Annotated in this window: 75 protein-coding genes, 1 tRNA gene and 1 pseudogene; 26 read left to right on the forward strand and 51 right to left on the reverse strand. The window is 43.0% G+C overall.

Annotated elements, in window-relative coordinates; translation table 11 throughout:
* Both ACSLP7_RS03880 and fdhF read left to right on the forward strand, forming a co-directional pair.
* The coding region (locus tag ACSLP7_RS03880) for a 4Fe-4S dicluster domain-containing protein (RefSeq protein ID WP_435578098.1) at positions 1 to 423 on the forward strand (423 nt) is incomplete at its 5' end.
* Complete coding sequence (fdhF, locus tag ACSLP7_RS03885; protein ID WP_435578099.1) at positions 420 to 2,258, forward strand: formate dehydrogenase subunit alpha; 1,839 nt, start codon at positions 420 to 422, stop codon at positions 2,256 to 2,258. The genes ACSLP7_RS03880 and fdhF, both read left to right, overlap by 4 nt.
* Before the next feature lie 138 nt (positions 2,259 to 2,396).
* Here fdhF and ACSLP7_RS03890 read toward each other — a convergent pair whose 3' ends face one another.
* From ACSLP7_RS03890 to ACSLP7_RS03920, 7 genes are all read right to left on the reverse strand, one after another.
* Entirely contained in the window at positions 2,397 to 3,257 is an 861-nt protein-coding gene (locus tag ACSLP7_RS03890) for a hypothetical protein (RefSeq protein ID WP_435578100.1), read from the reverse strand.
* A 221-nt stretch (positions 3,258 to 3,478) separates the two neighbouring features.
* The gene (locus ACSLP7_RS03895) at positions 3,479 to 4,423 is read right to left on the reverse strand and encodes a tryptophan 2,3-dioxygenase family protein (RefSeq protein WP_435578101.1); all 945 of its coding nucleotides are present in this window, start codon (positions 4,421 to 4,423) and stop codon (positions 3,479 to 3,481) included.
* 252 nt (positions 4,424 to 4,675) lie between these two features.
* Positions 4,676 to 7,450 carry a T9SS type A sorting domain-containing protein gene (locus tag ACSLP7_RS03900; protein ID WP_435578102.1) on the reverse strand — a complete coding sequence of 925 codons (2,775 nt, stop codon included), beginning with the start codon at positions 7,448 to 7,450 and terminating at the stop codon, positions 4,676 to 4,678.
* Positions 7,451 to 7,505: 55 nt separating this feature from the next.
* Positions 7,506 to 8,081 (reverse strand): hypothetical protein, encoded by a 576-nt coding sequence (locus ACSLP7_RS03905; RefSeq protein ID WP_435578103.1) that lies wholly within the window; start codon positions 8,079 to 8,081, stop codon positions 7,506 to 7,508.
* Positions 8,082 to 8,338: 257 nt separating this feature from the next.
* Positions 8,339 to 9,241, reverse strand: coding sequence for a DUF5777 family beta-barrel protein (locus ACSLP7_RS03910; protein ID WP_435578104.1), 903 nt, complete (start codon positions 9,239 to 9,241; stop codon positions 8,339 to 8,341).
* On the reverse strand, positions 9,228 to 9,773 hold the full coding sequence (locus ACSLP7_RS03915) for a YceI family protein (RefSeq protein WP_435578105.1): 546 nt from the start codon (positions 9,771 to 9,773) through the stop codon (positions 9,228 to 9,230). The genes ACSLP7_RS03910 and ACSLP7_RS03915 overlap by 14 nt, the downstream gene beginning before the upstream one ends.
* Before the next feature lie 4 nt (positions 9,774 to 9,777).
* Positions 9,778 to 10,182, reverse strand: coding sequence for an OB-fold protein (locus ACSLP7_RS03920; RefSeq protein ID WP_435578106.1), 405 nt, complete (start codon positions 10,180 to 10,182; stop codon positions 9,778 to 9,780).
* Positions 10,183 to 10,307: 125 nt separating this feature from the next.
* On the opposite strand from ACSLP7_RS03920, the gene ACSLP7_RS03925 reads away from it, so the two are divergent.
* Positions 10,308 to 11,408, forward strand: a complete 1,101-nt coding sequence (locus ACSLP7_RS03925; RefSeq protein WP_435578107.1) for a LytR/AlgR family response regulator transcription factor — start codon at positions 10,308 to 10,310, stop codon at positions 11,406 to 11,408.
* A 67-nt stretch (positions 11,409 to 11,475) separates the two neighbouring features.
* Here the strand turns inward: ACSLP7_RS03925 and ACSLP7_RS03930 are convergent, their stop codons facing one another.
* From ACSLP7_RS03930 to ACSLP7_RS03975, 10 genes are all read right to left on the reverse strand, one after another.
* The gene (locus ACSLP7_RS03930) at positions 11,476 to 11,970 is read right to left on the reverse strand and encodes a hypothetical protein (RefSeq protein ID WP_435578108.1); all 495 of its coding nucleotides are present in this window, start codon (positions 11,968 to 11,970) and stop codon (positions 11,476 to 11,478) included.
* Positions 11,970 to 12,842, reverse strand: a complete 873-nt coding sequence (locus tag ACSLP7_RS03935) for a hypothetical protein (RefSeq protein WP_435578109.1) — start codon at positions 12,840 to 12,842, stop codon at positions 11,970 to 11,972. Before ACSLP7_RS03935 ends, ACSLP7_RS03930 begins: the two co-directional genes overlap by 1 nt.
* Positions 12,823 to 12,984, reverse strand: coding sequence for a hypothetical protein (locus ACSLP7_RS03940; protein WP_435578110.1), 162 nt, complete (start codon positions 12,982 to 12,984; stop codon positions 12,823 to 12,825). The genes ACSLP7_RS03935 and ACSLP7_RS03940 overlap by 20 nt, the downstream gene beginning before the upstream one ends.
* Positions 12,985 to 13,006: 22 nt before the next feature.
* Positions 13,007 to 13,822, reverse strand: a complete 816-nt coding sequence (locus tag ACSLP7_RS03945) for a retropepsin-like aspartic protease family protein (protein WP_435578111.1) — start codon at positions 13,820 to 13,822, stop codon at positions 13,007 to 13,009.
* On the reverse strand, positions 13,785 to 14,423 hold the full coding sequence (locus ACSLP7_RS03950) for a hypothetical protein (RefSeq protein ID WP_435578112.1): 639 nt from the start codon (positions 14,421 to 14,423) through the stop codon (positions 13,785 to 13,787). The genes ACSLP7_RS03945 and ACSLP7_RS03950 overlap by 38 nt, the downstream gene beginning before the upstream one ends.
* A gap of 7 nt (positions 14,424 to 14,430) precedes the next feature.
* Complete coding sequence (locus tag ACSLP7_RS03955; protein WP_435578113.1) at positions 14,431 to 15,924, reverse strand: phosphodiester glycosidase family protein; 1,494 nt, start codon at positions 15,922 to 15,924, stop codon at positions 14,431 to 14,433.
* A 19-nt stretch (positions 15,925 to 15,943) separates the two neighbouring features.
* Positions 15,944 to 16,780: a hypothetical protein gene (locus ACSLP7_RS03960; RefSeq protein WP_435578114.1), complete on the reverse strand. Its 837-nt coding sequence runs from the start codon at positions 16,778 to 16,780 to the stop codon at positions 15,944 to 15,946.
* A gap of 7 nt (positions 16,781 to 16,787) precedes the next feature.
* Positions 16,788 to 17,684, reverse strand: coding sequence for a hypothetical protein (locus ACSLP7_RS03965; RefSeq protein ID WP_435578115.1), 897 nt, complete (start codon positions 17,682 to 17,684; stop codon positions 16,788 to 16,790).
* 20 nt (positions 17,685 to 17,704) lie between these two features.
* Positions 17,705 to 18,481: a hypothetical protein gene (locus ACSLP7_RS03970; RefSeq protein WP_435578116.1), complete on the reverse strand. Its 777-nt coding sequence runs from the start codon at positions 18,479 to 18,481 to the stop codon at positions 17,705 to 17,707.
* Between the two features lie 188 nt (positions 18,482 to 18,669).
* On the reverse strand, positions 18,670 to 19,572 hold the full coding sequence (locus tag ACSLP7_RS03975; protein WP_435578117.1) for a hypothetical protein: 903 nt from the start codon (positions 19,570 to 19,572) through the stop codon (positions 18,670 to 18,672).
* 301 nt (positions 19,573 to 19,873) lie between these two features.
* Between ACSLP7_RS03975 and ACSLP7_RS03980 the strand changes: the two genes are divergently transcribed.
* Genes ACSLP7_RS03980 through ACSLP7_RS03995 form a run of 4 tightly spaced genes read left to right on the forward strand, consistent with a single transcriptional unit; the run spans position 19,874 to position 23,350 of the window.
* Positions 19,874 to 21,094, forward strand: a complete 1,221-nt coding sequence (locus tag ACSLP7_RS03980) for a sulfite oxidase (RefSeq protein WP_435578118.1) — start codon at positions 19,874 to 19,876, stop codon at positions 21,092 to 21,094.
* A gap of 1 nt (position 21,095) precedes the next feature.
* Positions 21,096 to 21,563 (forward strand): monoheme cytochrome C, encoded by a 468-nt coding sequence (locus tag ACSLP7_RS03985; protein ID WP_435578119.1) that lies wholly within the window; start codon positions 21,096 to 21,098, stop codon positions 21,561 to 21,563.
* The gene (locus ACSLP7_RS03990; RefSeq protein WP_435578120.1) at positions 21,544 to 22,473 is read left to right on the forward strand and encodes a sulfurtransferase; all 930 of its coding nucleotides are present in this window, start codon (positions 21,544 to 21,546) and stop codon (positions 22,471 to 22,473) included. The genes ACSLP7_RS03985 and ACSLP7_RS03990 overlap by 20 nt, the downstream gene beginning before the upstream one ends.
* Before the next feature lies 1 nt (position 22,474).
* The gene (locus ACSLP7_RS03995) at positions 22,475 to 23,350 is read left to right on the forward strand and encodes a sterol desaturase family protein (protein ID WP_435578121.1); all 876 of its coding nucleotides are present in this window, start codon (positions 22,475 to 22,477) and stop codon (positions 23,348 to 23,350) included.
* Positions 23,351 to 23,365: 15 nt separating this feature from the next.
* On the opposite strand, the gene ACSLP7_RS04000 is transcribed toward ACSLP7_RS03995, so the two are convergent.
* From ACSLP7_RS04000 to ACSLP7_RS04015, 4 genes are all read right to left on the reverse strand, one after another.
* Positions 23,366 to 23,638: a hypothetical protein gene (locus ACSLP7_RS04000; protein ID WP_435578122.1), complete on the reverse strand. Its 273-nt coding sequence runs from the start codon at positions 23,636 to 23,638 to the stop codon at positions 23,366 to 23,368.
* A 68-nt stretch (positions 23,639 to 23,706) separates the two neighbouring features.
* A complete protein-coding gene (locus ACSLP7_RS04005; RefSeq protein ID WP_435578123.1) occupies positions 23,707 to 24,789 on the reverse strand; it encodes a hypothetical protein in 1,083 nt (360 codons plus the stop codon).
* 50 nt (positions 24,790 to 24,839) lie between these two features.
* On the reverse strand, positions 24,840 to 27,545 hold the full coding sequence (locus tag ACSLP7_RS04010) for a CHAT domain-containing protein (protein WP_435578124.1): 2,706 nt from the start codon (positions 27,543 to 27,545) through the stop codon (positions 24,840 to 24,842).
* A gap of 15 nt (positions 27,546 to 27,560) precedes the next feature.
* Positions 27,561 to 27,959 carry a hypothetical protein gene (locus ACSLP7_RS04015; protein ID WP_435578125.1) on the reverse strand — a complete coding sequence of 133 codons (399 nt, stop codon included), beginning with the start codon at positions 27,957 to 27,959 and terminating at the stop codon, positions 27,561 to 27,563.
* 284 nt (positions 27,960 to 28,243) lie between these two features.
* Between ACSLP7_RS04015 and ACSLP7_RS04020 the strand changes: the two genes are divergently transcribed.
* The 5 genes from ACSLP7_RS04020 (at position 28,244) to ACSLP7_RS04040 (ending at position 32,060) form a co-directional block, all read left to right on the forward strand.
* A complete protein-coding gene (locus ACSLP7_RS04020; RefSeq protein ID WP_435578126.1) occupies positions 28,244 to 28,804 on the forward strand; it encodes an RNA polymerase sigma factor in 561 nt (186 codons plus the stop codon).
* The gene (locus ACSLP7_RS04025) at positions 28,801 to 29,442 is read left to right on the forward strand and encodes an anti-sigma factor family protein (RefSeq protein ID WP_435578127.1); all 642 of its coding nucleotides are present in this window, start codon (positions 28,801 to 28,803) and stop codon (positions 29,440 to 29,442) included. Before ACSLP7_RS04020 ends, ACSLP7_RS04025 begins: the two co-directional genes overlap by 4 nt.
* A 324-nt stretch (positions 29,443 to 29,766) precedes the next feature.
* Positions 29,767 to 30,462 carry a hypothetical protein gene (locus ACSLP7_RS04030; RefSeq protein WP_435578128.1) on the forward strand — a complete coding sequence of 232 codons (696 nt, stop codon included), beginning with the start codon at positions 29,767 to 29,769 and terminating at the stop codon, positions 30,460 to 30,462.
* 213 nt (positions 30,463 to 30,675) lie between these two features.
* Positions 30,676 to 31,374 (forward strand): hypothetical protein, encoded by a 699-nt coding sequence (locus ACSLP7_RS04035; protein ID WP_435578129.1) that lies wholly within the window; start codon positions 30,676 to 30,678, stop codon positions 31,372 to 31,374.
* A gap of 17 nt (positions 31,375 to 31,391) precedes the next feature.
* A complete protein-coding gene (locus ACSLP7_RS04040) occupies positions 31,392 to 32,060 on the forward strand; it encodes a hypothetical protein (protein ID WP_435578130.1) in 669 nt (222 codons plus the stop codon).
* A gap of 52 nt (positions 32,061 to 32,112) precedes the next feature.
* Here ACSLP7_RS04040 and ACSLP7_RS04045 read toward each other — a convergent pair whose 3' ends face one another.
* The 3 genes from ACSLP7_RS04045 to ACSLP7_RS04055 form a co-directional block, all read right to left on the reverse strand.
* Entirely contained in the window at positions 32,113 to 34,920 is a 2,808-nt protein-coding gene (locus ACSLP7_RS04045) for an IPT/TIG domain-containing protein (RefSeq protein ID WP_435578131.1), read from the reverse strand.
* A gap of 169 nt (positions 34,921 to 35,089) precedes the next feature.
* Positions 35,090 to 35,803, reverse strand: a complete 714-nt coding sequence (locus tag ACSLP7_RS04050) for a hypothetical protein (protein ID WP_435578132.1) — start codon at positions 35,801 to 35,803, stop codon at positions 35,090 to 35,092.
* Entirely contained in the window at positions 35,800 to 36,348 is a 549-nt protein-coding gene (locus ACSLP7_RS04055) for an RNA polymerase sigma factor (protein ID WP_435578133.1), read from the reverse strand. Before ACSLP7_RS04055 ends, ACSLP7_RS04050 begins: the two co-directional genes overlap by 4 nt.
* 171 nt (positions 36,349 to 36,519) lie before the next feature.
* Here ACSLP7_RS04055 and ACSLP7_RS04060 point away from each other — a divergent pair, with 171 nt between their 5' ends.
* The 4 genes from ACSLP7_RS04060 to ACSLP7_RS04075 are packed head-to-tail and all read left to right on the forward strand — an operon-like array spanning position 36,520 to position 41,509.
* Complete coding sequence (locus ACSLP7_RS04060) at positions 36,520 to 37,161, forward strand: hypothetical protein (protein ID WP_435578134.1); 642 nt, start codon at positions 36,520 to 36,522, stop codon at positions 37,159 to 37,161.
* Between the two features lie 9 nt (positions 37,162 to 37,170).
* A complete protein-coding gene (locus tag ACSLP7_RS04065) occupies positions 37,171 to 37,737 on the forward strand; it encodes a hypothetical protein (protein ID WP_435578135.1) in 567 nt (188 codons plus the stop codon).
* A 12-nt stretch (positions 37,738 to 37,749) separates the two neighbouring features.
* Entirely contained in the window at positions 37,750 to 38,613 is an 864-nt protein-coding gene (locus ACSLP7_RS04070; protein WP_435578136.1) for a hypothetical protein, read from the forward strand.
* Positions 38,614 to 38,665: 52 nt separating this feature from the next.
* Positions 38,666 to 41,509, forward strand: coding sequence for a CHAT domain-containing protein (locus ACSLP7_RS04075; RefSeq protein ID WP_435578137.1), 2,844 nt, complete (start codon positions 38,666 to 38,668; stop codon positions 41,507 to 41,509).
* Here the strand turns inward: ACSLP7_RS04075 and ACSLP7_RS04080 are convergent, their stop codons facing one another.
* The 5 genes from ACSLP7_RS04080 to ACSLP7_RS04100 all read right to left on the reverse strand — a co-directional run bounded on the left by ACSLP7_RS04080 (position 41,510) and on the right by ACSLP7_RS04100 (position 48,017).
* Positions 41,510 to 42,145: a response regulator gene (locus tag ACSLP7_RS04080; protein WP_435578138.1), complete on the reverse strand. Its 636-nt coding sequence runs from the start codon at positions 42,143 to 42,145 to the stop codon at positions 41,510 to 41,512.
* Entirely contained in the window at positions 42,135 to 44,081 is a 1,947-nt protein-coding gene (locus ACSLP7_RS04085) for a tetratricopeptide repeat protein (RefSeq protein WP_435578139.1), read from the reverse strand. Before ACSLP7_RS04085 ends, ACSLP7_RS04080 begins: the two co-directional genes overlap by 11 nt.
* Positions 44,082 to 44,100: 19 nt before the next feature.
* On the reverse strand, positions 44,101 to 46,584 hold the full coding sequence (locus ACSLP7_RS04090) for a tail fiber domain-containing protein (RefSeq protein ID WP_435578140.1): 2,484 nt from the start codon (positions 46,582 to 46,584) through the stop codon (positions 44,101 to 44,103).
* Between the two features lie 129 nt (positions 46,585 to 46,713).
* Positions 46,714 to 47,424, reverse strand: coding sequence for a CPBP family intramembrane glutamic endopeptidase (locus ACSLP7_RS04095; protein WP_435578141.1), 711 nt, complete (start codon positions 47,422 to 47,424; stop codon positions 46,714 to 46,716).
* Between the two features lie 23 nt (positions 47,425 to 47,447).
* Positions 47,448 to 48,017 carry a DUF4870 domain-containing protein gene (locus ACSLP7_RS04100; RefSeq protein WP_435578142.1) on the reverse strand — a complete coding sequence of 190 codons (570 nt, stop codon included), beginning with the start codon at positions 48,015 to 48,017 and terminating at the stop codon, positions 47,448 to 47,450.
* Between the two features lie 173 nt (positions 48,018 to 48,190).
* Between ACSLP7_RS04100 and ACSLP7_RS04105 the strand changes: the two genes are divergently transcribed.
* Entirely contained in the window at positions 48,191 to 49,735 is a 1,545-nt protein-coding gene (locus tag ACSLP7_RS04105; protein ID WP_435578143.1) for a hypothetical protein, read from the forward strand.
* An 18-nt stretch (positions 49,736 to 49,753) separates the two neighbouring features.
* Here the strand turns inward: ACSLP7_RS04105 and ACSLP7_RS04110 are convergent, their stop codons facing one another.
* Both ACSLP7_RS04110 and ACSLP7_RS04115 read right to left on the reverse strand, forming a co-directional pair.
* Entirely contained in the window at positions 49,754 to 50,806 is a 1,053-nt protein-coding gene (locus ACSLP7_RS04110; RefSeq protein ID WP_435578144.1) for a T9SS type A sorting domain-containing protein, read from the reverse strand.
* A gap of 265 nt (positions 50,807 to 51,071) precedes the next feature.
* The gene (locus ACSLP7_RS04115; RefSeq protein WP_435578145.1) at positions 51,072 to 53,483 is read right to left on the reverse strand and encodes a glycoside hydrolase family 3 C-terminal domain-containing protein; all 2,412 of its coding nucleotides are present in this window, start codon (positions 53,481 to 53,483) and stop codon (positions 51,072 to 51,074) included.
* A gap of 480 nt (positions 53,484 to 53,963) precedes the next feature.
* Between ACSLP7_RS04115 and ACSLP7_RS04120 the strand changes: the two genes are divergently transcribed.
* Positions 53,964 to 54,755, forward strand: a complete 792-nt coding sequence (locus tag ACSLP7_RS04120; protein ID WP_435578146.1) for a hypothetical protein — start codon at positions 53,964 to 53,966, stop codon at positions 54,753 to 54,755.
* A 368-nt stretch (positions 54,756 to 55,123) separates the two neighbouring features.
* Here ACSLP7_RS04120 and ACSLP7_RS04125 read toward each other — a convergent pair.
* Together ACSLP7_RS04125 and rseP are read right to left on the reverse strand one after the other, a co-directional pair.
* Positions 55,124 to 55,197: transfer RNA gene (locus tag ACSLP7_RS04125), tRNA-Asn, on the reverse strand.
* Positions 55,198 to 55,262: 65 nt separating this feature from the next.
* On the reverse strand, positions 55,263 to 56,588 hold the full coding sequence (rseP, locus tag ACSLP7_RS04130) for an RIP metalloprotease RseP (RefSeq protein WP_435578147.1): 1,326 nt from the start codon (positions 56,586 to 56,588) through the stop codon (positions 55,263 to 55,265).
* 208 nt (positions 56,589 to 56,796) lie between these two features.
* Between rseP and ACSLP7_RS04135 the strand changes: the two genes are divergently transcribed.
* From ACSLP7_RS04135 to ACSLP7_RS04150, 4 genes are all read left to right on the forward strand, one after another.
* Positions 56,797 to 57,462, forward strand: a complete 666-nt coding sequence (locus tag ACSLP7_RS04135; RefSeq protein ID WP_435578148.1) for an SCO family protein — start codon at positions 56,797 to 56,799, stop codon at positions 57,460 to 57,462.
* Between the two features lie 75 nt (positions 57,463 to 57,537).
* Positions 57,538 to 57,765, forward strand: a complete 228-nt coding sequence (locus ACSLP7_RS04140) for a FeoA family protein (protein ID WP_435578149.1) — start codon at positions 57,538 to 57,540, stop codon at positions 57,763 to 57,765.
* Entirely contained in the window at positions 57,765 to 59,861 is a 2,097-nt protein-coding gene (gene feoB, locus ACSLP7_RS04145) for a ferrous iron transport protein B (RefSeq protein ID WP_435578150.1), read from the forward strand. Before ACSLP7_RS04140 ends, feoB begins: the two co-directional genes overlap by 1 nt.
* Position 59,862: 1 nt before the next feature.
* Positions 59,863 to 60,027 (forward strand): hypothetical protein, encoded by a 165-nt coding sequence (locus ACSLP7_RS04150; RefSeq protein ID WP_435578151.1) that lies wholly within the window; start codon positions 59,863 to 59,865, stop codon positions 60,025 to 60,027.
* On the opposite strand, the gene ACSLP7_RS04155 is transcribed toward ACSLP7_RS04150, so the two are convergent.
* From ACSLP7_RS04155 to ACSLP7_RS04185, 7 genes are read right to left on the reverse strand one after another with little or no spacing between them, the layout of a single operon-like run.
* Positions 60,021 to 60,428: a hypothetical protein gene (locus tag ACSLP7_RS04155; RefSeq protein WP_435578152.1), complete on the reverse strand. Its 408-nt coding sequence runs from the start codon at positions 60,426 to 60,428 to the stop codon at positions 60,021 to 60,023. The genes ACSLP7_RS04150 and ACSLP7_RS04155 overlap by 7 nt on opposite strands.
* Before the next feature lie 32 nt (positions 60,429 to 60,460).
* Positions 60,461 to 61,621 (reverse strand): metal ABC transporter permease, encoded by a 1,161-nt coding sequence (locus ACSLP7_RS04160; RefSeq protein WP_435578153.1) that lies wholly within the window; start codon positions 61,619 to 61,621, stop codon positions 60,461 to 60,463.
* Positions 61,618 to 62,730: a metal ABC transporter permease gene (locus ACSLP7_RS04165; protein ID WP_435578154.1), complete on the reverse strand. Its 1,113-nt coding sequence runs from the start codon at positions 62,728 to 62,730 to the stop codon at positions 61,618 to 61,620. The genes ACSLP7_RS04160 and ACSLP7_RS04165 overlap by 4 nt, the downstream gene beginning before the upstream one ends.
* Positions 62,727 to 63,461, reverse strand: coding sequence for a metal ABC transporter ATP-binding protein (locus ACSLP7_RS04170; RefSeq protein WP_435578155.1), 735 nt, complete (start codon positions 63,459 to 63,461; stop codon positions 62,727 to 62,729). The genes ACSLP7_RS04165 and ACSLP7_RS04170 overlap by 4 nt, the downstream gene beginning before the upstream one ends.
* Positions 63,461 to 64,372: a metal ABC transporter solute-binding protein, Zn/Mn family gene (locus tag ACSLP7_RS04175; protein ID WP_435578156.1), complete on the reverse strand. Its 912-nt coding sequence runs from the start codon at positions 64,370 to 64,372 to the stop codon at positions 63,461 to 63,463. The genes ACSLP7_RS04170 and ACSLP7_RS04175 overlap by 1 nt, the downstream gene beginning before the upstream one ends.
* Positions 64,373 to 65,176, reverse strand: a complete 804-nt coding sequence (locus ACSLP7_RS04180; RefSeq protein WP_435578157.1) for a transporter — start codon at positions 65,174 to 65,176, stop codon at positions 64,373 to 64,375.
* A complete protein-coding gene (locus ACSLP7_RS04185; RefSeq protein WP_435578158.1) occupies positions 65,176 to 65,835 on the reverse strand; it encodes a metal-dependent transcriptional regulator in 660 nt (219 codons plus the stop codon). Before ACSLP7_RS04185 ends, ACSLP7_RS04180 begins: the two co-directional genes overlap by 1 nt.
* A 266-nt stretch (positions 65,836 to 66,101) precedes the next feature.
* On the opposite strand from ACSLP7_RS04185, the gene ACSLP7_RS04190 reads away from it, so the two are divergent.
* Positions 66,102 to 66,698, forward strand: coding sequence for a hypothetical protein (locus ACSLP7_RS04190; protein ID WP_435578159.1), 597 nt, complete (start codon positions 66,102 to 66,104; stop codon positions 66,696 to 66,698).
* A gap of 56 nt (positions 66,699 to 66,754) precedes the next feature.
* Here ACSLP7_RS04190 and ACSLP7_RS04195 read toward each other — a convergent pair whose 3' ends face one another.
* Complete coding sequence (locus tag ACSLP7_RS04195; RefSeq protein ID WP_291182006.1) at positions 66,755 to 67,501, reverse strand: TerB family tellurite resistance protein; 747 nt, start codon at positions 67,499 to 67,501, stop codon at positions 66,755 to 66,757.
* A gap of 136 nt (positions 67,502 to 67,637) precedes the next feature.
* Here ACSLP7_RS04195 and ACSLP7_RS04200 point away from each other — a divergent pair, with 136 nt between their 5' ends.
* From ACSLP7_RS04200 to ACSLP7_RS04210, 3 genes are all read left to right on the forward strand, one after another.
* A complete protein-coding gene (locus tag ACSLP7_RS04200; RefSeq protein WP_272830709.1) occupies positions 67,638 to 68,048 on the forward strand; it encodes a BrxA/BrxB family bacilliredoxin in 411 nt (136 codons plus the stop codon).
* A 65-nt stretch (positions 68,049 to 68,113) separates the two neighbouring features.
* A complete protein-coding gene (locus ACSLP7_RS04205; protein WP_435578160.1) occupies positions 68,114 to 68,854 on the forward strand; it encodes a lysophospholipid acyltransferase family protein in 741 nt (246 codons plus the stop codon).
* Positions 68,841 to 69,497: an HD domain-containing protein gene (locus ACSLP7_RS04210; protein ID WP_435578169.1), complete on the forward strand. Its 657-nt coding sequence runs from the start codon at positions 68,841 to 68,843 to the stop codon at positions 69,495 to 69,497. The genes ACSLP7_RS04205 and ACSLP7_RS04210 overlap by 14 nt, the downstream gene beginning before the upstream one ends.
* Here the strand turns inward: ACSLP7_RS04210 and ACSLP7_RS04215 are convergent, their stop codons facing one another.
* The 10 genes and pseudogenes from ACSLP7_RS04215 to ACSLP7_RS04260 form a co-directional block, all read right to left on the reverse strand.
* Positions 69,498 to 71,504 carry a hypothetical protein gene (locus ACSLP7_RS04215; RefSeq protein WP_435578161.1) on the reverse strand — a complete coding sequence of 669 codons (2,007 nt, stop codon included), beginning with the start codon at positions 71,502 to 71,504 and terminating at the stop codon, positions 69,498 to 69,500.
* A gap of 110 nt (positions 71,505 to 71,614) precedes the next feature.
* On the reverse strand, positions 71,615 to 73,594 hold the full coding sequence (locus tag ACSLP7_RS04220; protein WP_435578162.1) for a hypothetical protein: 1,980 nt from the start codon (positions 73,592 to 73,594) through the stop codon (positions 71,615 to 71,617).
* 91 nt (positions 73,595 to 73,685) lie between these two features.
* Positions 73,686 to 76,721 carry a hypothetical protein gene (locus ACSLP7_RS04225; RefSeq protein ID WP_435578163.1) on the reverse strand — a complete coding sequence of 1,012 codons (3,036 nt, stop codon included), beginning with the start codon at positions 76,719 to 76,721 and terminating at the stop codon, positions 73,686 to 73,688.
* 102 nt (positions 76,722 to 76,823) lie between these two features.
* Positions 76,824 to 77,894, reverse strand: a complete 1,071-nt coding sequence (locus ACSLP7_RS04230; RefSeq protein ID WP_435578164.1) for a PA0069 family radical SAM protein — start codon at positions 77,892 to 77,894, stop codon at positions 76,824 to 76,826.
* A gap of 80 nt (positions 77,895 to 77,974) precedes the next feature.
* The gene (locus tag ACSLP7_RS04235) at positions 77,975 to 78,727 is read right to left on the reverse strand and encodes a hypothetical protein (protein WP_435578165.1); all 753 of its coding nucleotides are present in this window, start codon (positions 78,725 to 78,727) and stop codon (positions 77,975 to 77,977) included.
* Positions 78,728 to 78,788: 61 nt separating this feature from the next.
* Positions 78,789 to 79,571 (reverse strand): enoyl-CoA hydratase/isomerase family protein, encoded by a 783-nt coding sequence (locus ACSLP7_RS04240; RefSeq protein WP_435578166.1) that lies wholly within the window; start codon positions 79,569 to 79,571, stop codon positions 78,789 to 78,791.
* Between the two features lie 14 nt (positions 79,572 to 79,585).
* Positions 79,586 to 80,995, reverse strand: a complete 1,410-nt coding sequence (locus ACSLP7_RS04245; protein ID WP_435578170.1) for a sensor histidine kinase — start codon at positions 80,993 to 80,995, stop codon at positions 79,586 to 79,588.
* Positions 80,996 to 81,082: 87 nt separating this feature from the next.
* Positions 81,083 to 81,622 carry a CopD family protein gene (locus tag ACSLP7_RS04250; protein WP_435578167.1) on the reverse strand — a complete coding sequence of 180 codons (540 nt, stop codon included), beginning with the start codon at positions 81,620 to 81,622 and terminating at the stop codon, positions 81,083 to 81,085.
* Position 81,623: 1 nt separating this feature from the next.
* Positions 81,624 to 82,820 (reverse strand): S41 family peptidase, encoded by a 1,197-nt coding sequence (locus tag ACSLP7_RS04255; RefSeq protein ID WP_435578168.1) that lies wholly within the window; start codon positions 82,818 to 82,820, stop codon positions 81,624 to 81,626.
* A pseudogene (locus ACSLP7_RS04260) lies at positions 82,813 to 83,385 on the reverse strand (glycosyl hydrolase); the annotation flags it as partial. The pseudogene ACSLP7_RS04260 and the gene ACSLP7_RS04255, both read right to left, overlap by 8 nt.

An 83,385-nucleotide genomic window follows, 5' to 3' on the forward strand; every position in this document is an offset into this window, starting at 1 on the left:
TGTGTTCGCGCTTGTGATGAAGTACAAGGGGAATTTGTGCTCAGCATGGCTGGGCGCGGTTTTGATGCTCATATCATTAAAGGTTTGGATCAGAGTTTTATGGATTCTGATTGTGTGAGTTGCGGTGCCTGTTCACAGGCCTGCCCTACCTCAGCGATCTCGGACGTGTTCCAATCCAAAGCCATTCAAGCCACAGAAACTACACGTACCGTTTGTACTTATTGCGGTGTTGGATGTAATCTGGATGTAGCCACAAACTCCGGTGAGATCTTAAGTATAACTGCACCTTATGATGCAGAAGTAAATCAAGGACACACTTGCCTTAAAGGGCGCTTTGCCTTCAAATTTTATGACCATCCGGAACGCTTGGACTCTCCGATGATCAAGCGCAATGGCGAATTTGAAAAGGTGAGTTGGGATTGAGGCTTACAGCTATATCGGCAGACAAATTCAACCATTATAAAGATACCTACGGGCCAGATAGCATGGCCGGTATTTCTTCTTCTCGTTGTACCAATGAGGAGAATTATTTGATGCAAAAGTTCTTTAGAGCGGTATTGCAAACCAACAACATTGACGGTTGCGCACGCGTGTGTCACTCCCCTACCGCTTTGGGGATGCAACGCACCTTTGGAACCGGAGCGGCTACCAATTCTATAGAAGATCTGCAGTTTACCAATTGCATTATGGTCATTGGAGCCAATCCTACGGACGCCCACCCAGTAACTGGAGCCAAGCTCAAGCAGTTTGCTATGAAGCAAGACAATGTGACTATTGTGATCGATCCGCGTAGAACAGAAATTGCCCGTTATGCCGATCACCATTTGGCACTGAGACCTGGAACCAATGTAGCCGTGCTTAACATGATGATGTATTATATCATTGATGAAGGCTTGGTTGACGAAAGCTTTATTAAGAACCGCACGGAAGGCTATGAAGACTTTATTAAAGAGCTCATGGCCATTGATATTGACAAATTAGAAGCCGTTTCTGGAGTGCCGAGAGAACAAGTAAGAGCTGCTGCAATTGCTTATGCGACTGCACCCAATGCTATGTCCTTTCACGGTCTGGGTGTGACGGAACACTCTCAAGGAACTTTTACTGTGATGCAGATTGCAGACTTAGCTATGTTGACGGGTAATATTGGTCGACGTGGCGTAGGAGTGAATCCACTACGTGGACAAAACAACGTTCAGGGAAGCGCCGACATGGGCGTGCAACCGCACCAAGGTGCCGGTTATCTGGATGTGACCAATCCGGAGATCAACAAACGCTATAACGAATTTTATGGCTCTGAACTGCCATTGCATATTGGCTATAAGATTCCAGAGATGTTTGATGCCGCTTTGGACGGAAAACTCAAAGCCATTTGGATCATTGGAGAGGATGTGGTACAGACCGATCCGAATACGCAGAAAGTGATTAAAGCTCTCAATGCAACTGATCTTGTTATTGTTCAAGAACTGTTTATGACCGAGACGGCCAAGCAAGCTGATGTGATTCTACCCGGCTCCTCCTTCTTAGAAAAGAGTGGAACTTTTACCAACGGAGAGCGTCGTGTACAAGCGGTGCGTCAAGTGGTGAAACCGATTGAAGGAACCAAACCTGATGGTCAGATCATAGTAGATATTATGAACCGCATGGGTTATAAGCAACCCGATTATACGCCAGATGGCATGCTCGAGGAGATCTCTCAGATCGTGCCTTTCTTTGCTGGAATCAAATGGGAACGATTGGGTCATAATGGGCTGCAATGGCCGGTGGCACCAGACGGTACCGATACTCAGATCTTACACCAAGAAGAGTTTAAACGAGGGCTTGGGTACTTTGAGTTCCACCCTTGGGAAGAAACTCAGGAGATCACCCAACACGGAAAAGACTTCCCGTATATCTTAACCACCAATCGGGAGTTAGAGCATTACAATTGCGGTGCTATGACCCGACGAACGGCTAATGAGCAGATCTTAAAGAGTGATTATTTAATGATCAATCCAGAAGATGCTGCGAGTCATTTGATCAACGATGGAGATTTTGTGTGCATAGAATCCCCGCGAGGCAAAGTAGATGTCAAAGCGCGAATCACGGACGAAGTCAAACCGGGAATCTTGAGCACAACCTTCCACTTTCCGGATATTATGATCAATAACATCACCGGAGACGTCCACGATTCCGAAGCCATGTGCCCGGAATACAAAGTGGTCGCCGTGCGAATCAGAAAATCAAAAGGCAAGTTCAAAAGCCTCTTGCAAGACAAATAAAAAAGTCTCAGCCTCAAACGCTTTTAGGCTAGGTTTAACTAAAGATTCAAAGGTTTTGTTAAGGAATTCAAACAACCCAACAATAAAAAAACCGGTCTGTTGATCAGACCGGTTGACTTATTCATAAGAGGATATATTCTAATAATATTCGATCGGATCTTCGTCACTTCCTCCGGTTCCTCCGCCACCACCGCCGCAGTTGTTAACCCGCGTATATTGCAACGACAAACCGAACCTTGCAGCAGTAATTGAGGTGATCTTGTCATTGAATGAGGTAAAGCAAAGCGCCCATCTATTACAGATAAAATTCGGATCAAAACTACCATCAATAATGGTAAAGGTCTTCTTTTTTAAGTCGGCTAGATCTGCAATATAAACGTCCTGATTCACTGCCTGAACACGAATGCGTTTCCCTCCATAATCAGGGTCTTCATGAAACTCAACAGTACCTCCTTGATACACTTTAAAAGAACTGATCTCATTGTCAAAATCAATATTACCAGTAGTGCACTGGTTTCTGAGTAAATGGCGGTTGTAATAGCGTCCTGTACTAGCATTTATCGTATAGGCCGGACCTCCTAAGCTGTGAGCGCGAGCAATTCTAAACTTGAGTGTACTGCTCTTTGGGGTAGCTGAAGGTACCGCCTCTTTAAGCGTTCCGTATTTTTCGGATAGTGCGCTTAAGGTTTGAGGTTCTTGTTGAAATTCTTGTAATTGTGCTTCATTAGAGAAAAACAGAACTTTGTCCACCTCAGAATTGATCACTGTAATAAGATCGCTGGAGTTGAAAACCTCATTCACCTTAGCAAAGGCCTCGTCTTCGATTAAGGTAAGTTCTCCATCACTCTCAGTAAAGTTCAAGGTCCTCACACGTCCATCAACAACAATTTCCAACTGCTTGTTGGTGGTAGTAATAGCTTCGGTTTCAGATTCGATGGTTTGATCTGCCGAACATGCGGTAAGCAGTGCTAATCCCGCGATTAAAATTAGCTTTTTCATAAGAAAAATATTTGAAGGTTAGAAATAAATTACAGCATTGGTCGCCCGGTGCAACGCGGTGTATTTCGCATTGCAGACAGAATTATTTAGCTTAATTAACGGGGAGTAACTCTAGGAGCTTTTTAAATATAACTCCTTGAATGTAAACTCATTGTTAAGCGCCTAAAATCGGTGGTTCACACTTATTTCTAATGCGGGAATAGCAGCAAAGTGACTGCTAATTATTCAATTTTGGTATACCCTTCTAAATTATTCACCCCCCAGAGGTCTAACTCTTCTTGACTCCAAAGTTCTGGGAAGAAAATTCTACGCTGGTATTTGGGATGCATATACTTATGCCACTCGCTGCCTCCAGTGGCTTCTGAGCTGCCTTTCCCAGAGTCCAAGTATTGGGCCGCGGTATTGTAGTGATGCATCACCCATTTGATGTTCACGGTGTGATCGTAATGACGCATGGCATTGATCAGGGCGGTATTTTGCTGATACGATTCTGGCAAAGCTTTGAATTTAGTCCAGATATTGACCTTATTATAACGCTCCATCCAAGCAATAAGCTCTTCCTTGTAGCGAGTCTCAAAATTCTTCATGAGCATGGTAGGTTGACCTGTCTTGTGGTTCTTCCCAGCAACTTGCCAATACATATGGTTAAAAGCGTGCAAATAAGGAGTCTCACGGTCTATGGTTTCTCTGTGTCTGTAATCGATCAGGTTGATGAGCTCTGTGGAGGCGATCTCTATTTTTCTGTATTGAACCGATTGAAATCCGCTGGCAGGAGTTAAAGTATCGCGAAACTTCATGTATTGTTCCAACTCCATGCCTTCACTCATGATGTGAAAGGAATTGGACAACATATCAAAATAGCGGCTGATCCGCATGAGGTGCATGACGAACTTTTCTGGAGCAATAACGTCTGTAAAAGAGATCTGATCCATCTCCCAAAGGATCATCTTAAAAAGCAGTTCATTGATTTGATGGTACATGATAAAGACCATCTCGTCGGGCTGTTGGGTGCGTTTAATTTGCAATCCTAAAAGTGCATCGAGTTGAATATAATCCCAATAATTTATGGACTCTGCGTGCAGTAGTCCAGACAAATGCACATCTGGATTTTGACCAACGGCTTCATATTTGGCTACAATGGCCGCCACTAGTTCTTCTCGGGTCATAATTGTTTGGTTTAGGTGGAGTGAATAAAAAAGAGGTGTTCATAGGCGGAATGAATCCGCATCGGGAGGAAAAAACTATGAAAAGGGCGATTTTATGTTTCGATATAAACGATACACCTCGGTCTAAATTTTTATTCGGATTCTGTTGGAATCACTACTCAAAGCTAGCCAAATCTGAGCGATCCTCAAAGTTAAGGGCATTAAAAAACCCGGGCGCGGGGCCCGGGTTTTCCTCACAAAAAATGACTAAAGCTATTGTTTGATTAAACGCTTAGTCGATATTACACCAGTGTCGTTATCTTGCAGTTGAACCAAGTACATTCCTGAGCTCAATGCAGAGATATCAACGCTTAAGGAAGTTCCGCGCATTTGTTGTGGCGCGATCACTTCTTGTCCGCTTATGTTAAATACGCGAACCTCAACTGCAGTACTGCTTTGTCCGCCCAATGAAATGTTCATTTGATTCTGGGCTGGATTTGGGAACAAGCTAATGTTAGCATCAAAATCTTGCTCGTCCACACTCAATACTTCACAGTCGTCACCGGTCAGACGATTCACGGTCACAAAATTGTCTGAGATATCAGAACAAGATTCCGCGTTCAAGTCTGCCAAAGGACCACCAATGAATGCCGCCCCGTTGTCCGGCACTCCTCGGTAACTCCAACCCCAGATGCGGCAAACCCCTTCACCAGCACCTTCAAGGTCAATAGTACTTGATCCAGAAATACCCAAGATGGTATTGTCTGCGTCTGAATCGGTAATAACATATCTATAACTTAGATTTTCAGCCCCTGGATTCTCGTGAATCACAACTAGTGGGTCTGGAATATCATCGCCTGCACAAATAGAAACTTCAGTGTCTCCATTTTCTAGGCTTACAGTACCTCCGTCAGCTTCCTCACGGATCACCTCAATAGCGTTGTCTGAGATGTCTGAACAAGACTCAGCATCCAAATCTGCCAAAGGACCACCGATAAAGGCAGCACCATTATCCGGCACGCCGCGGTAGCTCCATCCCCAGATCAAGCAGGTTCCAGGACCGGCTCCATCCAAACTGATCTCACTAGATCCGCTGATGGCCAAAATCGTTTGGTCAGCATCATTAGCAGTGATCACATAACGGTAACTCAAGTTTTCAGCCCCTGGGTTTTCGTGTACAACTACTAATGGATCAGGACGTCCATCCACGCAGATCACAGCGCTAAGTCCGTCGTCTGAAATAGTAGTGGTATTGTTTGGATTTCCAGTAGCAGCAATATCAATGGCTACAGTTCCTCCGTCAGCTTCCTCTCGGATCACTTCAATGGCATTGTCTGAGATGTCTGAACATGATTCAGCATCTAGATCGGCCAATGGTCCACCGATAAATGCAGCGCCATTCTCAGGCACGCCACGGTAGCTCCATCCCCAGATCAAACAAGTCCCCGGGCCAGCGCCGTCTAGGCTAATCTCGCTAGAACCACTGATTGCCAATATGGTGCGTTCAGGGTCATTGGCGGTGATTACATAACGATAGCTTAGGCTTTCTGCCCCCGGGTTCTCGTGAACAACTACCAACGGATCTGGGCGACCATCCACACAGATCACTGCACTTAATCCATCATCTGAGATGGTAGTAGTATTGTTAGGGTTGCCAGTAGCGGCAACGTCAATAGCAATTGTACCTCCGTCTGCTTCTTGACGAACTACAGTTAGTGGATTTGATAGGTCAAAACAACCTTCAAGATCACTTAAGTTATTCCCCACTTCATTTCCTGAAATAGTTTCGTAACGCACATACCAAATCTGGCAATCTCCAGGTCCAGCTGGGTCTAGGTTAAATGGTCCCATATCTGTAACGGCCAAGATCTGATCTGTAGCAGCATCGGTGATGATCCAACCGCGGTTGGTTCCAACACCACCAGGAAGGGTAGTCACAAATAATGGATCTGGACGACTGTCCACACAGATCACAGCAGTTAAACCGTCATCCGAAAAAGAAGTCGTATTGTTTGGGTTTCCTGTAGTAGCAACATCAAAAACTATCTCCGCAGCGTTTACACTACAATCCGAATTCTCAGCGCCAATAGTTGGAAGCGCAACATAGTAATCGGTTACCGCGTTACCTTCTCCGTCATACTGTAGGGAGTTACCATCCGTGATTGGATCTGTAAATGCTCCGGCAGTCCAAATACCAGCAGCAACTGCAACGCCTTCGCGGGTTGGGTCTCCTGGGTTCTCTCCCCATTGTACATAATCCAAAATAGCATCTGCACTGCCAAAAGCGTTGGTCTCGTATAGCGCAAGCTCATCTGCAGGTGCATTTAAAAAATCCCAGTCTTCAATAATCAAGAAATCACCAGGCGCAATATTTAGATCTCCAGAACCAATGGTAAGCGCTCCTACTCTAGCATAAGTAGGACGGTCACAAAGCCAGTAGTTGGTTACGTCCACAGCTGCATCACCAATATTTTTGAGCTCAATGGTTCCGTTTGGAAATACTTCATTGATCACGATCTCGCCCATAGGCAAGGCGTTCTCAGCCCCTAGAGTTGGAGTCGCTAGGAAAAAATCACTAGCCATTTCTCCCATACCATCATATTGTAGAGAGTTACCGCTTGTAATTGCAGGGGTAAAAGCTCCTGCAGTCCAAATACCGGCAGCGACAGCTACACTCTCACGAGAAGGTTCTCCTGGGTTTGAGCCCCATTGCACATAATCTAGAATCGCGGTTGCGCTACCAAAGGCCGCGCTGTTGTATAGGGCCAACTCGTCGCCTACAGGATTTAGGAAGTCCCAATTTTCAAAGATGATGAGATCTCCGGGGGCCAAATTGAGGTCTCCCGAAACGACATCTAGGGTACCTACGCGGGTGTAGGTGGGTCTGTCGCAAAGCCAGTAATTTGAAATATCTACCGTTTCTGTACCGGTATTTTTAAGTTCCAAGGTCCCATCAGGATAGATCTCATTGATCACCACCTGGGCCTGAAGGTTGGTCATTAGGCTCACTAGAAGTAGCACTAATAGGTGTAAAGTTTTCTTTTTCATGTTATTTGTTATTAAGAGTAAAGCCCCTCCATAGCAAGAGGGGCCTTGTTATTAATTATTCCCAGAAATCAGATCCAAATTGGTCTGCAGTTCCGTTAAAGCTGTAATCTCCTGCGAATGGAACGAATGCACCAGCATCATCCCAGCGTCCGGCAGTAATGGCTTGTCCAACGCGTGGTCCGTTTCCGGCTCCCCATTGTACGTAGTCCAAAAGCACATCAGGACTGGTGGAGGCAAAAGTGTTGGTAGAGAACAAGCTCAAACCATCGGCGTCATCATTCATGGCGAAAGTCAAGGTGATAGTTTCATTGGCTCCTAAAAGAGTTGCCTCTCCGGTTAGGCCAGAAACTTCTCCATAACGTCCAGGCCCAAGACACAACCAGTAGTTACCTACCTCTTGAGGCTGACCTCCTAAGTTGGAAATGATCACCAAATCTTCATCGGCGTCTACTCCAACAATTCTAATAATGGCCGCAGGGGCTTCATCGGAAGAATCATCTGAAGAAGTATCGTCTCCAGTTTGTCCATCATTCTGATCTTGTTGTACAGGATCTAAAACGTTGTTGTCATCGTCATTACTGCAGCTCATAACTAGGAGCGCAAGTAGACTAAATAGCATTATCTTTTTCATAGCAATTTTTTGTTTTAAAAGTTTTACGATGCAAATATTCAACACCTTCCACGCGTATTCAACAAAAAGGGGGTGAAGCGGAAATTTCACCCTTAAAAGGGAATAAATTGGGGTTGGCACAAAACCACTTTTACCAGTGTTTACGGGCTTTCACAGAATTTTAAGGAAAATGGCCCCAAGGAGTAGACCGCTGGTGAACAGGAATAAAAAAAGCCGGATTAAACCGGCTTTTAGATACTTTAATTGAACGCTGTTGACTACTTCTTTAAGCGATTGGAGTGTTTAAAATGGATGAGGTAGGTCGCCTGAAATCCGAAGTGTAAATTCCCGTTTCTAAAGTTGAAATTATTAAAGGTTCTGGCAATGAATTTGTCTTCAACCAAGTTTCTCGCATTGGTCAATTTGAACTGTAGCATCAGATCTGCGATCTCCCAATTAACTCCTAAACTAAAAGGTCCATAAGTCGTAATATCATCGCTCGGGTCATCCACCAAAAAGTACTCCGAAGTCAAGGAAACAAAACGCCCGATCTTATAACGCGCGCCAAAACCTAAAGCAAAACTGCTCGGATCTACTCCGTCTATCAGTTTATCTGCATTGCGGTAAATAAAGGTCGGACTTAATTGTAAAGACAAATTGGAATTGATCTTGGATGCAATTAAGACTTGAGAAGTATAGGCCAGTTCATCACTAAAGTTCAATTCCCTTGAATATATGCCCGGATTCTTTTCCCGACGCACCACATTCTGAAACAGACTAATGCTCACAGGCACCTTGGGCTTCTGATACAACAAACGGTACTTGGCAAAAAGATCAATACTGGTATAACCCGTTCCAAAAGCACCTCCAGCGGTAAGCCGATCCGTGATCCCGTATGCCAGCTCATAGCGTCCATTGTACTTATCTGCGGCAAAAGTTTGAGTGGTTTCTTCTGTCGGTCGATTCCAAAAACGATTCTGGGCGGTAACCTCCAAAACCCCTTTTCTGCGGGTTTCTACAGAATGACCAATTCCAATCCGTGTGCTTTTAAAGGTAGCTTGAACTGCAAAAGTGCTGTCTGGCGCTATGGCATCTAATTGGTCCAAAAGCTCTTGTTGTCCAAACATATTGAAGGCTGGACTCAGTAACAAAAAGGCGAGTGTATATCTATTCAGCTTCATAAGGCAGGAATTCAAAGTTAAACGTCACAGAAACGGTCTTGGCAATATTAGGCCTCAGTAACACCGGTATTTTAATGTTGTAATCGGCAACTTGAAGTTGAAAATCTCCACTAAATACATAGCTGTTTCCTTGTTTGTTCACCGCGGATTTAAATTGAATCTGCTGGCTCTCACCGTGCAAGCTAAAAGTTCCACTGATCAAGCAAGTCTGCTGAGCAGCGGCCGGGTCAAAATTCTCAAGCACACCAGCAAAAGTAGCTTTTGGATATATGTCAGATTCAATATAACTCTCGTTAAAATGCTGTTGCATCAAGGCCTTTTCAAAGGTAAAAGCCCGCATGAGCATGCGCACTGCGATCTGATTTTTATCCAAATCCAGCAAACTATAAACAAGGTCATTGGAGGCTTTAATGTTCTCTACGGGAGTATAAGAAAAGAACGAAACACTTCCCTGACTGGTGGCGTATTGATTGTCTTGGGACCATCCCAAGGACGTCAATAGCAGCAGTGTAATGAGGGTAATTTTTTGCATAAGCTTATGGAATTATACAATTCTGAAAAATAGCATCAACGAGCTTGCCTTTATACACCCCACGCACATGTAGGGTGTCTCCAAGAGCGATTTGACGGTAGACTTGCTCATTGCCGGGTTTGAATTCACAGAGTAGCGTAGTGGCATTGCCATCTTGCTCTAGACGGACAATGTACTTGCCGTTCTTATTATTCACTGATGTAACTGTACCGCGCAATTCCATAGTCTTTTCAATATAGGCTGCGAGCTGTTGGTCTTCTGACTCGTCCAGGATGGAATAAAAGAGTTCGGTTTTGGCAGGATCTAAGACACGCTTGGATTCCGCAAAGACAATCAACCCTATCATAAAAGCAAAAACCACTGCAGAAAGCAGGATTCTTGGTAGTGTGATTATCTTTTGGACTTGCATGACTCGATTTATGTCGATAAAATTAACAGTAACTTGCATTCTTTGTAAGGAATTGATCGAGATTCTGACCTAAACGGAAATATGGAGGTTCAAGAGGAATTTCTGTACCTAAAGATGCTAACCAAGTGACCAACTATCGTTTTTACCGCTATCTATTCATAGGATGGGTTGTCTTCTTTGGCCTATTAACGGTCTTTGGAGTGCCTTATGCCGTGAAAAAGCAAACTGTATTTGCCTTAGAAGAACGCATTGCCAATGCAAAGACCAAGGCAGATCAACTGGCTGTTTTGGCCAGTGCGCTCTACGGAAACGATCAACAGAACAGTACTGCATCTGCCTATATGCAATCCGGAGTAGAGGCTTCCTCCCAAGATGCCATTGAACTCGTAGTGATTGATTGGTCTGGAAAAGTGATTGCTCATCCGGCAATTGTTGAATTGGGCAATCAATACGAGGCCCTAGAGGAAGCAAATATCGCCTCCGATTTCCAAGCAGAGGCTTTTCTGGCGTCTGCAGAAGATGAATCCGCAGCAAATCAAACCCATAAGGTCATCTACCTCAAAGACGTTCCCAATACAGACCTTGTGGTTGTGGCTCAAGCCAAATTGGCAGCAGTTCACGACTTGCGAACCCAACTGGCTTCCGTCTGGTATAGCGGACTCATACTCACCGGGGTCTTTGTCCTTCTACTAGCACTTTGGGGCGTGCGCTCGGTACAGATGTATTACGATAAAAAGTATCAGCATCAACTGGAACGTTATCAAACAGGCATGCTCAATATTCAGCAGCTCAACTCCTCTTTGGAAACCTATAAACGCAAAGTTGAAGAACTGGACAGACCCATTGGCCCTGTGGAGAAAGTGGAAATTCCATCCGAAGAAAACACCACTAAGGAGCGTCTACTCACCTATGTGAGAAACGAGCTTTTGCCAGTTTCAGTTTTGGATATTGCCTATATCTACGTGGAGAATACCATTACTTATGTGGTTGCAAAAAATGGGAAGCGCAGTACTTCCAACGACAGTTTGGATCAGATCTTTAAAAACTTAGACACGCGACTATTCTTTAGAGCAAACCGACAGATCATTGTTTCTATTGGTGCCATTGAGACCATTCTTAAATACGGCAACAGTCAGCTTAAAATTCAATGCGATCCGCCTTCTGAGGTGGATATTCTGATTGGAAAGAACAAGGCCGCCCAATTTAAAAACTGGCTCAACCTATAAAAAAATCCGACGCTTTTCAGCGCCGGATTCTTATGAACTAATCATCACTACTAGATAGTTCTCTGGATCAATTACAGGTTTGTGGTAATTGTTCCAGTGAGTCTTTGTCATAATAGATCTTTTTGTCATCAGGGAGCTCTGTATTCATGGCTGTGACCATTTTTCCAAACTCCTCGTTGTACTTATTGGATACGGTAATTTGACGAGAAATGGTGTCGTTTTGGGTCAAAACCAAGGTAAAGACCTGACCGTCTTCCACGCACTTATTTACATATTCATCTTTGTCAAGATTAGAAATAGCCTTTACCATATCTGAGTAATCCACACTGGTTAAAGCCGTTTGGAAAACGATGCTATCGGTATTCTGAGTTCGGTGTACCTGATGTACAAATAGAGCGCCATTATCCACCACATACTTCATAGTAAAAGGACTCGGATACATCGGGATGGAGAGTGCAATGTTGTTTTCCTGATTCGCTACGATATGCTCTCCTGGGTCTTCGCAGGTCTTCAATCCCAATGATGAGATCAAAGCCAGGGCTAATAGATTCTTAAGTATCATTATTTCTTCCAGATTTCAATATACCTCGGGTATGTTCTACTCATGCGGCTCATCATACTTTCAACAGAAATATAAGTACCACTTACACCAAGATCTGTCAAATGCGTCTTAATGGATTCCGCCTTTTCTTCGTCATCTGGGTGGAAATAACGAATGGTCAAAACGTTCGGAAGATTATCTACCGCCGCTTGACTCACTTCGATCACCGGAGTGGTCTCCTCTGTGAACTGAGCTATATCAAACTTACTGCTGCTATCTATGGCTGTTTGAATTTCGCGCAGTCCTTGAACGTCTTTATCATAAGCCGGAACAATACGAACCTCAGTAAGTTCTACACTTCCCGGAGCCACATTGGGACGGCCATAGATCTGTTGAATTCCAGAAACGTCTAATGCGCTCAATTGACCGTGATTAGCCCATCGAGGATTACAGTAGTTCATCACCGAATACAGGTCACAAGGCGTCACATAGTATCCTCCTCCACTTCCCTGTGGCTTTTCTCCACAAAGACAATCCGGACGGTTGTGCTCATGAGCCAATCCAATAGCGTGGCCAAACTCATGCACCGCAATGAACTTAATACAATCTTCAGGAGAATATCCTACACATTTAAAACTTCCCAAAAATCCAAAGTTGAGTTCCATTCCGTTTTCAACACCGTCCAATTGGGTTCCCAAACCTTTGGTGTGCGGGTGAGTGTAGTCATCGGCTAAAATGCGAATTCCGCGTTCTCCAGGGCTGGCTTGACCCCAACCTACAAAATCAATATTTGCATAGGTTTCCCAGGTTGCTTCAATAGCTTCCTTTACCCATTGTCTGTATTGAGCATTGGCAGGAGTAGCATTTTCCCAGCTAACTGGAATTACAGTCATTTCCTTGTGCGTTTGATGGCCATTTAGTATCAATGGACATGTTGATCGCGCTGATTCCCGAATATCCTTTATAAGGGCCAGGATCCTGTGCCATGGCAACACTTACCAAGAGGATACACAGTAAAGTGAGTGATTTTTTCATCGATTTAGTGTTAATGTTAGAATTAAAAGTTTATCCATATCTCGAAATAATCAGGTATGGGTTGATTAAAATAAGGCGCCATATTCTGCAAAGAGATCTGGCTTGGATGATATTTTGCCGCTATTTTTTGCTGAAACAAACGAGCCTTGGTCAGGTCGCGTTCATCAAAGTAGCGTATGGTTATTACATTTGATAAATTAGAAACCGCATTGGCGGGAGGCAGATCATCTTCAATTTCAATGGACTGAACCAGCAAGGCATCTTGGCCTTGATTGAAGGTATTTTGACTGAGCTGACCCACTGCTTGGCGGGAGTAATCGGTACAGGCCACTAGGCGCAATTTGTCAACGGTTATTTTGCGTTGTGCAGTAGTCCCGACCTCTTGGGTGAGTTTGATAACCTTCTTTCTATTGTCTATAGTAATGGCTCCGAAGTTCTCTAAAGCGCTCTGTCCTAATAAAGGCGGAACATTAGCCCCACGAATCACCATTGCGTCTACGTCTTCCAATACCAAACTGCCGAGTGCTAGGCGATCGATACGAATCAATAGTGCGTCCGCCAATTCACCGTTAGCCATCATAGTGCTGGTCTTAGAAATAATGTTCTTGGGTCCTAAGGCGCCTGCGCGAACCAATTGGCCGTAAAGTCCGTCTCCAAAGGAAACTTTAGACGCCGCCGTATCAAAAATAAAAGGTGTTTCAAAACCGTTCAAGCCTACTTGAACCTCCATCACATTGGCAGCATTGCGCTCAAAAGGAATGACCAATTCGCGCTTTTGCTGTCCGAAGCTCAATAAAGAGCTACATAGGAATACCGTAAAAAGAATCCGAGAGCACATATTGGTCACAGGTAAATTTAAATATTAGTAATAGTATCAAGGCCAAAACAGCCATAACAAGCATGACCTTGTTGGCTAAGCGACGGTATTTCCAGCGGAGTTTACCGCTCACGTTGAGAATCACGAAAACAATCCCGATAACCAAAGCTATCATTACCGGGTAAAAGAAACTACTGAACTTAAAACGGCTGTAGATATATTCAAATCGACCTTCACAGGAGTAATGCATCAGCTTTAAAAAGTCTGGGATCTTGCCTTGATCAATAAAGTAATCTTCAGCCTCAAATCGCTTGAGCAGTTTTCTCACATCACGCTTTCTGGTGTTGATGTCTTCTGAATCAATGCGCTTTTTGATGTGATCCGCCAACATGGCCAAATAGATCTGTCCTTTAAGCTCATTGTCAGCGTCGGTCGTATCGTTTAAAAAACCAACAGCTTTTTCAAAACCGCGATTGAGATCGTCAATGCTTAAAGGCGCGAGTGCTTCAGGATCCAATTGCTCTAAAGGCACCTCAAAGAAGGCGTCCAAAGACAGTTTGTCGTCTTGCGCTTGGAGCTGTAATCCAAAAACAAATAATAAACCTATTAATAGTGGTTTCATAGATTGTTTACTTCTTGATTACGCTTAATAGCGGTCCTAATTGATAGCGCGTATCATAGCGATCTTTCACTCCCGGAGCAGCCCATTGACTTAAAAAGCCGTCCAAGTAAAGTGCGTTATCACAATTCAATTCATCTCTTAACAAGGTAGAGAACTCATAAAAGTTCACCTTGTCAATAGAGATTACAAAAACAATATTTCCGTCCTTATCCACTCCCGCAGCATTTCTGATATTCAAGTTTGGAGAACCCTCGTTAAAGGCCTCATTGAATTTGCCACCGTAAACCATCATAGGACCAGACTGAGTAGCAATTTGAACGTCCTTTGGCCCAAACTTGGCCTTGATGTATTGCTCTGTCGTTAGCACCATAGGTTCTCCTTTAGCGGTGATCAAAAAGACTCCATTTGGAGGAAAATCGTAGAAATTTCCACGCCCGTTCTTTTTAGTATTGAGTTGGAAAACGGTCTCGCCCTCATCAATATATAAGCCGACCGGCAATCGATTCTCATTGAACATCCCAGCGTTCATGGTAAAGATATGTTTGTCTTTATTCTGCTGATGATAGCGTGCTACACTATTAATATCGTGCAAACGAGTTCCGTCTTCGCTTTCATTGAATAGGTCTACCTTGTATTTCTTCGGATCGATTTTACACATCACATAGCGCTTACCAAATTGTATGATTTCTGTAAGCTCGTCCGTGATCTTTTTGGTCTGAACTTCTTGTGGAATTTGCACATCCACATCAGCAGCATCTACTCCAGCATTATCCTTAGCCACCAAAATATAAATAGGGCCATATCCCGCCTTCTTTGGGTTGACCTCTCCACCATCTGGCGTGTAATAAGCAGTATCATCACGGCGCATAACCATCGCGTCATTCACCTTTAGCTGAGACTTCATAAAATCGGCCATAGCAGCATAACTCACCGCATCTTGTGCAATGACAAAAACTGCGGAACCCTCGGCTCGTGTTCCTACCACGCTCATGGTAGTCTCAGCGGCATAACCTTTTAAGCTGGGATGCATAGCCCCTCCGGCCAAAAGAACTGGTGTAGATTCTACTGCAAATTCAAATCTACTAGTATCAGCTCCAGAAAATGCACTTGACGGTGCTAAAGCAGTCTTACCATTTTTTCCTCGAGCAAAAATTCCTTGTAGCTGTTGGGTTTGAAAAGTTGATGGGTCTTCAAATTTTGCGCCTTGCTGTCTTACTTTTCCGGCCTTAAAGACCAAGCCATAAGCTTCTTTCTTGTCATTGATGGAAGTTCCACTAATGGCAAAGACCATTTGTTCGCCCGCTTGCGATTTAAGTTCATCATGCTTGTCAAATGAGAACTGTGTTGCCGCGGTATTGTGCAACTCCAAGACATGCTTGGCTGGGTCATATTCTACCACGAGATAGGTTTTACCCTTGTGCTTTTTGGTTTGCATGGCCTCTTGAGCGATTGCCCCCGTACTGATCAGCACAGCGAACAACAAGGTCCAAAAGCCACGCATTTTATATTGTTTGTGTAAATTAATCATAAGAGTAAAAGACTATTAAGTTAGTTGCGTCTTCCAGGCGATCATCCGCCTTATAGGTAAGTCCATCCCAGGACTCACGCACCAGAAAGATATTCTTCCCACCCGTATCCAGGTTGATGATATACTCCACGTCATAACCGATCTCTTCCAAGACCCTGAGGGTAAACTTAGCAGAAAGGTTGAGCTCCAACTCAGCCGGAGCGTCAATTATGATATTGTAGTAATTGTCTTCATAGGTAGCTGTTGCTAGAAAACGACGTTCTTGCTTCTTTCCGTATCTAAGATCGTAGAAATTGTCGTTTCTATCCTTAGAATAGACCAATTGGGATTGAAAAATGGTATAGTTGCCCTCTTCCGCAGCCTGAAGCAGAATCTGTCTGTCTTCATAATTGGCACGAGGATTCATTTGTAAAAAAGTTCCGTCCTCCATTTCAAATCCGCCTTGAAGTTCATCAAGGTCCATGGCGTATACCATTCCTTCTACCACGATCACCAAGGCATCCATATCAGGATCCAAACTTCTGTTTTTGATCACCCCGTCTTCTACGGTCATCCCCACAGGTTTGGAATCCTTATCCCAGGTTTCTGAAAAAGCACCGCTACAGGCAAGCATTACAGTTTTGTTGCTATACCAATTCTCATAACGATCCTGAGCTTCCATGGCAAAGTACTCTGCATTGACCGTATAACCCATATTAAAAGCATAGACCTCATAGTCTCTACCTAGCAGGACACGGCTGTAATGCACGAAGTTCTCGTCAAATTCTTGAGCGCTAGCAGGCGCTGCACTCAATAGCAGCGTTAATATTATTATTGCTAATGTTCTCATTTATCGATTAGTCCTTGTAGTAGATCAATAAGTTGGTCGCATTTTCAATTTTGGCAGCGTCGGTATTAGAGCCTTTATAAGGATACTGATTCTCCAGATAGCTTCCGTTGTAGCAGTACATAACGTTCTTATCTCCCGTATCAAGATTCATAATGTAAAGAACGTTGAAACCGTCATAGTCTAAGACTTCTTTGGTTCTTTGAGCCCCTTCCATCAACTTAATGGCCTCTGGCACATCTACCACAACATGATGCACAATTCCGTTTTTTATACAAATGGCTAGATACCTGCGCTCACGCTTATCACCAAAGGAGGTGTTACCGAAGTTTTCGCTGTCGGATTTCTTCTCAGAATATACCAATTGAGTTTGGAATAAAGTAACCCCGGCAGATTCTCCCCAATTGAGAAAATTAGTTCGGTCAATTGCATTATCTCTTGGATCATACTGCTCATAGTTTTTACTCCCATAAGGGTTCTCTACGGTAACGTATTTTTTGTCCATATCCACTACAGCAATACCTCCTTGCTGAGCGGCACCATTATAAATGATCACCATTCCGTCCATTTCTGCCTTTGGAAATTTATTTATAGTTTTTCCATTATCAACGCATAGACCCACAGGTTTTGCATCAGAATCCCATCCATCAGAAAAGGCACCCGCGGTAATGAACAGAATTTCCTTGCCAGACTTCCAGTCAAGATATTGGTTGTAGGCATCTGTGGCAAAATACTTGGCTTTGAGATTGGTATTAACATCTCCTTCTCTGGAGAAATCGTATAGCGTAAACTCACGATCCGCATAAGTATAGGTCTGAATCTTGAACTTGCCATTAAAATAACTCTGCGCATTGAGCATAGTGACGCTCAAAAGCAAGGTAAAAATAGTGGTGTAAAATAGTCTCATCTTAAAATATTTGATGGTTGTTAAAGTGTGTTGTATTTAATTTCAAATACGATAGGTAAAGTATCGTTTGGTTGTTGCGCGGCGTATTGCCTATCGTCAATGATAGTATTCATAAGGCCGGCATAATCGTTTTTATAATCGGTGGTGTCTCTAATGTGTTGTCTGTAATTTCTGGGCATGGCGTAATAGGCCCCATTCAAAAATGATTTTTTGATCTTGCGCTCGTTCAGGCTTGCTCCTGTTTGATGCGGCAAATAGTCCATCCGTACGCGAGCATATTTGTTGAGCACTTCATTTAAAAAGTCAGAAGCCGCCACCAAACTAGAAACACTCTCATTCACAGAATCCCAGTTTAAAGCAATGTATTGGTAGCAAACGTAGTATCCCGCAATGTGATCGGTGATATAGTCATACTCTGTGGGTTCAATGCGCTGCTCAAATTGCTCATAAACGGAGGCCGAAAACAGCTTCGCCAGATAGGGGTCTACCACATCGCCATTGGCATTGAGGTAATTCAAAAAGGTATTTCCTAAACTGATGTGAACATCAGCCTGGCTTTGTGTTTTGTCTAAACAAAAAGCGTCAACTTCTTCTTGAAAATAAATGATGGATTCTAAACTAAAAAAGCGCTCCAGCTCTTGCTTTACGGGAAAGTCAATGGATTGTCCAACAGTAGGGTTCAAGGAATTACCCGCATCACGACTGTAGCACTGTGCGCTGGTCGTAGTGGTCCCCAAATAGCATCCCAACAAAAACATTGCAGGGATCAGGTAGTAGTGATGGCTGCTTTTTTTCATTTAAACCTACAGTATCCAATTCGCCCATCATTAGGCTTGGATAAAACTATACTATGTTGGGAGATGGTAATATACCCATTGCTGGGTATAAACCTAAAAGTACATCATGTAAGACAAATACGTAAGGTAAAACCGTAAAAATCGTTAACAAACTCTTAAAATCGGTGAAATGACTTACATGCGTTAGTTTATTTAATAATATACCATACCATAAAGCTGTTCGCATTATCTAGCAGATGCTTGTCCCAATTAAATTCCATATTACTTTTAATATCAATTAAGTTCGAGCCATTTGTTGCGTGTAAAAGGTTTAGACTTCCAGTTTCAAGATTTAAAATGTACAACACTTCATGTCCAATATACTCGAGGATGGACTTAACATCATCGGCTCCTTCTAAAAGCTTGATGGACTCTGGCACATCGACAACTATATGATGCGCCTCATTATCCCTTACAGTAATTGCTAAATATCTGCGCTCGCGCTCATTACCATAATACTTATTACTAAAATTTTCTTCCTCAGTTTTTTTCTCAGAATACACCAAATGTGCCTGCCAAACACTCAATTCGAGGTCTACGGCTGCGTTTAAAAATATAGATCTGTCCGTAAGAGTTTCACGTGGATCAAGTTGTTCATAATTCCCGCTGTATGCAGGATACTCAATATTCACATACTTTTTGTCCATGTCTACAACAGCTATACCTCCTTCTTGAGCAGCGCCATTATAGAAAAGAACCAAACCATCCATATCAGGTCTAGCACTTCTATTGATTATTTCTCCGTTATCAACTGAGAGGCCAACAGGTTTTGCATCAGTATCCCAACCATCCAAATAAGCTCCAGAAGTAATTAGCAGCACTTCTTTTCCCACCTTCCATTCCAAAAACTTGTCATATGCGCCTGTTGCAAAATACTTGGCTCCAATTTTAGCTCCTGAAGAATCAATGGAAGCTCGAGACATATCGTATAGAGTAAAATCTCGATCCCCATAGCTGTAAGTCTCGATAGTAAAGCGGCCGTTGTAATAGGATTGCGCATGTATTAGGCTCGTTAAGAATAGCGCCGTAAGAAAAAGAAACTGTCTCATCATTATAGTTTTTTGCAAAGTAGGTGCTGACAGGAAGAATCCACATACCGTTTAGGGGGTATTTTAACTTACTAAATGCCTGGGAGATATAACTGGTTCATTATTAAATACTCGTTCTGTAGATCTAAATAATCGTTCTTCTGTTTTCTAGTTGTGAGATTTATCCTTGTTCCATTTCCTTTTTATAACTTTCTAAGGATTTAATCCAGGCAAACCACTGATCCTGCCAGCATTGTAACTCAGGTTACTATGCAATTCTAGCAGAAGCGCTATTTTACGGCTTGGGTCTAAAAAACCAACTAACTTGAAACGCAGAGCATTCATTCAAAAAACAGCCCTAAGCGCTTTCGCCGCGGCTTTGGGCACAGAAATAGTCTTTGGGGCCAATTTGCTCAAAGATTACACCCCTTTGGGACTTCAAGATCCTGATCCTTTCGAGCTCTTTAAAAAAAACAAAGACATGGTGGTGCTCAACGATCGCCCATGGAACATAGAAGCCCGAGCTCACCTACTGGATGAGAAGATCACCAGTAATGCCAATATGTTCATTAGAAACAATGGGTTGATCCCTGAAGAAATTGATGTTTCCAATTGGACATTGACCATAGATGGCGAGTCGGTCAAAAATTCAAAGACCTACAGCCTTGAGGAGTTGAAGACCAAATTCAAGCAGTACACCTATCAGCTCACCCTGGAATGCGGCGGCAACGGACGTAGCGAATTTGATCCGCCTGCCAAAGGCAACCAATGGACTGTTGGCGCCGTCCATTGTGCCCATTGGACTGGTGTTAGACTCAGAGACGTTTTAGAAGATGCAGGAATAGCCAGCGATGCCGTTTATATAGGGTACCACGCGGCAGACGTACATCTTAGTGGTGATCCTACTAAAGAACCGATCTCTAGAGGCTGCCCCATGAGTAAAGCGCTTCAAGAGGAAACGCTTTTGGCCTTTAAACTCAATGGTCAGGACATACCTATAGCCCATGGCTATCCTTTGCGATTAGTCGCTGGTGGCTGGCCAGCTTCTGTTTCTGGAAAATGGATAGAACGCATCAGCATTAGAAATATAGTTCACGATGGAGCAAAAATGACTGGTACGGCTTACCGAGTGCCTTGCAAACCTGTCGCTCCAGGAGCAAAGGTTGCCGACGCCGATATGTGTATCATAGAATCCATGCCTGTAAAATCGCTGATCACCTATCCCAAATCAGGAGCCGTGATCAAGAAAGGAAGGCGTCTGGACCTCAGAGGTCATGCTTGGGCTGGCGAGTTGGAAGTTGCTAAAATGGAGTATTCCATAGATTTTGGCAGCACTTGGAAATCATGTGAACTGAGCAAGCCAGCAAATCGCCTCGCTTGGCAACATTTCTCAGCTAGTATTGATTTTCCGGAGGTAGGATATTATGAAGTTTGGGCCCGTGCCACAGACAGTCAAGGCAAAGCGCAGCCCATGGTATTGCCAGGATGGAACCCCAAAGGTTATCTCAACAACGCTTGTCACCGCATAGCCATTAAAGTACAATAGCATGAACGGACCCGAAGCGTTTAAAGATCAAGTAAAGCAACTCTATAGAGCCCTAACCGGCCTGCTAATCGCCTTTGTCCTGGTTATTGGTCTGGTTATGGCTTATGTGAATGATCCGTCTATATTTGATTCTAAAGACAATTCTTGGGTGGCGATTCCTGAGGAAGATCCCGATTTGATAGTAGATGGCATTCATCAACGCACGGGTTTGGTTGAAGCTGAAGGACTTATGGCAGTTGTCTCCAATTGTACCAGTTGTCATTCTGCCAAACTCATCACTCAAAACCGCATGAATGCCGAACGCTGGAACACTACTATTGCTTGGATGCAAGAGACCCAAAACCTATGGGACTTGGGAGATCAACAAGAGGTCATAGTAAACTATTTGGTGACCAACTATCCTCCCAAAGCAAAGGGCAGACGAATGGCATTAACCGATATTCAGTGGTATGAATTGGAAGAAGAATAAATATTACTTCTTGCTCATTTTACTCGCCGCTTGCCGATCTGATCAACAAGCTGAGCAAAGCGCGCTCATTGGCCCTACTATTGAGGTAAATGCGTTGGCGGACTTGCTCGATGATCCAAGTATTCAACTCATTGACTTTAGAAAAGCCGCGAAGTTTGAACAAGGACATATTCCTGGAGCAATCAATTTATGGCGTAGAGACATTGAAGATCCAAATCACACCCACGCGGGAATGATGGCCACGGCCCAACAGTTAGAAACTAGATTTGCTAAACTCGGCATAAAAAACAACGCCACTTTAGTGGTTTACGACGACAATGGCAGCTGTGATGCGAGTCGTTTTTGGTGGGTCCTCCAGCAATATGGCCACGACAATGTGATCATTCTCAACGGGGGAATCGCTGCCTGGAGCGGAGCCGGAAATCAGTTGAGCTCTAAACCCAATTCACTTGCGAATAGTGATTTTAAATTGCCTGTAAATAGTCCGCAAAACATTATGTCTATTGACCAAGCGAGCTTGTTTGAGCTTCTCGACACCGATGCCATTATAATTGACGCGCGGACACAGGAAGAATATTCTGGAGCTCGAATGAAAAACGGTGCTAGTCGCGCTGGACGTATTCCAGGAAGCAAACATCTGGACTGGAAGTTTTCAGTTTTACTGGATGAAGATCATCGATTTAAGAACCCTGAAGCCTTGCAACAAGAGTTGGACTTTTTAGGTGCAGACAAGCACATTCCAATAGTTGTTTACTGCCACAGCGGAGTCCGTTCTGCCCATTTGACCTTTGTGTTGACTCAGCTTTTGGGCTATACCAATGTTAAAAACTACGACGGATCTTGGATTCAGTGGAGTGCGCTGGCTGAATTGCCGATAAGCCAGGATAGTTTAATAACTTTGCAAAACTGATATGGAAAAGTATTTAGAAGCTTTTTGGAATGCAATTGTAGGTACCGCAGATTGGACCTGGAAGTCCATCATCTTTGAAGTGCCTTGGTATAACAACTTCTTTTGGGGCCTCACCGTGATTTCCTTGGTAGTGTGGCTTTTAGAAATTGCCTTCCCTTGGCGAAAAGAGCAAAAGACCATCCGCAAGGACTTTTGGCTCGACGCTTTTTATATGTACTTCAATTTCTTTGTCTTTTCTATAGTGATCAGTGGTTTTTATCAGATCTTGAGTTTACTGTTTGCAGAGGTAAATATTACAGCCAGTAGCTTGGCTTTGATTGATTTCTCCGGATGGGCTCCTGGATTGCAATTGTTGGTCTTCTTTATTTTGCTCGATTTTGTGCAGTGGTTCACCCACGTATTGCTTCACAGATATGAATTCCTCTGGAATTTCCACAAGGTACACCACAGCGTCAAAGAGATGGGCTTTGCCGCGCACTTGCGCTATCATTGGATGGAAAATGTCTTGTACAAACCCCTAAAAACTTTTGGGGTAATGATCTTAGGTGGTTTTGAACCCGAACAGGCCTATATTGTCCATTTCATTGCCATTGCCATTGGTCATTTCAATCATTCTAATATCAAGATCACTTGGGGGCCATTGAAGTATATCTTCAACAACCCCGTCATGCATCTTTATCATCACGCCTATACCCTACCAGAAGGTAAAAATGGAGTGAACTACGGGATCAGCTTAAGTCTTTGGGACTATATTTTCAAAACGAATTACATCCCAGAAGACAGTGGCACCATTGTTATTGGTTTTAAAGGTGATGATGAATTCCCAAAGGATTTTGTGGGGCAGAATCTCTATGGCTTCGGCAAGAAAAGAAAGTAGTTTAGAGCATCTTCACTAATTCAAATCACAGGCGCTTTCTTTAAAAGTAACCGCGTCTAACTCGTTCCAGATGGGCTTTTCAAACGAATTTGGTGATAAGATAAATAGCACCTGTACGCTTTGGTGATTTTCACAATACTGCTGCTTCACTTTGACAAACAATTCCATCATTTTACCCGTGTGAAACCCGTCAAAGACTCTGATCTTGCCAACAAAATCAAGGCTCTCTTCACCTTTCTTCGGATTGTCCAATAAGATCATGATCGGATACAGATCGTGAACGTCCACGGAGTAGGTTATAAACTCAGCTTCAATTCTAAATAAAAAAAGCCGGGATTCCTCCCGGCTAGCATAACTTAATTCTCCCAAAAAAAGTGATCGTAAGATGATCCTGTGCTAACTTTCTTATGGACAGTTTTAAGCTGCATTTGTTTGGTTTTATATAAGTAGCCGGTTGATGCCGGAGCTTTAATCTTAACCTTTACAGAGCGACGACGACGCGTTTTTGTCTTATTGAGCTCTACGGGTTCCATACAATCAAAACGAACCGAAAGTCCGCGAATCTCCGCAGTAATTTTTCCACGACGACGACGCCACTTTCCGCGCTTTTTCTTGTAGTGAACTGTTTTTGATTTAATTCTAGAACCCCAAATTCCACTAGGGTGAGACAATTTTTGCTTTCCTTTGATGCGGCGGTTTGACGATGGGTAATAGTATCGAGAGCGGTCAAAACCTAAACGGCATTCTGCGCCACCATCAGAGCCCGAGGTCCCGGAGTTGTCGTTGTAATTTCCAGAACTACTTCCGCCAGTATATCCCCCGTAAACAGTCACCCCTTCTATATCGACAAACTCATCGACATTAGAAACAGCAATGGCTTCCAACAGACCCACATCCATAGTGCTCACCGTAACGTATCCAAAGCGAGTAAAATGATAGAGGTCTTTGCCAATTTTTACGTTTCCAAACTTGTTGACTACAGTTCTAACTTCATCGTCAAAAATGTAGTGATTGTCCGGATCTGATTTCTCATCCAGTTCTTCATTGTTCAGCCAGATTTCCTCTTCTGCGCTGATCTTTTTGCGCAACGAACTGAACTCAGAAAACTGATTCTCAAAATCGATCAAAGGTTGAGCAGGATCGTATTTGAGTTCGTCTTCTTTCTCATCTAATGATTCGTCATCCAAGTGACCCCATTCATCCAAAAAGGCATCATCATAAGCCTCAAGTTGGTCTTCCAACTCTTCCAAAGTGTTTAAAAAGGTCTCTACATCAGGGAAATCCAACATATTCTTATAGACTCCTATACGCGCGCTTGCTTTACCCGTAAAATTAGCCTGATCTTCAGCTGGCTCGCTCAAAGGCTCTTGCTCACAAGAACCCAGAAAGGCCACAAACAGCAATAATCCAAATCGCTGTAATATTTGTTTAGTCTTCATAGGATATATATTTTAATTAATACCCTACTGTTACCGAACATCGAGATCTGTTACCCGACTTTTTTAAACTTTTTTCGAAAAAAATAAAGAGGTACTACAAGCAGTATTGAAAACCAGGCATAATTCCAGTTTTGTCTTGGTTGAATTTGAACGGAATCGCCAATGAGCATGAGGGAACTCCAATAATAGGGCGCTTTTTCTGAAAGGTCTGCACTTTGTAGATAATCGACTTTTGCCTTCCTCAAAGCTGTGGCTAAGGGATCGCCATCTTCTAAATAGCTGTAAAAGGATGAAAGTATTTTTTGCGTAGCCTTATCGTTGCTACTCCAACGACTGCTAATCACTGTTCGGGCTCCAGATTGAAAAAAGCCTCGGGCTAAACTCGCTACTCCCTCTCCTTTCAATGCTTGTCCTGCGGCTGTATTGCAGGCGCTCAAGACAACTAAATCCGCTTGCAAATTCAAGCTGTTAAGATCCGCGAGATTAATGATGCTGTCTTGCATGCTGATCCATGGATTCTCATTGGCTGCCGCATGGGTTGCTAAGTGAATAATCCTCGCATCAGAGGCGTATTGTAAAAAATGGCTTCGGCTGGCTTGATCATCAGAAAAACTCAAGCCGTCAAAAAGCAATGAGGCCGAGGCGATCTCCTCTGGAGTGGCGGGTAAATCTACCAAGCCAGTCTGTTGAAAACGCACTGGTGCCATAGCCAAGAGATCATAGCTCGTATTGCGTTTGATGTCCTTACTCTTGTTCAGATAAGAAAGGGATTGCGCATAACTGATGTCCTTTTGTTCGATCAAATAGGTTAATGGACTGACTTGACTCACTAAAGCCTCAAAGGGAACGGCATTTAAGTTTTGGTCTGCAACAATTACGAGGTTAGTTATATCCTTCAGGTAATTCTGTAGTTCTTTGGGAAACAATCTGCTGTATAAGCTTGCACTGAGCATACGGAAATTGGCCGCATCCGATTTGCTCTGGAATGGCTTCATGACCAATTCACTAAAGGAGCTCACTTGTCTTGATAAGTCCTTAGCCTGTGGCAGCGAAATCAAAATGGTATTGGCCTTGCTGATCAATAAAACCTGATGGGATTGATTTGCTCTTTCACTATCATTCCATAGGTAATGTAAAATAGCGGTCTGCTCATCCATTTGCGCAAGCACAGTTTGTAAAGGCTCAATTTGAATTTGAGCAATCGCACCCTTTAATCCAGGGTAATTACTCGAGAGTTGTTCCAAAAATGCTGTTCTTTCGGCTTTTAAATCCAAAAGCTTTGAATACCCTAAACTGGGGTCAGACAGTGCAGCCAACTGTGTTTTATTGATCTGTTTGTTGTAGTGATAATAGGTTTTGACCAAACTATCGGGTAATTGTTCTAATTGTTTATTGAAAGAGGTGTTTTGCGTCAATAGGACAGCTTGCTTCTTCTCTGCAAAATAAAACGCAAGATCTGGTTGATTCAGTTCCCAAGCCACAAATGCGCCATTGCCATAAATTTTAGAAGCATACTTGCGCCAAAACAACTTGGAAGCATCATCACGATTGCTAACAAACAACTGATCTGCAATATAGTCTGCAGCTTTAAGCTGGACCATCGCCTGATCTAAATAGTTCTTTTGCTTATTGATGCGGTATTGTTGGGTATAGATATCAGCTTTTTTTGTCAGTCCCCAGAGCAATAGTTTTGCATCAATGGCTCCATCCATTATTTCAGCTGACGGGACTTGATCAATCGCAAATGTATGTTGTGTATTCTCTTCTAGACTTTGATGAATCGACGCTAGCGCATCATTCAAGCGGTCATTCTCCAAATAGAAATCGCATTCAATGTTCAGCAATCGGGTAATGGTACTGGCACTGCTTGGATAGTCCTTGGCGCGATCGATATAATATAGTGCACTATCGCTGCCTTTTTGCGCGTAGAGATTGGCCAAATTCACATAGGAACGTACCAGCAGTGAAGTGTCTTTCATGGTCAAAAGATCATCAATACTTTTCAGGTAGTATGACTTGGAGCTGTTGTAATCAAAATAGTTAGCGTTATTGTAATAACTGGCGTAATGCAACTTTAGAATCACCGCATTTCTGGCAGAAATACGCGTACCATTGTCAAGTACGCGATCTATTTCTTGGAGTACTTCAAACTTCTTCTTTAAACTTTCTGGACTGTTGATTTCCTCGTAAATCTGCGCCAAATCTAAAGATCTGGAAACCCAGCTTCGCATTTTACCCTTTGCTTTATAAATAAGTCGACCTTGCAAATAGGCATCAACCGCTGCATAAGGATCGCCTTGCTTTTCCGAGATGTTTCCCAAATAGAAGTAAGCTCGAGCTACCTTTAAGCTGTCAATTTTTTTATCAATCACCTTTTGAAAATGCGCTTGCGCTGCTAGCCATCGTTTATCCCAATAACAAAATCTAGCGGTATTGTATAAGGCTTGGTTGTAATCCTTATCGTAGCGTTGTAACTCATCATACCATGCCAACTCTCTTTGGCTGTAAGTGATGGCAGCACTGAGATCACGCGCCTTATTATTATAGTAGCGGGATTCCTGATGTGCGATTTGAATTGCTTGCTGCAAATCGGACGATGTAACAGCCAAAGTCAGCAAGGAATCTACCCAAGTCTGACGTTGTTCAAGAGGGACATCAGCAATACCTGCTTTATAAGATTCAAACAAAGATTGGCCATTGAGCATACTGCAAATCAGTACACTCAACAACCAAATTCTTGTTTTTACAAATCTCATTAGGACGTAGATTCTTTAAAAGCGACAGTTGTTACCCCAAGTAACTCTTTTCACTTGACAAGGTTCAGTCTCATCAGTGGTACCGCTCTTTTCTTCTTCCTCTTCTTCCTCTTCCTCGCAAGGATCTGTTCGAATCGGAACATCGGCTTCGTGCTCACTACAAACACGACAAAATATCACCCAAACTTCTTTATCTGGTTTTATTGGACAAACTGACCAAGATTTCAATAGCCCACTATTGATATACTCTTTACGGACTTCACTTTTTTCTGTATCCGTCAAACCCGCGAAGAATTCTACGGTAAGTTCTTTGACATCTGTTTCGGCTTTCAGCGTGAAATCGGCTTGATCTTCTGTGGTTGAGGGTTCATCTTTAGAACAGGATACTAAAGACAAGGTTGCGGCTATAACCATTAGACACAACATTTTGAATGCATGTTTCATTTTGTGAATTTAAAATTAAAAATTAGTTGAATCACGTGGTTTGGCCATAGCACGGCTGAGGGAAAGTTGTAAAACCTTGTGGCATAAAGGTAAAGTACAATAGAATCTTACCTTTACCTCTTATGCAACTCTGGTTTTTCTTGCGTATTATTGTCGCACAGTGACAAATCCGCGTGAATTTACAATCCTGTTCCCCTATAGTGGATTTTGTTACCCAGAGAATTGAAAAAACTCCAGAACCGCAATAATATTTAATGGATCCCACCAAATATTTAGACGCACTTGTAAATGCTGATTCCAAGATCATTGATCAGCTTTATGATAAGGAATTACCTAAAGTTACTCGATTTGTACTGCAAAACAATGGAGGACAGCAAGATGCTGAAGATATTTTCCAAAAAGCACTTTTACAATTAACCACACGATATGTGGCAGAACCCTTTGAAATCAAAAGCAGTTTTGAGGCCTATTTATTTACGGTTTGTAAAAATTTATGGCGACGGGAGTTAAATTCTAAGAAACCACGGGTAACAAATGCCACACATTTGGAACCAGTTTATGATCCTGAGGATCTAGCCTTGTCTGCTATGGAGCAAAAACGATGGGACTTATTCAAGGCCTGCTTCGAATTGCTTTCAGAAAATTGCAAAGCTGTGTTACAGTTGTTTTTCAACAAAGTATCCTACGCTGATATTGTAAGTCGTTTGGGATACAATTCAGAAACAGTAGCGAGACAGCGGGTGTTTAAGTGCAAGGCTAAATTGACAGAACTTGTAAAAAAGGACCGAGATTTCAAGGCCTTAAAAGAACTATGACCAATCAAGATTTAAAAGATATTATCGCGCTTTTACGCGGGGAACTCACTGCAGATGAAGCTCAGCGCTTGCAAAAGCGCTTGGAAGCTGATCCTGAGCTTATGGAATATTATTTGCTGGAAAAGCAGCAATTTGAAGCCTTAGATGAGTCACAATGGCCTAAAGCCACTACTGACGATAAGGACTTTAAAAAATTCCACAAAGCAGCGCAATCAGATGCAGTAATAAATCTGCAACAACAATTAGAGGCGCGTAAAGTGAATACGACCAAAGTTATTCCGCTTTACCAACGCTCCTATTTCAAATGGGTAGCAGCCGTTGCCATTATTGCTTTGGTGGTCTCTGGATTGCTTTTAGGAGGGCAAGAAGATCCGCAGACCTTATACGCTCAGTATATAGATATGGATGACGTGCCAACGCTTACAGTTCGCAGTGACAGTGATTCTATTTACGGTGTTTTAGAAAACCAGTTTCAAAGCGGAAACTACCAAGAATTTCTAAGCAATCTTCAAGAAAACGATACACTGCCCGCCAATGCAAGCTTGTTGCTTTATGAAGGATTGGCCTATACTGAACTCAATAATGCAACAAAAGCCATTGAGACTTTTGATGAGCTAATTGGGAAGCGATCTTATTGACGCGCCAAGAGGTCATTGGTTCAAAGCGCTGGCTTTAATAAAATCTGAGGATGTAAATGAAGCCAAAACGGTTTTGGAATACATAGTTAGCAATGAGCTTTACAATGCTGATAAGGCAAAAGAACTTCTCTCGGATCTCCCTTAAAACAAAGGGTTTTCATAGCATGAAATCAAAGCACAACTTTCGTTGTGCTTTTTTTTGGGTAACAAAATAAAAAATACGGAACCCTTTAGTGAGTACCATAACTGTGCATGGTGTTTAGTTGAATAATAACATGGAAGTCGAGGATTTCAAATCCCGACTTTACATTAAAACTAACCATTATGAAAATTGTGAAAACACTGGGCATAGTATTGATTCTTTCCTGCTTTATCACTGCTTGCTCCGAAGAAAATCAACAAGAGCCAATCACCATTGAAAGCCAATCGTTGTTTGACAACAAAAGAGCTGCCAAAGCTCCAACTACAACCTATGATGCCTATTTGAATGTAAAAGAGGCCATTGAAACTCATGGGATGCCCACATTGCCTTTAGATCGTGGAAGTTTCCATGAACTACTATCGCTTTCAGGAATTGATGCCGAAGTAGACACTAAATCAGCCAATCTTATACTTGATGAACTCTTTGTATTCCAAGAATTGGGTGTAGTCACTTACATCCAGGAAAAAACAAACTTCAGCGAACTGACCAAAGATCTGATTATTAAGATCATTGCCGAAGAGTCTGTTGAGGGAATCGATGAAGTTGAAGGCTTCGCATCACTCAAAAGAGACGAACAAGAACTATTGCGTCATCTCAATACTGTTGCTCTAGAATTTAAAGAAGGAGCAGCGGGCTTTGGACGCAGCAGCGGCCCCTGCGGCACCTATATCAGTGGTTATCACCACAGTTACGCTCCCTGCACTACTGCAGGAGCTATCATGGGAAGCTCCATTGGAATGTCATTGTGCGGTATTCCCTGCGGAATCCTAGGTGGAGTTTTAGGCGGTCTCTTCGGTCACTGGCTGGATACCAAATAAATAACTAAACGACATTGGGAAATCATTCCCAATAACCTGGAACAGACTAGTCAACCAGCTAGTTCTGGATGTTCTGGCTTCTTTTCCAGGTTTTCTTAACAGAAAATGTGCTGCAGCTAAATATCTGTTGACTATGTATTCGCCTCAATACTCAAAAAGAGGTCGCGTATGCCGAAAAGCGAACGAGTAGGCAATCAATTAAACTTTATTATTATGAAAATTGTATATCGAATGAGCGTTGTGCTCTTACTTTCTGTGGTGATCTTCTCTTGTTCAAAAGAGGACAATACCGCTCCTGAAAACACTGACGTTAACAGCGAACTTCTTCTAATTGACAAAGCTACGGTTCGTGCTCCTGAAAACGCTTTTGATAGCTTTAAGAGTGTACAATCTGAGATTGAAACTAAGGGAGTTCCAAGTTTCCCAATGTCTCGTGGAGATTTTAGTGCCTTATACGGCGCTGCTGGTAACCCAGGTAGCCTTACCGCTAAATCAGCAAATATGATTGCAGATCAACTGATGGTGGTAGAAGAAGTTGGGTTTGAAACCTATATTCTTGATCGCACCAAATACAGTGACTTCGCAAAAGAAGCTATCATCAAAATTGCTGCGGAAGGATATTTGCCAGAGCTGACTGAATCTGAAGAATTTGCTTCACTTTCAGAATTTGAGCAAGTGCTTCTTAAGGACATTAACCAAATCTCAAAGGACTTTAACGAGGGTCTTGGAAGAAGCGCTTTTACTGCAAAATCTGTAAACTGTACTATCAATGGTCAACCTGCTCCATGTACAGCAACCTTAGCTGTTGCCGGTGCCGCAATTGGAGGTGCAATTTGTGGACTTCCATGCGCAATTGGTGGCGGAATCATCGGTGGAATCATTGGATGGTTTGCTGACGGAGGTGGTAAATAATCCTTCATAATCAGCCTATGTCACGCTTGTTTAAAATTCTTGTTGTATGTCTGGCAATCCTCTTTGGTTTTGCTTCGGTTTGGCACGGATCTTCTGGGGAGGAAGATCTGCCAACTGCGGTAGACAGTGCAGTATTCCATAAGGATAACGTTTATTTATTGCTCCGCGGATCCCAAACAAAAATGGGGGGTTACGCCAGAGAATACAACAGGTATGGGGGTCTTGCCTCTCACATTGCCTTAGGTGTTTACAGCGATAGTCTCAGAATCTATCACGTAAATACCCGAAAGTCAAATCCAATGATCACAGAATCCTTAACCTCTTTTGTAACCGCAGAAGAAAAAAGCTATAACTATCTGTCGATCTGGAAACTTAAAGGCATGACCCCTAACAAGCTTGATAGCATTCAAGTTGCTATTGATAGGCTGTTGGGGCAACCCATCAAATTTGATTATAAATTCAACAGTAATGACGAGAATACTCTGTACTGTTCAGAATACATTCAGAAGATTCTTCAGCCTGTATCTCCCGGCTTGTTTAGAGATGCTTTCTTCACCAAAGAGGTTCCCAAAGGGCATCGCTTTTATTTAAAAACAGACACTTTGCATTACCTGCCGGCAGATTTTATCCTGGGCAACAAACAAGAATTGGATCTGCTTTTTGAGTGGGAGTTGGCTGAACAATAAAAAAGGCCCAGACCAAAGTCTGAGCCTATCAATCACGGCATCTAGTTGACCCCTACTGAATCTGGAGGTTGACTGGTGGTGATTCTGAGCTGCCTAAAGCACTGCCAGGCAGTACGTAGGCGATCACCGTGTAATCATCAGGGTCAAAAGGCTTCTCACTGCTTAGGGTAAAAGTGAAGTTCCCAGAAGCATCTGTGGTGGCAGTTGTAGTATATCGGGTGCCGTCTGTAGCCGTAGCATGAACCGCAACAGGAACTCCAGCTCTTTTTGGAGAAACACTGCCTCGGCCCATAATATTAGGCTGTTCATAAAATGGTTTTACGCTGATCTCAGAAGGAACTACTGCTTGAACAAAAGCTGTCATTCCACCAACAGGAAAGAAATAGTGCGGAACATCACCGACCCAACCTTCAATGCTGATCATGGGTTTGCGTTGGTATTTCCGATCTTGATCATCATTGCTTCCTGCAAAGACCGCAGACTCATCCATATCTGTCCAAACCACGACTTTCATTCGCCGCACTTCTTTAGCCTTTAGAAAGATCGATCCATGTTCTAAAGCCACATTCCAGAATCGCGGAACATCTCTAGCCTTCATATCCATAATGACATTTCTATCGTATGGATTACGAACATCTACTTCGAATTCCACAGGTCTGAATGGACTTCCAGAAGCCGCTTCGAACTCTACAAAATTCTCTTGTGCCATGTTGTTATTAAAGGTGATTTCTCCCGTCATGGGTTGAATCTGAACCTTAACACAGGTGTGCTCACCTACACGCGGCACCCATTTTCTGTTGGCCTTGACTACAGTGTCAAAATCAGCAGGCAGTATCCCCAAATTGACTTCATCAAAAGGAGCCCAATTGCCATCATCGCCCACTCCAGGAGGTGTATTGACATAGAAGGTCACTTTTACGTCTTCTGGCGTAGGTACCGTTCCGTTGTTTCGAATTCTTGCATAAAGATCATTTGGATTGTCAACCCAAGGTGAATCTCCGTTGCCTATCGGTTTAGTCTCATCACCTGCTTCATGGTTTTTGTATATGATCTTCGCCGGAGAGGTTTCATCATTCTTTGGACTGTTTGCCCAAATATCAACAGACTCCCATGGCGGAGGATTCCAAGGATTAATTCTCAGATCAAATTGCCCATCAGGATTGGGTGCAGGTAAGGTACCCCATTCCACACGAATTCGATATTTGAGGGGTCTATCCGATAATTTAGAATCAACACTAATACGAATGGTTCGCGCGGGATCATTGACCACATCACCCACTTGTAAGATCCTTTGCGGGAACAAGAGTTCTACCTGTCTATCACTATTGTTGTTCTGGTTAGTTTCTTCTGTAGCACGACTCACTAAAACTCCCCCAGCCCAGCTTGGTGAGCCAGTGAGGTTGATGTTTTGGTCAAAGATATAATCGTTTGGAGTGCCAAGACTGGCATCAGGACGCTGGCGGACTTCCACGTGATAGTAAAGTCCTTCCGTCACCTTGAGACTAATCAGATTGACAACATCATCTGTTGTACTGTCCGGATTATTCGCGTGAGCAACTACGTCAAAAGTCTCATTAAATGTCGGGTTACTGCCCCAATTCACATTGGCAATATTACTCGGATCAAAATACCCCAAACGCTTCTCCAAATTGTAACCAATGTAGAGCGGTCCAGAGTCGTGGCTTCCCATAAAAGCATATCTACTTGCTGAACCGTTTCCAGGGTTGTTTGAATACAAATCTCCTCCTGCAAAGAAGTGAGATAGCTCGTGTCCTAATCGACCCCAATGCGTTCCCTGAGCCACATAGGTAAGCCCTTTACGGGCAGTAAAATCGATATCCAGATTTAGGCCTAGAATGGTAGATTCCGCATGAAACCCTTCTTCCCTCCAGCAGCAAGAACCACGTAAAAATCTACCAGCACAGATTACCACATAATCACCGTAATCGTCAAAATCAGGCATGACGGCTTTGGCTCCAATAAGGGCTTCTGCATAATAGAAATCTGGTTCTTGGACTAAATTTTTAAGACGTTGAGCCGTTTTAAGCTTAGTTTCTCTATCATCAATAATTGCTTGCTGGGCTTCTACCTGTGCCTCTGTGGCCATTGGATCCAGCAGTAAAGCATCCATATCTGCTTTGGCTCCATCAAGGGAATTCTGAGCGCGATCAATATCGGCCTGAGTCCACATATAAAAGTCCCGAGGTTGACTCAAGGGAATCCAATCCGGAGTCACATCAAAATCTACAGAGGTCTTTCCATAGGATGCTTGTGTGAAAAAGGTATTGGCTTCGGCAGCTTTAGCCACGATATAATCACGAGCGGTAGCTGCAACACTAGTATCTAAATAGGCCGTAGAGTCAGGATTTGTGATATCGGCTGGTTGCGCTAGAACAATTAGAATACGCTGATTCGTGCCTTGGGCGGCCATATCATATTCCTTGTTGGAAATATATTTTAAGCCCTGAACCAGTTCTGCATCACTATCTTCCAAGGGCGTAGCTTGGGTTGTGGTTCCAGCCCTATTGAATACCACGGTACTGGTATCTGCTACTGGGCCGTCAAGGTTATTGACAATTACCGGCCCTGTGGCAATATCGCGTAAAAGTACCAAACGAATAGTGCTGTCTGTGGCACTGATCACCTTGGTCTGTCCGCCACCTATGGTCACTTCATTGCGGTGATAAATTCTATTGAAATGTTTCCCCTTAATGGTCACAATGGTTCCAGGAATACCTTCGCCTGGCGTGACCGATCCGATCTCTGGTTTTAAAACCGTAGACTCGCAACTGAAAAGCAGAATGCTTAAGATCAGCAGCAGCAATTTAATCGCGCTACGGATTGGATTTAGTAACTTCATGATTGTCTTGATTGGTTAGTTCTAAGTACCAAATTTAGATACCAGATTATGCCCAATCAAGAGGTAAAACCCTGATTTTCAATAGAAAATGCCTTTATGTTATGAAGAAAAACCTCCTAAGACTATTGAGGTTAAAACGTCATCTAGTTCCAAAAAAGCCTAATTGGAACTAAATCTCTTTGAGGATACTACTGCGCTGTTCTGCCTTAAATTCCGCATCAATGGCATCCATTTGTTCCAATAGGGGCTTGGCCTTTTCAGTCTGATCCAACTTCAAATAAGTCAATGCTAAATACCACTTAGATTCCGCCTGAAATTCAAAAGCAGTTTCAGATAATTGTTCTAAAAGTGGAAGTGCTTGCTGCGTATCGCCAGCATTAAGTAGCGCCATGGCGCGGTAGAATTTAAGGTTGATGTCGTCTTGGTCTTCTAAAAGCTGTTTAAAAGAGGCGGCAGCTTGCTCAAACTCACCGTTTTCATAAAATACAAAAGCATCGCTTATTGAAGTAGAAGCTGCTCCGCGTATCACCGGTTGATATACGTTGGGATAGGTCTCAAAATAATCGTCGTATAAATTGTCAGATCCGCCAAAGAAGAAGTTCACGCCCAATGCAATTACTAGCACACTTGCCGCAGCATAGCGTAACCAAGGCTGACTGTACCACGGTTTGGTCTGCTCAGAGATCTTTGATTCTACTGCTTGAAGTTGGGCTTTGAGATTGTCATATTCCGCCTTCTTAAAGGCCATATGCATCTCTTGGTAAGTTTCAAAGGCCGCTTTGAATTCGGCGTCATCTTTCAATAATCGAATCACCTTTTGCGAATCAGCTTCCGATAGGCTCTGCTTAAAATATCCTTGTATTAACTCTTCGTGCTCCATCATTGATCAACTCCCATTAAGGTTTTTAAGTTCTTCATGCATCTCGATTTGTGGCTCTTTACAGTATTGACATCCTTGTAATGAGTCTGCTCAACAATTTCACTTATGGTTAGATTCCTAAAGTAAAATAGCAACAGAACTTCTCTACAGCGCTCAGAGATCTGATTCAACTTTCTGGCCAAGAGTTTTTGCTGCGAACTCAGTTCGGGCTCTTCCGGACTTTCCAACTCTTGATCTTCAAAATCAGCTTCCCATCGCAGATGTCGATCACTCAACTTTAAGTAGCGAAAAACCTTGTTCTTTCCAATTCCGAAAAGGTAGGTCTTTAAGCTGCTTTGTTGAAGTTGCAACTGTTTGGTTACAAAATTCTGATGCATGGCAATAATGGTATCCTGATAGATATCCATGGCCTGGGCATCGTCAATTTTATAACGCTTTACATAATTCAGAAACTCATCCCGGTATAATTTATAGACCTGTTCTAAAGCAGATTTGTCATCGGCTCGCAAACGGCTTTCCAAATTTTGGGGATCAGTGTTTCTTTCCACTTAGTAGAAATGAAGTGTTGAAGGTTAACAGTCAATAGCAAATATAATTTTTTTTAGTCGGTGTTAACCTTTTGATCTCAGGGATCACTAAAGCACGTATGCGAGTCCATTGAAATCCCCATCGATGCAGCACCAAGTAAACCATCAACTTAAACCAAACACCTTGAAAATATGATTATCAAAAAAGTCCTTTTCACCCTTGGGAGTTTTGCTGTTCTCAGCTCTTGTATGGGAGATAGAAAAACAATCGTTGGGGAAGACTTATCAGACACCTCTTTTGTCAATAATGACTTTAAAACCAATTCTATAAACTACACTGAGGGCATGAGTGCTTGCAGTGAATTATCTGCGGATGAGATCGCCCAAATCTATCAAGTCTCGGTCAGTGCGGTTATCATTGATGACCCACTGACCAATCCGCAGCGAAGAGCCACCTCCACTCCTTTATGCTCTTTCTACATCAAATCCGGAGATAACGACTTTCAATGGTTGCGCGGTTCAATCGTTGTAGAACGCGAGATCGGGAAAGATGAATTTATGGGCGATGTGGCCGAGGCCACAGGTTCCGGAACAGATTGGGTAGAAGCTTGGAAGCTTAAACAGTCTATGTATGAATCTACTGAGTGGGTGCCAAACTTAGGAATGGCAGCTTTATGGCACGGCCAGCAGAACACTTTAGAGATCAAATTTGAAGGTTACACTCTAAAGGTGCATCCATTGATCAACAAATCGAACCCACAGGAAATGGCGCTCAGTCGCGATTATAAGGCAGCTGCTATTGCAATGGCTAAAAGCGCAGGATTCCTCAACTAAACCATCCATATGAAACCTATAATTTTTAAAGTCTGTACACTCCTTATAACCCTTTCACTCTTGAGTTGTTTGGATGGAGTAGAGCAATCAAAATCCGAAGAAGACTCAGAAGTGACTGCTACCAATAATGAAGCTTTTGCTACAAAAGCCGCCGACATTGCAGAAACTCTATGTAAGGATTTCCCAGAGGCGCTTATCCTCAAATACAACCCTGATGGTTTGCGTTTTGAAAGTGAGCGTGTTGAATATAAACCAGGGGTATTGGATCACTGTAAGATCAAACTTTTCTACGGTAAAAAGGACTACGAATTTTATGAAGGACAGGTAGGGGCTTGGGCTCCAAAAACTGAAAATCCTCTATGGCAATACGACCCCAAGCGCAATGCCAATATGTATCACGCAGTGGAGGGATTTGGAGAGCAAGCTGTATTTCTCACGGCAGTTAATCAGTTGCTGATCTTAAAGGACGGAATTATCTATAATATCAATCCTCCTAACAGACGCGGAACCACAACCAATTCCGGAAAAGAGGTCAAAGAAATTGCCATAGAAATGGCAAAACATTACGGGATTTAAAACCATCACCTTATGAAAATTCAACATAGAAAAAATAGCCTCTACCTGCTTCTGGTTTTAATGACCAGCACGGCTATAGGTCAAAATACAGTGCGCGTAAATAGTTCGAGCTTTAAATCAAACCTGGAGGTAGCTCAAGCACAGATCTCTGATCAGACACTAATGCTGACCTTAATGGAAATTGACAAATACGATTCAAAATACCTACAAGACAATTGCGACGAATGTGAAGACGGAAAAGTGCTTCTTTTAGAAGTTGATTTTCAACGTGGTTTTAAGTTTCCAATCACTGAAAAAGACAGCGTTTACGTTAGGGTAAGTATGCTTCAAGATGGCTTGGCAGAATACAAATTCAATGAGGGTCAAGTAGAAGATTACACCAGGAATCGCAATCAGGGAGAAGAAGCCGCTCTGGCAAACAATGCTGAACTGATCAAGAAAAAAGGGATGGAGATCTCCCAACAACTCATGGCGGGAACCATCACTCCAGAAGAGGCAGAGAAACAGCTTTTGGCCCTGACTGAAGGTTACACGGAAGCCCTTGACAATTCTACCATCGGCAGCATGGAAACCAAAGAGCACGAGGAAAATTCCAACTATTCCATCGTTTTTTATAACGACGAAACCATGACAGATTATCAAATGTTCTCAGGGTATTTGTATATCAAACAGTTTGACAATGAACGTTTTGTTGCTGAGTTTAATGGCGATGGCATTGAACAGTGCGTTGAAAAACGATCGGCCCGATCCCGAGAAGATGAAGAGATCTGCGCACAAACCGAGTCGCAGTTCTTGCCAGACGCAAAAGTGCTCAGTGAAGGGGCAAGTTCCCTATTTATTGATGTTGCCATTATTGAATTCATCAACAACCGATAATTTGGTTTTCACGATTTGAAGACAATTCCTATATTGAAAAAAACCCGCTAATTTGACCGTACCGAGCCTGAATAAATCACTGCTTTTAACGCTAATTCTAGGTAGTTGTGGCCTCTTTTTGTTTTGGAGTTCAGTAAACTTTGAACCCAAACTAGGCGCGGCTGCACAAGCAGAAAACAGAGGTGTTGATCTGGATAGTGTGGCTAAAAGTGCCATGGAAATCTATGTGAGTGGTGCTTTTGCAAAAGTCATTGAAGCTACAGATTCAATTCTCACGAAACACTCGGCTCAAAATGAAAAAGACAGTTTAAGCCTTGGGAATATTTATCTGGTTCGTGCGCTGAGTTTAAGGCAACTCAACGCATCAGATAAAAGTCTGTACGCCACTACCAAGGGGCTACCGTACTGCTCGGAATCATTGGAAGGAAACAAATTAAAAGCCAAACTTTACAACAGCAAAGCTTGGGCAGAGAGTGACTTGGGCTATTCCAATAAAAGTCGCAAAAGTATCCTCACCTCTCTAGAACTTCTCAACCAAGAAGAAAATCCCAACAGCTTATATCTGGTAGGTGACTATATCCTCGCTTCTACCTTAGAAGCTTACTATGGCGACAAAGATGAGGCGCAGCGCTATTTAAGACTGGCAGAACGTATTTACTTTGAGGATCAAGAGAATATTGAAAAAGAACGGCGTGAGATCTACAGGAATTATGACCGTTTAGAAGTCATGCTCCCTTACCGAAAAGCCTATATGCTTTGGAAACTGGGAACCACTACCGCAGACAGTTTGGAATTGGAAGCCACTATTGACCGCTTGCAGGAAATCCGTCAAAGCGCCCAATTTGTCAAAGAGTACGAAAGTCAGTATTACACCACGGCTTTAAATCATGCTGCAGATTGGTTTATTGGTCGCGTAACCGATTCTCTAGTGACAAAAGCTGATATCGCCCGATCGAGAAGTTTATTGGATGAAGCCATCAATTTGGTGGAGCAAGAAGGCTATAACGGCCCGATCATGAGCTTCAAATACAACAATACAAAAGTTCTTGCCCTTGCGGGAGAATACCAAGAAGCCGATGCCCAGATCACTTCGCTTTTGGAAAGTCTGTCGCAAACCGATCCACGAAGACCCTTTTTCTATGCTCAAAAAGGACTCATTAAGGCGCTGAAAAAAGAAAAAGACAGCTGTATTGCTTATTTCCACAAAGCCATGAGCTTGGCCCACAGCAGCGACACATTACTGGCCAAAGACTACAGCAATTACAGTCCGAGCACCGTATTTGGACATACAGATATGATGGTGAGGATCGCGGCTAAGTTGGACGAATTCTACCCAAAAGACACTGTAGTTTCACAGCAAGTGGCCAAACTGTACCAAGGGGCGCTCAAACAGTTCAATTCCAGTTACGCGGACAAAAGTTTCAACACCAAATACAACCGCACATTACGTCTAATTTTAGATGGAATATTGGATTTGAAAAACAGAGGATTTGGCTTGGAAGGAATTCGTTTGGAAGACATCATAAATGAATCAGAGACCATTAGAAATCAATTAGCCTGGAAGCAATTCAATCAAAACAGGTACACGAATTATTTACCCAATTTAGATTCTTTAAGTAAGCGAAGTGTTAAACTCAGAACCCAGTTGGTAAAAGCCAAACAAAGTGATGCCACGCAAAGAGCAGACTCTATTCAGCAGTTGATCCGAGGACATCAACGCGTGATCAAAGAACAGTTTCCCAACTTGGATCTTTTGAGTACCTCAAAATTCGCCATAGCGCAGCAACAAAGCACTATGGATCCGGACGCACTGATCTTGAAATATATTTTCCTGAAGGATAAATTGGCCTTGTTCTCGATTTCTAAAAACGATATCAAAGTTGATTTAATGCCTTGGGGAGAAAATGAGAAAGCTTTACTCGATCGCTTTGTCAATAATCTTAAAACACAACAGTACGATGCTCAAATAGCAAAAGATCTGAGCGAAGCCCTACTTCCTAATATCAATGGATACAGCAAGTTGATTGTCAATCCAGATGGGGAACTGTTCCAATTGCCCTTTGAAGTTCTCAGTTCTGATGACAGATATCTTTTTGAGGATTTTGCCATTAGCTATACCTCCAATTTAAAGTTTATCGATGCGCAAGCATCACAGACCACTGCCGCTGAGCAGTTGGCTATATATGTTCCAAATTACGAGGATACTTCCACCATGAGCCTTACGCGTAGTCAGTCATCCGTCCTTGTGGGCGCCCAAAGAGAGGCCCGTAAGATTGGATCTTTATTCAGTGCGAAAGTATATGATGAAACTAGCTTGAACAAAGAAGCTTTCATCACCACTTCTGCTAATGCCAGAATGTTACATCTGGCCATGCACGCGGAGGTCAATAATGACCAACCCGAACTCAGTAAATTCATCTTTAGCAGCTCTGAGAATGATGATGATCATCTTTACCTAGAAGAAATCTACGGAATGAGCCTAGGCGCAGAAATGGCCGTGTTGAGTGCCTGTAACACAGGACTAGGCAAAGAAAACGCTGGCAGAAGTTTTGAATCCTTTCAACGTGCGTTCACCTTTGCAGGAGTTCCTGCTACCGTGGCCAGTCTTTGGGAAGTTCCAGATCAGGCCACAGGACAGATCATGGTGGAATTCTATCAAAACCTCAAAGCGGGTAAGACAAAATCCGAAGCACTTAGATTAGCTAAACAAAGCTTTCTGACTCAACATCGCGGAACCAAACTTGCGCAACCCTATTATTGGGCGGGCTTTGTGATTTATGGAAATGATTCTGCAATAAATGCTTCACCAAACTACCTTCTTTGGTATATAATTGGCGGACTACTTATTTTAGGAGGTTTGATTTTCTGGTCGACAAAAAGACGCGTCAACGCATAATCACAACAGCTCGTTTTCAAGAGCGATCTTAATGATCCCTACACTGTTTTTAGCACCGAGCTTACTCATCAAATTCATGCGATGGGTCTCTACGGTCTTTGGACTGATAAAGAGCTTTTCAGAGATTTCTTTAGTGGTCAATTCCTCGGCAATGGCTTGCAATACTTCTTGTTCCCTGCGGGTGAGTTTTGGGATCAGTTGATTTCTAGAGTTGGATTTGGTATCGTTGAGCAGCAAGCGTTTCTGCAAGTCCTTCTGCAGATAGATCTCTCCAGATAATACTGCTTTTAAAGTAGAAATGAGCTCCAGTTTATCGGTATTTTTAAGCAGATACCCATGAACTCCGTTTTTGAGCATCCGCTTGACAAAAGAGAGGTCTTCAAAATTGGTAAGCGCAATTATTTTGAGTTCCGGTTGCTGTTGCAGGAGTTTTTTGCTCAATGAGATTCCGTCCAGATCTGGCAGATTTATATCCAGCAACAAAACCTCAGCCTTTGAAGAAGCTAAGCCCCGCAAGGTCTGCTCCGCAGTAGAAAAACCAGCTACTACGCTTACCTCCTCAGTATCGCTCAGCATACTTTTAATGCCTTGCAAAACCAATTGATGATCATCTGTAATGGCGATTTTAATACTCATCGAGTTCGCGGGTGTCTATTTCAAAAGTAAAGGAAGTTCCTTTTTGGTTGGAAACAAAATCAACATTGGCGTTAAGATAATCAATCCGTGAATCAATATTAGATAGACCAATTCCATCACCAGATATCTCATTGCGGTCAAAACCAATACCGTCATCCTCAACGGTGACTTGAAGTCCGTTCTCTTGATAGCTGATCTGCACATCAATCTCGGTAGCCTGAGCATGTTTCACACCATTAGCAACTAGCTCTTGGATGATCCTCAATACATTCACCTCAGCCTTTTTAGGAAGTTGAAATTCACTGCCTAAAGATTGAAAATTGACCTGTACTTGGTGAGCGGCATTCATGCTTTCACAATAGGCTTGTGTAGCTTCTTTTAAACTGAAATTCTCCAAAGCAGGCGGCACCAAATTGTGAGAGATCGCTCGGACTTGTTTGCAGGAATCGTCAATCATGGTTATGGCCTCTTTGATGACCTTGTTGTTCATTTCTATCAAGGTGGACAGCTTGTATTTGATGGCGGATAGGTCTCCGTTAACACCGTCATGCAACTCTTTGGCGATTCTAAAGCGCTCCTTCTCCTCGCCTTCTATGAGGGCTTCCAAGGATTTGATCTGATACTCGCGCTTTAAGGTGAGGAGTTCCTGATCCTTTCGTTTTTGTTTCTGACGGTAGATCAACCAAATCAATAAAGCAGCCACAGCTAAAAATCCAACGGCACCGATCAAATAATTTTGAAGCGTCCGCTTTTTTTGAATCTCCGTTTCCTGCTGATTCAAGGCGAGCTGTTGGGTGGCAATTTCTTTGTCTTTTTTGGTCGATTCGTATTTGACTTGAAGCTCGTTGATGTTCTGCATCCGATCTTCTTCAAAAATACTGTCCTTGTATTGAGTGAAATCTTCAAAATGACTCAAGGCCAAACTAAACTGGCCTTGCTTTTTGTACAGTTGGGAGAGGTTGGAATGAATTTCCATCGTCACCTTTTTAGAATCGGTCTGATAGGTTAAGGCCTCCTGCAAGTTCTTTTTACTGGCGGAAAAATCCCCCAACAAATAATAAGCCCGTCCCAAATTGGTCAATACTCTAGAAAGATCCGTAGTGAAATTATTCGCTTCAAAAATGCTCTTGGCTTGCTCGTAATAGGAAATGGCTTCCTGATACTTGCCCTGCTCTTGAAGCACAATTCCAATATTCTCGCTGTTTATACCCAATCCCCAATTGTTATTGGTGGCTTCGTCGATTTCCCGAGCCTTGAGGTAGTATTCCATAGCCAACTCATAGCGCTTTTGATTCGCATAAGTCAAAGCCAGGTTCCCATAGACGTTGGGCAGATTTACCGAGTCCTTGTCCGCTTCGTGAATTTCAATGGCTCGCTCATAATTTGCAATGGCATCCTCATACTTGCCCAAATCTGCATAAGTGATTCCAATGCTGTTCAAGGTAAGTCCCATGCCTTTGCGATGATCCAAAGCCTCGTACACATCCAAGATCCGAAGATATACCTCCAAGCCTTCATCATAATCTCCTTTTAAAGAATAGATCACAGCTTTTTGAAAGAGATTGTTGGCTATGCTTAGCGAATCCTGCTGTTGTTCTGCATATTTTAAGGATTGCTCAATATGAATGAGTCCTTGCTGATAGTCTCCTTGAAGTCGGTGGAGCACAGCAATGCGATAGTTTGCTCGAGCGATCTGCTCCGCATCCTTTAACTCGGTAAATAGAGCCAAAGAAGTGTCCAGGTGTTTTTGGGCGAGCAGATTGTCACTCATCAAGCTCAACCAAGCAAACTTACCGTGGGCGCTTGCTACAGCAGCCTGATCTTGGGAAGTTTGAATGACCAAAAGCAAACTATCTTTTGGACTCTGGTTTTGCCCTTGAGCGCTAACTTGCATAAGCAGCCCGAGGACGAGAAAAAGTTGCTTTGTCAAATTCAATTCAAAGTGGGTTAGTTGATCAATCGTTTTCTAAAAGTAGTTTAATCTGTTCAATTTCACGCCTTAGGGCTTCAATCTCTACCGCTTGTGCATCAATGATGGCCTGCTGTTCTTGCACCGCCTTAACAATAGGTACCACAAATTCCGAATAGCGCAAGGCATAAGGTTGGTCTGCTCTTTCTGGCTTTATTACCCCATGAAAATCGAAGCCAGCAGCTGTGGCAGCGGCTTCTACCTCTTGGGCGATAAACCCATTTTGTACTTCAGCCGCCTTTAAGCCTTCGGCATTCTTGAGCCGAAGACTGTCTGGCGTTTTCTCAAGGCGCGCAATGGCATCCATATCGTAATTATAGCTTACCGGGCGTAGTCTTTTAATGAACTCCAGACCAACAATATCTTCCCTGATATTGGTCTTTACGCGTTCATCAGAAAACACGGACCAGTTAGCATTTCCCCCAATGATTGCGACACTGGCATTGCCCAAGCGCACTTGATTTGATGAATTTGGATCTGCATTGTAGCCAATTGCAGTGGTGTTTGAATAATTATTACTTCCAGAAGTTGCGAATCCAACAGCTGTATTGTAATCACCTGTCGAATTGCCATACAAAGCCTGGCTACCTAAAGCGGTGTTATAATTACCCGTATTGTTTACGTAAAGCGAAGAAAAACCTACAGCGACGTTTTCTTGACCGGTGGTATTGATGGGCAGCGAATTAGAACCAAAAGCAGTGTTTGCCGGCCCAGTGGTGTTATTACCTAAGGCATTAAAACCTACTCCTGTATTCTGCCATGCCGTTTCATTATCCTGCAAAGCATTACTTCCCAAAGCTGTATTGTATCGTCCCGTTGTATTGAGGCTCAAACTTTCTTCACCAACTGCTGTATTGGCCAATCCGTTAGTATTACTGCTGAGTGAAGAGTTACCTACTGCAGTATTTCTATTCCCAGAGATATTATTGCTAAGTGCTGTATAACCAATCCCGACATTCTCATTGTTCGTTTGATCATCATTAGACCCAGCATTGACCCCTAAAAAGACAGAAGATCCATTATCACTACCATCGTTGTCGGAGCGCCCGTCGGCTAGGTCATTGATACTCCCTACGGCGCTGGAAGCACTGACAATATTCACCCAAGAAGTCGTGCTGTTGTTCCAATAGTAAAAGGAATTGTCTGTATTTAGAAAGACCAACATTCCGTTCTGGTTGGCTCCTGGGTTGGTGGAAGGAAAAGCATCAATTCTCGGCACCAAAAAGCCATCAGTTGTGCTGGGCGAAGCAGCATTGCTGGCCTCTAAGTCTAATTTGGCATAAGGTGATGTAGTTCCGATACCTACGCGTCCGTCTTTGAGCCAGGTCATTCGAATGCCTTCATTGCCCGCAAACCTGCGCGACCAGAGATAGAGTTTATCCGGAGAGCCATCGTACTCAAATTCAAAACCAAAGTCTCCACTAGAGCCGCGTTCAAACAACTTTAAAGAAGATTCAAAACCAAAGGGAGTAACTACTGCCAAACCGGCGTCTGTGGCCTTTTCAATTTCTGCGTCGCCATTGACTCTTAAAAAGTCATTGTCGAATTCCCCATAGATAAGCGGCGTGGTTGATGATGAATTTTCAATGTACAATCTGTTACTATTAGATTCATCATAACCGGCCTGATAGCCAATAAAAACGCTCCCGCTCTTGGTGTCGATATTATTGGCACCAGTGTCGTTTCCAATAAATACATTGTTGTTTCCATAGGTGAGTCTTCCTGCATTAGCCCCTAAAGCAGTATTATTGGACCCTGCGGTAATATTAAACATTGCATAGTTTCCTATGGCCGTATTTGCGCTTCCTGAGTCGTTAGCACCCAGTGCACTTCTGCCAACACCTGTATTATTACTTCCTACCTCATTGTTAACCAAGGCCAAGGATCCAACAGCGACGTTCTGGGCACCCGTTGTATTGCTTGCCAAAGCAGTACGGCCAAATGCCGAGTTTTCAACTCCTGTGGTGTTATTCAGCATAGAAAAGCCTCCAATCGCGGTATTCGCGGAACCTGAAATATTATTTTGCATGGAACTAAAGCCAATAGCTACATTTGAGTTATTCGTAGCATCGTCATTAACTCCAGAATTTATACCCAGGAATATAGACGACCCGTCATTGCTGCCGTCATTATCTGACCTGCCATCGGTAAGATCGTTTATCTGCTGAATGGAACTCCCCGAGAGTATATCCCAATTGGAGGTGCCGTTGTTCCAAAAGTAAAATCCTTTAGTTACGCTGCCATTACCAGTGGCAAAGACCAACATGCCATCTTGTGATACTGTAGGATTGGTAGCGGGAAACTCATCCACCTTGGGAATTAGTAATCCGTCGGTGTTGGCCGGGCTGGCCACATTAGAGGCTTGGATCTCAAGCGAAGCATTGGGCGTAGTTGTCCCAATGCCCACTTGAGCCACGTGAGTGTAGGTAGAAAGGAGGGCAAAAAAAAGTATGAGATTGAGCGGTTTCATAACTGTGATTTCATTGGTTATTTTGCTGTTTGCAAGCTATTTAAACCACTTGACCCCGCTTTCAGGGCATACCCTTGAAATAAAAATTCAGGGTATTCCCTGAGATGATCCGAACTTTAATTTGGATCCTTATTTTTTCTGCGGATGGACTCCAGGAATCCACCCCATATTGAATAAAACTTTAAGACTTAAAAAAGTTAAAACAGTCGGCACTAAACCTCTAAATATGGAATAGAAACTGGCCAAGGGATCCAAAAGTTCCTGCTTTGATACTTCTGAAAAGAGCAGTTCTCCGTACGGCTGCGCCTGATAGAAACAGGCCATTAAAAGGTTGTAACCCATATGAAAACCAAGGCCTAAATACATGGAGCGCGTTTTAGAGAACGCATAGGCCCAAACATAACCCGTAAAGCCCGTGATGACAATAACGTAAGCAATGAGTATCCAACTATCCTCCAATATGCCGTAAGAGAACACGTGATACACACCAAAACAAACTGCAGATATCCACAAAGCCCCTTGCGAGCCCAATCTCTGTAAAAGGATATAAAGCAAAGCGCCTCTAAAGACCAGATCTTCAGTAAGTGCGGAGCGCCAATGATAATAGAATGCCTCTGCAAGCGTCTTTAGATCAAACTCCGTGCGCTGCCACTGGACGGATTGCACAGCAGTTTCTATCCCAATAAGGACCAGACAACTCGGCACTAAAATTGCTAAACCAAGACCAAACTGCAACAGCCGATCTTTGCTCGGAATTAACCCAAGCGCGTTTAAATTCTTCTTCTCAATAAGGAATAGGAGCCCCCAAGAGATCAATAGTAAAACTAATAATCCAAGCATATTAATTGACTATGTGATGTGTGTTATTGGTTCTTTTTCTTGAGGAAGGGAATGGACAGCGGATAATAATAGGTCCCAGATTCCATGGCGGAGAGCGTAGAACGAATAGAAAATAATAACGCAATGAGCGCAATGAATCCGGTAATAAAAAAGTTAAGCCCGGGCAGTGCAAAAAATAGTAAAAGTGATATCAAGATCAACAGACTCATGCTCGCGTGAAAATTGATCACTGCACGACCATGGATATCGTAAATGGGGTTTTGATCTGCCTTATTGATCCAAATAAATAAAGGAAACAAAATGTTAGCCAGCGGAATGATCAGCCCAAAGAACGGAGAAGCGTGAAGCAAGAGCATCCACTTGCGATTGATGGGTTCTTCTTTGGGATTGTCCAAAACCAATAGATCATCAACCTCAACACCTAAACCAACCGCCAATAGTTTTACGGTCTGTAAATGCGGTTGTACTTCACCCTTTTCAATACGTTGAATGGTACGCACACCCACGGTGGTTCTATCCGCCAACTCATCCTGGGTGTAGCCTTTGAGTTTTCGGTGATACAGGAGGTTTTCTTGTAGACTTGCTCGTTTCATGTTTCGTTTGTTGATACTGCAAATGTAAGCGGAACTGCTGGTAATTTACCCGCCATTTAAATGTCACCTAGCTGTCATCTGCTGTGTTTACAAGGGGTTACGACCCTATTTTGACCACTTTTCAAACAATTATCCAGATTTTGATTGGTGAGAGATTTTAATATCTTTAGTTCATGAGCATCTTTAAAACCAGAGTATTCAAGTTTGGAATCGGGCTGCTATTCTTGGTTTTAGGAGTCTACATTTTTGCCAATAAGTATGCGCAATCAAAGGTGGAAAATCTGCTCAGTGAAAAACTCCCGCCACAGTTTGAACTGGAATATAAATCACTTTCAATCGATATTCTGAGTGGTTCTGCAAATCTGAATGAGGTGCTGTTTCAGATCAAAAATGTAAATCTGGACAGTATTAAATCGGTTTTTAATATTGAATCTATTCAACTCTCCGGACTTGGAATAAACGCTTTGATCCAAGGAGAGCACATTGAGCTCAATCGTCTGGAAATTTCTAAACCCATTGGTTATTACACCCCAACACTAATAGCCAAAGACTCCACCGCATCCGAAGCAAAACAACCCAATCCGCTAAAGGGAATTCACATTGAAAATCTTGAAATTAAGGAAGCCTCCATTACGCTTCGCGATAAAAAAACCGATAGCAACAGTCTAAACATTGGCAATGCAGAACTTGCATTTAGCGAGCTTAGTGTGAACTTACAAAACGGCCCAAAACCAAAGATCTATTTTGAAGATTATGAAGTGGATATGGGTTCACTTTTTGTTCAGGCGAGTGAATTTGACGAATTGGAAATCGATCTGATCTCTGGCAATAAAGAGCAAACCAACATAGAAGGAATAGCATTCAGAACGATCCCAAGCCCGCAAGAGCTCAGCAAAATGATTCCGAAAGAACGGGATCATTATGAGCTGTTGATTGATCAGATGTCTTTGCGGGAACTCGGACTCTTTGAGCCAGGATCTGATTATTCACTGAGCGCTGGATTCATTGATATAGCAGGACTTGATTTAGCGATCTATAGAGACAAACTCCCTGTGGATGACTTCTCCTATAAGCCAACGGTAAATGAAATGATTCGGAACATTCCCTGGCCTTTTAGGGTGGACAGCATAAGCATCACTCCCAAAAAGATCAATTATCAAGAACGCGTAGTTGTCGCCAATCAAGGTGGACAACTCTTCTTCGCTGATGGCCATATTGCAATTCAAAATCTGAGCAATCAACTTCCAGAGACTGAGGACACTGAGATAAACATTCAAAGCCGCTTTATGGGTAAGGCTGATATTGAGGTGCTCTGGACCTTCAATTCCAACAATCCGGAAGATAGCTTTCGCTTTAGCGGAAATTGCAAAAACGTACAACTAGATGCCCTCAATGCCTTTTGTCAACCCAACTTAAACACCTTAATGGCTGGTGAGCTTAAAACCTTATTCTTTGACTTTAGCGGTGATAGTAACCAGTCTCTGGCCAAAGTAAAAGTGCGCTTCAAAGACGTTGAGATTGCAGTACTCAAGAAAAAAGATGGCCGCCGCAATAAGTTCTTTTCTTCTATGGCCAACTTTATTGTTCGGAATAATTCAGAAAATAAAAATGGAGTTTATAAAGAAGAACAGGTGACCGTTACCCGAGACAAGACCAAATCACAGTTTAACTTTCTGTATTTGAACCTCAAAGAGTCTATGATGCGGGCGTTTTTGTAGTCATTGCGGCTTGATCTTTTATCGTTTTATGATTCTTTGTGAGCTACTGCCGTGATCGGTCTCTAACAACAAATAATAGACTCCTGGAGTTAAAGCGGTTAAATCTAGCGTGCGGTTTTGTAGTGAGGTTTCCATTTTTTGCCCGAGAAGATTGAATACATCCGCGGTATTTATGCTCACATAATCCGGCATGTTTAAGGTGATATAATCTTGCGTTGGATTTGGATAAACGGCCAAATCAAAGGTAGTGTTATCATCTACTCCAAGGACATTTAGATCGTATTTGAGCACCTTTCCTGCACTACCTTCTGCCAAATACAATTCGTTGTCAATGATCATTAAACCCGCTGGGGTATCCAGGCCAGTAGCCACCGCAGTGGTAGCAGAAGACCCTGATGTAATATCGATTCGGGACAGTTGATTGCCAAAATATTCCGTGATGTAAAGATTGGTTCCGTCCAAGGCAAGATCGTCTGGCTCATTTAAACCAGAAGCAACAATGTCAATTTCGGGATCGGAGGAACTGATATCGATTCTTACCACTCTACCAAATCCCGTTTCCGCAAAATAGAGTTGAGTGCCGTCCAGAACCATGCCATAGGGCAATGCCAATCCAGACAATACTAATGAAGTTGCAGGAGTTTCTGCCGTAGTATCTATTCTAAAAATAGCATTGGCAGTAATGTCTGAGAGATACAAATCGGTCCCATCCAACAACAGATCTGTTGGTCCGCTCAAACCTGTAACATAGTCCTCCAGAGTTGCTGTAGGGTCACTGATATCCAGAACGGCTATTCTCCCCGTATTAAACTCCACAACATAGAGGTTATCATCCAAAATGGCCAAGCCAGCCGGCCCTGCTAAACCAGTGACAATTTCCTCAGGCGTTGGCGTCGGATCAGTGAGATCAATCTTTTTAATGGTACCCCCAGAAAATTCGGTTATGTACAAATCGTTTCCAGATAAGGCAAATCGATAAGGATCAGATAGGCCATCAACAACTTCAGTCTGTGCAAAAAGGTTCAGATTACTGAAAACTAATAGCAACAACAGTGTAGTAATTCTTTTCATAATTTAATTTTTAGTTAAACGACTTCATTAAATTTCTGGGGATGAGCAGCTGATTTCACTGCTGTTATTTTTAATGTACGTCCAGAAACTAATTTTGAGGTAAACCCCGATAAGGTTTCGATGGCTTACCTTCAATACTGTTGATGAAAATGGGCTTTTGTTACCCGTTTAGTTCTGGGTTATTTTAAGATTCAAGTGCGATTTCTCTCCGCATAAAAAAACCCGACCAAAACAGGTCGGGCTTTAGGTGTTGGGGAGTCAAAAATTATATGGACACGGTATCATAAATGTGAATGCTGCGTGAGGAACCTCCAATATTGATGGTGTAATTGCCTTTTTCTACCACCCAATCAGACAGCGCTTCGTCCCAATAGGCGAATTCCTGGATAGAAACTTTCAAATTAATAGTTGCAGATGTACCCGGTTCAAGCTGGGCCGTCTTTTCAAAAGCTTTAAGTTCTTGGATTGGACGGTCTACGCCAGGATCTTCTTTAGAGATATACAATTGAACGACTTCTTTCCCGGCAACATCACCAACGTTTGTGACCGTAAAGGAAACTGAAAGTTCATTGGCGTCCAGCATCATTTCTGGTTCCGAATACTCAAATGCTGTATAGGACAAGCCGTAGCCAAAGGGATAAGAAACCTCGAGTTTAGCTTTATCAAAATGGCGGTATCCCACATAGACGCCTTCATCATATAGGGTGTAGTCTTCATTTTTAATTTGATCGGCCTTGTCTTTGACCCCACTATTGGTAATAAAACTCATGAGATCAATAGGCTTTCCTTCCAAAGGAAAATTGTTGTGAGATGCATGGTCCGTTACCCCAATTGGAAAAGTCATGGGTAGTTTTCCACTCGGATTCAGTTTACCTACTAAAATATCTGCCGTCGCATTACCGCCTTCTTGTCCGCCTTGCCAAGCGAGCAGGATGGCATCGGGAAGTGCTTTCCAAGAGGCCGTCTCGATAACTCCTCCAATATTGAGCACGACGACCACTTTTTTACCCAGAGCTCCAAATATCTCTTTAGTATTTGCAATCATTTCTTGTTCCAAGGAACTCAGTTCAAAATCATCTTCTACAACACGGTCCCCACCTTCTCCGCTATTTCTACCGATGGTTATTATCGCCACATCGCTATTGGCTGCTATTTCCTCTAGTTGCGTTTTGGAATATTGAATTTCAGGTGCGTTGTATGGAGTCAACATTGCGTCGAGGCCTTCCAACTTTTTAAAAGCTTCTAAATTTTTGGCCTTATGTGATTCAAAGAGAAGTCTTGCATCGGCATTGATCGGGAATCCCGCATTTTTCAGCCCTTCTTCCAAAGAAACGGTATAGGCTTCATTGACATCTCCGGAGCCCGTTCCGCCTGCGATAAAATCATAAGAAGTGATTCCTAAGAGAGCAACCCGGGAACTCGTATTGAGCGGCAGTACTGAATCGTTCTTAAGCAAGACCATGCCTTCTGCAGCCGCATTACGCGTGATCTGCGCGTGCGCTTTTAGATCGGGATTGTCGCTATAATTATAATTACTCATCTTTTTAGAATTCAAGATGAGTTTGAGGATACGGCCAGCAGCTATATCTATGGTAGCTTCGGATAGGGTTCCCTCTTCATATCCCTTAGTCAATGCCTTCCACTGTTTGTTCGTACCGGGTTCCAAAAGATCGTTTCCAGCGCTGACCATGGCCACGGCATCATTCCCGCCAAACCAATCAGACATCACCAATCCTTCAAAGCCCCATTCAGAACGCAAGACATCAGTGAGTAATTCTTCACTTTCGGCTACATAAGTACCGTTGACCAAATTATAGGAAGACATTATCGTCCATGGTTGAGACTCTTTTACAATGATCTCAAAACCTTTGAGGTAGATCTCTCGTAATGCACGCTGGGAGACAATGGCATCGTTGAAGTTCCGATTGGTCTCTTGATTATTCACCACAAAGTGCTTCACTGAGGTACCTACTCCATTCGATTCAATTCCATTGACCATCGCTGCCCCGATGTGTCCGGTAAGGAAAGGATCTTCTGAATAGTATTCAAAGTTACGTCCACAGAAAGGATGACGGTGTAAATTGGTTCCTGGCCCTAGAATTACATCAACACCGTATTCAAGAGCTTCTGTACCCATTGCATCTCCCACAGTGTAAACCAGATCTGTATTCCAAGTAGATGCTAGCAAAGTCGCTATGGGGAAAGCTGTACAGTAATACGTTCTGTCTTCTCCTTCTCGCTCCGCAGCGATCCGGAGTCCAGCCGGGCCGTCTGATAGATAAATTGTCGGTAATCCCAAACGAGGTGTCGGGACTATGGTTCCAACGGCTCCAGGAATGGCAGAATACACATCGTCTCTTCCTAAAGCAGAGGAAATCCCAGAACCTTTCAATAGGTGTATTTTCTCTTCGATGGTCATTTGGCTAAGAAGGTCAGCAACGCGAGCCTCTATAGGATTTGCTGGGTCTTCATAGATGTCGAGTTTACCATTGGCGTTGCGATCCAAATAGGTCTTTCCATTTACCGTGATTTCATTGAAACTGGTTTGCTCCACATAATCGTCCTCAAAGTCTAAGAAGGTCGCCTTGAAATACATCCAACCGACCACTGCGATGATCACGATTAAACCCAAAAGTACTCCGAGAACTTTGAGTGATTTTTTAAGCCATTTCTTCATTTCAGTCTTTATTGTGTCAAACTGACACAAAAGTAATGAATTTAAATTTGCAGAGTCTGCTTGAATTCGAGCTCAAGTTTATTCCATAAAAAAACCCGATCATTTCTGATCGGGTCTTGGCTTGCGCTCCTCCACTTGGACTCGAATCACTTATTGCAATTTTGGATATTGCCTTCCGTGCAAAAAAATCCTAAATCTACTGCTTAAATTGTATTGTTAAACCGCATTTTGTTTGAGCAGAAGACAGCGGTAAATACCAAGCTTTTGTTATATCTTAGGTTGTAACTCCCTACCCTTTTATTCCCCGCCGTATTGTGTATTAGAATCCGACTTTAGAACCCTTTTGGGTCCTAATTACTTATGGACATTATGGTTGGACCAGTAGTTCTGAATCAAATTGTTTGCTGAATAACCCATCAATAAGTTTTGCGCAAATAGTTTGCGCCCAATCAAATAAATATTCATTTAAAATTAAAAATCATGAAAAGAATTTTTAAAACATCGACAATCCTTGTACTACTTTTAGGCCTTATTATGGCCAGCTGCTCCAGGGAAGAAAACCAAATTGAAGAAGTTGAAACAAGTCTGGAAATTGAACAAACCGAGGCTAAACGTGGTTTAACTACGGTGGGTGGCGGAAGCTGCAACGGTTTGGGTTTTTTGGAAATCAACGAATTTGACGGTGATTACGACCTGGGCGAACAGGTTCTTATTATTTGGGATGCTACTTTATGTGGAGGAACCATTCCAGATGTAATTAGTGTTTACTACAGTGTAGACGGCGGTTTACCTATTTACCATTCTATAGTGTCTAGTATAGATCCTTATTTTGAGTCAGTACCCGGGGCAAGCATAATTGGTAATTTTTTATGGGATGTTACAGGTCCGGCACTTAACGTAGGAGGCAACTATACCATGTACCTTCAAAATGAAGACAACGGTACAATTATGTCAACGCATCAGTTTACCATCAGCGGAACTACCGCACCTCAGAATTGTGATTTTGGACTCACTGACGAATTAGACGGCGATTACAGAATCCGTTTTTATGTAGATAACAACAATGAATGTTTTACCAATGTTCGTTATGAAATTGACTACGGTGACGGCGACAGCACTTCATTTGTGAGTAATAATAATACCTTCTCCTTTGCGCATCAGTATCCCTTTGGGACCTATGGCGTTTACAACGTTAATGTGGTCAAAAAAGATAATGCGACGAATCAGGTTCTAAGTAGTAAAACTATTTCGGTTACAGCCAAAAGGGATTAAATTCTTTGCTTGAAACAAGAAACATCCGGTCTGACCGGCCGGATGTTTATAATCTACTCAGTATCCCTCCACTTGGACTCGAGCCGGACCGAGGGATCAAAAAATGTCCAGTGGACATTTTGCCCGAGGGGCCAGCCTGCCGCGCGGGCGTGTGATTGGGAGAGTCCAAAGTATATAAAAACAAAAAACCAGTCCTAAGACTGGTTGATTCTGCTCCTCCACTTGGCTCGAACCGGCCGGAGCGTTAAAAATTTGTCCTGAGGACAAATTTAGCGAACGGGCCAGATGGCGCGCTGGCAGTGGCCTGGTGAGAGTTCAAGATATACCAAAAGAAAAAGCCATCATTGCTGATGGCTTCTAGATTAATGCTCCTCCACTTGGACTCGAACCAAGGACACCCTGATTAACAGTCAGGTGCTCTAACCAACTGAGCTATGGAGGAATTTCGCTAAGCGGAGGCAAATATAAATTTATTTTTATTCCACTACAAGCAAATTATACTTTTTTCTATCCGAAAATCGCGCGGTAAAGGTCATTACCATTGGCAAACAGAACCAAAGCGATCAAAAGGATGAATCCGATCATCTGCGCGTACTCCATAAACTTGTCGCTCGGCTTTTTACCAGAGACGATCTCATAGAGTAAAAACATCACGTGTCCACCATCTAAAGCAGGGATAGGCAGGATATTCATAAAGGCCAAAATGATCGAGATCAATGCGGTATTAAACCAGAAGGCTGTCCAACTCCAAGTCCCGGGGAATAAGTTTCCGATGGCTCCAAATCCACCGATCTGCGTTGCTCCTTCTTTAGTGAACACATATTTAAACTGCTTCACGTAGTCTACTAAAATGTTGTATCCAAAAACGGTTCCGCCGCTAAGACTTTCCCAAAAGCTGTATTTAAGTTGCTTGAATTTACCGTCATACTCTTTTCCAAAGTTGTTGATTCCGGCCTTGCCCTTATCGTTTGGAGTTACATTGAAGGTTTGTTGTTGCCCGTTGCGATCCACTGTGATAGCTACTTCTTTCCCAGCGTTTCCTGCAACATTCTCCTGAACCATTTTCCAGCTTACCGTTTGTACATCGTTCACAGCTACAACCACATCGCCTTTTTGCAAACCTGCAACGGCTCCTGGAAGCTCTGGAAGTACGGTATCAATAACCGGTTCTCTCCAACGGTTAAACGGATTGGTATCTCCTGATTTAAACATGCGCATTCCAATATCTTCTGGCAAGCTGATGGTCTCTTCTGCTCCATTTGCATGGGCAACAGTGATGTTGTTTACATCACGTAAAAAGATGTAGCGGTTAAGATCTCCAAGATCTTTAAAGTCTTCTCCATTCACTTTTAGAATCTGATCTCCGTCTTGGAATCCGAGGTCTTTGAAACTCTGGGCTACAGAGAATCCTTTTGGAGCCAACTCTTGAGTAACAATGCGCTCACCATTGACATAAAAGATCCCGATATAGATCAAGACTCCAACAATGATGTTTACCGTTACACCACCCACCATGATGATGAGTCGCTGCCAAGCTGGCTTGGAACGGAATTCCCACGGCTGAGGCGGTTGCGCCATCTGTTCTTTGTCCATGGATTCGTCTATCATTCCAGAGATCTTGACGTATCCGCCCAAAGGAAGCCATCCGATACCGTAAACGGTTTCACCGATCTTCTTTTTGAACAGGGAATATTTTATATCGAAAAACAGGTAGAACTTCTCTACACGTGTTTTAAAGAGTTTGGCAGGTATGAAGTGACCCAGCTCGTGCAGTACGATCAGTATGGATAAACTCAAGAGTAACTGCGCGGCTTTGACCCAAAATTCGCTCATTGCTTAAAATTTAGAGGACAAAAGTAACCTATTCGGGCCGCTTTAGAAAATGCAGCCTCCTTGGGAAAGGCCTTGATGCTTAATTTTTAACGCATTTTTATCATAGAAGAGCAGCAATTGCTTTTTCAAAGTTAAAATCCACAAAAACAAGCCTCGGAATTGTGGGGTCTGAGACGGCGGTCGTACCTTTGCAAAAAGGAATTTTTGTATGCTTCAATTCTTTGCGAAATACAAGTTTTTTGGTTTGGTTTTGCTGATTTTATCCGCGCTGATCATCACCATTATGTATCGCGCCTTAAAGCCCAAAGATCGTTTGCCAATCATTGAGCCTGTAACGATTGCCGAAGAGTTGGTAGATCCCAGCATGCAATTCGTCAAGAAATATCACGGCATTCCAGATTTTAAATTGCTCAATCAAAACGGAGACACCATCACTCAAGCAGATTATGAGGATAAGATCTACGTAGCGGATTTCTTTTTCACTACTTGCGCTACCATTTGCCCAATCATGACGGATCATATGGTTCAAATTCAAGAGGCCCTTAATGGAGATCCCATGGTTAAGCTGCTTTCACATTCTGTGACACCAGAGATCGATTCAATTCCGCAGTTAAAAAAATACGCCTTAGAAAAAGGCGTCAACGACTCGGTTTGGAATTTGGTTACCGGAGATCGCGAACAGATCTACGATTTGGCCCGTAAAGCTTATTTTGCCGCAAAGAAAGATGCCGTCAGTGAATACGGAATGATCCATACGGAGAATTTTGTACTCATAGATAAGGAAAAACGCCTCAGAGGTTATTATGACGGGACAGATCCGGATGATATCGAACAGCTTTTAAAGGATATTGAAATCCTAAAATCGGAATACTAGAAAAACCACTATTTACTTTTGGATGCGATGTATATGTGGTATTTTTGTTGTTTAAAATCAGTCTAAATAAGCGCAATGCCCACCATAGCTCATCTCAATCGCGGCCAAAAGGGAATCATCAAGGATTTTCCTATTGATACGGTCCCCCTTAAGCTTTTGGAAATGGGATGCCTTCCTGGTATGGAAGTAGAACTCGTTCAGTTAGCGCCATTTAACGATCCGCTTTACCTCAACATCAACGGAAGTCACTTGGCCATCCGCAGAGAAACAGCGCTTCAAATAGAAATAGATCTGCTGAGCTAATGGCCAAACAATTCAATGTTGCGCTCATTGGGAATCCCAATACCGGAAAGACGTCTGTCTTTAACCAGCTTACTGGTCTCAATCAGAAAGTAGGGAACTATCCCGGAATTACCGTAGAAAAGAAAGAAGGAACCTGCAAACTTCCAAGAGGTGTAAAAGCCCATGTATTGGATCTGCCGGGAACCTACAGCCTCAATGCCTCTTCCTTAGATGAGAATGTGGTCATTGAACTGCTGCTCAATAAGAACGATAAGGATTTTCCAGATGTAGCTGTTGTGGTTGCAGATGTGGAGAACCTCAAGAGAAACTTACTGCTTTATACTCAGATCAAGGATTTGGGCATACCTACTATTCTGGCCATCAATATGGCCGACCGAATGAAGCGCAAAGCCATTTCTTTGGACATTCAAAAATTGGAAAAAGCCTTAAAGACCAAGATTGCGCTGATCAGTTCTAGAAAGAACCAAGGTTTTGATGAGCTTAAGGAACTCATTTTAAACTACCGTGAGCTTTCCACAGAACCCTGCATGGATGCATTGACTTTTGCTCCAGAGTATTTTGATCGCCTCAAAAAAGCCTTCCCAAACCAAGATCTGTACAAGTTGTGGTTGGTGATTACGCAGGATGTCAACTTTGGAAAGATTGAGCGCGACAGCTCCGATCTGATCGCGACCTTTAAAACAGAGTCTGAAAGCAACCTCAAAAGGATGCAGCAGCGCGAGACCATTAAACGCTATCAGTTCATCAATGAGGTGCTTAAAGAGGTTCTGGTTGTAGATAAAGCCAACGCCAAGGACCTGCGCAGCAGAATGGACAGAATTTTGACGCATCGTGTTTGGGGGTATGTAATCTTCTTAGCGATATTGGCCGTTATATTTCAGACCATCTTTGAATGGGCGAGCTACCCGATGGATTTCATCGACGAGAGTTTTAGTTCCTTAAGTGAATGGATCAAAGCCAGCCTGCCCGTTGGAGACTTTACCAATTTACTGGCGGAAGGAATTATTGCCGGACTGGGTGGGGTGGTGATCTTTATCCCGCAGATCGCTTTTCTGTTTTTATTCATATCGATCTTAGAAGAGAGTGGCTACATGAGCCGCGTAGTCTTCCTTTTGGACCGCAGTATGCGTCGTTTTGGACTAAGCGGGAAAAGTGTGGTTCCTTTAGTATCAGGAACAGCATGTGCTATTCCAGCGGTTATGGCAACCCGAAACATTGAAAACTGGAAAGAGCGTTTGATCACCATTTTGGTAACACCCCTAACCACTTGCTCTGCCCGACTGCCTGTATATGTGATCATCATAGCGCTGGTGATTCCGGATGAGAAACTCTGGGGTGTTTTCAATTATCAAGGTCTGACCTTGTTAGGTTTGTATATCCTAGGATTTGCGGCGGCTATTGGATCTGCCTATGTTTTGGACAAGATCCTTAAAATGCGATCCAAAAGCTTTTTTGTAATTGAAATGCCCAATTATAAGGTCCCTATGCCGCGCAATGTACTCACCACTGTTTTTGAGAAGACCAAAACCTTTGTGGTGGATGCAGGTAAGATCATTTTAGCCATCTCTATTGTACTTTGGGTGTTAGCTTCCTATGGTCCTGGCGACTTTAATAAAGCCGAAGAGATCGTGATGCAGGAGAACATAAACAACGGCTTAACGGAACAAGAAATCGAGGCTAAAATTGCTTCTTTCAAACTCGAGAATTCTTATATCGGAATCATGGGGAAGGCCATAGAACCAGCTGTAAAACCCTTGGGCTACGATTGGAAGATCGGAGTTGCTATCATCAGTAGCTTTGCTGCTCGAGAAGTATTTGTCGGTACGCTAGCCACCATTTACAGTGTGGGGAGTGAGGAAGAAGAACCCATTAGAGATAGAATGGCTGCGGAGGTAGACAGCATGGGCAAACCCATTTACAACCTAGCTAGCGGAATCTCTTTGTTGCTCTTTTATGCCTTTGCCATGCAGTGTATGAGTACCCTCGCAGTAGTGAAAAAAGAGACAAACTCTTGGAAGTGGCCCATGTGGCAACTCGTTGCAATGTCAGTAATTGCGTATATTACAGCATTAATAAGCTATCAAATCTTAAAATAAAATGATTCAAAAAACACTTGTGCTTATTGTTTTTGCTTTTGCAGCAGGTTTCTTGCTGAAGAATTTTGTGTGGAATCCCATTTTTGAATCCAGAAGAAAGACCACTGCCGGTACCCTAGACGGTGGCAAAACCAAATGCGGTGATAAAGACTGCGGTTGTCACTGATCTTGATAGATCCACAATTCTAAACAGTACTCTCGATCCTCAAACTTCTGCGTTGATAGCGGATAAGGAGTGAGTTTTCCAACCATAACACGAAGGCCATTGTCCCGCTCCAAAACGGTAGGGTGAATTAAATGTTGTTCACTAGCATCCACTCGGATCTTTACTATTTGCTCCTCGCCATCATTCACAATAAGACCTACTTCAATATCTGCCCATCCGGCCATAACGCACTGTGCGTCGCTGGGGCAACGAGAATCCATCAAAACTTGTTTGAAGCTAAACTGCATGTCCATGGTCGAATCGGTATCTCCGATCTTGAGCTGTACTTTTTCCAAAGAATCCTCTTGAGCCATAGTCAATGTGGTACTAAGCACTATTAATAAGGTTGTAATCAATCTCATACACAAGTGTACTAAAAAATCGTGCCAAATCCCTATCCTCTAAATAGAAAGAAGTCTTTTTTGAGGTGTTCAATATGCTCGTCTTTATTAGTAATGATATACTCCAAAGCGAGATCTGTGAATTCTTTGCCTTTGTCGGTAAGGGATACCAACTGATCCTCCACAGTGATCATATTGTTCTCCAAGGCGAGCTTAACTACTGCTTCTGAACGCACTTTCTGCCAATTGATGTGTTCATTGAGATGGTTGATATGTCTTTCTGATTCTTCTTGGTGATTATTCAGGTGAAGTAAGAAGGTCAGTAGCGATACCTCTATGCGCTGTTGGCGTTTTCTATACAAAACCGCAATGATTCCCTTGTTAGGAGCGAACCAATAGACCAACAAAAAGATAAATCCTAAAACTGCCGTAATGGAGCCAGCAATGGAAGCATCTAACAAATGGGCCAACCAATAACCCCCTATTGCCGCGCTAATTCCAAAAATAATGGAGAGCCAAAGCATCTTTTTTAGATCATGGGTAAGCAAATATGCCGTAGCAGCAGGCGCAATCATCAAAGCAACCACTAGAATTGCCCCGACAGCGTCAAAGGCACCAACTACTGTGATGGAAGACACAGACATAAGTCCGTAGTGCAGCACCACCGGTGAAAAACCAAGCGCAGCCGATAGGCCAGCATCAAAAGTGCTCACTTTTAATTCTTTAAAGAAGGCCCACAACAAGCCCAAAGTAATCATTAAGATGATCCCCATCACCCATAAGGATTTTGGACCTAAATCCAATCCAGCAATTAGCAATCGGTCAAACGGCGCAAAGGCCAATTCGCCAAGCAAAACAGCATCTACATCCATATGGACATCACTGGCATTGCGGGATATCATTAGGACTCCAATGCTGAATAGCGCTGGGAAAACCAATCCAATGGCGGTGTCTTCTTTAACCAGTCCTGTTTTTTGAATGAATTCAACTAGCACTACCGTGATCACTCCCGTTAAGGCAGCCAAAAGTATCAACCATGGCGAGTTTAGATCGTGGGTTAAAAAGAAGCCAAGCACAATTCCCGGTAAAATGGAATGAGAGATGGCATCACTGATCAAAGCCATTTTGCGCAGAACCAAAAAGACTCCTGGAATGGCACAGGCTACGGCCACAACAGCAGCAATAAGTTGTATTTCTATCTGTGGTGCGCTCATGTTTGACTGTAAAGATTTTCGGCTTCCTCATAACCCAATGCGGTCATTGACCACATGGCTCCATTAAGGGTTACCCATTTTTTATCTACCATTTGCTGCAAGGTCTTTTTGGTAAAACCTTGAAAGTTATTCAAGATCTTCACGGCATGTGGGTGAGAAATGTCCTCATGCGTTTTAGCAATTGAATACATGAACTGCAAGGTCTTTTTAAGCTCTAGTTCACGTCGATTTTTCTGAAAGCGGATCTCTCTAAAGAGCAATCCTCTCCCTGGAGAGAACACAAAGGAGATCAACACAAAGAAAGCCGCTACCAATACGATCACCGGTCCTGTTGACAGATTGCTTTGAGTAGCAGAGATGGCGGTGCCAAAAACACCGGAGAAGGCACCAAAAAAAGCCGCCAAACCAATCATAACACTCAGTTTGTTGGTCCACTGTCTCGCCGCAGCAGCAGGTGCCAAAAGCATGGCGCTCATAAGCACGACCCCAACAGTCTGCAATCCGATCACAATAGCAATAACAATGAAGAAGGTGATCAGCGTATCGATAAAGCGTGTATTAAAGCCGAGTGTCTTGGTGTAATCCGCATCAAACAAAAGCAACTTGAATTCCTTCCAAAAGAGTAATAGAATAAAAAGCGAAACCGCGGTAATGGCCACCATGATCCAAACGTCCGACGCTACCAAGGTCGCTGCTTGTCCAAAGAGGTATTTGTCCAAGCCAGCTTGATTTGCGTTGGGAAGTTTTTGGATGTAGGTCAGCAATAGCATTCCCAATCCAAAGAACAGTGAAAGCACTAAACCAAGAGCAGTATCGGACTTTAAATGCGTGTTCTTAACCATCCCCCTAATCCAAAAGGCGCCCAAAAGACCACTGATCAAGGCTCCGATGAGCAGTACATTGCTGTCTTTGGCCCCTGTAAAGAGAAAAGCCAACGCAATTCCAGGAAGTGCGGCGTGAGAGATCGCATCGCCTAATAGACTTTGCTTCCTGAGAACTGCAAAACTACCTAGCATGCCTGTAACAGCACCCAATACGGCCGTACCTAGCGTAATTACTCCGAGGGTATAATCCGTAAATAGCAGTTCAAAATACTCTCCTAGACTCATTGTTGCAGACTCACTTTATAGTTGATCCCGTAGGTCTTAGTAAGGTTGTCATCATTAAAGATGGTGGAAACTGGTCCTGTCGCAATTTTCTTGACATTCAAAAAAGTCACCCAATCAAAGTATTCAGGCACTGTTTGCAGATCATGATGCACAACAATTACCGTCTTGCCGGTTTTACGCAGTTCTTTTAAAATATTGACGATGGCCTTTTCTGTGGTGGCATCTACCCCTTGGAAGGGTTCATCCATAAAATAGATGGCTGCATTTTGCACCAAGGCTCTGGCCAGGAATATGCGTTGCTGTTGCCCTCCGGAGAGCTGAGAGATTTGTCTGTTCTTAAAAGGAAGCATCCCCACTTTTTCAAGGGCTTCTAAAGCTGCTTTTTTCTGAGCTTTCCCAGGTCGTTTTATCCAACCCAAGCTGCCGTAGGTTCCCATCATCACCACGTCTAAAGCAGTAGTTGGGAAATCCCAATCCACACTTCCTTTTTGTGGCACATAGGCTACCAGCTGTCTTTGGTCCTCATAAGGTTTTCCGTAGATCCCAACACTACCAGCAATTGGATCAATAATGCCCAAGATAGCTTTGATCAAAGTAGATTTACCGGCTCCATTGGGGCCAACGATCGCCATAAGTACTCCTTCCGGAATAGCCAAGTCAATATCCCACAAAACAGGTTTGTAATTATAGGCTACCGTGAGGTCATCAACACTTATTGCGATCTTTTCCATTACTTCAATCCTTTTACAATAGTATTCACATTGGACAAGAACATGCCAATATATTCGCCTTCATCCGTACCGGCAGACCCTAACGCATCAGAATAAAGTGTACCACCGATTACAACTTCAAAATCCTTAGCTCGTACGGCTGCTTGCAAAGCTTCAATAGTTCTTTTGGGCACAGAACTCTCCACAAAGATGGCCTTGATCTGCTTCTCAATAATGAAATCTGCCAAGCGCTGTACATCTTGAACACCCGCTTCCGTGGCGGTACTCAATCCTTGCAGTCCTATCACTTCAAATCCATAAGCCTGTCCAAAATAATTGAAGGCATCGTGGGCAGTGACCAAATAGCGCTTCTCTTCTGGTAAACTACTAATGATCTGTTCCACGACATCTTTGAGGTTGTTCAGATCTTCAATATAGGCTGCGTAATTCGCTTCATAATAGGCTTTGCTTTCAGGATCTAAGGCAACCAGCTCGTCTTTAAGCGCAGTGGCTATTCGACGCCAAAAGGTAATATTGAACCAAACGTGCGGATCGTAATTAGATGCAAAGTATTCCGATTCTAAAAGCACCAAGGGATCTAAGGTCTCTGCCAAGGCAACAGTCTTGATACTCTGCGCTTGCATCTTTTCAAAGACCTCTCCCATCTTTCCTTCTAAATGAAGGCCGTTGTAGAGGATTAAATCTGCATTGAACAACTTAGACACATCACCTTCACTGGCCTTATATAGGTGCGGATCAACTCCGCTACCCATTAGCCCTTGAACATCTATGGAGTCCTTCCCGATCTGACGTGCTAGATCAGTGATCATAGTCGTAGTTGCAACAACATTTGGTTTGGAGTCGTTCTTAGTTTCATTTTTACAACTCACCAATGCCAACAATAAGAGCGTTATTAGACTTAGTCTTTTCATTTATTTCTTGTTTCTGAGGTCTAAGCGGTAACTCAAACCAGCACTAATTAATAATTCTTGATCGCTTCTGATCCCACTCCCAATTGTTGCATCCAACTGCAAGTCATCATTGACCAAATAAGTGAACCCAGCATCCCATAGATGATTGGGACCACTGTCCTCGGGTAGTTCGCCGTAAAGCTCAACATAAGCTCCAAAGGCATCTGTAATGGCATAACCATAGGCAATAGTATATACATATTCTGCCTCTGGGCTGTCACCGCCCCATTGGGCCCCCAAATTATAGGACAGGCTGGAACGATCACTCAAGGTATGACCAAAGGAGAATCTAAAATCAACGCCTGTATACTCTGGTTTATAATCACGTCCGGCGGTAAAGGGCAAAAACACATGACCTATCAAACCAATATCTGGCAATAGACCATTCTCTTGAGCAATGGCAACCTTAGCCCCGAGTAAGAGTGGATCCAATCCGCTTAAAACATCATCAAGCTCCATATCATTGAGAGAAAAACGCGTTTCAGTAAAATTCCATCCCAAACGCAATTCCATATTGTCCAAAATACCATAACGAACTAGCATGGTATTAAAAGTTGTGGATTCTGTGGTAAAGCCGCTGTTCTCTTCTCGTGTGAAAAAAGCACCGGTTTCAAACTGCACAAAACCAACTGGAACCGTATTTGGAGATTCTGTTGCATCTGGACGATCCGTAATCAAAGGACCAAGGCCTGGATCGTCTTGGGCATATATTGATGTTACAGATAGCAACAGGGTAAACACAATGGTAATTTTTTTCAATTTCATTATTCAATTAGAGTTACGTAAATACTGTTTGCAATTTCTTGAGTTAAAAAAATTGGTGCCTCTGCTACCTTGACAGTTAGCGCTCCGGTATAGGGTTCCGTCTCTACAACATACAGCTTGGAACCGATTCCGATATTGTTTTTACTGAGGTATTTCAGAAAATCATCGGATGCTGATTTCACACCAATACAGGTTGCAGACTGATTGGCCGCAAGCTGTCCTAATAATTTTTTGTTCCGACGAGTGATGTTACCATCTGAATCTGGAATTGGATCTCCATGCGGATCGAACTGCGGATTGCCTAGGAAATCATCCAGACGATTCACCAATTCTTGAGACTGAATATGTTCTAACTGTTCGGCTAAATCATGAACCTGATGCCATTTGAATTGAAGCTTCTCTACCAAGAAAACCTCCCAAAGACGATGTTTCCTTATAATACGTAAGGCGGTTCGAGTTCCTGAATCCGTTAAACTTACTCCTTTGTATTTCTTATAGGTGAGCAGATCCTTATCTGCCAACTTCTTAATCATGTCTGTCACAGAAGAGGCCTTGGTCTGCATGCGTTCTGCAATAGCATTGGTGCTGACCTCCGCGGCAGCCTGCTGCTCTAAATGGTAAATAGCCTTCAAATAATTCTCTTCAGAGAGACTGTACATCGACAATATATTTTATACAAAGGTAAATATATTTTTAGACTTGTCTAAATTATAGCTTCCTACATATATATTGGAATCCAATTCTTCCCTCAAAACGTTCCCATAATCTGTAATCTCCTGTCTCACAAACAGGTAGATTCAACTACAAATAAGGTTCAATAAAAGCTCGATTTGTGCATTTGAACGAATTTTCCTGCAAGGTGTCGGTTTTTTCTTACAGTTTAAAATCCACCTTCTATATTCGCCTCAGATTAATTAACAACAACATGAAAAAAATCTTAACTCTAGCTTGCATTTCTGCACTTCTTATGAGCAGCTGTTCAACAGATAACGATGCAACATATGACGACATCAATGCTAAAGACTTTGATGTAATTCAAAAAACAACTGTAGCTGGAAAAGCTTCTGGTTCTCTATGCGCGTCCAGCCCATTAATGGTTACTGATTCTGATTCTGCCGGAGAGGTATATCTAAAGTCAGACGGTACCTACTTGTACATTACTTACAAAGTAGCAACAGGATGGCAAATTGACGCGACCAACCTCTATTTAGGAGAACATTCTGATATTCCAACATACAGTTCTGGTAATCCTCGCATAAACCTGTTTCCTTACAGAAGCACACACGGAAACAAAGTAAATGAAGTAGTGTACAAGGTCAAACTTGACGATATTCCTACCGAATGCTTTACCTTCATTGGTCACGCAGTAGTTACCAAACTAGATCCTGGAACCGGTGCCCCCGTATACTGCACCCACTCCTGGGCCGATGGTGAGCCTTTTGGGCCACACGGAAAGTCTTTACCAATGTGTAAATACGGTTGTTCAAATAACGCCAAACAACCAGTGATCCCAGGACGCTAGTTTTATCACCCCCACAAAATGAAAAAGCCCGTTCGTATTGATCGGGCTTTTTGTATTTAGAAACCGCGTTCTTGTTGCAGTTGTTCATAGGCTTCTTGTACCTTTCTAAACTTGTCCTCTGCGCCTTTTTTGTAAGCGTCGTCCATATGCTGAACCTTATCCGGATGGTATTTTTTAGCCATTGTACGGTAGGCCTTTTTAATCTCCGAGTCTGAAGCAGTCTTTTCAATCTCCAATATCTTATAAGCACTATCCGCAGATTTAAAGAACATAGCTTTCACACTTTCAAAATCTGCCTGGCTGATCGCTAAATAACGTGCAATGCGTCCAATCTCTTCAACTTCTGATTGATCAACACGTCCATCTGCATTGGCAACGCTGAACAGAAAGTGTAAGATCTGCAATCTGGATTCATAACGCGTTTTTTGACGCATGAGCTTACAGATATTTTCTGCGGAGATGGCTCGGTTCTTAATCACGTCATTAAAGACCTTAAAAGCGGCATTGGCGCGTTGTTTGCCGTAAGCCTGCACAAAGTACTGACGTACGTAATTGAGCTCGTCCTCATTGACGCGACCGTCTGCACGGATCACCAAAGAAGCCAAAGAAAGTAGGTTCAACTCAAAATCCGCAGGCGAGACCTGATCGGATTTGGGTTGATTAAAAACGCGTTTGTAAGGTTGCTTTTGAGATTTGCCTTTGTTGATCTCATCAATAAAACTACCAATGATAAAACCTATAACGGCTCCAAAGAATCGGCCTCCAACAACCCAACCTAATACGGCTCCAGCCCATCGAAACATAATCGTGTAAAATAAAGATTAAAAATGCGACTAAAGATAACCAATTCACCTCGTGTGAGCGGCCACTCAGTCGCTAATACTAGTACAAAATTGGTTATCTTTGCAGTCAAATTGTTACACAAAAACAAGAAAAATTATGTATCCACCAGAATTAGTACAGCCCATGCGTGAGGACCTAACGGTTGCTGGGTTTTCTGAATTATATACTGCTGACGAGGTTCAGCAAGCACTTAATCAAGAAGGAACTACCCTAGTCGTAGTGAATTCTGTATGCGGATGTGCCGCAGCAAATGCACGTCCTGGAGCTAAGCACGCCTTAAATAACGGAAAAACACCAGACCATTTGGTGACTGTTTTTGCCGGAGTTGATACCGAGGCTGTAAACGCAGTACGCGAGCGCATGATTCCATTCCCTCCAAGCTCTCCATCTATGGGCTTGTTTAAAGACGGAGAATTGGTACATATGCTAGAGCGCCATCACATTGAAGGTCGTCCTGCAGACATGATCGCAGAGAACCTTATGGACGCTTTTAACGAATACTGCTAAGCCCCTGCTCAACAAAAAATAAGACCACGTTTTTAAACGTGGTTTTTTTATGACTAATTTTGGGCATGGCCAAACTGTTATCCTATCCCATATCGGCAATTTATTATCTGGTTTTTGGACTGACCTTAGTGATCTTCCATCCGATCCAGTGGATTGCTTTGCGCGTTTTTGGCTATAAAGCGCACAAAGTCACTGTAGATTGGCTTCAATTCTGGCTAATGGCCGGAACAGGCATTCTTGGAACACGTTACAGTTTTAAGAATCCACATAAATCCAAAATCGGTACAGACAGACCTTTGATCTTGGTGTGTAATCACCAAAGCCTATACGACATTCCACCGCTTATCTGGCACTTCAGAAAAAACCATGTGAAGTTCATCAGCAAGAAATCCTTGGGGAAGGGAATTCCATCGGTTTCTTTTAATCTGAGACATGGTGGAAGTGTTTTAATTGATCGTAAGAATGCTGCTCAAGCAGTTGCCGCTATTGCCAATTTTGGAGACTATATTGAAACCCATAAACGTGCAGCAGTGATCTTTCCAGAAGGCACCCGAAGCCGCACAGGACAACCCAAACCCTTTCAGTCTAAAGGTCTTTTAACCCTTTTTGAAAAGATCCCATCAGCGCTTATTGTTCCTGTGAGCATCAATAATTCGTGGAAGCTTTGGCGTTACGGTTCCTTCCCGTTAGGGCTAGGTAATCACGTTCGCTTTACCGTTCACGATCCGATCTTATTAGAAACTGTTGAAGACCGCTCCGCATTGATAGGCCAACTTGAGAAAACTGTTCATGATGCCATTAAGTAGCACCCTAATTGAAAATACCATTGCCTTTGTCAAAGAAGAATTGGCTCAGGCAGAAGGCGGCCATGATTGGTTTCATATTGAGCGTGTTTACAAAACAGCTATGCGGCTGGGCAAGGAAGAACAGGCAGAGCTGCAAACGGTTGCGCTAGCAGCTTTACTTCACGATATTGCGGATGCGAAGTTTCACGGCGGAGACGAATCGCTAGGGCCTAAAAAAGCTGCTGAATTCTTAAAGACCCAAAATGTTGACCCGGCTCAGATCGACTCCGTAGTAAAGATCATTGAACATATGTCGTTCAAAAACTCGTTTGAGAAGAGTGGCTATGACAGTTTAGAATTGCGCGTAGTTAGAGATGCAGACCGTCTTGATGCCATTGGAGCTATTGGAATTGCACGCGCCTTTAATTACGGTGGATTTAAAAACCGAGCGCTATACGATCCGCAAATAGAACCTCAGCTTAATATGACCAAAGAGCAGTACAAAAAGAGTACAGCTCCTACCATCAACCACTTTTACGAAAAGCTGTTGCTGCTTCAAGATATGATGCATACCAAAACCGGCCGCCAAATGGCAGCCGGCAGGCATAAATTTATGGAAGCTTACCTTTCCCAATTCTACGGGGAATGGGAAGGTGAACGGTAATTAGTACTTCAAATCTTTAAGTGTGATCTTCTTGTCCAAATCTGACAGGTTGATCGTTCCCACTTCTTTGGTCTCCTGGGGAGTCGCATAGTTTCTGTAGATCGTATACTTTAAATAAGTTGGGTTGATAGAAGCCATCGGATTGAGTGACTCTAAGTTGATCAGCCACTGTCCAACCTCAGCATCATCGATCTCAAACTGCTGAATTGCATAACCTCCTTTATAAGCCATTTTCATAGCCTCTAAGTTATCAAAGCGCGTTTGCTTGTGGGTAAAGAACTTCCCTGCAGGACTTACAAATTGCAGGTCAAACTCCGCAGCAGGATCATTCCACTCAAAGACAATACGAATGTCCTTTTTGTAGCCTACGTTAAGCAAACGGTTTGGCAAAGTTTCATAAGCCACCTTGTCCTTGTAGTTGGACAACAGTTGACGCATTTCGGCTTCTGCCACCCCTTGAATTCCCGTGAAATCTAAAGAAGGATTGTTATTGTCTAAGATGAACTTGTAGAGTGAAAATGCCTTAGCATACTCTCCAGTCTCTTTGTACATATACGCCAAATCTCTATAACTCTGTGCATCGTTCGGGTTGAGCACTGCAATGCGTTGGAAAACAGACTTAGCGCCGTTAAGGTCACCTAGCTCTTGCAAGCGGTATCCAAGGCTTTTCAAGGCTTTTGGATTGTTTGGAGCCTCTTCAAGGATACGGGACGCCACCTTCATGGCAAACTCCTTGTTCCACTTTTCAAAATACTTGGAAGCATTCAAATAGTACTCTACTCCGTAAGCATTGGCCAAAGAGCTTTGTTGTTTGTAAATGGCCTGAGCCTCATCAAAACTACTGGCCTGCTGCAGCTGATTGATATATTCACTTTTGACCATATCATCCATGGCCAAAATACCTTCTGAATAGTCGTTGTTTGTCGCTTTAAGCGCTTCTAACTTTTCTTCTGGAGTTGGATACTTTCCTTGCGCAGTTGCAAAGGTTTTGGTCTCAATGATGATCACACCACTGCGGCCTTGGGATCCATAGCGAACACTACCAACCACTCCAGGAATGGTAGTCACGCTGTGAATGTTCTGCACGTCAATTAATGGCACCTGATTGATCCCTTGCTCGTAGATCATATCGTCAATCACAATGATAGGCAAGGTGCTTTGAGTCACAGAAGTTCCCAGAGAACGATTAAATGCATAGATCGGGTTTGGTCCAAAGATATCAGACACAATAATTCCAGGCATCTTGTTCAAAATTTGTCCTAAAACTATATAGCTCGGTAAGATCTGCTCTTCTGTAATTTGAGAAGCAGAAAATCCTAAGGCGTCAAAATCTTTAGTTCCGTACGCTGTATTGATGGTACGTGATCCTACTTTGTTCTCGCGCTCTTTACGCGCTCTTAATTCTACTTCTTCAAGTAATTCCCCATCCGTCTCTAAGTTGATCTCCAGGGCTTCTGCTTTAGCTACTAGCTCTGCAGGATAGGTAGTCAAGTAATCCACTCGTAAAACATCTCCAGGTAAAGCCTCAATGGTAAAACGACCCATATAATCGGTCTTAACTTCATTGTAGCTTCCTTTTACACGCACTACTGCACCTTGTACCGGAGCTCCTTCTGAAAGGACCACCCCGCTAATTCCATTAACCTCAGCTTTGTCTTTTACAGTTTCAGCGCTGATCGCCGCATTATACGGATTCAAAAACAGAATATTATTGGCTTCCATCAAGTTGTAAAAGCGCTCCATGCTCATCACCTTTGGTGCGTATCCTATGGCTGAGATCTCAATTTGATCTGCGGATGAGATCTGTTCTTCAACGATTTCGAGCTTAAAGCTTCCATCTGCTTGAGTCACTGTTCCGTAATTGCGATCAACGATATTGATATTTACAAACTCAACAGGTTGTTGGGTTTTGCCATCTAAAACATAAGCGTCAACATAGATGACATTCATTTGTGCAAAGAGCGGAAAGCTCATAAAAACGAGTAGTAGTGTAATGATCTTTTTCATAGGTATACATGTTTTAAGGTTATTGGGTTACAAGCCAGAAGCGTAGGTGTCTTCTGGCGTGTATACCCAGACCCCTCAGGGTCAATGCAATAAATCGTAGCGTGGTGGGCTTAGTAGCGCAACTGCTTAATGGTCACTTTCTGATTCAAATCAGACAGATTTACCATCCCTGTTTCTTGGGTCTGGTTACTCTTGCCGTAGTTTGTGTAAATGGTATACTTCAAATATACCGGGTTGATAGAGGCCTCACCAGCTAGTGATTCCACATTGATCAACCAGTTTCCGCGAACGCTGTCGTCAATCTCAAACTGCTCAATGGAATATCCTTTGGTGTATTCGTCTTCCATTTGTTCCAAATTGTCAAAACGCGTGTGCTTATAGGTGAAGTATTTTTTGCTTGGATCTACAAATTGAATGTCAAACTCTGCTGCAGGATCGTTCCATTCAAATACAATTCGCATATCACGCTTGTAATCTGTTTGCAACAAATTATTAGGCAGATCCTTGTAATAAACCTTGTCTTTGTGGTTAGCCAAAAGTTCGCGCAATTCGGCTTCTGCAACTCCTTGGATTCCACTAAAATCAACTCCAGGAGTTTGATTGGCCAAGATTCGCTTGTAGAGTGCGAAGGACTTGGTGTACTCTCCAGTTTCCTTGTAGATATAGGCTAGATCTCTAAAGCTCTGTGCATCGTTAGGATTGAGCAGCGCTAGTCTTTGATAGGCAGCTTTAGCCCCTTCCAAGTCTCCCATATCTTCCAAACGATAGGCCAACGTTTTTAAAGCCTTGTCGTTCTTTGGTGCGATGTTTAGAATTTCCTGAGCTACCTGAGCTGCGTACTCCATATTCCACTTTTCAAAGTATTCTGAAGCCTCTACAAAGAAGTCAATTCCATAAGCACTACCGCTAGCTAATGACCGCTGTTGATTGTAAATAGACTTAGCAGCTTCAAAAGAATTGGCTTGTCTCAAGCGAGCAACATAGTCACTCACAGGAAGGTCTTCTAACATTACCAAACTTTGGTTGTAGTTGTTTCCAGTAACCAAAGCTGTTTCCTCTTTCTCACCCGGCTTGTAATCACCTTGCGCTGAGGCATATGTTTTTGTTCTGATGATGATCACACCATTACGTCCTAGTGTTCCGTAACGAACAGAACCAACAATTCCAGGAATTACCGTAATGCTGTAAACATTATTGATGTCCACCAAGCCGTTTACTCCTAGCGGACCAATTTGATCCGGACCGTAAACCATATCGTCAATAACAATAGCACGACCATTACTCAGGTTTATGGATGTTGGGTTCACAACACCAACAGTTGGTAGTCTCAACAAAGCTTGTTCAAAGGTCAAAGCACCTTCAGAGATCTCATCGGCAGTGATCTGAGCCGCTCGGTAACCCAATCGGTCAAACTTCTTTTTGCCGTAAGCCGTTTCAATGTTTCTGTCACTTAAAAATTCTCTTTTCTCAGACTTTAAAGTGACTTGTTCTAAGAGTTGACCATCTACGGTCAAATCAATATTCATGCTCGATTGAGCACTTACCTCTTTAGGAAGCGTGGTCAAATAATCCACCTGAAGGACATCTCCAGAAAGTGCGTCGATCTGGAACTTCCCGTCTGCATCGGTTTTCACTTGCTTGTAGCTTCCCTTTACGCGAATAGTCGCTCCTTGTACAGGAACTCCTTCTGCAAGGACAACTCCAGCAACTCCCTTAGCACGACTGCCTTGATTGGCAGTCTTAATTGTTTCCTGACTAATTACCTCATTGTAAGGATTCAAGTACAAGACATTATTCTTTTCCATAAGGTTATACAGACGCTCCATACTCATGGTTTTAGGAGCATAGCCCAAGGCTACCAATTTGATCTGATCTTGTGGTCCGACTTGATCTTCAATGATCTCAAGTCTAAATTTTCCATCTGCTGTGGTCACGGTACCGAGGTCACGGTCCAAGACATTGATGTTTACAAATTCTATGGGTCGTTGTGTCGATCCATCCAAGACATAGGCGTCTATGGTCACCACATTCATCTGAGCTACCGCCGGTAAGGTCAGAATCGCTAATAAAAATGATAAAACTGTTTTCATAATAGCAACTTTAAAAGTTATCACTGCATGCACAACTAACTGATATCTAAGATACAACGCAAACCGTTAAAAAAGTAATCCCCGATAGAAATTAACGTTTGTTTGTGAAGCGGTCAAGTACCACTTTTACAGGGAGTTCCGCCAAATTAACCACCTTGGTTCTCTGGGATTCAAAAGGCGTCCCATAATTGAGATATAAGGTATATTTAAGGTAGGCTGGATTGGCCGCATTAGGCGCTCCAATGTTTCTGAGATTGAACTGCCAGATCCCAGGAGCATCTTCTGCGATCTCAAAAGATTTGGTATACACTCCAGACTTTCTAAAACGAACCATTTCCTCAGGATTTGAAAAACTGTCAAAACTCCAGTTGTAAAACTTCCCTTGTGGGTTGACAAATTGCATCTCAAATTCTGCTAAAGGGTCATTCCAGCTCACTTCAACGCGTATTTTCTGAGCAAATTCATCGTCTTCCAACCAAGTAGGAAGATCATCAGTATTGAGCTGATCTCGATGCGCATTCAAAAGACGCTTCATTTCAAAAGTAGCATCCTGAGCGAGCTCTTGATAGTCAACGCCGTCGGTTTGATTGGCAAGGATCCGCTTAAAATTCTCAAAGGCTTCCTCATAAGCTCCTGCGCGCACTTGCGCTTTGGCCAGATCATAAAGACTCTGCGCTTCATAAGGTCTTAATTGATGGATGGTCTGATAAACCTCCATGGCGCGCTTAGGTTGCAATTGTTGTTCTAGCACAAAGGCATAGGTCTTCAAGATCTTTGCATTATTCGGAGCTAAAACCGCTAAATTGGAAAACAGTCGTTTCGCAAATCGACCATCGACTTGTCTAAAGTAGTTACCACTATTGACCAAAAAAGGCACATTGAGCATATTCTTTTGCCCCTTAAAATCTCTGTAAAGCGCTTTTGCATCTTCTGTATTGGCTGCGTTTTTGTAACGGACCACATAATTCGGATCTTGAATCACAGCCTCCAAACGCGGAAGGTCTTCTGCAAAATCATTGCCCTTGACCAAAGCCGTATTGGTCTCTTTAGGCGCGTCAAAACGCATGGAACTGTTTTCTGTTTTGATCACAATGGCACCATAAGCACCTAAGGAACCGTATCTATTAGAAGCTACAACAGATTTCAGGGCCACAATGCTTTCAATGGTTTGCGGATCAATAGGCGGTAAAAGCTGATCCAAGGGTGCTTGCCCTTGCTGATAAGTGATTCCATCTACCACAATAATTGGGCTGGTATCTAGAGTGACCGACCCAGTGGTTAAACGAGCAAAGGTATAACGCTTCTCATCGCCTATACCCGTTACCAATACACCGGGTAATTTAACGACCAATTGATCCAGGTTTAAATGCTGCGGACCTATGTCTTTCCGAGTGACTTGTTGCAGGTCATATCCAACGGCATCTGCATTGCGCTCGCCAAAGGGTGTATCCACAGTGGTCGCCTCTGAGGCGGCAGCGGCTTGCACCACAACTTCATCCAATAGTTGTCCGTCGGTCTCCATAACCAGGTCTAGTTCTCCCAATTGATCCAGGACCAAACGCAAGGGTTTCATCCCCAAATAATCAACCGTGATTATATCGCCTATATCCGCATCGATATAAAAAGATCCATCACCACGGCTAACCGTTGATTCAAAACTGCCCAATACTTTGATAAACGCACCGGGTAATGGACCTGCTTCATTACTGACTCGCCCGAATATATCACCCGTCTGACCAGCAACACCTCTAGGCGCATAACGCAAATTATCATTGAGGTCATAGGTGAGATAGCGCATGGCTTGATCCATATTCATTCGAGCTAAATTGATATAGTGCCCGCCACTCAATCTGCACACATCTTTCAAAGCGGCATCAGCCGCTGTTTCATTGCTATTCACAGCAAAGAGCGGAACCTCGTAACGCTCGGTAAGTTGGCTTGTAGCACTCAATCCGTTGGTAAATAAGAGTGCTGCATCAGCATTAGGCCCAATATCTTCTTGCAAGACTTTAAAATCGGCATCTCCATCATAATTGGTGTCTAGCAGAAAATCTTCTAACTCATCCCAAGACTTTCTCGCCCTTTCAAAGCGTTGCTTTTCACGGTATCCCATGGCGAACTTAACCACGGTGATATCGGCGTCTTTTTGCTTTTTAATGAAGTTCTTGAGCAGTTCCAATTCCTCAGAAAAGTTCCGCTCCGAAGAGGCCGCAGAAGCGTCCCAATAGAGCAGCATCGAATTGACTTCTTCTCGTTTAAGTTCTTTAGAGATTCCTGAACTTTTAGGTCTGGAAGTTTCCAACCAAAAGCCCATTCCTATATAATCTGCCCGATCAAAATCGCCTTGGCTAACCAAACGCAAATAAGAGGTCCCACGATCAAAAGAGCCAAAAAGTGCCAAACCGATCTTTTTCCCATAAATCTCTATGAGTTCAATGCTGACAACAATGTCTTCATCTACTATGATATTGTAAGGTTTGAGATCAATGGTCTCTACTCCATAATCCTTGGAAATGACATGATAAATAGGTTTAGCCAAGATGTTTTTGCCGGGATATTTATTTTTGTAATCGTAAACATTGACGCGTATGCGCAAGCTGTCGGAGAGGTTTTCAGAAATCTTAAAACTCAGATTTAAAAGTTTGGTCCGTTCTCTTTTTATTCTGATTCGCGTTGCGATCTCCCCACCCAAGCCTTTCTTGTCCTTCCAATATCCAATGGTTTTATTGTCTAAGTTTTCAAAACCGATGGTCTCATACTTTCGCTCCTCATTGGTAATGTTCACCACGTCTAACTCATTAATAGCGGGTTTGAGATAGATCTTAGCGCGTTCTTCTCCATATAAACCGTGATACTTGCCCAAAGACAAATTCAAAGTCTCATATCCCAGAATGGAGAATTGCAAGCGGTCTGTAGGCTCCGCATCATTCGAAAAATAGGTAAAGCCGTAAAAGCCTGTTTCTTTGCTGATGGTACCGATTCCTTTAGATACGATACCCACATTGGCGAATTCGATAGGCGCTTTGGTCTCTGCATCATAAAGATATCCTTGCACAATCCATTCTTGCTGTGCGAGCAAGGAAAAACTGCTCAAAAGCATTACCCATAAAACAAAGCGCATTTTCATAACAAGTCACATAAAACTCCCGCTTGGGATTTATATAAATTTACGACTCAATTAACGCTTTAAAGGTAAATTCCAATAAAAAGTTACTATGATTTACATAAATCAATCAAACAATTTGAGTTGATTTTTATAAGGATTTGTAAATAGGTCCGTGCGGAGTTTTGGTTTTTCTGCGGAGGGGAAATACTGCTTTTTTGCCAGCGCTATCAGATCATTAATTTGTGCTGCAATGGCCCCTTGGCCGCGCATTCGCGTTCCAAATTCAGAACTGTTCACTTGTCCACCGTGACAATCTGCAATTTGGTTCAAAATACGATCCGCTCTATCGGGGAGGGCAGCTTTTAACCAAGCAGAAAAGATCTGCTCCAACTGTCCATTAAGCCTTACAATAGTATGACCAATTCTAAGAGCACCTGCGTCTGCTACGGTTTTGGCTAAAGGCAAAATCTCATGAGAATTGAGTGACGGAATAATTGGCGCCATCATGACCATTACAGGGATGTTGTTAGCCGCCAAGGTCTCTACGGTTTGCAAACGCTTCTTGATAGTTGCCGTTCTGGGTTCCAACAACCTGCGCGTTTTTTCAGATAGGGAGGTTATGGAGATCACCACTTGAACCAAGTTATGAGCTGCCAACTCTTTAAGTAGATCCAGGTCTCTGAGCACCAAAGAATTTTTGGTTATAATCCCAACTGGATGTTTCCAGTCCAGCAAAACCTGCAAGCATTTGCGCGTTAATTCAAATTTCTTTTCAGCGGGTTGATAGCAATCTGTATTACCAGAAAGTACAATTGGGCTCGGTTCCCATTTTTTACTCTTCAGTTTTTTAATGAGTAATTCTGGAGCATTCTTTTTGACCATAATCACGCGCTCAAAATCTAATCCCGCACCGTAACCCCAATACTCATGGGAGTTTCTTGCATAGCAGTAAACACAACCGTGCTCACATCCTTGATAGGGATTAGCAGAGAATTGCATCCCCACGTCAGGGCTGGTCACAGGATTTACAAAACTTTTGGGATAGACGGTTAAGTATCGCGTCTTATTGGATTCAAAGTCTTCCTGTTCCTTGCTACAATACTCCAAAAAGTCATCCAGCCACTCGTGTTTTTCGGAGGCGAATTTATTGTGGACACGCTCTTGCGCGCCCCGACCTTTTAGATGTGATTGCATGTACTTTAGTGGGAATTACTCCCACCAAAGTACAAACTAATTTGGAATATTTCCAAATATTAGGATTATTTCCTAAAAGTCTATCGGTATGTATAAGTCAACACGTAAGCTGAAGCTCCGTCATCTGTAGAATCGATGGTCACCGTAGACGAGGTTGGATAATCGTCATCGTTGTACACGTGGTTGATACTCATAGTCACCACAACAGCACCACTCTCATCGCGAATTACCATTCCGTTTGGATTGTTTAGCGGATAAAGCATACGGGCCAAAACGATCTCCGCTGGATCCGGAATCATGGAAAAGCTGAGTTCTGTTTGGTCCAAAACCTCAATAATTCCAGCGGCTTGCAAGGTATAAAATGTTGGGTTAGGCTCGCTGTCATAGGTGATGGTAGCTTCATAGAAGGTCAAAGTTCCGTCAAACTCCTCTTCAACTAATGAAAGTAAAGAAGGGTTGTTATTAGAGTCATAGCTCAAAACCTCACCGATCTCAAAGGCATCCAAAGGCGCCTCATAGAGTTCCATAATATTTAAAGCATCCCCAGAACCAGTTACTTGACTTAAGGCTCCGCCTTCATAAGAGAAGATCGCAGTGTCGGTTCCGTCATTGACAGAAGTCACAGAATTGTCTGAAGCATAGTTGACCGTAATGTTGCGGTCTGCCTCGGTTGGGTCGTTACTTTCTACAGTAACTTGAGCGATCAAATTTTGGGCAACATCTCCGCCGTTAGCATCTTCAAACATATCAGAAACGGAGTCATCACTGTCACAAGAGGAAAATCCAACTAAGACAGCAGTAAGCATAAATAGGGTAACATTAATCTTTTTCAAGAGCAATTAAAATTTAGTAGTTAATAAAAAATTGAGTATTTCAACGGGCGCGATATTACGCCTATTTTCCTGGGAAGAGTGCCTTGCGTTTCTCTAAAAAAGCCTGTGTACCTTCTTTAAAGTCTGCAGTACCAAAACACTTACCAAACTCGGTGATCTCAGTGTCGTAACCGTTCTCTCCGGCTTCGTAATTGGAGTTAATGGCAGTTATTGCAGCGGCAATCGCAACAGATGAGTTAGTCATGATCTTTCCAGCGATCTCGTGACATTTTGGAATGAGATCTTCTTGACTGGTCACGTGATTTACCAAACCGTATTCCAAGGCTTTGTCTGCCTTGATCATCCCGGCGGTCATGATCATTTCCATGGCACGGCCTTTACCCACCAATTGGGGCAAACGTTGCGTACCTCCATAACCTGGAATTACCCCTAATGAAACCTCTGGCAAGCCCATGCGCGCATTGTCACTGGCCAATCTAAAATGTGCAGCCATAGCCAATTCTAATCCACCACCTAAGGCAAAACCATTTACGGCAGCAATTACTGGAGTTGATAAATTAGCAACAAAATCAAAAAGACGCGCCTGCCCACTGCTAGCCAATTTCTCTCCTTCTGATACCGAAAAATCAGCAAACTCAGCAATATCCGCTCCGGCAACAAAGGCCTTCTCTCCAGAACCTGTCACAATGATCACTTTAACCTGGTCATCCTGATCTGCCGCCTTAAAGGCTTCATGCAGCTCAGAAATGGTCTCTGTATTGAGGGCGTTAAGTTTTGAGGGGCGGTTCACGGTAATGGTACAAACGCCATTGGCCGATTCAGATAGCACATTGTTGTAAGTCATGATTGTTTGGTTTTTTAGGTCAGTTTTGGAAAACGAACTTCGAAGGTGGTTCCTACCCCTTCTTCACTTGTAAAATTAATACTTCCACCGTAGGTTTCCACAATATTTTTTACCATTGCGAGTCCAAGTCCCATCCCACTGCTTTTGGTGGTAAATTTTGGCTCAAAAACGAGTTCTTTGTTCGCCTCAGAGATCCCAACACCATTGTCCTTCACACGGATCACTGCGGAATCTGCATCAGTTAATACGTGTACAAATATCTTAGGGTCCTCTTTATTGACCAAGGCCTGGGTAGAGTTCTTGACCAAATTGGTGATTACGCGAATCAGTTGCGTACGATCAAATTTGGCGATCACCTCATCCTCATCGGCCTCAAAATAGATATAGGACTCGTTAAAGATGTCCAAAGCAAGCTTCGTGATCTTGACCACATTAAGCGTTTCATCTTTTTGCGCAGGCATTTTGGCATAGGTAGAAAAAGCAGAAGCAATAGAACTCATGGTATCAATCTGCTGGATGAGCGTATTGCTGTACTCTTTAACCTTCTCTTTGATGTCTGGGTCGTTCGGGTCGAACTTGCGCTCAAAACTCTGTACAGACAACCTCATGGGCGTTAGTGGATTCTTGATCTCGTGAGCTACCTGTTTGGCCATTTCTCGCCATGCGGCCTCGCGTTCTCCCGTTGCCAATTTTGCCGCACTGATCTCCAGTTCATCAATCATGGCGTTATAGGATTCTACCAAATTCACGATCTCCGGACTGGTATCATCGGTTACGATCTTCTCATTGCGAATTCCCAAGGAGGTCTCCGTCATTTTATCGCTGATGGATTGCAGCGACTTGGTGATGTATTTGGACAGGAAGAATGCTAAAAAGATCGCAATGCCTAGCATCAATAAATACACTTGCGCCAATCGAGTCAGAAACTCAACCAACTCTCGACTGATAAAGTCATCCTCTTCTATATAAGGCAAATTCAGGATCGCGATGGGCTTGAATTTGTTGTCGGTGATATAAGAATATGACGAACGAAAGCTCTTGCCTTCCTCGGTAAATTTTTGGACGTATTTTTTGGTAGATGATTTCTGTAAACCGCTGAGCATATCCTGTGGAATTTGTACTCGAGTGGTATCTCGCATCAAAGACGCTTTGGAACTTTTAAGCAACTTTCCGTCCAGATCATAGATGTACAATTCCAGATTATGGATGTCTTTGATCTCATAGATCTTGGTGCGAAAGATCAGCGACAGATTCTCGGTCTCTACAGGATAAGTCGTTGTTTTTAGCACATAATTGATGCTGGACTTTATAGCCGATTCCTTACGTTCTAATCGTTCGGTGTGGTAGTCTTTGGCTTCCTCACTATACTGATAAATAGAAACCGCGGCAATCAGCACAGAAGCTGCAATTACCAAGAGCAACATGGAGAGGAATATCCGTGTTCTTAAGCTAAGTTTCACCGGGTTTGGAAGTTTTTAATGTCCGTTCAAACTACAAATATTAGACCAGAATCATTCTTTTTCTGCTCGATATCTTTTGTAGGCCTTGAATCCAAGCATCAGAAGTAGCGCAAAGACTATAATTCCCAAAGTGCCGTAGATCCAATTAATCGCATTTTTAAGGATTACCAAAAAGACCACCGCAAACAGGATCAAGGTGGCTCCCTCATTGAACAAACGCATAAAGTTAGAACTGTACTTTACCTTATCAGCTTGTAAATCCTTATAGATCAAATGACATTTAATGTGATAAGCGATCAGCGCAACCACAAAGGCCAGTTTGACTTGCATCCAGGCATCCGTAATGTAAAATGGGCGCAACACCATCAGCCAAATGGCAAATCCGACGGCCAAGAACATGGATGGCCAAGTGATGATAAACCAAAGTCTTTTGGCCATGATCTTTAGCTGATCTCCAAGAATGGTCTTGTCTGGCTCTGGCTTTTGAAAAGCCTCTATCTGATACACAAACAAACGCACTATATAAAAGAGCCCAGCAAACCAGGTGATCACAAAGATCAAGTGAAGGGATTTGATATAATTATACTCCATATTAGTTACCTATGCGTTCAAGGGCTTTTTCCATCCACGGATCGCCATCAGCATTCAAATCGTTCCAATTCAAATAGACTTCTGGTAAAAAGTCTTCCCGAGGGGTTCCGTTCACGTGAAATAATTGCTCAAAGGTAATGTTTAATCCGTAGCCTGAATTGGGCAAACTCACAGAATAATTTGCACCGAGCAGTCGCGCCATTTGGGTTCCAACAACGGTAGCATTGCCAAAGGCATCCAATCCAATGGTCACACCCTCCCCCATGCTTCCAGTCCAAAAGTTGACCAAAACATAAATGGGTTTATCGTAAGTGACACCACGCGACTCAACAATCTCTGTCCACCGCTTATCTTCTGCTACCCGATAATGCGTTTGATAAGGCTTAGGTTCTGAAGTGAATCGACCTAAAATGGGCATACCTACATTAGAATCACCGCCCGAAGGGGTATTCCTAAGATCTAATATCAGGGCTTTGGTATTCATCAATGTATTCAAGGCATCATCAAATACAGTGATCAAGTCTGTGTTCCCTAAAGAGTTCTCAACGCGGATATAACCAATGTTCCCATCCAACAATTTACTGGTGAGTAAAGCACTCTCATTTTGTGGATACGGACAAATCCCGAGGTCTAATTCCATTTGTTTTCCCTCGCGGATGACCTTGACGGTTCGAGGCAATCTATAATCGCCGGCCAGCGCAATATTGAATCCGTTTTCTAAGGAAAACTGCGATCCTCCATTGAATTTTCCGCTGTAACGAGCTACTGCATCCTCAACAAGAATTCCATTGATCGATACTACGACATCCCCAGGTTTGATTATTGACTTTGCAGGTGCCCCTTCACGAACTTCCAAAATCGTGTAGCTGCCATCAATGAGACCTCCTTTTATATCCGTGCCGCTTGGCAACAGACGTTGAGATCGATCGGTATTGGTCAGTAAATGGGTGTGTGAGTCCGCCAATTCGCGCAACACGGCCTCCAAATAAAGCGTAAAGTAGTACGGATGCGTAACCGTATCGGTCAGTGGACGGTAGTGATCTTTTACGGCCTTCCAATCCGTGCCTTGTCTTTCAAAATAGGCGTAATTCTTTTCCACCTCATCCCAAAGGAAATCAAAATCGGCCTTAAAATCTTGCTGCGCTTGGAGACCAAGCGCAGCAGTTAAAAAAAGGTATAAAGTCAGAAGCTTATTCATCAGCTACAAACAGATAATTCAAGTTCAAACTATTGAATGCGGCATTGAAATTGGCAATTTCTTGAGTGATGAGCACATCAAACTTATCCAACTGCTCATTGATCAATGCAGTAAGTTCGTTTTTAACCATCACGTCCTGCTCAGTAGGTGGGAAGTCATCCATCCCTACCAAAGAGTTCAGGTGCGCCAATTTATTGGTCAATTTGATCGGGAAGTTAAGCGGATCTTGCCCAGAACGGTTCTTGGTTTGATACAAGGCCTTTTCGATCTCTCCGAACTGCTCGCTGAGATTCTTGGCTTGTTCAATGAGTTCTGCCACACGCTCGTCTCCCTTATATTGTTTTTGGAATGCCTCCAATTGCTTATTGACATTTCTAATCTTTTTAATGGCTTTATGCGCTTTATCTACCGTTTCATTAACATCATTGATGAAGTTGAACTGCTCGCGCATCCCAGCAATATCCGTCTCCGCATTTTCATCAGCTAAGATATTGAAGGTCTTTTCTTGGCTTTCTCCGTCAACACTTAAGGCTACTTTATAGGTGCCCGGAACCGCCTTAGGCGC

The organism is Gilvibacter sp. (assembly GCF_965601605.1).
Lineage (GTDB): Bacteria > Bacteroidota > Bacteroidia > Flavobacteriales > Flavobacteriaceae > Gilvibacter.

Excerpts from the sequence above, each read along its gene's own strand:
- ACSLP7_RS03960 (WP_435578114.1), bottom strand. The coding sequence starts at position 16,780 with ATGAGAACATTAGCAATAATAATATTAACGCTGCTATTGAGTGCAGCG.
- ACSLP7_RS04190 (WP_435578159.1), top strand. The coding sequence starts at position 66,102 with ATGAAAAAAATCTTAACTCTAGCTTGCATTTCTGCACTTCTTATGAGC.
- ACSLP7_RS04105 (WP_435578143.1), top strand. The coding sequence starts at position 48,191 with ATGAGCATCTTTAAAACCAGAGTATTCAAGTTTGGAATCGGGCTGCTA.
- ACSLP7_RS04200 (WP_272830709.1), top strand. The coding sequence starts at position 67,638 with ATGTATCCACCAGAATTAGTACAGCCCATGCGTGAGGACCTAACGGTT.
- ACSLP7_RS04070 (WP_435578136.1), top strand. The coding sequence starts at position 37,750 with ATGAAAATTCAACATAGAAAAAATAGCCTCTACCTGCTTCTGGTTTTA.
- ACSLP7_RS03995 (WP_435578121.1), top strand. The coding sequence starts at position 22,475 with ATGGAAAAGTATTTAGAAGCTTTTTGGAATGCAATTGTAGGTACCGCA.
- ACSLP7_RS03920 (WP_435578106.1), bottom strand. The coding sequence starts at position 10,182 with ATGCAAGTCCAAAAGATAATCACACTACCAAGAATCCTGCTTTCTGCA.
- ACSLP7_RS03945 (WP_435578111.1), bottom strand. The coding sequence starts at position 13,822 with ATGTGCTCTCGGATTCTTTTTACGGTATTCCTATGTAGCTCTTTATTG.
- feoB (WP_435578150.1), top strand. The coding sequence starts at position 57,765 with ATGGCCAAACAATTCAATGTTGCGCTCATTGGGAATCCCAATACCGGA.
- ACSLP7_RS04185 (WP_435578158.1), bottom strand. The coding sequence starts at position 65,835 with ATGTACAGTCTCTCTGAAGAGAATTATTTGAAGGCTATTTACCATTTA.
- ACSLP7_RS03915 (WP_435578105.1), bottom strand. The coding sequence starts at position 9,773 with ATGCAAAAAATTACCCTCATTACACTGCTGCTATTGACGTCCTTGGGA.
- ACSLP7_RS03930 (WP_435578108.1), bottom strand. The coding sequence starts at position 11,970 with ATGATACTTAAGAATCTATTAGCCCTGGCTTTGATCTCATCATTGGGA.
- ACSLP7_RS04135 (WP_435578148.1), top strand. The coding sequence starts at position 56,797 with ATGCTTCAATTCTTTGCGAAATACAAGTTTTTTGGTTTGGTTTTGCTG.
- ACSLP7_RS04065 (WP_435578135.1), top strand. The coding sequence starts at position 37,171 with ATGAAACCTATAATTTTTAAAGTCTGTACACTCCTTATAACCCTTTCA.
- ACSLP7_RS03975 (WP_435578117.1), bottom strand. The coding sequence starts at position 19,572 with ATGATGAGACAGTTTCTTTTTCTTACGGCGCTATTCTTAACGAGCCTA.
- ACSLP7_RS04090 (WP_435578140.1), bottom strand. The coding sequence starts at position 46,584 with ATGAAACCGCTCAATCTCATACTTTTTTTTGCCCTCCTTTCTACCTAC.
- rseP (WP_435578147.1), bottom strand. The coding sequence starts at position 56,588 with ATGAGCGAATTTTGGGTCAAAGCCGCGCAGTTACTCTTGAGTTTATCC.
- ACSLP7_RS04175 (WP_435578156.1), bottom strand. The coding sequence starts at position 64,372 with ATGAAAAGACTAAGTCTAATAACGCTCTTATTGTTGGCATTGGTGAGT.
- ACSLP7_RS03905 (WP_435578103.1), bottom strand. The coding sequence starts at position 8,081 with ATGAAAAAGATAATGCTATTTAGTCTACTTGCGCTCCTAGTTATGAGC.
- ACSLP7_RS04115 (WP_435578145.1), bottom strand. The coding sequence starts at position 53,483 with ATGAAGAAATGGCTTAAAAAATCACTCAAAGTTCTCGGAGTACTTTTG.
- ACSLP7_RS04245 (WP_435578170.1), bottom strand. The coding sequence starts at position 80,995 with ATGTTGCTCTTGGTAATTGCAGCTTCTGTGCTGATTGCCGCGGTTTCT.
- ACSLP7_RS04215 (WP_435578161.1), bottom strand. The coding sequence starts at position 71,504 with ATGAAAAAGATCATTACACTACTACTCGTTTTTATGAGCTTTCCGCTC.
- ACSLP7_RS04095 (WP_435578141.1), bottom strand. The coding sequence starts at position 47,424 with ATGCTTGGATTATTAGTTTTACTATTGATCTCTTGGGGGCTCCTATTC.
- ACSLP7_RS04005 (WP_435578123.1), bottom strand. The coding sequence starts at position 24,789 with ATGAAGACTAAACAAATATTACAGCGATTTGGATTATTGCTGTTTGTG.
- ACSLP7_RS04080 (WP_435578138.1), bottom strand. The coding sequence starts at position 42,145 with ATGAGTATTAAAATCGCCATTACAGATGATCATCAATTGGTTTTGCAA.
- ACSLP7_RS04025 (WP_435578127.1), top strand. The coding sequence starts at position 28,801 with ATGACCAATCAAGATTTAAAAGATATTATCGCGCTTTTACGCGGGGAA.
- ACSLP7_RS03895 (WP_435578101.1), bottom strand. The coding sequence starts at position 4,423 with ATGACCCGAGAAGAACTAGTGGCGGCCATTGTAGCCAAATATGAAGCC.
- ACSLP7_RS04250 (WP_435578167.1), bottom strand. The coding sequence starts at position 81,622 with ATGGAGTATAATTATATCAAATCCCTTCACTTGATCTTTGTGATCACC.
- ACSLP7_RS04210 (WP_435578169.1), top strand. The coding sequence starts at position 68,841 with ATGCCATTAAGTAGCACCCTAATTGAAAATACCATTGCCTTTGTCAAA.
- ACSLP7_RS04220 (WP_435578162.1), bottom strand. The coding sequence starts at position 73,594 with ATGAAAACAGTTTTATCATTTTTATTAGCGATTCTGACCTTACCGGCG.
- ACSLP7_RS03955 (WP_435578113.1), bottom strand. The coding sequence starts at position 15,924 with ATGCGTGGCTTTTGGACCTTGTTGTTCGCTGTGCTGATCAGTACGGGG.
- ACSLP7_RS04035 (WP_435578129.1), top strand. The coding sequence starts at position 30,676 with ATGAAAATTGTATATCGAATGAGCGTTGTGCTCTTACTTTCTGTGGTG.
- ACSLP7_RS03990 (WP_435578120.1), top strand. The coding sequence starts at position 21,544 with ATGAATTGGAAGAAGAATAAATATTACTTCTTGCTCATTTTACTCGCC.
- ACSLP7_RS04150 (WP_435578151.1), top strand. The coding sequence starts at position 59,863 with ATGATTCAAAAAACACTTGTGCTTATTGTTTTTGCTTTTGCAGCAGGT.
- ACSLP7_RS04030 (WP_435578128.1), top strand. The coding sequence starts at position 29,767 with ATGAAAATTGTGAAAACACTGGGCATAGTATTGATTCTTTCCTGCTTT.
- ACSLP7_RS03910 (WP_435578104.1), bottom strand. The coding sequence starts at position 9,241 with ATGAAGCTGAATAGATATACACTCGCCTTTTTGTTACTGAGTCCAGCC.
- ACSLP7_RS04015 (WP_435578125.1), bottom strand. The coding sequence starts at position 27,959 with ATGGTTATAGCCGCAACCTTGTCTTTAGTATCCTGTTCTAAAGATGAA.
- ACSLP7_RS03950 (WP_435578112.1), bottom strand. The coding sequence starts at position 14,423 with ATGAAACCACTATTAATAGGTTTATTATTTGTTTTTGGATTACAGCTC.
- ACSLP7_RS04155 (WP_435578152.1), bottom strand. The coding sequence starts at position 60,428 with ATGAGATTGATTACAACCTTATTAATAGTGCTTAGTACCACATTGACT.
- ACSLP7_RS03965 (WP_435578115.1), bottom strand. The coding sequence starts at position 17,684 with ATGAGACTATTTTACACCACTATTTTTACCTTGCTTTTGAGCGTCACT.
- ACSLP7_RS04110 (WP_435578144.1), bottom strand. The coding sequence starts at position 50,806 with ATGAAAAGAATTACTACACTGTTGTTGCTATTAGTTTTCAGTAATCTG.
- ACSLP7_RS04040 (WP_435578130.1), top strand. The coding sequence starts at position 31,392 with ATGTCACGCTTGTTTAAAATTCTTGTTGTATGTCTGGCAATCCTCTTT.
- ACSLP7_RS04160 (WP_435578153.1), bottom strand. The coding sequence starts at position 61,621 with ATGAGCGCACCACAGATAGAAATACAACTTATTGCTGCTGTTGTGGCC.
- ACSLP7_RS04255 (WP_435578168.1), bottom strand. The coding sequence starts at position 82,820 with ATGAATAAGCTTCTGACTTTATACCTTTTTTTAACTGCTGCGCTTGGT.
- ACSLP7_RS03985 (WP_435578119.1), top strand. The coding sequence starts at position 21,096 with ATGAACGGACCCGAAGCGTTTAAAGATCAAGTAAAGCAACTCTATAGA.
- ACSLP7_RS03900 (WP_435578102.1), bottom strand. The coding sequence starts at position 7,450 with ATGAAAAAGAAAACTTTACACCTATTAGTGCTACTTCTAGTGAGCCTA.
- ACSLP7_RS04120 (WP_435578146.1), top strand. The coding sequence starts at position 53,964 with ATGAAAAGAATTTTTAAAACATCGACAATCCTTGTACTACTTTTAGGC.
- ACSLP7_RS04050 (WP_435578132.1), bottom strand. The coding sequence starts at position 35,803 with ATGATGGAGCACGAAGAGTTAATACAAGGATATTTTAAGCAGAGCCTA.
- ACSLP7_RS04100 (WP_435578142.1), bottom strand. The coding sequence starts at position 48,017 with ATGAAACGAGCAAGTCTACAAGAAAACCTCCTGTATCACCGAAAACTC.
- ACSLP7_RS04170 (WP_435578155.1), bottom strand. The coding sequence starts at position 63,461 with ATGGAAAAGATCGCAATAAGTGTTGATGACCTCACGGTAGCCTATAAT.
- ACSLP7_RS04180 (WP_435578157.1), bottom strand. The coding sequence starts at position 65,176 with ATGAAATTGAAAAAAATTACCATTGTGTTTACCCTGTTGCTATCTGTA.
- ACSLP7_RS04165 (WP_435578154.1), bottom strand. The coding sequence starts at position 62,730 with ATGAGTCTAGGAGAGTATTTTGAACTGCTATTTACGGATTATACCCTC.
- ACSLP7_RS03935 (WP_435578109.1), bottom strand. The coding sequence starts at position 12,842 with ATGACTGTAATTCCAGTTAGCTGGGAAAATGCTACTCCTGCCAATGCT.
- ACSLP7_RS04010 (WP_435578124.1), bottom strand. The coding sequence starts at position 27,545 with ATGAGATTTGTAAAAACAAGAATTTGGTTGTTGAGTGTACTGATTTGC.
- ACSLP7_RS03940 (WP_435578110.1), bottom strand. The coding sequence starts at position 12,984 with ATGAAAAAATCACTCACTTTACTGTGTATCCTCTTGGTAAGTGTTGCC.
- ACSLP7_RS03890 (WP_435578100.1), bottom strand. The coding sequence starts at position 3,257 with ATGAAAAAGCTAATTTTAATCGCGGGATTAGCACTGCTTACCGCATGT.
- ACSLP7_RS04230 (WP_435578164.1), bottom strand. The coding sequence starts at position 77,894 with ATGCAATCACATCTAAAAGGTCGGGGCGCGCAAGAGCGTGTCCACAAT.
- ACSLP7_RS04140 (WP_435578149.1), top strand. The coding sequence starts at position 57,538 with ATGCCCACCATAGCTCATCTCAATCGCGGCCAAAAGGGAATCATCAAG.
- ACSLP7_RS04225 (WP_435578163.1), bottom strand. The coding sequence starts at position 76,721 with ATGAAAATGCGCTTTGTTTTATGGGTAATGCTTTTGAGCAGTTTTTCC.
- ACSLP7_RS04205 (WP_435578160.1), top strand. The coding sequence starts at position 68,114 with ATGGCCAAACTGTTATCCTATCCCATATCGGCAATTTATTATCTGGTT.
- ACSLP7_RS03970 (WP_435578116.1), bottom strand. The coding sequence starts at position 18,481 with ATGAAAAAAAGCAGCCATCACTACTACCTGATCCCTGCAATGTTTTTG.
- ACSLP7_RS04060 (WP_435578134.1), top strand. The coding sequence starts at position 36,520 with ATGATTATCAAAAAAGTCCTTTTCACCCTTGGGAGTTTTGCTGTTCTC.
- ACSLP7_RS04020 (WP_435578126.1), top strand. The coding sequence starts at position 28,244 with ATGGATCCCACCAAATATTTAGACGCACTTGTAAATGCTGATTCCAAG.
- ACSLP7_RS04240 (WP_435578166.1), bottom strand. The coding sequence starts at position 79,571 with ATGACTTACAACAATGTGCTATCTGAATCGGCCAATGGCGTTTGTACC.
- ACSLP7_RS04045 (WP_435578131.1), bottom strand. The coding sequence starts at position 34,920 with ATGAAGTTACTAAATCCAATCCGTAGCGCGATTAAATTGCTGCTGCTG.
- ACSLP7_RS04195 (WP_291182006.1), bottom strand. The coding sequence starts at position 67,501 with ATGTTTCGATGGGCTGGAGCCGTATTAGGTTGGGTTGTTGGAGGCCGA.